110 protein-coding genes and 2 tRNA genes (2 of these 112 cut by a window edge) are annotated in these 112,457 nt (G+C 74.2%); 57 read left to right on the top strand and 55 right to left on the bottom strand.

Features of this window, described 5'->3' with window-relative positions; all coding sequences use genetic code 11:
* Positions 1-855: the 3' portion of an alpha/beta fold hydrolase gene (locus tag AB3388_RS22735; RefSeq protein ID WP_495407585.1), read on the top strand. Its footprint begins 141 nt before the window's first position; only the last 855 of its 996 coding nucleotides appear in the window; its start codon lies off the left edge, out of view; the stop codon is at positions 853-855.
* 261 nt (positions 856-1,116) lie between these two features.
* Positions 1,117-1,902, top strand: a complete 786-nt coding sequence (locus AB3388_RS22730) for a DUF3152 domain-containing protein (RefSeq protein WP_495407584.1) — start codon at positions 1,117-1,119, stop codon at positions 1,900-1,902.
* Positions 1,903-1,904: 2 nt separating this feature from the next.
* Here the strand turns inward: AB3388_RS22730 and AB3388_RS22725 are convergent, their stop codons facing one another.
* A complete protein-coding gene (locus tag AB3388_RS22725) occupies positions 1,905-2,339 on the bottom strand; it encodes a VOC family protein (protein WP_495407583.1) in 435 nt (144 codons plus the stop codon).
* A 119-nt stretch (positions 2,340-2,458) separates the two neighbouring features.
* Between AB3388_RS22725 and moeZ the strand changes: the two genes are divergently transcribed.
* From moeZ to AB3388_RS22705, 4 genes are all read left to right on the top strand, one after another.
* A complete protein-coding gene (gene moeZ, locus AB3388_RS22720) occupies positions 2,459-3,619 on the top strand; it encodes an adenylyltransferase/sulfurtransferase MoeZ (protein ID WP_495407582.1) in 1,161 nt (386 codons plus the stop codon).
* A gap of 71 nt (positions 3,620-3,690) precedes the next feature.
* A complete protein-coding gene (locus tag AB3388_RS22715; protein WP_495407581.1) occupies positions 3,691-4,272 on the top strand; it encodes a TIGR03086 family metal-binding protein in 582 nt (193 codons plus the stop codon).
* Positions 4,273-4,275: 3 nt separating this feature from the next.
* Positions 4,276-4,569, top strand: a complete 294-nt coding sequence (locus AB3388_RS22710) for an MGMT family protein (RefSeq protein WP_495407580.1) — start codon at positions 4,276-4,278, stop codon at positions 4,567-4,569.
* 41 nt (positions 4,570-4,610) lie between these two features.
* Entirely contained in the window at positions 4,611-4,775 is a 165-nt protein-coding gene (locus tag AB3388_RS22705; protein WP_495407579.1) for a hypothetical protein, read from the top strand.
* A gap of 7 nt (positions 4,776-4,782) precedes the next feature.
* On the opposite strand, the gene AB3388_RS22700 is transcribed toward AB3388_RS22705, so the two are convergent.
* Positions 4,783-4,920, bottom strand: coding sequence for a hypothetical protein (locus tag AB3388_RS22700; RefSeq protein WP_448627083.1), 138 nt, complete (start codon positions 4,918-4,920; stop codon positions 4,783-4,785).
* Positions 4,921-5,162: 242 nt separating this feature from the next.
* Between AB3388_RS22700 and AB3388_RS22695 the strand changes: the two genes are divergently transcribed.
* Positions 5,163-8,369 carry an ATP-dependent helicase gene (locus AB3388_RS22695; RefSeq protein ID WP_495407578.1) on the top strand — a complete coding sequence of 1,069 codons (3,207 nt, stop codon included), beginning with the start codon at positions 5,163-5,165 and terminating at the stop codon, positions 8,367-8,369.
* Positions 8,366-11,674 (top strand): ATP-dependent helicase, encoded by a 3,309-nt coding sequence (locus tag AB3388_RS22690; protein ID WP_495407577.1) that lies wholly within the window; start codon positions 8,366-8,368, stop codon positions 11,672-11,674. The genes AB3388_RS22695 and AB3388_RS22690 overlap by 4 nt, the downstream gene beginning before the upstream one ends.
* Before the next feature lie 71 nt (positions 11,675-11,745).
* Here AB3388_RS22690 and AB3388_RS22685 read toward each other — a convergent pair whose 3' ends face one another.
* Positions 11,746-12,594: an alpha/beta fold hydrolase gene (locus AB3388_RS22685; RefSeq protein ID WP_495407576.1), complete on the bottom strand. Its 849-nt coding sequence runs from the start codon at positions 12,592-12,594 to the stop codon at positions 11,746-11,748.
* Positions 12,595-12,640: 46 nt separating this feature from the next.
* On the opposite strand from AB3388_RS22685, the gene AB3388_RS22680 reads away from it, so the two are divergent.
* From AB3388_RS22680 to nudC, 5 genes are read left to right on the top strand one after another with little or no spacing between them, the layout of a single operon-like run.
* Positions 12,641-14,053, top strand: a complete 1,413-nt coding sequence (locus tag AB3388_RS22680) for a M20/M25/M40 family metallo-hydrolase (RefSeq protein ID WP_495407575.1) — start codon at positions 12,641-12,643, stop codon at positions 14,051-14,053.
* Positions 14,054-14,100: 47 nt separating this feature from the next.
* Positions 14,101-14,982 carry a DUF2510 domain-containing protein gene (locus AB3388_RS22675; RefSeq protein ID WP_495407574.1) on the top strand — a complete coding sequence of 294 codons (882 nt, stop codon included), beginning with the start codon at positions 14,101-14,103 and terminating at the stop codon, positions 14,980-14,982.
* A gap of 51 nt (positions 14,983-15,033) precedes the next feature.
* Positions 15,034-16,344: a M16 family metallopeptidase gene (locus tag AB3388_RS22670; protein ID WP_495407573.1), complete on the top strand. Its 1,311-nt coding sequence runs from the start codon at positions 15,034-15,036 to the stop codon at positions 16,342-16,344.
* Positions 16,341-17,708 carry a M16 family metallopeptidase gene (locus AB3388_RS22665; RefSeq protein WP_495407572.1) on the top strand — a complete coding sequence of 456 codons (1,368 nt, stop codon included), beginning with the start codon at positions 16,341-16,343 and terminating at the stop codon, positions 17,706-17,708. The genes AB3388_RS22670 and AB3388_RS22665 overlap by 4 nt, the downstream gene beginning before the upstream one ends.
* Complete coding sequence (gene nudC, locus AB3388_RS22660) at positions 17,705-18,673, top strand: NAD(+) diphosphatase (RefSeq protein WP_495407571.1); 969 nt, start codon at positions 17,705-17,707, stop codon at positions 18,671-18,673. The genes AB3388_RS22665 and nudC overlap by 4 nt, the downstream gene beginning before the upstream one ends.
* On the opposite strand, the gene AB3388_RS22655 is transcribed toward nudC, so the two are convergent.
* From AB3388_RS22655 to AB3388_RS22645, 3 genes are all read right to left on the bottom strand, one after another.
* Positions 18,670-19,221: a nucleoside/nucleotide kinase family protein gene (locus tag AB3388_RS22655; protein ID WP_495407570.1), complete on the bottom strand. Its 552-nt coding sequence runs from the start codon at positions 19,219-19,221 to the stop codon at positions 18,670-18,672. The genes nudC and AB3388_RS22655 overlap by 4 nt on opposite strands.
* A gap of 95 nt (positions 19,222-19,316) precedes the next feature.
* A complete protein-coding gene (locus tag AB3388_RS22650; protein ID WP_495407569.1) occupies positions 19,317-19,982 on the bottom strand; it encodes an ANTAR domain-containing protein in 666 nt (221 codons plus the stop codon).
* A 110-nt stretch (positions 19,983-20,092) separates the two neighbouring features.
* A complete protein-coding gene (locus tag AB3388_RS22645) occupies positions 20,093-20,365 on the bottom strand; it encodes a mycoredoxin (RefSeq protein WP_495407568.1) in 273 nt (90 codons plus the stop codon).
* A gap of 156 nt (positions 20,366-20,521) precedes the next feature.
* Here AB3388_RS22645 and AB3388_RS22640 point away from each other — a divergent pair, with 156 nt between their 5' ends.
* From AB3388_RS22640 to AB3388_RS22620, 5 genes are all read left to right on the top strand, one after another.
* Positions 20,522-22,540 carry an ATP-dependent helicase gene (locus AB3388_RS22640; RefSeq protein WP_495407567.1) on the top strand — a complete coding sequence of 673 codons (2,019 nt, stop codon included), beginning with the start codon at positions 20,522-20,524 and terminating at the stop codon, positions 22,538-22,540.
* 191 nt (positions 22,541-22,731) lie between these two features.
* Positions 22,732-22,998 (top strand): hypothetical protein, encoded by a 267-nt coding sequence (locus AB3388_RS22635; RefSeq protein WP_495407566.1) that lies wholly within the window; start codon positions 22,732-22,734, stop codon positions 22,996-22,998.
* 143 nt (positions 22,999-23,141) lie between these two features.
* Entirely contained in the window at positions 23,142-23,474 is a 333-nt protein-coding gene (locus tag AB3388_RS22630; RefSeq protein WP_495407565.1) for a WhiB family transcriptional regulator, read from the top strand.
* 82 nt (positions 23,475-23,556) lie between these two features.
* Entirely contained in the window at positions 23,557-23,721 is a 165-nt protein-coding gene (locus AB3388_RS22625) for a hypothetical protein (protein ID WP_495407564.1), read from the top strand.
* 133 nt (positions 23,722-23,854) lie between these two features.
* Positions 23,855-24,058, top strand: coding sequence for a hypothetical protein (locus tag AB3388_RS22620; RefSeq protein ID WP_495407563.1), 204 nt, complete (start codon positions 23,855-23,857; stop codon positions 24,056-24,058).
* A gap of 53 nt (positions 24,059-24,111) precedes the next feature.
* On the opposite strand, the gene AB3388_RS22615 is transcribed toward AB3388_RS22620, so the two are convergent.
* From AB3388_RS22615 to AB3388_RS22605, 3 genes are all read right to left on the bottom strand, one after another.
* Complete coding sequence (locus AB3388_RS22615) at positions 24,112-25,434, bottom strand: ABC1 kinase family protein (protein WP_495407562.1); 1,323 nt, start codon at positions 25,432-25,434, stop codon at positions 24,112-24,114.
* Positions 25,435-25,595: 161 nt separating this feature from the next.
* Positions 25,596-26,714 carry a ThiF family adenylyltransferase gene (locus tag AB3388_RS22610; protein ID WP_495407561.1) on the bottom strand — a complete coding sequence of 373 codons (1,119 nt, stop codon included), beginning with the start codon at positions 26,712-26,714 and terminating at the stop codon, positions 25,596-25,598.
* Between the two features lie 110 nt (positions 26,715-26,824).
* On the bottom strand, positions 26,825-26,977 hold the full coding sequence (locus AB3388_RS22605) for a DUF5679 domain-containing protein (RefSeq protein WP_448627102.1): 153 nt from the start codon (positions 26,975-26,977) through the stop codon (positions 26,825-26,827).
* A gap of 405 nt (positions 26,978-27,382) precedes the next feature.
* On the opposite strand from AB3388_RS22605, the gene AB3388_RS22600 reads away from it, so the two are divergent.
* Positions 27,383-28,039 carry a M48 metallopeptidase family protein gene (locus AB3388_RS22600; RefSeq protein WP_495407560.1) on the top strand — a complete coding sequence of 219 codons (657 nt, stop codon included), beginning with the start codon at positions 27,383-27,385 and terminating at the stop codon, positions 28,037-28,039.
* Between the two features lie 3 nt (positions 28,040-28,042).
* Here AB3388_RS22600 and AB3388_RS22595 read toward each other — a convergent pair whose 3' ends face one another.
* Positions 28,043-29,437 carry a zinc-dependent metalloprotease gene (locus AB3388_RS22595; RefSeq protein WP_495407559.1) on the bottom strand — a complete coding sequence of 465 codons (1,395 nt, stop codon included), beginning with the start codon at positions 29,435-29,437 and terminating at the stop codon, positions 28,043-28,045.
* Between the two features lie 134 nt (positions 29,438-29,571).
* Here AB3388_RS22595 and AB3388_RS22590 point away from each other — a divergent pair, with 134 nt between their 5' ends.
* From AB3388_RS22590 to AB3388_RS22580, 3 genes are all read left to right on the top strand, one after another.
* Entirely contained in the window at positions 29,572-30,597 is a 1,026-nt protein-coding gene (locus tag AB3388_RS22590) for a YlbL family protein (protein ID WP_495407558.1), read from the top strand.
* A 177-nt stretch (positions 30,598-30,774) separates the two neighbouring features.
* On the top strand, positions 30,775-33,729 hold the full coding sequence (locus AB3388_RS22585) for a UPF0182 family membrane protein (RefSeq protein ID WP_495411479.1): 2,955 nt from the start codon (positions 30,775-30,777) through the stop codon (positions 33,727-33,729).
* 74 nt (positions 33,730-33,803) lie between these two features.
* A tRNA-Met gene (locus AB3388_RS22580) sits at positions 33,804-33,880 on the top strand.
* Positions 33,881-33,999: 119 nt separating this feature from the next.
* Here the strand turns inward: AB3388_RS22580 and arcC are convergent.
* Positions 34,000-35,043: a carbamate kinase gene (arcC, locus tag AB3388_RS22575; RefSeq protein WP_495407557.1), complete on the bottom strand. Its 1,044-nt coding sequence runs from the start codon at positions 35,041-35,043 to the stop codon at positions 34,000-34,002.
* A 238-nt stretch (positions 35,044-35,281) separates the two neighbouring features.
* On the opposite strand from arcC, the gene AB3388_RS22570 reads away from it, so the two are divergent.
* From AB3388_RS22570 to AB3388_RS22550, 5 genes are all read left to right on the top strand, one after another.
* Positions 35,282-36,502: an arginine deiminase gene (locus AB3388_RS22570; RefSeq protein WP_495407556.1), complete on the top strand. Its 1,221-nt coding sequence runs from the start codon at positions 35,282-35,284 to the stop codon at positions 36,500-36,502.
* A gap of 18 nt (positions 36,503-36,520) precedes the next feature.
* Positions 36,521-37,522 (top strand): ornithine carbamoyltransferase, encoded by a 1,002-nt coding sequence (gene argF / locus AB3388_RS22565; protein ID WP_495407555.1) that lies wholly within the window; start codon positions 36,521-36,523, stop codon positions 37,520-37,522.
* 68 nt (positions 37,523-37,590) lie between these two features.
* The gene (locus tag AB3388_RS22560; RefSeq protein WP_495407554.1) at positions 37,591-39,009 is read left to right on the top strand and encodes an amino acid permease; all 1,419 of its coding nucleotides are present in this window, start codon (positions 37,591-37,593) and stop codon (positions 39,007-39,009) included.
* Between the two features lie 36 nt (positions 39,010-39,045).
* Positions 39,046-40,347 carry an APC family permease gene (locus AB3388_RS22555; protein ID WP_495407553.1) on the top strand — a complete coding sequence of 434 codons (1,302 nt, stop codon included), beginning with the start codon at positions 39,046-39,048 and terminating at the stop codon, positions 40,345-40,347.
* Between the two features lie 41 nt (positions 40,348-40,388).
* Positions 40,389-43,163, top strand: a complete 2,775-nt coding sequence (locus AB3388_RS22550; protein ID WP_495407552.1) for a cation-translocating P-type ATPase — start codon at positions 40,389-40,391, stop codon at positions 43,161-43,163.
* A gap of 45 nt (positions 43,164-43,208) precedes the next feature.
* On the opposite strand, the gene AB3388_RS22545 is transcribed toward AB3388_RS22550, so the two are convergent.
* Complete coding sequence (locus tag AB3388_RS22545; RefSeq protein ID WP_495407551.1) at positions 43,209-43,673, bottom strand: hypothetical protein; 465 nt, start codon at positions 43,671-43,673, stop codon at positions 43,209-43,211.
* Between the two features lie 155 nt (positions 43,674-43,828).
* On the opposite strand from AB3388_RS22545, the gene AB3388_RS22540 reads away from it, so the two are divergent.
* Positions 43,829-43,902: transfer RNA gene (locus AB3388_RS22540), tRNA-Met, on the top strand.
* A gap of 53 nt (positions 43,903-43,955) precedes the next feature.
* Here AB3388_RS22540 and AB3388_RS22535 read toward each other — a convergent pair.
* Both AB3388_RS22535 and AB3388_RS22530 read right to left on the bottom strand, forming a co-directional pair.
* Positions 43,956-44,648, bottom strand: a complete 693-nt coding sequence (locus AB3388_RS22535; RefSeq protein WP_495407550.1) for a DUF4386 family protein — start codon at positions 44,646-44,648, stop codon at positions 43,956-43,958.
* Between the two features lie 23 nt (positions 44,649-44,671).
* Positions 44,672-44,989, bottom strand: a complete 318-nt coding sequence (locus tag AB3388_RS22530; RefSeq protein ID WP_495407549.1) for a hypothetical protein — start codon at positions 44,987-44,989, stop codon at positions 44,672-44,674.
* Positions 44,990-45,057: 68 nt separating this feature from the next.
* Here AB3388_RS22530 and AB3388_RS22525 point away from each other — a divergent pair, with 68 nt between their 5' ends.
* From AB3388_RS22525 to AB3388_RS22510, 4 genes are all read left to right on the top strand, one after another.
* Positions 45,058-47,958 carry an AfsR/SARP family transcriptional regulator gene (locus tag AB3388_RS22525; RefSeq protein ID WP_495407548.1) on the top strand — a complete coding sequence of 967 codons (2,901 nt, stop codon included), beginning with the start codon at positions 45,058-45,060 and terminating at the stop codon, positions 47,956-47,958.
* 85 nt (positions 47,959-48,043) lie between these two features.
* The gene (locus tag AB3388_RS22520) at positions 48,044-49,330 is read left to right on the top strand and encodes a cytochrome P450 (protein WP_495407547.1); all 1,287 of its coding nucleotides are present in this window, start codon (positions 48,044-48,046) and stop codon (positions 49,328-49,330) included.
* A complete protein-coding gene (locus AB3388_RS22515) occupies positions 49,327-49,518 on the top strand; it encodes a ferredoxin (RefSeq protein ID WP_495407546.1) in 192 nt (63 codons plus the stop codon). The genes AB3388_RS22520 and AB3388_RS22515 overlap by 4 nt, the downstream gene beginning before the upstream one ends.
* Positions 49,519-49,559: 41 nt before the next feature.
* Entirely contained in the window at positions 49,560-49,847 is a 288-nt protein-coding gene (locus tag AB3388_RS22510) for a GNAT family N-acetyltransferase (RefSeq protein ID WP_495407545.1), read from the top strand.
* 42 nt (positions 49,848-49,889) lie between these two features.
* Here AB3388_RS22510 and AB3388_RS22505 read toward each other — a convergent pair whose 3' ends face one another.
* Positions 49,890-50,399 (bottom strand): VOC family protein, encoded by a 510-nt coding sequence (locus AB3388_RS22505; protein WP_495407544.1) that lies wholly within the window; start codon positions 50,397-50,399, stop codon positions 49,890-49,892.
* Between the two features lie 179 nt (positions 50,400-50,578).
* Between AB3388_RS22505 and AB3388_RS22500 the strand changes: the two genes are divergently transcribed.
* A complete protein-coding gene (locus AB3388_RS22500; protein WP_495406642.1) occupies positions 50,579-51,571 on the top strand; it encodes an IS481 family transposase in 993 nt (330 codons plus the stop codon).
* Here the strand turns inward: AB3388_RS22500 and AB3388_RS22495 are convergent.
* Both AB3388_RS22495 and AB3388_RS22490 read right to left on the bottom strand, forming a co-directional pair.
* Complete coding sequence (locus AB3388_RS22495) at positions 51,568-52,716, bottom strand: cystathionine gamma-synthase (RefSeq protein ID WP_495407543.1); 1,149 nt, start codon at positions 52,714-52,716, stop codon at positions 51,568-51,570. The genes AB3388_RS22500 and AB3388_RS22495 overlap by 4 nt on opposite strands.
* Positions 52,713-54,107 carry a cystathionine beta-synthase gene (locus tag AB3388_RS22490; protein WP_495407542.1) on the bottom strand — a complete coding sequence of 465 codons (1,395 nt, stop codon included), beginning with the start codon at positions 54,105-54,107 and terminating at the stop codon, positions 52,713-52,715. The genes AB3388_RS22495 and AB3388_RS22490 overlap by 4 nt, the downstream gene beginning before the upstream one ends.
* Positions 54,108-54,199: 92 nt before the next feature.
* Here AB3388_RS22490 and AB3388_RS22485 point away from each other — a divergent pair, with 92 nt between their 5' ends.
* Positions 54,200-55,009 (top strand): alpha/beta fold hydrolase, encoded by an 810-nt coding sequence (locus tag AB3388_RS22485; RefSeq protein WP_495407541.1) that lies wholly within the window; start codon positions 54,200-54,202, stop codon positions 55,007-55,009.
* On the opposite strand, the gene AB3388_RS22480 is transcribed toward AB3388_RS22485, so the two are convergent.
* The gene (locus AB3388_RS22480; protein ID WP_495407540.1) at positions 54,963-55,448 is read right to left on the bottom strand and encodes a MarR family winged helix-turn-helix transcriptional regulator; all 486 of its coding nucleotides are present in this window, start codon (positions 55,446-55,448) and stop codon (positions 54,963-54,965) included. The two genes, AB3388_RS22485 and AB3388_RS22480, sit on opposite strands and share 47 nt — an antisense overlap.
* Positions 55,449-55,535: 87 nt before the next feature.
* Here AB3388_RS22480 and AB3388_RS22475 point away from each other — a divergent pair, with 87 nt between their 5' ends.
* The 5 genes from AB3388_RS22475 to AB3388_RS22455 all read left to right on the top strand — a co-directional run bounded on the left by AB3388_RS22475 (position 55,536) and on the right by AB3388_RS22455 (position 58,927).
* Positions 55,536-55,970 carry a nuclear transport factor 2 family protein gene (locus AB3388_RS22475; RefSeq protein WP_495407539.1) on the top strand — a complete coding sequence of 145 codons (435 nt, stop codon included), beginning with the start codon at positions 55,536-55,538 and terminating at the stop codon, positions 55,968-55,970.
* A 55-nt stretch (positions 55,971-56,025) separates the two neighbouring features.
* Entirely contained in the window at positions 56,026-56,784 is a 759-nt protein-coding gene (locus AB3388_RS22470; RefSeq protein ID WP_495407538.1) for a phosphatase PAP2 family protein, read from the top strand.
* Complete coding sequence (locus AB3388_RS22465) at positions 56,781-57,317, top strand: XdhC family protein (protein ID WP_495407537.1); 537 nt, start codon at positions 56,781-56,783, stop codon at positions 57,315-57,317. Before AB3388_RS22470 ends, AB3388_RS22465 begins: the two co-directional genes overlap by 4 nt.
* A gap of 1 nt (position 57,318) precedes the next feature.
* Positions 57,319-58,659, top strand: a complete 1,341-nt coding sequence (locus AB3388_RS22460; RefSeq protein ID WP_495407536.1) for an FGGY family carbohydrate kinase — start codon at positions 57,319-57,321, stop codon at positions 58,657-58,659.
* 88 nt (positions 58,660-58,747) lie between these two features.
* The gene (locus tag AB3388_RS22455) at positions 58,748-58,927 is read left to right on the top strand and encodes a hypothetical protein (RefSeq protein ID WP_495407535.1); all 180 of its coding nucleotides are present in this window, start codon (positions 58,748-58,750) and stop codon (positions 58,925-58,927) included.
* A 12-nt stretch (positions 58,928-58,939) separates the two neighbouring features.
* On the opposite strand, the gene hisN is transcribed toward AB3388_RS22455, so the two are convergent.
* Positions 58,940-59,734 (bottom strand): histidinol-phosphatase, encoded by a 795-nt coding sequence (gene hisN / locus AB3388_RS22450; RefSeq protein ID WP_495407534.1) that lies wholly within the window; start codon positions 59,732-59,734, stop codon positions 58,940-58,942.
* Positions 59,735-59,786: 52 nt separating this feature from the next.
* On the opposite strand from hisN, the gene AB3388_RS22445 reads away from it, so the two are divergent.
* A complete protein-coding gene (locus tag AB3388_RS22445; RefSeq protein ID WP_495407533.1) occupies positions 59,787-60,323 on the top strand; it encodes a DUF2087 domain-containing protein in 537 nt (178 codons plus the stop codon).
* A 156-nt stretch (positions 60,324-60,479) separates the two neighbouring features.
* On the opposite strand, the gene AB3388_RS22440 is transcribed toward AB3388_RS22445, so the two are convergent.
* From AB3388_RS22440 to AB3388_RS22420, 5 genes are all read right to left on the bottom strand, one after another.
* Positions 60,480-62,147, bottom strand: coding sequence for a hypothetical protein (locus AB3388_RS22440; RefSeq protein ID WP_495407532.1), 1,668 nt, complete (start codon positions 62,145-62,147; stop codon positions 60,480-60,482).
* A 16-nt stretch (positions 62,148-62,163) separates the two neighbouring features.
* Positions 62,164-62,847: a cysteine hydrolase family protein gene (locus tag AB3388_RS22435; RefSeq protein WP_495407531.1), complete on the bottom strand. Its 684-nt coding sequence runs from the start codon at positions 62,845-62,847 to the stop codon at positions 62,164-62,166.
* A gap of 129 nt (positions 62,848-62,976) precedes the next feature.
* A complete protein-coding gene (gene rsgA / locus AB3388_RS22430) occupies positions 62,977-63,870 on the bottom strand; it encodes a ribosome small subunit-dependent GTPase A (protein WP_495407530.1) in 894 nt (297 codons plus the stop codon).
* Between the two features lie 119 nt (positions 63,871-63,989).
* Complete coding sequence (gene aroA / locus AB3388_RS22425; RefSeq protein ID WP_495407529.1) at positions 63,990-65,270, bottom strand: 3-phosphoshikimate 1-carboxyvinyltransferase; 1,281 nt, start codon at positions 65,268-65,270, stop codon at positions 63,990-63,992.
* A gap of 47 nt (positions 65,271-65,317) precedes the next feature.
* Positions 65,318-66,775 carry an NAD-dependent succinate-semialdehyde dehydrogenase gene (locus AB3388_RS22420; RefSeq protein WP_495407528.1) on the bottom strand — a complete coding sequence of 486 codons (1,458 nt, stop codon included), beginning with the start codon at positions 66,773-66,775 and terminating at the stop codon, positions 65,318-65,320.
* A gap of 129 nt (positions 66,776-66,904) precedes the next feature.
* Between AB3388_RS22420 and AB3388_RS22415 the strand changes: the two genes are divergently transcribed.
* Complete coding sequence (locus tag AB3388_RS22415; protein WP_495407527.1) at positions 66,905-67,651, top strand: SOS response-associated peptidase; 747 nt, start codon at positions 66,905-66,907, stop codon at positions 67,649-67,651.
* A gap of 2 nt (positions 67,652-67,653) precedes the next feature.
* Positions 67,654-69,159 (top strand): fused MFS/spermidine synthase, encoded by a 1,506-nt coding sequence (locus AB3388_RS22410; protein ID WP_495407526.1) that lies wholly within the window; start codon positions 67,654-67,656, stop codon positions 69,157-69,159.
* Between the two features lie 63 nt (positions 69,160-69,222).
* Here the strand turns inward: AB3388_RS22410 and ybaK are convergent, their stop codons facing one another.
* A complete protein-coding gene (gene ybaK / locus AB3388_RS22405) occupies positions 69,223-69,696 on the bottom strand; it encodes a Cys-tRNA(Pro) deacylase (RefSeq protein WP_495407525.1) in 474 nt (157 codons plus the stop codon).
* A 194-nt stretch (positions 69,697-69,890) separates the two neighbouring features.
* Between ybaK and AB3388_RS22400 the strand changes: the two genes are divergently transcribed.
* On the top strand, positions 69,891-70,595 hold the full coding sequence (locus AB3388_RS22400; protein ID WP_495407524.1) for a sigma-70 family RNA polymerase sigma factor: 705 nt from the start codon (positions 69,891-69,893) through the stop codon (positions 70,593-70,595).
* Positions 70,592-70,957: a mycothiol system anti-sigma-R factor gene (rsrA, locus tag AB3388_RS22395; RefSeq protein WP_495407523.1), complete on the top strand. Its 366-nt coding sequence runs from the start codon at positions 70,592-70,594 to the stop codon at positions 70,955-70,957. Before AB3388_RS22400 ends, rsrA begins: the two co-directional genes overlap by 4 nt.
* Before the next feature lie 25 nt (positions 70,958-70,982).
* On the opposite strand, the gene AB3388_RS22390 is transcribed toward rsrA, so the two are convergent.
* Positions 70,983-71,057 (bottom strand): 50S ribosomal protein bL37, encoded by a 75-nt coding sequence (locus AB3388_RS22390; protein WP_407643698.1) that lies wholly within the window; start codon positions 71,055-71,057, stop codon positions 70,983-70,985.
* A gap of 162 nt (positions 71,058-71,219) precedes the next feature.
* Here AB3388_RS22390 and AB3388_RS22385 point away from each other — a divergent pair, with 162 nt between their 5' ends.
* The 3 genes from AB3388_RS22385 (at position 71,220) to AB3388_RS22375 (ending at position 74,226) form a co-directional block, all read left to right on the top strand.
* A complete protein-coding gene (locus tag AB3388_RS22385; protein ID WP_495407522.1) occupies positions 71,220-72,260 on the top strand; it encodes a biotin carboxylase N-terminal domain-containing protein in 1,041 nt (346 codons plus the stop codon).
* Between the two features lie 68 nt (positions 72,261-72,328).
* Positions 72,329-72,550 (top strand): biotin/lipoyl-binding carrier protein, encoded by a 222-nt coding sequence (locus AB3388_RS22380; protein WP_495407521.1) that lies wholly within the window; start codon positions 72,329-72,331, stop codon positions 72,548-72,550.
* A 191-nt stretch (positions 72,551-72,741) separates the two neighbouring features.
* On the top strand, positions 72,742-74,226 hold the full coding sequence (locus tag AB3388_RS22375) for a sensor histidine kinase (RefSeq protein WP_495407520.1): 1,485 nt from the start codon (positions 72,742-72,744) through the stop codon (positions 74,224-74,226).
* A 103-nt stretch (positions 74,227-74,329) separates the two neighbouring features.
* On the opposite strand, the gene AB3388_RS22370 is transcribed toward AB3388_RS22375, so the two are convergent.
* The gene (locus tag AB3388_RS22370; protein ID WP_495407519.1) at positions 74,330-74,581 is read right to left on the bottom strand and encodes a WhiB family transcriptional regulator; all 252 of its coding nucleotides are present in this window, start codon (positions 74,579-74,581) and stop codon (positions 74,330-74,332) included.
* A gap of 404 nt (positions 74,582-74,985) precedes the next feature.
* Positions 74,986-76,008, bottom strand: coding sequence for a diacylglycerol/lipid kinase family protein (locus AB3388_RS22365; protein WP_495407518.1), 1,023 nt, complete (start codon positions 76,006-76,008; stop codon positions 74,986-74,988).
* Between the two features lie 84 nt (positions 76,009-76,092).
* Here AB3388_RS22365 and AB3388_RS22360 point away from each other — a divergent pair, with 84 nt between their 5' ends.
* Complete coding sequence (locus AB3388_RS22360; RefSeq protein WP_495407517.1) at positions 76,093-76,566, top strand: hypothetical protein; 474 nt, start codon at positions 76,093-76,095, stop codon at positions 76,564-76,566.
* Between the two features lie 16 nt (positions 76,567-76,582).
* Here AB3388_RS22360 and AB3388_RS22355 read toward each other — a convergent pair whose 3' ends face one another.
* The 7 genes from AB3388_RS22355 to sodN all read right to left on the bottom strand — a co-directional run bounded on the left by AB3388_RS22355 (position 76,583) and on the right by sodN (position 81,526).
* Entirely contained in the window at positions 76,583-77,365 is a 783-nt protein-coding gene (locus tag AB3388_RS22355) for an HAD-IIA family hydrolase (RefSeq protein ID WP_495407516.1), read from the bottom strand.
* Between the two features lie 11 nt (positions 77,366-77,376).
* Positions 77,377-77,679 carry a hypothetical protein gene (locus AB3388_RS22350; protein ID WP_495407515.1) on the bottom strand — a complete coding sequence of 101 codons (303 nt, stop codon included), beginning with the start codon at positions 77,677-77,679 and terminating at the stop codon, positions 77,377-77,379.
* Between the two features lie 10 nt (positions 77,680-77,689).
* Positions 77,690-78,211, bottom strand: a complete 522-nt coding sequence (locus AB3388_RS22345; RefSeq protein WP_495407514.1) for a GNAT family N-acetyltransferase — start codon at positions 78,209-78,211, stop codon at positions 77,690-77,692.
* Positions 78,208-79,008, bottom strand: a complete 801-nt coding sequence (gene pssA, locus AB3388_RS22340) for a CDP-diacylglycerol--serine O-phosphatidyltransferase (RefSeq protein ID WP_495407513.1) — start codon at positions 79,006-79,008, stop codon at positions 78,208-78,210. Before pssA ends, AB3388_RS22345 begins: the two co-directional genes overlap by 4 nt.
* A gap of 14 nt (positions 79,009-79,022) precedes the next feature.
* Positions 79,023-79,676: a phosphatidylserine decarboxylase gene (locus AB3388_RS22335; protein ID WP_495407512.1), complete on the bottom strand. Its 654-nt coding sequence runs from the start codon at positions 79,674-79,676 to the stop codon at positions 79,023-79,025.
* A gap of 59 nt (positions 79,677-79,735) precedes the next feature.
* Positions 79,736-81,001: a PP2C family protein-serine/threonine phosphatase gene (locus tag AB3388_RS22330; RefSeq protein WP_495407511.1), complete on the bottom strand. Its 1,266-nt coding sequence runs from the start codon at positions 80,999-81,001 to the stop codon at positions 79,736-79,738.
* A gap of 120 nt (positions 81,002-81,121) precedes the next feature.
* Positions 81,122-81,526, bottom strand: a complete 405-nt coding sequence (gene sodN, locus AB3388_RS22325) for a superoxide dismutase, Ni (protein ID WP_495407510.1) — start codon at positions 81,524-81,526, stop codon at positions 81,122-81,124.
* A 51-nt stretch (positions 81,527-81,577) separates the two neighbouring features.
* Between sodN and AB3388_RS22320 the strand changes: the two genes are divergently transcribed.
* Complete coding sequence (locus tag AB3388_RS22320) at positions 81,578-81,946, top strand: S26 family signal peptidase (RefSeq protein ID WP_495407509.1); 369 nt, start codon at positions 81,578-81,580, stop codon at positions 81,944-81,946.
* Here AB3388_RS22320 and AB3388_RS22315 read toward each other — a convergent pair.
* Positions 81,943-83,559 carry an FAD-dependent monooxygenase gene (locus AB3388_RS22315; RefSeq protein ID WP_495407508.1) on the bottom strand — a complete coding sequence of 539 codons (1,617 nt, stop codon included), beginning with the start codon at positions 83,557-83,559 and terminating at the stop codon, positions 81,943-81,945. The two genes, AB3388_RS22320 and AB3388_RS22315, sit on opposite strands and share 4 nt — an antisense overlap.
* 166 nt (positions 83,560-83,725) lie before the next feature.
* Positions 83,726-84,331 carry a dTDP-4-dehydrorhamnose 3,5-epimerase family protein gene (locus AB3388_RS22310; protein WP_495407507.1) on the bottom strand — a complete coding sequence of 202 codons (606 nt, stop codon included), beginning with the start codon at positions 84,329-84,331 and terminating at the stop codon, positions 83,726-83,728.
* Positions 84,332-84,396: 65 nt separating this feature from the next.
* Here AB3388_RS22310 and AB3388_RS22305 point away from each other — a divergent pair, with 65 nt between their 5' ends.
* A complete protein-coding gene (locus AB3388_RS22305; RefSeq protein ID WP_495407506.1) occupies positions 84,397-85,587 on the top strand; it encodes an NAD(P)-dependent malic enzyme in 1,191 nt (396 codons plus the stop codon).
* Between the two features lie 42 nt (positions 85,588-85,629).
* Here AB3388_RS22305 and AB3388_RS22300 read toward each other — a convergent pair whose 3' ends face one another.
* From AB3388_RS22300 to AB3388_RS22290, 3 genes are all read right to left on the bottom strand, one after another.
* A complete protein-coding gene (locus AB3388_RS22300) occupies positions 85,630-86,589 on the bottom strand; it encodes a 2-hydroxyacid dehydrogenase (protein WP_495407505.1) in 960 nt (319 codons plus the stop codon).
* 123 nt (positions 86,590-86,712) lie between these two features.
* On the bottom strand, positions 86,713-87,894 hold the full coding sequence (locus tag AB3388_RS22295) for an RtcB family protein (RefSeq protein WP_495407504.1): 1,182 nt from the start codon (positions 87,892-87,894) through the stop codon (positions 86,713-86,715).
* 30 nt (positions 87,895-87,924) lie between these two features.
* Positions 87,925-88,638, bottom strand: a complete 714-nt coding sequence (locus AB3388_RS22290; RefSeq protein WP_495407503.1) for a metal-dependent hydrolase — start codon at positions 88,636-88,638, stop codon at positions 87,925-87,927.
* Between the two features lie 87 nt (positions 88,639-88,725).
* Here AB3388_RS22290 and AB3388_RS22285 point away from each other — a divergent pair, with 87 nt between their 5' ends.
* Positions 88,726-90,210: a carboxylesterase/lipase family protein gene (locus AB3388_RS22285; RefSeq protein WP_495407502.1), complete on the top strand. Its 1,485-nt coding sequence runs from the start codon at positions 88,726-88,728 to the stop codon at positions 90,208-90,210.
* Positions 90,211-90,263: 53 nt separating this feature from the next.
* On the opposite strand, the gene AB3388_RS22280 is transcribed toward AB3388_RS22285, so the two are convergent.
* From AB3388_RS22280 to ppk2, 6 genes are all read right to left on the bottom strand, one after another.
* Positions 90,264-90,449, bottom strand: a complete 186-nt coding sequence (locus tag AB3388_RS22280) for a DUF6104 family protein (protein ID WP_495407501.1) — start codon at positions 90,447-90,449, stop codon at positions 90,264-90,266.
* 1 nt (position 90,450) lies between these two features.
* Positions 90,451-94,284: a multifunctional oxoglutarate decarboxylase/oxoglutarate dehydrogenase thiamine pyrophosphate-binding subunit/dihydrolipoyllysine-residue succinyltransferase subunit gene (locus AB3388_RS22275; protein ID WP_495407500.1), complete on the bottom strand. Its 3,834-nt coding sequence runs from the start codon at positions 94,282-94,284 to the stop codon at positions 90,451-90,453.
* A gap of 136 nt (positions 94,285-94,420) precedes the next feature.
* Positions 94,421-95,230 (bottom strand): ankyrin repeat domain-containing protein, encoded by an 810-nt coding sequence (locus AB3388_RS22270; protein WP_495407499.1) that lies wholly within the window; start codon positions 95,228-95,230, stop codon positions 94,421-94,423.
* Positions 95,231-95,303: 73 nt separating this feature from the next.
* The gene (locus AB3388_RS22265) at positions 95,304-96,068 is read right to left on the bottom strand and encodes an ABC transporter permease (protein WP_495407498.1); all 765 of its coding nucleotides are present in this window, start codon (positions 96,066-96,068) and stop codon (positions 95,304-95,306) included.
* Positions 96,065-97,066 (bottom strand): ABC transporter ATP-binding protein, encoded by a 1,002-nt coding sequence (locus tag AB3388_RS22260; protein WP_495407497.1) that lies wholly within the window; start codon positions 97,064-97,066, stop codon positions 96,065-96,067. The genes AB3388_RS22265 and AB3388_RS22260 overlap by 4 nt, the downstream gene beginning before the upstream one ends.
* 83 nt (positions 97,067-97,149) lie before the next feature.
* Positions 97,150-97,983 (bottom strand): polyphosphate kinase 2, encoded by an 834-nt coding sequence (gene ppk2, locus AB3388_RS22255; RefSeq protein WP_495407496.1) that lies wholly within the window; start codon positions 97,981-97,983, stop codon positions 97,150-97,152.
* A gap of 112 nt (positions 97,984-98,095) precedes the next feature.
* Here ppk2 and AB3388_RS22250 point away from each other — a divergent pair, with 112 nt between their 5' ends.
* Genes AB3388_RS22250 through AB3388_RS22240 form a run of 3 tightly spaced genes read left to right on the top strand, consistent with a single transcriptional unit; the run spans position 98,096 to position 101,357 of the window.
* Positions 98,096-98,557 carry a universal stress protein gene (locus AB3388_RS22250; RefSeq protein WP_495407495.1) on the top strand — a complete coding sequence of 154 codons (462 nt, stop codon included), beginning with the start codon at positions 98,096-98,098 and terminating at the stop codon, positions 98,555-98,557.
* Between the two features lie 31 nt (positions 98,558-98,588).
* Positions 98,589-99,662 carry an adenylate/guanylate cyclase domain-containing protein gene (locus AB3388_RS22245; protein ID WP_495407494.1) on the top strand — a complete coding sequence of 358 codons (1,074 nt, stop codon included), beginning with the start codon at positions 98,589-98,591 and terminating at the stop codon, positions 99,660-99,662.
* 54 nt (positions 99,663-99,716) lie between these two features.
* Positions 99,717-101,357, top strand: coding sequence for an ABC-F family ATP-binding cassette domain-containing protein (locus tag AB3388_RS22240; RefSeq protein WP_495407493.1), 1,641 nt, complete (start codon positions 99,717-99,719; stop codon positions 101,355-101,357).
* A gap of 12 nt (positions 101,358-101,369) precedes the next feature.
* Here the strand turns inward: AB3388_RS22240 and AB3388_RS22235 are convergent, their stop codons facing one another.
* The 6 genes from AB3388_RS22235 to AB3388_RS22210 all read right to left on the bottom strand — a co-directional run bounded on the left by AB3388_RS22235 (position 101,370) and on the right by AB3388_RS22210 (position 106,526).
* Entirely contained in the window at positions 101,370-102,308 is a 939-nt protein-coding gene (locus AB3388_RS22235) for a hypothetical protein (protein WP_495407492.1), read from the bottom strand.
* Positions 102,309-102,331: 23 nt separating this feature from the next.
* On the bottom strand, positions 102,332-102,949 hold the full coding sequence (locus AB3388_RS22230; protein ID WP_495407491.1) for a hypothetical protein: 618 nt from the start codon (positions 102,947-102,949) through the stop codon (positions 102,332-102,334).
* An 80-nt stretch (positions 102,950-103,029) separates the two neighbouring features.
* Positions 103,030-103,575: a GNAT family N-acetyltransferase gene (locus AB3388_RS22225; protein ID WP_495407490.1), complete on the bottom strand. Its 546-nt coding sequence runs from the start codon at positions 103,573-103,575 to the stop codon at positions 103,030-103,032.
* Positions 103,572-104,678: an alpha/beta fold hydrolase gene (locus AB3388_RS22220; RefSeq protein ID WP_495407489.1), complete on the bottom strand. Its 1,107-nt coding sequence runs from the start codon at positions 104,676-104,678 to the stop codon at positions 103,572-103,574. Before AB3388_RS22220 ends, AB3388_RS22225 begins: the two co-directional genes overlap by 4 nt.
* Complete coding sequence (locus AB3388_RS22215; RefSeq protein WP_495407488.1) at positions 104,599-105,027, bottom strand: hypothetical protein; 429 nt, start codon at positions 105,025-105,027, stop codon at positions 104,599-104,601. Before AB3388_RS22215 ends, AB3388_RS22220 begins: the two co-directional genes overlap by 80 nt.
* Positions 105,024-106,526 carry a long-chain-fatty-acid--CoA ligase gene (locus AB3388_RS22210; protein ID WP_495407487.1) on the bottom strand — a complete coding sequence of 501 codons (1,503 nt, stop codon included), beginning with the start codon at positions 106,524-106,526 and terminating at the stop codon, positions 105,024-105,026. The genes AB3388_RS22215 and AB3388_RS22210 overlap by 4 nt, the downstream gene beginning before the upstream one ends.
* A 107-nt stretch (positions 106,527-106,633) precedes the next feature.
* Between AB3388_RS22210 and AB3388_RS22205 the strand changes: the two genes are divergently transcribed.
* Positions 106,634-107,404, top strand: coding sequence for an SDR family NAD(P)-dependent oxidoreductase (locus AB3388_RS22205; RefSeq protein ID WP_495407486.1), 771 nt, complete (start codon positions 106,634-106,636; stop codon positions 107,402-107,404).
* Between the two features lie 18 nt (positions 107,405-107,422).
* Here AB3388_RS22205 and AB3388_RS22200 read toward each other — a convergent pair whose 3' ends face one another.
* Both AB3388_RS22200 and AB3388_RS22195 read right to left on the bottom strand, forming a co-directional pair.
* Positions 107,423-107,989 (bottom strand): dienelactone hydrolase family protein, encoded by a 567-nt coding sequence (locus AB3388_RS22200; RefSeq protein ID WP_495407485.1) that lies wholly within the window; start codon positions 107,987-107,989, stop codon positions 107,423-107,425.
* A 92-nt stretch (positions 107,990-108,081) separates the two neighbouring features.
* Positions 108,082-108,336, bottom strand: coding sequence for a hypothetical protein (locus AB3388_RS22195; protein ID WP_495407484.1), 255 nt, complete (start codon positions 108,334-108,336; stop codon positions 108,082-108,084).
* A 202-nt stretch (positions 108,337-108,538) separates the two neighbouring features.
* Between AB3388_RS22195 and AB3388_RS22190 the strand changes: the two genes are divergently transcribed.
* Positions 108,539-109,576 (top strand): chemotaxis protein CheB, encoded by a 1,038-nt coding sequence (locus AB3388_RS22190; protein ID WP_495407483.1) that lies wholly within the window; start codon positions 108,539-108,541, stop codon positions 109,574-109,576.
* A gap of 4 nt (positions 109,577-109,580) precedes the next feature.
* Entirely contained in the window at positions 109,581-111,551 is a 1,971-nt protein-coding gene (locus tag AB3388_RS22185) for a CheR family methyltransferase (RefSeq protein WP_495407482.1), read from the top strand.
* A 34-nt stretch (positions 111,552-111,585) separates the two neighbouring features.
* On the opposite strand, the gene AB3388_RS22180 is transcribed toward AB3388_RS22185, so the two are convergent.
* On the bottom strand, positions 111,586-112,457 hold the 3' portion of the coding sequence (locus tag AB3388_RS22180) for a GAF and ANTAR domain-containing protein (RefSeq protein ID WP_495407481.1). It continues 424 nt past the right edge of the window; the window shows 872 of its 1,296 coding nt (coding positions 425-1,296); its start codon lies off the right edge, out of view; its stop codon occupies positions 111,586-111,588.

Here is a 112,457-nt window from a genome sequence, read left to right as displayed (position 1 = left end):
GTCGGTGGCTCCGGCGGCCCGCGCGAGCGGGCGCTGTACGTGCACGGCCTCGGTGGCGCGTCCACGAACTGGACCGACCTCGCCGCCCTGCTGCGGGTGCGCTTCGACGGCTGGGCGCTCGACCTGCCCGGGTTCGGGCGGTCGCAGCCCCCGGCACGGCACCGCTACACCATCCGCGGGCACGCCCGGGCGGTGGTCGACCTGCTGGAGCACATCGCAGCGCAGCCGGGCGAGGCGCAGGCCCGGCCCGTCCACCTGCTGGGCAACTCGCTCGGCGGCCTGGTCAGCGTGCTCGTCGCGGCGCGGCGGCCGGACCTGGTCGCCACGCTGACGCTGATCTCCCCGGCGATGCCGGTCTACCGGGTGCCGCCGGCCTTCAGCCGGATGCTGCTCCTCCTGCTGCTGCCGGGCGTCCCGGCAATGGCGGAGAAGCGGCTGGCCGGCGTCGCGCCCGAGGACTCGGTCCGCGCGATGGTGCGGATGTGCTTCGGCGACCCCTCCCGGGTGCCGCGGGAGCGGATCGACGAGGCGATCGAGGAGATGCGCGAGCGCAGCGGGCAGCCGTGGGCCGACAGGGCCCTGGCGCGCAGCATGCGCGGGCTGATCGCCTCCTACCTGCGGGTCAACGGCGCCTGGCGGATGGCCGCCCGGCTGCGCCCGCCGACGCTGGTCGTCTGGGGCGACCGGGACCGCCTGGTGGATCCGCGGCTGGCGCCGCGGCTGGCCGCGACGGTGCCGGACGCGCGACTGCTGGTCTGCGAGGGCGTCGGCCACCTGGCGATGCTGGAGGCGCCGGAACCCACCGCCCGCGCGGTGCTCGGCATGGTGGAGGGGCTGACCCCGGCGGCGCCGTAGGCGTCTCCGGCAGGGCCGCCGACACCCGTCCGCCTGTCCCTGATGGGCTCCGGAGCGTGAGACGCTGGCCGGGTGAGCACGGCGGACGCCTCCCGTGGCCGTCCCGCCGTCCCCCGGGGGCGACCGCTCCCACCGCCGCCGCTGCCCCCGCGCCCCGTCAGCGGCCCGGCGTCGCGCGTCCCGCCGTCGCGGTCCCGCGGGCCCGTCCGGGAACCGGGACCGGCACCGCGCCCCCTGGCCGCCCGCCGCCGCGCCGGGCGGGTGCGCCGCTTCGTGCGGCGCTACGGCTGGCGGGCCTACGCCATCCCGCTGCTGACCATCGCCACGGTGGCGACGCTGGCCGACCTCGCCCGGCCGGCGACGACGTCCGTCTCCGCCCCGGCGGCCGCGACCTCCTCGTCCGCCGCCGCGCCGTCCTCGCCGACGGCGACGCCGTCCCACGTGGACGCGCCGCCCGCCGGCGACGCCGGGCCGGCCGCGCAGCCGACCGTGCCGGCCGAGGCGACCTTCGTGCAGCAGGGGGCCGGCACCGTCACGGTCGTCGACGGCACTTCGGCGGTCTACGGCACCGGCCCGCTCGAGCGGTTCGTCGTCGAGGTCGAGGACGGCATCGAGGTGGACGGCGCGGCCTTCGCCGAGGCCGTCGAGACGACGCTGGGCGATCCACGGTCGTGGGGCAACGGCGGGCGGATGTCGTTCCAGCGGGTCGGCGTGGTCGAGGCGCAGGCCGGTCAGTACGACTTCAAGGTGAGCCTGGTCAGCCCCGGCAGCATGGAGCAGTACTGCCCCGGTGTGGGCACCGGCGGCTACACCTCCTGCCGCTACGGGGAGCGCGCCGTCATCAACCTCGCCCGGTGGGAGACCGCCGTCCCGGACTACGCCGGCGACATCGCGACCTACCGGCTCTACGTGGTCAACCACGAGGTCGGGCACGCGCTCGGGCACGGCCACGAGCAGTGCCCGGGCCCCGGCCAGGTCGCCCCGGTGATGCAGCAGCAGACCCTCGGCCTCGACGGCTGCGTGAAGAACGCCTGGCCGTATCCGTGACGTCAGACAGCGGCCGTGAGCTCCACCGCGATGCCGTCGGGATCGAACGCCGCGAGGAAGGCCATGCCCATCCCGGGCACCTCGCGGATCGGGCCGTGCTCGACCCCCCGCTCGTCGAACAGCTGCACGGCCGCGTCCAGTTCTGCCCGGCTGCCGACGGCGAAGCTCAGGTGGTCCAGGCCCACGCGGAAGGGGTCGAAGCGATCGCCCGCGTGCGCCCCGTCGACCGGGCGCAGCCCGATCAGGACGCCGGCGTTGACCAGCACGACCCCGCCCTGCAGCGCGTCGGAGACCAGCCCGCCGGGGTCCTCGTCCGGCGGCCCCGGCATGGCGACCTGGAAGCCGAACACCTCGGTGTAGAACGCCTGGGACCGCGCGACGTCGGTCACGGTGAGCCGCACGTGGTGCGGTGCCCCGACCCGGAGTGGGCTCCTCATGAGCGGACGCTAGGCCGGATCCCCGGCCGCGGGAAGAAGCCCGCGTGCCACCCTGTTATGCGGACGAACACGCGGCCACCCGAAGCGAGGGCCGCTGTCCGCGAACCTGAGGAGCGACCGTGTCCCTGCCACCCCTGGTGGAGCCCGCCGCCGACCTGTCGATCGACGAGGTCCGCCGGTACAGCCGGCACCTGATCATCCCGGACGTCGGGATGGACGGGCAGAAGCGGCTGAAGAACGCCAAGGTGCTCGCCGTCGGCGCGGGCGGGCTCGGTTCCCCGGTGCTGATGTACCTGGCGGCGGCCGGCGTGGGCACCCTCGGCATCGTCGAGTTCGACGTGGTCGACGAGTCCAACCTGCAGCGCCAGATCATCCACGGCGCCTCCGACGTCGGCCGGTCCAAGGCAGAGAGCGCGCGGGACTCCATCAAGGAGATCAACCCGCTGGTCGACGTCCGCCTGCACGAGACGCGGCTGGACAGCGACAACGTGCTGGAGATCTTCGGCCAGTACGACCTGATCGTCGACGGCACCGACAACTTCGCCACGCGCTACCTGGTCAACGACGCCTGCGTGCTGCTGAACAAGCCGTACGTGTGGGGTTCGATCTACCGCTTCGACGGCCAGGTCTCGGTGTTCTGGAACGAGCACGGCCCGAACTACCGCGACCTCTACCCGGTGCCCCCGCCGCCCGGGATGGTGCCCAGCTGCGCCGAGGGCGGCGTGCTCGGCGTCCTGTGCGCCACGATCGGCGCCATCCAGGCGACCGAGGCGGTCAAGCTCATCACCGGCATCGGCGAGAGCCTGCTCGGCCGGCTGATGGTCTACGACGCCCTGGAGATGACCTTCCGCACGATCAAGGTGCGCAAGGACCCCGAGGGCGAGCCGATCACCGGCCTCATCGACTACGAGACCTTCTGCGGCGTGGTCTCGGTCGAGGCCCAGGAGGCCGCGGCCGGTTCGACGATCACCGTCGACGAGCTCAAGGACATGATGGACGCCGGCAAGGACTTCGAGCTGATCGACGTCCGGGAGCCGAACGAGTACGAGATCGTGTCCATCCCGGGGGCGAAGCTGATCCCCAAGGACGAGATCCTCTCCGGCCGGGCGCTGTCGCAGCTGCCGAACGACAAGCCGATCGTGCTGCACTGCAAGACGGGTGTGCGCTCCGCCGAGGCGCTGGCCGCGATCAAGAACGCCGGCTTCAAGGACGCCGTCCACGTGCAGGGCGGCGTGACCGCCTGGGCCACGCGGATCGACAAGACGCTGCCCACCTACTGAGCCACCGCCGAGGGCCCGGCCCGCTTCCCCCCGCGGAGGCAGGCCGGGCCCTCACGCTGTTGGATTGGCCCATGGCCGAGATCGCACCCATCGAGCTCCTCGAACTCTTCCAGCGTGCCCAGGCGCAGTTCACCGACCGGGTGGACGCCGTCGAGCCCGACCAGTGGGAGGACGAGGCGCTGCCGGAGTGGACGGTCGCCGACCTGGTGGCGCACATGGTCAGCGAGATGCTCTGGGTGCCGCCGCTGGTCGCCGGGGAGCCCTACGCCGAGGGCCGGTTCCCCGACGGCACGACCGACCTGCTCGGCGACGACCCGATGGCCGGCTGGGAGTCGGCGGCCGACGGCGCGCTGTCGGCCTTCGCCGAGGACGACGCGCTGATCCGGACCGTTCATCTCGAGCGGGGCCCGACGCCGGCGACGGACTACATCCTCGAGCTGATCGCCGACCTCACCGTGCACGCGTGGGACCTCGCCCGCGCGATCGACGCCGACACCGAGCTGGACGGCCAGCTGATCACCGCGGCGCTGCTGGTCGGTGAGCGGATCCCGGAGGACGGCGTCCCCGGCCTGTTCGACCCGCCGCTGGACACCTCGCCGGCCGCGTCGCCGCAGCAGCGGCTGCTCGCCCGGTTCGGCCGCCGGCCGCTGTAACCCATGGATGCCGCCTCCCTGGACGTCGACGAGGCGGTGTTCGACGTCGTCGAGCGGATCCCGCCCGGGCGGGTGACGACCTACGGCGCGATCGGCCGGCTGGTCGGCGTCGGCCCGCGCCGGGTGGCCCGGGCGCTGTCGTCCGGCGGCGGCGCGGTGCCCTGGTGGCGGGTGCTGCGCGCCGACGGGACCGTGGCCGAGCCGGTGCGGGTCCGCCAGCTCGAGCTGCTGGCCGCGGAGGGGGTCCCGATGCGCGACGGCCGGGTCGACCTGCGGGCGGTCGGCTGGCCGGACTGAGAGTCCTTCAGTTCCGCCGCCGGGCTGCCGACATCCCAGGCATGAACACCATGGCGTGCCGGGCGGTGGCCCAGGCCGGGCTGTCCGCCGGGACGGCGTCGCTGGACGTCGAGACCGCGTTCCCGCTGCTGCTGGTCGCCGGCTGGCTGACCACCGCCGCGGACCTGATGCTCGAGGCCGGACTGGTCGAGTCCGTCCTCGCCTGAGCGCTCCTCAGGGAAGGACGAGCGGCGCCAGCGGCCGGATCGGCTGCGCGCGCATCCGGCGCCGGATCCGCCGCGCGGTCACGACCGCGGCCTCCTCGGCGAGCTGACGGGCGGCGACCACCGACGCGGGCTCGGGGATCATCATGCGGGCCTCTTTTCCTGGGCGCTGGCCGTCCCGGCCGGGTGGATCTCGGGGGATCGGCCGTCGTCCTGTCGCACGCTGCTCCTCCGGTCTGCCGGGACCCTGAACTCGCCCTGAAGACGAGCTGAGAGACGAGCAGATACGGCGGGTGTGACCTTTTCTGCGCCACGGTCGACCGGCGTCCCACCCGCCACACGCGCCCCAGGCTGCGCCGAAGTGTCGGGTCACCGTGCTTCCATCGATTCGTGGCAGCCCGCGCGACCCCACCGGAGGCCGCGGGACCCGTCTACCGGCTGGTGGCGGGGGAGCCGCCCCGGGCCGCGCGGCCGCGGCTGGACCCGACGCAGCAGGCCGTCGTCGACCACCCGTCCGGGCCGCTGCTGGTTCTCGCCGGCCCCGGCACGGGCAAGACGACCACGATCGTCGAGGCGGTCGCCCGCCGGATCGAGGACGGCGTCGACCCCGAGCAGATCCTCGTCCTGACCTTCAGCCGCAAGGCCGCCGCCGAGCTGCGCACCCGCGTCACGGCCCGGGTCGCGCAGACGATCCGCGAGCCGCTGGCCCGCACCTTCCACTCCTACGCCTTCGGCGTGCTGCGCCGGGCCGCGATGCTGCGCGGTGAGCCGCCGCCGCGGCTGCTCACCGCCGCCGAGCAGGACGCCGTCGTCGCCGAGCTGCTGCGCGGCGACGTCGAGGAGGAGGGCGCGGTCCGCTGGCCGCCGTCCCTCGCCCCGGCGCTGGGCACCGCCGGCTTCCGCACCGAGCTGCGCGAGTTCCTGCTGCGCGCCACCGAGCGGGGGGTGGGTCCGGAGCAGCTGGTCGCCTGGGGTCGCGAGCTCGGCCACGAGCACTGGGTGCACGCCGCCGCGTTCCAGGAGCAGTACGAGCGGGTGACCGCGTTCGCGACCGCCGCCCGCGGCGACGCCTCCGGCTACGACCCGGCCGAGCTGGTGCGCGCGGCGATCGACGAGCTGGACGGCGACCCGGAGCTGCTGCGCCAGGAGCGCGAGCGGGCCACCTGGCTGTTCGTCGACGAGTACCAGGACACCGACCCGGCGCAGGTGGAGCTGCTGGAGCTGCTCGCCGGCGGTGGCGGCAACCTGGTCGCCGTCGGCGATCCCGACCAGGCCATCTACGCGTTCCGGGGCGCGGAACCCCGGGGCATCGTCGACTTCCCGACGCGCTTCCGGCACACCGACGGCCGCGATGCCCGGCGGGTCTCGCTCGGCGTGTGCCGCCGGTCGGGCGAGGAGCTGCTGCGGATCAGCCGCACGGTGGCCGAGGGGCTGCCCGGCCCGTGGGAGCACCGGCAGCTGGCCGCCGGCGAGCACACCGGCCCCGGCGCCGCCGAGGTGCACGTCTTCGGGTCCGCGGCGGTGGAGGCGGCCTACCTCGCCGACCGGCTGCGGCGGGCGCACCTGCTCGACGGCGTGCCCTGGTCGGAGATGGCCGTGGTGGTCCGCAGCGCCGTGGGGCTGGGCTCGCTGCGCCGGGCGCTGGCCCAGGCCGGGGTCCCGGTCGCGGTCTCGGCGGACGACCTGCCGCTGGCCGCGCAGCCCGCCGTGGCGCCCTTCCTGTCCGCGGTGTCCGCGCTGCTGCCGGCCACGCCGCGCGGCACCGAGCCCGCGGGCCTCGACGAGCCCGCCGCCGAGGCGCTGCTCGCCTCGCCGCTCGGGGGCGCGACCGTGCTCGACCTGCGGCGGCTGCGCCGCGCCGTCCGCATCGTGCTGAACGGCCGCGGGCTGGACCCGGCCGAGAAGAACGCCCCGCTGGCCACCGCGCTGGCCGACGACACCCTCCTCGACGCGCTGCCCGAGCACGTCGCCCGCCCCGCCCTGCGGGTGGCCGGCGTCCTCGCGGCCGGCCGGATCGCCCTGGCCGACGGCGGCACCGTCGAGGACGTGCTGTGGGCGATGTGGCAGCGCAGCGGCCTGGCCGGCAAGTGGGCCAAGGCCAGCGCGGCCGGGGGGCAGGCGGGCGCCGTCGCCGACCGCGACCTCGACGCCGTCGTCGCGCTGTTCGACGCCGCCGCCGGGTTCGTCGACCGGCTGCCCTCGGCGGACGCGCGCGCCTTCCTCGACCACCTCTCTGCCCAGGAGCTGCCCGGCGACACCGGCGCCGCGCGTGCCCTGCAGGCCGACACCGTCCGGCTGCTCACCGCGCACGCCTCGAAGGGCCTCGAGTGGGACGTCGTCTGCGTCGCCGGGGTGCAGGAGGGCGTCTGGCCGGACCTGCGCGACCGGACGACGCTGCTCGGCGCCGAGGAGCTGATCGAGCGCGCCGCCGGCATCGACGGCGGACAGGTCGACCGGCGCACCCTGGCCCTGGCCGAGGAGCGGCGGCTGTTCTACGTCGCCTGCACCCGCGCCCGGAAGCGGCTCGTGGTCAGCGCGGTCGAGGGCGCCGTCGACGGCCCCGACGCGGGGGCCACCGCCTCGCGCTTCCTGGACCTCGTGGCCCCGCCGCCGGAGGAGGGCCGCACGCCGACCGAGCTGCCGCGCTCGCTCACCCTGCCGGCGCTCGTCGCCGAGCTGCGCCGCACCCTCGTCGATCCGCACACCCCGGCGCCCCGGCGCTCCACCGCGGCCTCGGTGCTGCGGCGGCTCGCCGACGAGGGCGTCCCGGGCGCCGCCCCCGCGAACTGGTGGGGCCTGGCGCCGCTGTCCGACGACGCCCCGCTGGTCGGCCCCGACGAGCCGGTGCGGGTGCGGCCGTCGGCGATCGAGGGCTTCCGCCGCTGCCCCCTGCGCTGGGTGCTCGGGGCGGTCGGCGCCGAGGCCGCGCCCGACACCAACCGCACCGTCGGTTCGGCGGTGCACGCCGTGGCGCAGCAGGTGGCCGAGGGGCTGCCGCCGGCGGAGGCCGGCAAGGCGCTGGACGCCGAGCTCGACACGCTCGACCTCGGCCCGGGCTGGGCCGACCAGCGGCAGCGGGCGACCGCGCACGACATGCTCGACCGGTTCGTCGCCTGGCACTTCCGCAACCCCCGGCAGCTGATCGCCGCCGAGGCCGACTTCCAGGTACAGGTCGGCCGGGCTCGGATCAGCGGGCAGGTCGACCGGCTGGAGCGCGACGCCGAGGGCCGGCTGTTCGTCGTCGACCTCAAGACGGGGAAGACCACGCCGTCCGCCGACGAGCTGGCCGAGCACGGGCAGCTGGCCGCCTACCAGGTCGCCGTCGCGTCGGGCGCGTTCGCCGAGTACGGCACCGAGTCCGCCGGCGCGGCGCTGGTGCAGATCGGCTCGGCGGCCAAGGCGGCCAAGGAGCAGGCCCAGGACCCCCTGCCGGCCGACGTCCCGGTGGCCGGCACGTGGGCCGGCGAGCTGCTGGCGACCGTCGGCGAGGGCATGGGCGCCGGCAGCTTCGAGGTGCGCACCGGCAGCTACTGCGACCGCTGCCCGTCCAAGCGCAGCTGCCCCCTGCACGAGCGCGGCGGGCAGGTCACCCGATGACGACGGAGGACGCCCAGCTCTCCTTCGACGACCTGTTCGACGACGAACCGGCGGGCGAGCCGGAGCCGACGCTGCTCACCCCGGCCCAGGTCGCGGCGCGCTGCGGGCTGTCCTACGCGCCGTCGCCCGAGCAGGCCCGCGTCGTCTCCGCGCCGGTCGACCGGCCGCTGGTCGTGGTCGCCGGCGCGGGCTCCGGCAAGACCGAGACGATGGCCGCCCGCGTCTCCTGGCTGGTGGCCAACCGCGTCGTCGCGCCGGAGGCGATCCTCGGGCTGACCTTCACCCGCAAGGCCGCCAGCGAGCTCAACGAGCGGGTGCGGCTGCGGCTCGGCGCGCTGGCCCGCCACCCCGAGACCGACGCCGAGCTGCGCGAGCGGCTCGCCGTCGCCCAGCCCACCGTCTCGACCTACCACGGCTACGCCGCCTCGCTGGTCGCCGAGCACGGGCTGCGGATCGGCATCGAGCCCGGCGCCGGCGTGCTCGGCCCGGCCATGTGCTGGGGGCAGGCCGCCGCGGTGGTCGGGGCCTACACCGGCGACATGGCCGACGTCCCGCTGACCCTGCTGACCACCGTCGAGGACGTGCTGGCGCTGGCCGCCGAGCTCGGCGAGCACGACGTCACCCCGGCCCAGCTGCGGTCGTGGACGGAGCACTTCGAGCGGCGGATCCGCGGCTACGCCGACGCCCCGAAGAAGCGCGGCGTGTACGCCGACGTCCAGAAGGTGATCGATCGGCAGCGGGCCCGCGCGGCGATGCTGCCCCTGGTGGAGGGCTTCCAGGCGCGCAAGCGGGCCGCCGGGGCGATCGACTACGCCGACCAGGTGGCCTACGCGGCCCGGGTGGCCGTCGCCGCGCCCGAGGTCGGCCGCCGCGAGCGCGCCCGCTGGCAGGTCGTGCTGCTCGACGAGTACCAGGACACCAGCGTCGGACAGCTGCGCATGCTCGAGGCGCTCTTCGGCGGCGACACCGGCCATCCGGTGCTCGCGGTCGGCGACCCCCGGCAGTCGATCTACGGCTGGCGCGGGGCGTCGGCGGGCACCATCGAGCGCTTCCCCCGCACCTTCCCCGGCCGTGCCGGGCGCGCGGCACAGCGACTGACCCTGGCGACCAGCTGGCGCAACGACTCCGCCGTCCTCGCGGTCGCCAACGCGGTCGCCGGCATGCTGCCCGAGCCGGCCGAACCGCTGCCCGACCTCACCGCCGCGCCCACCGCGGGTGCCGGCACGGTCGAGGCCGGCCTGTACGACACGATCGCGGAGGAGACGCAGGCGCTGGCCGACCGGCTGGCCGGCCTGTGGCACGCCGACCCCGAGAAGCGCCCGACGATCGCGGTGCTGGCCCGCGCCCGCAAGCAGTTCCACGGCATCGCGACCGCCCTGCGCGAGCGCGGCGTGCCGGTCGAGGTGGTCGGGCTGGGCGGGCTGCTCGCCGTCCCCGAGGTCTCCGACGTCATCGCGACGCTGACCGTGCTGGTCGATCCGACCGCCGGGGACGCGCTGGGCCGGCTGCTCACCGGCGCCCGGTGGCGGATCGGCCCGCGCGACCTGGCCGCGCTGAACAACCGGGCGCGCGCCCTGGTGCGTGCCCGCCACCAGGACGACGAGGGTCCGCAGGAGCGGGGCAGCATCGTCGAGGCGCTCGACGACCTCGGCCCGGCGGAGGCGTACTCGCTGGCCGGGTTCCGGCGGCTGCGCCGGCTGGGCGCAGAGCTGGCCCACCTGCGCCAGCGGATCGGGGAGTCGCTGCCCGACCTGGTCGACGAGGTCGCCCGCACGCTGGGCCTGGAGACCGAGCTGGCCAGCGCCCCCGACGTCAGCCCGGCCGGCGCCCGCACGCACCTGGACGCGCTGCACGCGGTCGCCGGCGAGTTCGTCGAGCTGGCCGAGCTGCCCTCGCTGCCGGCCTTCCTCGGGTACCTGCGCGACGCCGAGAAGCGCGAGCGCGGCCTGGAGCCGGGCGAGGTGGCGGTCAACCCGGAGGCGGTGCAGCTGCTCACCGGGCACTCCGCGAAGGGCCTGGAGTGGGACGTCGTCGCCGTCCCCGGGCTGACCCTCGACCAGTTCCCGGCGAAGACCGACACCAGCGACTCCTGGATCAAGGACCCCGGCGCGCTGCCCGCGGAGCTGCGGCTCACCGACCGGGCCGAGCTGCCCGCGCTGAAGCTGCCCCCGCCGGGCACCGGCGACCAGGCGGCGGTGCGGTCCGCGCTCGAGGACTACGTGCAGGACTGGCGCGACTTCGGCACCGACGAGGAGATCCGGATCGGCTACGTCGCGGTCACCCGCGCCCGGCACCTGCTGGTCTGCTCGGGCAGCTGGTGGCGCGACGGCAAGAACGTGTGCGGCCCGTCGTCGCTGTTGCTGACGGTCAAGGACGCCTGCGAGGCCGGTGCGGGGGACGTCGTCCACTGGGCGCCGCCGCCGGACGACGGCGCGACCAACCCGGCGCTGGCGGAGTGGCCGGTCGGCATCTGGCCGGCCGATCCGCTCTCCGCCGGACGGCGGCGCGCGCTCACGGCTGCCGCCGAGCTGGTGCGGGCCGCGGTGCCGCACCCGCTGGACCCCGCGCGCTCCGTCGGGGACGGCGACCCCGAGGTCGAGCAGTGGGTGCGCGACGCCGACCTGCTGCTGCGCGAGCGGGCGCGGCACGCCAGCCCGACCGTCGACGTCCCGCTGCCCTCGCACCTGTCGGTGTCGGCGCTGGTGACCCTGCGCCGCGACCCGGCCGAGCTGGCCCGCCGGCTGCGCCGGCCGATGCCGGCCGCGCCCGCGCCGCAGGCCCGCCGCGGCACCGCGTTCCACGCCTGGCTCGAGGAGCGGTTCGGCTCGGCCCGGCTGCTCGACCTCGACGAGCTGCCGGGCTCCGGCGACGAGCTGGCCGCGCCCGACGGCGCCCTGGCCGAGCTGCAGGCGGCGTTCCTCGCCAGCGTGTGGGCCGACCGGCAGCCGGTCGAGGTCGAGGTGCCGTTCGAGACGCCGCTGGGCCCGTTGACCCTGCGCGGGCGGATCGACGCGGTCTTCGCCGACGGCAGTGTCGACGGGGACGGCGGTTGCTTCGAGGTCATCGACTGGAAGACCGGCCCGCCGCCGACCGGCGCCGAGCTCGCCGCCGTCGGCGTCCAGCTGGCCGCCTACCGGCTCGGCTGGTCGCGGCTGACCGGGGTGCCGGTCGAGCGGGTCAGCGCCGGCTTCCACCACGTCGCCGCGAACCTGACGCTGCGCCCGGTGGACCTGCTCGACGAGGCCGGCCTGCTCGCCCTCGTGACCGGCACCGCCGACGAGGAGCTCTCGCCCCAGGAGTACTGAGCCGCGCGGTGTGGTCGCGACACGCGCGGTCTATCGCGAGGCCGGTGACCACACCGCGCGGGTGAGCTCCCTCAGCTCGAGGCGATGCGGTCGAGGATCGCGGCCGCCAGCTGCTCGGGCGCCTGCTCCGGGATCCAGTGGGTGACCCCGGACAGCTCGACGAACCGGAAGTCGCCGGTGACGTGCTGCGCGCACCCGTCCGCGGCGGTGCGGCCGATCGCGACGTCGCCGTCGCTCCACACGTAGGTCGTGGGCACGTCGACCGGGTCCACCGGGGTGCCCGAGCTCATCGCCCGGTACCAGTTGAGCGCGGCGGTCAGCGCGCCCGGTGCGGAGAGGACGGCGACGTACTCGTCGACCGCCTCGTCCGGAATGCCCGTGACCTCCGAGGGGCCGAGCATCCGGCGCACCCGCCGCAGATCGTCCTCGAGCAGCACCTCCTCGGCCTTGCCCTCCTGCCAGAACAGCCGGATGTAGGACGAGCGCTCCTTCTGCTCCGGGTCCCCGCGGAAGGCCGCCGTGTACGCCACCGGGTGCGGCACCGAGACCGCCGTCAGCGAGCGCACCCGGTCGGGATGCCAGGCGGCCAGCGCCCAGGCGACGTTGCCGCCCCAGTCGTGCCCGACGACGTCCGCGCGCGGGATCGCCAGCGCCGTCATCAGGTCGGCGGTGACCTGCGCGAGGTTGGACAGCGCGTAGGCGCCGACCTCCGCGGGCCGGGCGCCGGGGGAGTAGCCGAGCTGGTCGGGCGCGTACGTGCGCAGGCCCGCCTGGGTGAGCAGCGGCGTCACCCTCACCCAGGACAGCGACGTCTCGGGGAAGCCGTGCAGCAGCAGCACCGGCCGCCCGTCGTCGGGCCCGTCGACCCGCACGTCGAAGGTCAGGTCGCCGACATCGACCTTTAGCAGTTCACCGGGCATGCCCGGACGTTAGCCGGGATCGGGGCCGGCGCTACGGTCGGAGCCCGTGACGAGCCCCGAGCGCGAGTACGTCCGGTCCCACCTCGACGACCTGCACGCCGACCTGGACGCCTGGCTGCGCATCCCGTCGATCTCGGCCGATCCGGTGCACGCCGCCGAGGTCGCCCGCAGCGCCGAGTGGCTGGCCGAGGCGCTGCGCCGGGTCGGGTTCCCCATCGTCGAGGTCTGGCCGACCCCCGGCGCGCCCGCGGTCTTCGCCGAGTGGCCGTCGGCCGACCCGGGGGCGCCGGTCGCGCTCGTCTACGGCCACCACGACGTGCAGCCGGTGGACCCGGTCGAGCTGTGGGAGCACCCGCCGTTCGAGCCGACCGTCGTCGAGGGACCGGACGGCCCGGAGCTGCACGCCCGCGGCGCGATCGACGACAAGGGCAACGTCGCCTTCCACCTGCTCGGCATGCGGGCGCATCTGGCCGCGACCGGCCGGGACACCCCCGCGGTCACCGTGAAGCTGCTGATCGAGGGCGAGGAGGAGTCGGGCTCGCCGCACTTCGCCGACCTGCTCCGGCAGCGGCGCGACCGGCTGGACTGCGACGTCGTCGTGGTCAGCGACACCGGCATGGCCGCGCCCCACCTGCCCAGCGCCGTCGTCTCGATGCGCGGCCTCGCCGACGCCGAGATCACCCTGCGCGGGCCGGCCGTCGACCTGCACTCGGGCTCCTTCGGCGGCGCCGTGCCCAACCCGCTGCACGCGATGGCCTCGCTGCTGGCCGCCCTGCACGACGAGCGGGGCCGGGTCACCCTGCCCGGCTTCTACGACAAGGTCCGCACGCTGTCGGACCGCGAGCGCGAGCTGATGGGCCGGGTGCCGTTCGACGAGCAGGACTGGCTGGCCGGCCCGGCGGCGTCCCGCGTGGCCACCGGCGAAGCCGGCTTCAGCACCCAGGAGCGGATCGGCGCCCGGCCCACCGCGGAGGTCAACGGCATGTGGGGCGGTTACCAGGGCCCCGGCCACAAGACGATCATCCCGGCCGAGGCGCACGCGAAGCTCACCTTCCGGCTCGTCGCCGACCAGCGGCCGGAGGACGTCGCCGACCAGGTCCGCGCCTGGGTCGAGCAGCGGTTGCCGGAGGGCATCGACGCCGACGTGCACGCCCCGCCCGGTGGCGTCGCCCCGTGCGCCAGCGACCTCGACTCGCCGTGGATGGCCGCGCTGCTCGCCGCGATCGCCCAGGCGTGGGACGGCCGGCCCGAGGAGGTGCTGTTCATGAAGGAGGGCGGCAGCGGTCCCGAGGCCGACCTGGTCGAGCAGCTCGGCGCGCCGCTGGTGTTCCTCGGCGCCGGACTCCCCACCGACCGCATCCACTCGCCCAACGAGCGGGTGCTCCTGCCGATGCTCCACCGGGGCGCGGAGGCCGCCGCGCACCTGTGGCGTGAGCTGGCCGCGGTCCGCCGGGACTGAGCCACGAGGTCTCCTGCCCGGGCGGGCGCACGACCTACAGTGCACGCGTGAGCGAGCCGCGGGACGCGACGCCGGCGCCGGGCTGGTACCCCGATCCCGACGGCGCGCCGGGCATGGTCCGCTGGTGGAGCGGCGCGGCCTGGTCGGACGTGACGACGCCCGCCGGGCCCGGTGTCGCCGTTCAGCGCTCGCCGGTCCTGGCGCCCCCGCCACCCGCGCCGCCGTCCCGGACACCGGACGAGCCCCCGCCGGCCCGGTCGTTCCCGACCGGGCTGGTGATCGGGTTCTCCGTGCTCGCGCTGGTCGTGGTCCTCGTGGTCGGGGCCCTCGTCGGCCGGTCGAACGACGCGACGACGGCGGACCCGTCCGTGCCGAACGACCCGGTGCCCTCCGGACCGACGTACCCGCCCGACACCGTGCGGATCGTCGACCAGGACTCGGGGCTGTCCTACCCGTGGCTGGGCGAGCACTGGCTGGAGTGGAATCTCGGGCGTCAGAACGAGACGACCGCCATCGCGGGCCAGTACTTCGTCACGCAGGAGGACCTGCCCGACGGCTACGACGTCTTCGTCGCCCAGTGCACCTCCGGCCCGGTGCGTGAGGGCTACGGCTGGGCCGGCCCGGCAACCCTGCAGAGCACCGTGCGCACGCTGGCCGACAGCGTCCGCGGCAACTACTACCCCGCGCCGAACGAGCGGCGGGTGCTGCGCGACGAGGCCCGCACCGTCGACGGCCACGCGGCACACCTCTACGAGTTCGACCTGTCCTGGGACGTGCCCGGCTACGACTCCACGGGGGAGCGGGCAGCGCTGCTGCTGGTCGACGTCGGCCGCCCCGCGCCCGGGCTGCTCTACCTCTCGATCCCGAACACCCACGCCGAGCTCTACGGCGTCATCGACGAGGTCCTCGACGCCGTCGAGGTGTTGTAGCCGGGAACACCGGACGGCGGACGGCGCCGACGCGCGGTTAGTGTCGACGCCGTGACAGCAGCTGGGGCCGAACTCACCCTGCGGCACCCGGTGGAGCGCTTCTCGCTCGACAACGGGTTGCGCGTCGTCCTCGCGCCCGACCGCAGCGTGCCGGTCGTGGCGGTCAGCGTCTTCTACGACGTCGGCATGCGCAACGAGCCCGAGGGCCGCACCGGATTCGCCCACCTCTTCGAGCACCTGATGTTCCAGGGCTCGGCGCACGTGCCCAAGATGGAGCACGCCCGCCTGGTCCAGGCCGCCGGCGGCACGTTCAACGGCTCGACGCACCAGGACTACACGAACTACTTCGAGGCGCTGCCGGCCGAGGCGCTCGAGCGCGCGCTGTTCCTCGAGGCCGACCGGATGGCGGCGCCGGCCATCACCGAGGAGAACCTCCGCAACCAGATCGACGTGGTGAAGGAGGAGATCCGGGTCAACGTGCTCAACCGGCCCTACGGCGCCTTCCCGTGGCTGCAGCTGCCGCAGATCGCGTTCGAGAGCTTCGCCAACACCCACGACGGCTACGGCTCGTTCGTCGACCTGGAGTCCTCGACCGTCGAGGACGCCGCAGACTTCTTCGACAAGTACTACGCGCCGGGCAACGCGGTCCTGTGCATCGGCGGCGACCTCGACGTCGCGGAGACCGAGAAGCTGGTCCGCCGCTGGTTCGCACCCGTCCCGGCCCGGGACGTGCCGCCGCTGCCGCCGACCGGCGAGGCCTCGCCCACCGGCCCGCGCCGGGGCACCGTCGAGGACCCGCTGGCCCCCGCGCCGGCCCTGGCGCTCGGCTGGCGGGTGCCCGACCCGGTGGGCGACCTCGACACCTACCTCGGCACGGTGCTGCTCGCCGAGCTGCTCAGCGAGGGCGACGCCTCCCGGCTGGAGCGGCGGCTGATCCACGACGACCGGATCGCCATCGCGCAGAGCAGCTACCTCGGGCTGTTCGGGGACCCGTTCGACGTCCGCGACGCCACGCTGCTGACCACGCAGGTGCACCACCCGGCCGCGGTGCCCGCGGAGCAGGTGCTCAACGCGATCCACGAGGAGGTCGCCCGGGTGGCGGAGGACGGCGTGGCCGCGGACGAGCTGGCCCGGGTCCAGGCCCGCACCGAGGCGCAGCTGCTCCGCCAGGCCGACTCGGTGCTCGGCCGCACGCTGGGCTTCGCCGCCGCCGAGCTGGTCCACGGCCGCGCCGAGCTGGCCGGGGAGCTCGCCGCCCGGCTGGCCGCGGTCACCCCCGAGCAGGTGCAGGTCGCCGCCCGGGGGCTGGGGCCCGACACCGCCGCGGTCCTCGAGCTGCGCGCCACCGGTGGTGCCAAGTGAGCGCGCCGACGCTGGACCTGTCCCTGATCCCGCCGCTGGGCGAGCCGCGCCCGCAGCCGGAGCTGACGGTCACCGAGACCGAGCTGCCCACGGGGCTGCGCGTCGTCGTCGTCCCCCGGCCGGGCGTGCCGCTGGTCGAGCTGCGGCTGCGGGTGCCGTTCGCGGCGTCCAGCGCGCGCAGCGCGGCCACGCACACCGCGCGCGCCGCCGTCCTCTCCGGTGCCGTGCTGCTCGGCACGGCCGCGCACGACCAGACCGAGATCGCCCAGCTGCTGCAGGGCCACGGCGCCGAGCTGTCGGTCTCCGCCGACCCCGACCGGCTGCTGTTCTCCACCACCCTGCTGCCCGACGGCCTGGCCCCGGTGCTGGGCGTGCTGGCCGAGCTGCTCACCAGCGCGGCCTACCCGACCGACCGGGTCGAGGGGGAGCGGGACCGGGTGGCCGAGCGGATCTCGATCGCGCTCTCCCAGCCGGGCGTGATCGCCCGCACCGCGCTGGCCGCCCGGCGCTACGGGTCGCACCCCTACGCGCTGCAGCTGCCGGCGCCGGAGCTGGTGACCCAGGTGCGCGGCAGCGCCCTGCGCACGCTGCACCGCGACCGGGTGCTGCCCGCCGGCAGCACGCTCGTGCTCGTCGGCGACCTCGACCCGAAGGCGGCCACGGACGCCGCCGGCGACGCGCTCGCCGGCTGGTCGCGCGAGGGCCAGGCGGTCGCCGCGCCGCCCACGCCGGCCGTCGCGCCGGGCGCCCTGGAGATCGTGGACCGGCCCGGCGCGGTGCAGTCCAACCTGCGCCTCGGCGGCCCCGCGCCCACCCGCACCGACCCCGACCTGGCCGCCGTCCGGCTGGCCAACATGGTCTACGGCGGCTACTTCTCCTCGCGGCTGGTCGAGAACATCCGGGAGCGGCGCGGCTACACCTACAGCCCGCGCAGCTCGGTCGACCACCTCGCGGCCGCGTCGTCCTTCCTCGTCGAGGCCGACGTCGCCACGGAGGTGACCGGCCCGGCGCTGCTGGAGACCTGGTACGAGCTGGGGCGCATGGCGCTCACGCCGGTGACCGAGGCCGAGCTGGACGGCGCCCGCCGCTACGTGCTCGGCAGCATGGCCCTGTCGACGGCGACGCACGCCGGGCTGGCCAGCACGCTGTCGGCCCTGCTGGGTGCGGGACTGCCCACGGACTGGCTGGCCGAGCACCAGCGGGCGCTGGCCGAGGTCACCGTCGCGCAGGTCCAGGAGGCCGCGCGGCGCTACCTGGCACCGTCGGCGCTGACCGCGGTCGTCGTCGGGGACGCCGGCGAGGTGACCGAGCCGCTGCGGGCCCTCGGTCCGGTGGAGGTCGCCGCGGGGGAGGCCGAGGCATGACCACACCGGGCAGCACTCCCGCCGACAACCCGCCACCGCCGACCACGCCGGTGACCGAGTCCGCCTGGCCCCTGGGCACCCGGGCGACGACCGGCCGCCTGCCGGTGCTCTCCCGCAGCGCGCACGACCGCGGACACCGGCTGCGCGACCTCGCCGACCCCGCCCGCGGCCGGTCGGTGCGGGTGCTCACCGTCGACGAACGGCGCAACGTCCCCGTGCACGAGGGCCCGAAGGGGCCGCAGCTGGTCTGGGACGAGCAGCCCGAGCTGCCGGTGGGCGCGGTCTACCTCGGGGAGGCCGACGGCGTGCCCTACGCCGCCGTCCGCGGGGAGCGCGCGCTGACCGTCAACGGCCGCCCGGTCGACTCCTGGACCGGGCTGCGCGAGGTCGGCGCGGACCTCGACGACCTCGACGCCGGGCTGCTCGCCCAGGCGGTCGGCATCCTCGAGTGGCACGAGCGCAACCGGTTCAGCCCGCTCTCCGGCGCCGCGACGACCATCGAGCGGGCCGGCTGGGTGCAGCGCGACACCGAGACCGGCGCCGAGCTGTTCCCGCGCACCGACCCGGCCGTGATCATGCTCGTGCACGACGGCGGCGACCGGTGCGTGCTGGGCCGCCAGGCGGTGTGGCCGCCGGGCCGCTTCTCCATCCTCGCCGGGTTCGTCGAGCCGGGGGAGTCGGCCGAGGGCGCCGTCGCCCGCGAGGTCGCCGAGGAGGTCGGCCTGCAGGTCACCGACATCCGCTACGTGGGCAGCCAGCCGTGGCCGTTCCCGCAGTCGCTGATGCTCGGCTTCGTCGCACGCGCCGACGGCGACCCCACGCTGCGGCTCGACGAGGACGAGATCGAGGAGGCCCGCTGGTTCACCCGCGAGGAGCTGCGCTCGGGCAGCGGGCCGCGGGCGCTGCCGCCGCCGGTCTCGATCGCCCGGCACATCATCGACCGCTGGCTCGACGGCGACCTCTAGCCGAAGCGACCGGCCAGCACGAGTGCGGGCCGGTCGGGGTGGTCGGCCAGCACGACGGCGTCGGCCAGGGCGGCGGGGTCCACCTCGGCGTCGTAGCGGTCGAACGCGGGCAGCTCCCACGCCTGGTCGGCGGGTGTCCGCCGCTGCCGCGCCGCCGGGCTCATCCGCAGGTGGACGACGACGTCGAAGGCCAGCCCCAGCCCCTGCAGCAGTGCCCCCGGGACCAGCAGGACGCCGCGGTCCGGCAGCGGCCGGCGCCCGGCCCGCGCCGCGCGGTCGCGCGCCAGGTCCCAGAGGACCGGCAGGTACTCGCCGCTGCCGCCCGGCCCGAGCGGGTCGAGGACCTCGCGGGTCAGCGCCCCGCCGTCCAGCCAGTCGGTGTAGCGCGCGTCGGGATCGGTCCGGCCGTGCTCCAGCCGCAGCGACGCCGGCCGGTAGAAGCCCGAGGCGGGGACGACGACGGCGGCGCGGCCCTGTGCCGGCAGGCGCGCGGCGACGGCGGCGGCGAGCTCGTCCGGGGCGGCCGCGGGCGGGCCGTCGACGGCCACGCGCAGCGCGGTGGCGCCGGGCTCGGGCGGCAGGCCGGCCAGCAGAGCGGCCAGCCGATCGGCCAGCGCGGCGGGGGTGAGCGGTTGCGGGCGGGTCAGGAGCGGCCGTCCCCGGAGGCGCCGGGAGCGGCGCCGGACCGGGTGCGGGTGTGCTCCACGCGCCGGGAGAAGGACGACCGCGGCCGCGGGCCGGGCGTCACGGGGACGCCGGCCACGAGGACGCCGGGAGCGGCGGTCGCCAGCTCCGGCGCGCAGGCCTCGGCAGCGGCCGGACCGTCGGCGAGCGTGTCGAGGACCTCACGGGCCAGCTCGTGCACCGGGCGCCCCGAGGACCGGGCCGACGTCCGGAGCGACTCGAAGGCCGCGCGTGGTTCGACGCCGTGGCGCTCGGCCAGCACCCCGATCGCCCGCTCGGTCGAGACGCGGGCGGCCAGCGCGTGCTCCAGCTGGGCGACGGTGCGCTCGAGGGCGGCGATCCGCGCGTCCCGGGGATCCTCGGTGTCGGTCTCGGCGGCCGGGCCGCGAGCGGAGCGGCGCGCCGTCCGGTCGGGCTCGGGCTGGTTGCCGAGCGCCTCGCCGACCAGGTCGGCGAGGGACAGGCCCTCCAGCAGCGAGGCCACCGGATCGGACCCGCCGGGGGAGACCACCGACCAGCCGCGGGAGGTCCGGACGACGGCCACGGCCGGCGCGTCCTCCCCGGCCAGCGGGGCGAGGTCCGGGCACGCGGCAGCGGCGCTCGTGCGCTCGCTCCGCGTGCTCACCCCGGGGACCTCCACGGGTTGTGCCGGCCGCAGGGACCGGATCGACGCGCGACCGCGGTCGCGGCCCGCAACGGGGCGATCTTGCCCCTTGGGGGGCCGCGGGCCGGGGATCACGCGCCGTTCAACCTCGATGACTCTGTGAGCTGCTTCTTGACCTGGTCGATGCTGGGGTTGGTCAGCGCCGAGCCGTCGGCGAAGACCAGGGTCGGGACGGTCCGGTTGCCGCCGTTGGCAGCCATGACGACGTCCGCCGCCGACTCGTCGACCTCGATGTCGACCTCGGCGTACTCGATCCCTTCCCGCTGCATGAGCTTCTTGAGCCGGACGCAGTATCCGCACCAGGTGGTGGTGTACATCGTCACGGCGGACGCAGCGGCAGACATCGGTGGGGATCCTCCCTAATGGTTCGGCGTGGGTCCACCCCGGGGTGTGCACGGGGTACCCGAAAGGGCAACACGACTCCCCTGGGGATGCTTCCCGACGATGTCGCCGGCGGCTGGGAGGATCGCAGTCGACACGGTCAGCAGAGGGGAGCCGGGATGCCGCAGAGCGGCGCGGACACGGGCACCGTCTCCGGTGCGGAGGCGGTGCTGGCCGGGCTGGACGACGAGCAGCGCGCCGCGGCGCAGGCCGTCTCCGGTCCGGTCTGCATCCTCGCCGGCGCCGGCACCGGCAAGACCCGCACGATCACCCACCGCATCGCCTACGGGGTCCACCTCGGCGCGTTCGTCCCCGAGCAGGTGCTCGCGGTGACCTTCACCGCACGGGCGGCGGGCGAGCTGCGCGGCCGGCTGGCGGGTCTCGGCGTCGGCGGGGTCCAGGCGCGCACGTTCCACGCCGCGGCGATGCGCCAGCTGCGCTACTTCGCGCCGCGGGTGCTGGGCGGCCCGATGCCCGGGCTGGTGGAGAACAAGCTGCGGCTGGTCGCCTCGGCGGCCTCGCGGTCGCGGCTGTCGACCGACCGCGCCAGCCTGCGCGACCTGGCCAGCGAGATCGAGTGGGCCAAGACCACCCTCGCCACCTCGGAGGACTACCCGGCCCGTGCGCAGGCCGCCGGCCGCGAGCCGCCGTTCGAGGCGGCCGCCGTCGCCGCGGTCTACGCGAGCTACGAGTCGGCCAAGCAGCGCGAGGGCGTGCTCGACTTCGAGGACCTGCTGCTGGTCACCGCCTACGCGCTCGAGGAGCACCAGGACGTCGCCCGGCAGGTGCGCGCGCAGTACCGGCACTTCGTCGTCGACGAGTACCAGGACGTCAACCCGCTGCAGCAGCGGCTGCTCGACGCGTGGCTCGGCGGCCGCGCCGAGGTGTGCGTCGTCGGCGACCCGAACCAGACGATCTACTCGTTCACCGGCGCCGACCCCGACTACCTGCTCGGCTTCGCCGACCGCTATCCCGACGCCGAGGTGGTCAAGCTCGAGCGCGACTACCGCTCCACCCCGGAGGTGGTCGGGCTGGCCAACAAGCTGATCGGGCAGGCGCCCCGCCGCCGGGGGCTGCCCGGGCTGCGGCTGCTCGGCCAGCGCGCCCAGGGGCCGGAGCCGGTGTTCCGCGAGCACCCCGACGAGCCGGCCGAGGCCGCCGCGGTGGCCGCCCGCTGCCGGGCGCTGATCGACGCCGGCATGCCCGCCGCCGAGATCGCCGTCCTGTTCCGGATCAACGCCCAGTCGGAGGTCTACGAGAACGCGCTGACCGACGCCGGCGTCCCGTACGTGCTCAAGGGCGGCGAGCGGTTCTTCGAGCGGCCCGAGGTCCGCGAGGCGATCGTCCTGCTGCGCGGGGCGGCGGCCGGCGGCAACGAGCCCGGCATGCTCGTGCCCGCGGTGCGCGACGTGCTCGCCTCCACCGGCTGGGTGGAGCACCGCCCGCCCCCCGGCGGCGCGGCGCGCGACCGCTGGCAGTCGCTGGCCGCCCTCGTCGACCTCGCCGTCGACCTGGTCGCCGAGAACCCGTCCCTGGACCTCGCCGGCTTCGTCGCCCACCTGGCCGAGCGGGCCGACGCCCAGCACGCGCCGACGGTGCAGGGGGTCACCCTCGCCTCGATGCACGCCGCCAAGGGCCTGGAGTGGGACGTCGTCTTCGTCGTCGGACTGGTCGACGGCGTGGTGCCGATCGCGCAGTCGCTGTCCCGGCCCGAGGCGGTGGAGGAGGAGCGGCGGCTGCTCTACGTCGCCGTCACCCGCGCCCGCGAGCAGCTGACCCTCTCCTGGTCGCTGTCCCGCAACCCGGGCGGCCGTCGGGCCCGTCCGCGCAGCCGGTTCCTCACCGGGCTCGCGCCGGAGTCCGCACCCACGGCGCCCCCGGCGCGGCGGACGGCGAAGAAGCCGAAGGTCGTGCTCGAGGGCGAGGCGGGGGAGCTGTTCGAGCGGCTGCGGGCCTGGCGCAGCCAGGCCGCCCAGTCGGCCTCGGTGCCCGCCTACGTCGTGTTCACCGACGCCACCCTGCAGGCGATCGCGGAGAGCCGCCCGGCCAGCCTGCGCGAGCTCTCCGGCCTGCCCGGGATCGGCGCCCGCAAGCTCGAGCTCTACGGCGAGGACGTGCTCGCCGCGGTGAGCGGCTGACCGCACACGGCGACGGCGAGACGGTGCGGGACCGTTTCCTCGTCCTCTTCGGGGAACACTTCGTTAATTGCGTTGACCGCCCCGACGCCGCCGCCCTACTGTCCTGTCTGCGCTCGGGGAGATCTCCGCGGGCGTCCACACTCCAGACGGCCGACAGGCCGCGCACCGACCCCGGAGAGGAGGGGGCACCGATGCTGAGCACACCGTTCGCGTTCGCCCCCGCCGGGGTCCTCGGCTCGGGGAGCGCTCTCGCGCGTCCGTACGCCTGCGCCGCCGTCCGCTCCGTCGCGCCCGTCGCCGTCGCCCAGGGGACCGGTGTGCCCTTCGCCGGCATGGCGCGGCGCCGCAGCGCGGTCCTCGAGGGCATCGCCCTGCCGACCACCCAGCACGACCCGATCACCCCGAACGACGGCACCACCCCCCTCGGGAACCACTCCCCGGGGAGACCGAAGAGCTAGCACCGCTCGCCGGTCCTCCTCGAGGCCGCGGAACCCGAACCCGGGATCCGCGGCCTTTCTCATGTCCGCGGCACCCGGGCCCCGACCACCGGTCGGCGGGCCCCCGCCGGCCGTCGCAGACGAGTACGAGGAGGAGAGCGGCAGTGCAGCCGACGATGTCCCACCGCCGTACCGGGCTCCCCCGGACCGGCGGCCCCACCCCGAGACGCGCGAGGGCGGCTCTGTCACCGGCTCCGACGCGGCGCCCGCTGCCGTGCCGGGTCGAGGACCCGGAGCTGTGGTTCGCCGAGAGCCCGGCCCAGCTGGAGCAGGCCAAGAGCTTCTGCGCCGACTGCCCGGTGCGCGCGGCCTGCCTGGCCGGCGCCCTGGACCGCGGCGAGCCCTGGGGCGTCTGGGGCGGCGAGATCTTCGAACGCGGCGTCGTGATCGCCCGCAAGCGACCGCGAGGCCGTCCCCGCAAGGAGGTGGCCGCGTGAGGCGCGCCCGACCGGCCGAACCCATCCGCAAGACCTTCCCCGCGCCCCGAGGGGGCCGGGACTCCCGACCGAAGGAACGATCATGAGCTTCCTCGAGCAGGACCTGGTCCGCAGCCACATCCGTGACCTGCAGGCCGACGCCAGCGCCGCGGCCCGCGCGCGCCGGCTTCGTGTGGCCCGTCGGTGGGCCCGCCGCGCGGAATCCGCGTCGCGGCGAGCCGCCCGGGCCAGCGCCGCCGTCCGCTGACGGCGTGCGCGACGGCGGGGAACCGGAGGAGCCGGGTCCCCGCGACCGCCGGGCCGGGTCCGGACGCTCCCGGTGCGTCCGGACCCGGCCCCTCCGCTTTCCCGGTGCGTCCGGTCTTGGCAGGGTGGACGGCGTGCTCCCCGACGAGCTGCGCTGCTCCGGCTGCGGCCGCACCGGCGCCGCGTCCGACGTGGTGGCCGGCTGGTCGCTGACCCGGCCCCCGCGGGCCACCGGCCGCACCGGCCCGCGGACGGCCGCCGAGGAGCGGCTCACGATGCTCTGCCCCGACTGCGCCCGCCGGCACGTCCGTGCGCTGGAGGCCCGGCTGGACCCGTGACCGGCGTCCCGACGAGCGGGGCCGGAGGCCTGCGTCGTCCGGTGGGACGACGATCAGGCGGCGAACCCGGGCAGCCACTCCTCGAGCACGCCCCGGAAGTCCCCGGCGGCGTCGAGCTGGCAGAGGACGCCGATCGACCCGATGGTCACCCGGTGGATGAGCAGGTAGGCCGGCGGCAGGTTCAGCTGGCGGCCGAGCCGGCTGGCCTCGTTGCGGGGGTCGGCGATCCGCGCCGCCTGCTCCTGCATCCATTTGCGGGTGAAGTGGAAGTGCGCGCTCTCGACCGGCGCGAGCAGCGGCCGCAGGTAGTCCAGGACGCCCTGGGCGTGGACCTCCACCCCCTGGCGGACGAAGCCCTCGACCCGCAGGTCGGCGAGCACCTCCTCGGCCCGGCCCTCCAGCGCCCAGCGCAGCAGCCGGCCGATCGGCTCGGGATGCCCGTCGGGCAGCCGGGCGGTGGCGCCGAAGTCGATGACGCCGAGCCGGCCGTCGCCGAGCATCCGGAAGTTGCCCGGGTGCGGGTCGGCGTGCAGCAGGCCGGCCCGCTCGGGCCCGGAGAAGTGCAGCACCGCCAGCAGCCGGCCGGCGTGGTCGCGCTCCTCCCGGGTGCCCGAGGCGATCACCTTCGACAGCGGCGTGCCGTCGATCCACTCCGAGACGATCACCTTCGGCGCGCTGGCCACCACCCGGGGGACGGCGATCTCCGCGTCACCGGCGTAGGCGGCCGCGAACGCGCGCTGGGCGTCGGCCTCCAGGCCGTAGTCGAGCTCCTCGACCACCCGGGCCTTGAGCTCGGCGATCAGCGGCTTGACATCCATGCCGGGGAACAGCGCGGCGAACACCCGCGCGAAGCGGGCGAGCTGGTTGAGGTCGGCCATCAGCGCGGTGGCCGCGCCCGGGTACTGGATCTTCACCGCGACGTCGCGCCCGTCGCGCCAGGTGGCGCGGTGCACCTGGCCGATGCTCGCCGCGGCCGCGGGGGCGTCGTCGAAGTCCTTGAACCGCTCCCGCCAGCGGCCGCCGAGCTGCTGGGCCAGCACCGCGTGCACGGTGCGCACCGGCATCGGCGGCGCTTCCTCCTGCAGCTTGACCAGCGCCTCGCGGTAGGGCGCGGCCACCTCGTCGGGCACCGCGGCCTCGAACACCGACAGCGTCTGGCCGAGCTTCATGGCCCCGCCCTTGAGCTGGCCGAGCACGGCGAAGAGCTGCTCGGCCGTGCGCTGCTGCAGCTCGGCGGTCACCGCCTCGGCGGGCCGGCCGGACAGGCGCTTGCCGATGCCGAGCGTGGCCCGCCCGGCAGCGCCCAGCGGGAGAGACGCCAGGCGTGCGGTCCGCGTGACCGATCCCCTCGGGATCCCCCGACCGTCCTCGCTCACGCGGCACTCCTCGCTGACCCTCGTCGGCCGCGTTCGCGGCGCTGCTGTGCCCTCGGTGAGCTCGCACGCTCGCTCACGGGGCGCTCCTCGCTGACGCTAATCGGCCGCGTTCGCGGCGGTGCGCTGCCCTGTCCTGCGCTCGCAGGGCTCGCTCACGCCGATCATTGTCCCTGTCCACCCCCACGGCCGCCGACGCACGTCCCCGGAGCGTCATCCGAAAGGGTCCGGAGCCCGTCCGGCGCGGCCGCGTCCAGGCAGCCGCACCCGGGGTGGGGGGGCCAGCGGCGCACGCGTGGGAGCAGCTCCGGCGGCGAGAGCTCGACCGTCGCCTCGAGAGCGGCCGGTGATCCGGCGCCGTCCAGGAAGGCCAGCGCCTGCACGGCCGCGGTCGCCGCGGTGAGCAGACAGGTGACCGCCGCGCCGCCGGCAGGGGGATCGCCGGCGGTCAGCTGCGCGGCCAGCTGCGGCCACCGCGGGTCGGCGTCCCGGCGGTGCAGGTCGGCGCACCGCAGGCAGCTGGTCACGCCCGGCACGACCAGCGGGCCGACGACGCCGGTCCGGCCGCGGACCGTGGCCACGAGGTGCGGGATGCCGGCGCGGTGCACCGCGGCGGCGAGCGGGTCCGACGCCGCCCAGGGCCGGGCCAGGACCACGAGGTCGGCGGTGGCGCCCGCGGGCAGCGGCCGCAGATCGGTGAGCGGGCTGACCCGCCGCACCGCGTCGGCCGCGGCGAGCGATCGGGGCCGGCCCTCGTCGGCGGCGGTCAGGCCGCCCACGACGGCGTCCCCGGCGGCGACCAGCCCGGGGTCGCGCACGCTGACCCGCCCGACGCCGCTGGCCGCCAGCAGCGCCGCGAGCGGTGCGCCGACGCGGGTGGCGCCCTCCACCACGACCGCGGCCGAGCGCCGCGCCCGCCAGCCGGCGGCGTCGCCGGCCAGCGCATCCGGCAGTTCCGCGGCGCTGCGCGCCCGCGCCGCCGGTCCGGCGTCGGCGGCGAGCAGGTCGGCCGGGTCGACGTCGAGCAGCAGCCCGGCCGACCGCAGCCCGCCGAGCAGCCCGCGGACCGCCCCGGGATCGAGCCCCTCGCGGTCGGCGTCGGCGAGGACCGCCCGCTGCGCGCGCCGCCCGTCGAGGCCGCGCAGCAGCGCACCCACCCAGTCGCCGTCCGCCGTGACGAGGAGCCCGTCGCGGGAGTCGACCCCGCCGACCTGGATGCCGTCGGGACCGCTGCGCAGCACCGGGACAGAGGCAGGGAGGAGGGGATGCGCGGTGTCGCTCACGGACGGCAGGGTGTCAGCGGCCGGGCCGTGATCGTTGCCGCCGTCCACAGGAACGCCGACGGCGGCGCCCCGCGCTGCGGGACGCCGCCGTCAGGGCGACAGGGGGTCGCTCAGGCCTTGCCGAGGATCCGGTTCATCTTGGTGCCGCAGACGGGGCAGGTGCCCTGCGCCATGCGCCGGCCGGACTCGCTGACCTTGACCTCACCCTCGAAGTCGCGCTTCTCCTTGCACTTCACGCAGTAGCCGTTGTAGCTGTCCGCCACGGTGTCTCCTCGTTCTCGAAGGCGTCCCACTGGCGCGCGGGGGCGCCATTGCGGGGCGACGCTACCCCCGCCTCCAGGCGCCTTCCCTGGTGCGGGGGGTGCCGAAACGGCGGCACCGGCGTCCAGGGCCGTCCCCAACCTGTGGACAACGGTGTGGACGGCGTGGGGACGGGTCGGCGTGTCCCTGTGCGGAACCTCGGGACGGCGACCCTGTCCCGGACCGCGGGAGCCCCGCGGAACCGTGCCTCCACCTGCGCGGACACCGGAACGGGCGGTTGTGGAACGGCGCCGTGTCCAGCCCATCGGGGGAGTGCGGCGCCGGGGATGTCCACCGACCGGACGAACCGGACCCGACAGGGTGCCGTCGTGCGCGCGGAACCGGCCGCCGGTGGTTACGGTGCCTCCGTGCCCGGCTCGACTTCCGCTCCCGACAGCCCCGCTCCGGCGGACCGCCTGCCGGCCGCTCGCGCGGTCGGCCGTGCCGTCGCCGCGGCCCGGGGTGCCCGCACCCCGGCGGGGGAGCTGCCGGCCGACGTCGAGGTCCGGCGCAGCGCCCGCCGTCGGCGCACCGTCACGGCGTATCGCGAGCTGGGCCGGACCGTCGTCCTCATCCCCGCGGCGTTCAGCCCGGCCGAGGAGCGGCGCTGGGTGGCGCAGATGGTGGCCAAGCTGCAGACCCGCGAGGAGCGCCGCCGGCGCTCGCTCGGCGGCGACGCCGAGCTGATGGCCCGGGCGCGGGCGCTCTCGGCCGCGCATCTGGACGGGATCCCGCAGCCGGTCAGCGTCCGGTGGGTGGACAACCAGCACCGCCGCTGGGGGTCGTGCACGCCCGCCGACGGCAGCATCCGGCTGTCGAGCCGGCTGCGCACCATGCCCGAGTACGTGGTCGACTACGTGCTCGTGCACGAGCTCGTGCACCTGCTCGAGCCCGGCCACGACGAGCGCTTCTGGGCGCTGGTGGCCCGCTATCCGAAGGCCGAGCGCGCCCGCGGCTTCCTCGAGGGCGTGGAGCTGGCCAACGCCGCCGGCCAGATGGGCGACGGCGTCGACCCCGTGGACTGACGGCTACGCCGGGGCGGGACCGTCCTCGTCGTCCTCGTCGCGCGGCTCCGCGGCCGGCTTCTTCGCGTCGTCGGCGGTGAGCGCGCTCAGCTCGTCGTCCATGCCCTGCCGGGCGACGAAGTCCAGCGGCTCGTCGAGGTCGTCCGACGTCGGCAGCAGGTCCGGGTGCGACCACAGCCGGTCGCGCTCCTCGATGCCGCGCTGCTGACCCAGGGCCGCCCAGACCGTCGCCGCGTCGCGCAGCCGGCGCGGCCGCAGCTGCAGCCCGACGAGCGTGGCGAACGTCTGCTCGGCAGGGCCGCCCGAGGCGCGGCGGCGGCGCATGGTCTCGGCCAGCGCGGAGTAGCCGGGCAGCCGCTCGCCGGCGGCCGCCGCGACCACCGTGTCCACCCAGCCCTCCACCAGCGCCAGCAGGGTCTCCAGCCGGCGCAGCGCCATCTGCTGCTCCGGGGTCTCCTCGGGCTCGAGCAGGCCGCTGCCGAGCAGCCGCTGGATCGCCTCGGGGTCGCTCGGGTCCAGGCCGCCGCCCATGCCGCCCATGGCCTCGGCGATGCCCCGCTCGATCGCCTCGCGGTCGACGTTGATGCCGCGGGCGTAGGCGTGGACGGCGTCGGTCACCTGCTGGCGCAGCCACGGCACGTGCGCGAACAGCCGCTGGGAGGCCGCCTCGCGCAGCGCCACGAACAGCCGCACCTCCTCGGCCGGGCGGCCGAGGCCGGCGGCGAACGCCTCGACGTTCTGCGGCACGAGCACGCCGCTGCCGGCGGGGGCCAGCGGCAGGCCGACGTCGGTGCTGGTGACCACCTCGTCGGCGAGCTTGCCGAGCGCCTGGCCCACCTGGGCGCCGAACATCAGCCCGCCCATCCGGCCCATGATCCCGGCGATCGGGCCGACCATGCTCGCCGCCTCCTGCGGCAGCGCGCTGGTCATCGCGGCCACCACGCGCTCGGCCAGCGGGTCGATGAGCGCGCTCCACGCCGGCAGGGTCTGCTCCACCCACTCGACCCGCGACCACGCCAGCGCGCGGTCGATCCCCGAGGGCAGGTCGGTGGCCTGGTCGAGCCACAGGTCGGCCAGCCGCAGCGCCTCGGCGACGGCGGCGCGCTCGGCCTCCGACGTCGGCTGGTGACCGGCCGCCAGCTGGCTGATCGCCCCCTGGCGGGCGAGGTCCCAGTTCACCGGGCCGCCGGACCAGCTCATCAGCTTCTGCAGCTCGGCGAACAGCGGCATCTTGCCGAGGAGGTCCTCGGGCGAGCCCGCGCCGGCGCCGCCGCCGAACAGGGCGCCGAAGCCGAACGGATCGGCGGGGGAGGGCTGGCGCGCGGGGTCCCTGCGCTCCGGATCGTTGCCCTCGGGGTCGCGGTCGGCGGGCCCGAAACCGAACGGCAGGTCGCTCATGCCCCCACCGTAGACGCGTGATCTTCCCGTGGCGGCCGGTCGCGTCCGCCCTGAGCGGACACCCCCGGAGGACGGCCTGCCGCGGGCCTGCGAGTGCCGGGGAGCCTCAGGTCCGTCGCCTAAGCTCGGCCGACGTGACCCGTCGGAGCGCCGTGGCGATGATCGGCGCCGTCCTGCTCGTGGTCTTCGGACTGCTCGGCGCGGCGGTGCCGGTGCCGTACGTGGCGGAGGTCCCCGGCCCCACCTACAACACGCTCGGCGACATCGACGGCACGCCGATCATCTCGGTCGAGGGACGCGACCGGAACGACGTCAGCGGCAACCTCAACCTGACCACCGTCGGCGTCAGCCGCGCCGGCCTGAGCCTGGTCGAGGCGGTCCGCGGCTGGTTCGACCCGGAGGTCAGCGTCGTCCCCGAGGAGTCGGTCTACCCGCCCGACCAGACCCAGGAGGAGACCCAGCAGCAGAACCGCGAGGCCTTCCTCACCTCGGAGGAGGCGGCGGAGACCGCGGCGCTGGAGCACCTCGGCTTCCCGGAGAAGGTCGTCGTCCAGGGCCTGTCGGACGGCGACTCGCCGTCCCGGGGCCGGCTCGAGGAGGGTGACGCGATCGAGGCGGTCGACGGCCGCCCGACGCCCGACACCGACGCCCTCGACGCCGTGCTGCGCTCCATCCCCGGCGGGACGACGATCGAGGTCTCCTACACCCGGCTCGGCAAGCCCGGGACGGCGACGCTCACCACCAAGGCGGCCGAGGACCGGGACGGGTCGCTGCTGGGCGTGCTGGTCCGGGAGGCGCCGTCGGCACCGTTCGACGTCGACATCGAGGTGCAGGAGGTCGGCGGGCCGTCGGCCGGGCTGATGCTGACCCTCGGCATCCTCGACCTGGTGGGGGAGGACGACCTGACCGGCGGGGACGTCATCGCCGGCACCGGGACGATCGACGTCGACGGCAACGTCGGCCCGATCGGCGGGATCCAGCTGAAGATGGTCTCCGCGCGCGAGATCGGCGCGACGCTGTTCCTCGTCCCCGCCGGCAACTGCGCCGAGGCGCTGCAGGCCCCGCAGCCCGGGCTGCCCATGGCGAAGGTGGCCACCCTCGACGACGCGCTCGACGCCCTCGCCGACGTCCGGGCCGGCCGGACGCCGCCCTCGTGCTGAGCCCCGTGCACCGGCTCCGTCCCGCGTGGGAGAGGCTGTCCGCCATCGCCGGACGGCGAGGGAACCACCGGCGGCCCGGTGCGTTGTCCTGAGATGACTGAGTCCTGAGACACAGGGGCCGGACAGGCCCCGCCGTGGCCCCGGCCACCCTGCAACTGAAGGAGACCGCTCGTGGCCATGCGGCCCCCCGTGTCGGTGCCCACGCTCTCGCGGCGCGCGAAGCTGGTCATCGGGGCCATCGCCGTGCTGCTGGTGCTGTTCACCGCCATCGGCACCCTGACCAGCGTCTACGTCGACTACCTCTGGTTCGACGAGACCCACTACACCGAGGTCTTCTGGACCGAGCTGCAGACCCGCGCGCTGCTGTTCGCGGTCGCGGGCGTGGCCACCGGTGGGCTGGTCGCGCTGGCGATCTACCTCGCCTACCGGTTCCGCCCGACGTTCCGGCCGATGTCGCTGGAGCAGCAGAACCTCGAGCGCTACCGGCAGTCGCTGGAGCCCCGGCGCACGCTGGTCCTCTCGATCGTCGGCGTGGTGCTCGGCCTGTTCGCCGGCTTCACCGCGCAGGGCAGCTGGGACACCTGGCTGACCTTCCGCAACTCCACGGACTTCGGCCAGGTCGACCCCGAGTTCGGCGTCGACCTGTCCTTCTTCGTCTTCGACTACCCGTTCTGGCGGCTGGTGCTGGGCTTCGCCTTCGCGATCGTGCTGCTGGCGCTGATCGGGTCGCTGCTGACCCACTACCTCTTCGGCGGGCTGCGGCTGCAGACGCCGGGCCAGAAGCTCACCGGCGCCGCGCGCGTGCAGCTGTCGGTGCTGCTCGGTCTGTTCGTCGCGCTCAAGGCGGTGGCCTACTGGCTGGACCGCTACGGGCTGGTCTACTCCGACCGCGGCGAGGTCTTCACCGGCGCCAGCTACACCGACGTCAACGCGCTGCTGGTCCCGAAGAACATCCTCGTGTTCGTCGCGATCGTCTGCGCCGTGGCGTTCTTCGCCAACATCGTCGTCCGCAACTTCCTGCTGCCGGCCGCGGCGCTGGTGCTGCTGCTGATCTCCAGCCTGGTGATCGGCGTGGCCTACCCCGCGATCGTCCAGCAGTTCGTGGTCAAGCCCAGCGCCGACCAGAAGGAGGCTCCGTACATCCAGCGGGCCATCCAGTCGACGCTGGCCGCCTACAACCTCTCCGACATCGACTACGTGGACTACGCCGAGGACACGAAGGGCGACTCGGTGGACACCGCAGCGGCGCAGGCCCAGCTGCGCAACGACACGCAGACCATCCCGAACGCCCGGCTGCTGGACCCGAACGTCCTCTCGGACACGTTCACCGCGCGCCAGCAGATCCGCAACATCTACGGCTTCCCCGAGAAGCTCGACATCGACCGGTACACGATCAACGGCGAGACCCGCGACTACGTGGTCGCCGTCCGTGAGCTGGACGTCGACAACCTCTCGGAGAACCAGTCCAGCTGGATCAACCAGCACACCGTCTACACCCACGGCAACGGTTTCGTCGCCGCGCCGGCCAACCAGGTCGTCGCGGGCCAGGAGGGCGGCGAGCCCAACTTCACCACCCGCGACCTGCCCACCACCGGAACCATCAAGGTGACCCAGCCGCGGATCTACTACGGCGAGCTGATGAACGACAACTACTCGGTCGTCGGCGCGCCCGAGGGTTCCGATCCGCGCGAGTTCGACCGCCCGGAGAGCGGCTCCGACGAGGGCCAGATCAACAGCACCTACGACGGCAAGGGTGGTGTCGCGATCGGCAGCTTCTTCCGGCGGCTGACCTTCGCGATCTACTACCGGGAGCGCAACTTCCTGCTCTCGGGCGCGGTCAACGACCAGTCGCGCGTGATGTACATCCGCGACCCGCGCGAGCGGGTGGAGAAGGCGGCCCCCTTCCTCGAGGTGGACGGCGACCCGTACCCGGCGGTGATCGGCGGCCGGGTGGTGTGGATCCTCGACGGCTACACGACGTCGGACTCCTATCCCTACGCGGAGCGGATGGAGCTGGGCCAGGCAGCCCAGGACTCGCTCACCGGCGCCGGCACCGCCGCGCTGCCCGACGAGCAGTTCAACTACATCCGCAACTCGGTGAAGGCGACCGTCGACGCCTACGACGGCACGGTGACGCTGTACGCGTGGGACCCGGACGACCCGGTCCTGCGCACCTACGAGAAGGCCTTCCCGGGGGTGATCCAGCCGCGCGAGAAGATGAGCGACGAGCTGGTCAGCCACGTCCGCTACCCGGAGGACCTGTTCAAGCTGCAGCGGGACATCCTCACCCGCTACCACGTCTCCGACCCGACCGACTTCTACAACCAGAGCGACCGGTGGCAGGTCCCCGACGACCCGACCCAGGACACCCAGGACGCCCAGCCGCCGTACTACATCCTCGCCCAGCGGCCGGGTGACCGGACGGCGAGCTTCCAGCTCACCAGCGCGCTCAACGCCTTCCGGCGGGACAACCTGTCGGCGTTCATCTCCGCCTCGAGCGATCCGCAGAGCTACGGCGAGATCCAGGTGCTGCGGCTACCGGGCAACACGCCGTTCCGCGGCCCACGCCAGGTGCAGCAGTCGTTCATCACCAACAACCAGGTCAGACCCGACCTGACCCTGTTCAACAGCCAGGAGTCCCGGGCCGTCTTCGGCAACCTCCTGACGCTGCCGATCGGGGAGAACGGCCTGCTCTACGTCGAGCCGCTCTACGTCCAGGGCCGCGGGGAGAACTCCTTCCCGCTGCTGCAGAAGGTGCTGGTCAACTACGGCGACCGGGTCGGCTACGCCGACACCCTCGGCGAGGCGCTCAACCAGGTCTTCGGGGCCGGGGCGGGGTCCTCGGCCGTCGACAGCGGCGGCACGGCACCGGACGACGGGACCGACGGCGGGACGGCGACGCCCACACCCACGCCGCCACCGACGCCCACCCCGGCGCCGGCGCCGGACGCCGGCGGCGGCGGGAGCAACCCGGACCTCGACCAGGCGGTCGCGGACATCAACAGCGCGCTGAAGGCCTACCAGGATGCGCTGCGCAGCGGCGACTTCGCCGCCACCGGCGAGGCGCTCGACCGGCTGCAGAAGGCGGTCGACGCATACCAGACGGCCCAGGCGGCCGCACCCACCGGGTGAGCCCGGGCGGGCGCGGCAGGGTGACGAAGCCCTCGCCGCGCCCGCCCGGAACCCTGGTACCGTGGTCTTTGCGACGCGGGGTGGAGCAGCTCGGTAGCTCGCTGGGCTCATAACCCAGAGGTCGCAGGTTCGAATCCTGCCCCCGCTACCACCACGAAGGACCCCGGCCCGATGGGCCGGGGTCCTTCGTCATTCCGGGGTCGGTCCGTTGCGCAGGAACGTGCGGACGGCGAGCCCGCGGCGGTGGGCGTCCGCGGTCGCCCGGTCGGCTCAGCCGGCACCGTCCGCCGTCGGTTGCGGGCCGACCCGCTCCCGGATGTCCTCCGTGGCGCTCACGGGGAGCCGTGGCCGGGGAACGTCGCCCCGGTCGGCCTCGTGGGTCGGCCCCCGGGCCGCATCGCCCTCCGCCACCACGTTGGTGCCGCCGTCCCCCGCGACGATGCGGGTGATGTCGGCGAGTGCGCCGATGGCCGCGCGCCGGCCGGTCTTCCTCACGAACCGGGACGCGGCCTCGACCTTCGGGCCCATGGATCCCGCTGGGAACGTGCATCGGGACAGCTCTCCGGGCGTCGCCGAGGTCAGGCGCCGCTGCTCCGGCGTGCCCCAGTCGAGGTACACGCCGTCGACGTCGGTGGCCATGATGAACAGGTCCGCACCCACGTCCTCGGCCACCAGCTCGCTCGCGAAGTCCTTGTCGATCACCGCCTCCACACCGACGAGCTCACCCGGACCGGAGGAGGGGTGCATCGTGGGGATGCCGCCTCCGCCGGCGCAGATGACCACGGCTCCTCGGTCCAGGAGCCAGCTGATCGGCTCGATCTCCAGGACCTGGCGGGGCTCCGGCGAGGGCACGACCCGACGCCACGCCTCGCCGTCCTGCCGGAACGTCCAGCCCTTCTCCGCCGCCAGCGCTTCGGCCGCGTCCCGGGTGTAGACGGGACCGACGAACTTGGTGGGTGCCGAGAATGCGGCGTCGGCCGGATCCACAACGATCATGGTGAGCAGGGTGACCACCTGACGCTCCGGCGGCAGCTGAGTTCTGAGCTCCTGCTGGATCAGGTACCCGATCATGCCCTGGGTGCCGGCGTCGAGGACGTCCAGCGGGTACGGCTCTGCACCCCGGTAGGCCTCCGCCTGCAGCGACAGCAGCCCCACCTGCGGCCCGTTGCCGTGGACGACGACGATGCTGTGCCGGCCGGCGAGCGGGGCGATCGCCTCTGCCGCGACCCGCACGTTGCGGCGCTGCACCTCCGTGGTCATGGGATCCGAACGACGCAGCAACGCGTTGCCGCCCAGCGCGATGACGATTCGCACAGCCGCCCCCTGCACCGCATCGACGAGCCGCCCCGACGAGGGACGTGGTCGCGCCCGGTCCTGGTCACCGGTCTCGCACCACCGGCGGGCGCGACCAGAAGCTACGCGGGTCGGCGGCCGCTGTAGTTCATCCAGTCGAGATGAGGAATCCCCGCCGTGACCCGGCAAGACTCCTCGATGCGTCCGGAGGCCGACGGAGGGGTCGGGTCCGAACAGGCCGCCATGTGAGGTGATCGCCATGTCGCTCGGCGTGCACTCCGAGGTCGGAAAGCTCCGGAAGGTGATGGTGCATCGGCCCGGCCTGGAGCACACCCGGCTGACCCCGTCGAACGCCGAGGAGTTGCTCTTCGACGACGTGCTGTGGGTCGACCGGGCCCAGTCGGAGCACGACGCCTTCAGCGCGGTCATGCGGGAGCGCGGGGTCGAGGTGTACGAGGCCGAGCGGCTGCTCGCCGAGGCACTCGTCGAGGCCGACGCCAAGGAGTGGGTCTGCCGCCACATCCTGAACGAGCGCGAGGTCGGCGTCGGCGCCTCGGCGCGGGCGCGGGAGTGGGTCGACGAGGCCGAGCCGGCGCTGGTGGCGGACTTCCTGATCGGCGGGATCACCAAGGCCGACGTGGCCCGGGACCTCGGGCTGGTGTGGCAGTCCAGCACGTCCACGACCATGCTCCTGCCGCCCCTGCCCAACTTCATCTTCCAGCGTGACCCCTCGTGCTGGATCTACGACGGCGTCACGCTCAACCCGATGACCAAGCCGGCCCGCAAGCCGGAGACGATGATCATGGAGGCGATCTACCGCTTCCACCCCATGTTCAGCACCGAGAAGTTCCCGACCTGGCTCGGTGGTGCCGACGAGGACTGGGGCCGCACCCACGTCGAGGGCGGTGACGTCCAGCCGATCGGCAACGGCGCGGTCATGATCGGCATGGGGGAGCGGACCACCCCGCAGGCGGTGCTGTGGATCGCCCGCTCGCTGTTCCGGTCCGGCTCGGCCGGCGTGGTGCTCGCGGTGCTCCTGCCGAAGTCCCGCAGCTACATGCACCTCGACACGGTCATCACGATGTGCGACCGGGACCTGGTCACCGCCTACCCACCCGTGGTCTCCGGGGCGCGGATCTGGAAGATCCGGCCCGGCGACGCCGCGGACGATCTCGTCGTCGAGGAGGCGCACGGGTCGCTGCCCCGGGTCATGGGGGCCGTCCTCGGAGTCGGGGACATGCGGGTCATCGAGACCGGCGGGGACGCCTTCGGAGCCGAGCGCGAGCAATGGGACGACGGCAACAACGTCGTCGCCCTCGAGCCCGGCGTCGTCGTCGCGTACGAGCGCAACACCAGCACCAATGCCGCGCTGCGCGAGGCGGGCATCGAGGTGCTGCCCATCGAGGGCTTCGAGCTCGGGCGTGGTCGCGGCGGCGGCCACTGCATGACCTGTCCCCTGCAGCGCGACCCCGCTTTCTGAGCCGACCGGGAGCTCCGCATGGCGTTCAACCTGAAGAACCGCAGCTTCCTCAAGGAGATCGACTTCGAGCCCGGCGAGCTGCGCTACCTGCTGCGCCTCGCCGAGGCCCTGAAGCTCGCCAAGTACGCCGGCACCGAGGTCCAGCGCCTCGACGGCAAGGAGATCGCGCTCATCTTCGAGAAGACGTCGACCCGGACCCGCTCCGCGTTCGAGGTCGCCGCCTACGACCAGGGCGCGCACGTGACCTACCTCGACCCGTCCGGCTCCCAGCTGGGGCACAAGGAGTCGATCGCCGACACCGCCACCGTCCTCGGCCGCATGTACGACGCGATCGAGTTCCGGGGCAACGAGCAGGACGACGTCGAGGCCCTCGCGGCACACGCCGGCGTGCCGGTCTACAACGGGCTGACCAACGAGTGGCATCCCACCCAGATGCTGGCCGACTTCCTCACCATGCACGAGACCAGCGACAAGCCCTATGACCGGCTCGCGTACGCGTACGTCGGGGACTGCCGGTTCAACATGGGCCGTTCGCTGCTGGTCATGGGCGCGCTGATGGGCAGCGACGTCCGGCTCGCCGGGCCGGCCGAGCTGCACCCGCCCAAGGACGTCGTCCAGCTCGCCGAGGAGATCGCCGGCCGGACCGGTGCCCGCGTCACGGTGACCGACGACCCCGCGGACGCCGTCGCCGGCGTCGACTTCGTGCACACCGACGTCTGGGTCTCGATGGGCGAGTCCAAGGACGTCTGGACCGACCGGGTCGGATTGCTGGCTCCGTACCAGGTGAACGCCGACCTGCTGGGGAGGTCCGGGAATCCGGCGGTCAAGTTCATGCACTGCCTGCCGGCCTTCCACGACTCCAACACGGTCGTCGGCGCCGAGATCATGGGCCACACTGGCATGAGCTCCGGTCTCGAGGTCACGAACGAGGTCTTCGAGTCCGCCGCCAGCATCGTCTTCGACCAGGCCGAGAACCGACTGCACACCATCAAGGCGGTCCTCATCGCCACGCTCGCCTGACCACACCCCGCGATGCCGGCCGGTCTGTCACGGGGCTGCCCGGCACCGTCACGACGAAGGGGTCGGCCATGACCGATCGAGTCGACACCCCGCGGGAAGCCGCCGGTTCCCCGGACGATGCGCCCACCCGGGGGAGCGTGCAGCAGTTCGGCCTCCCGGCCGCCATGGCGCTCATCGTCGGGAGCATCATCGGCGTCGGGGTCTTCAACCTCCCGACGTCCCTGGCCGCATACGGGCCCATCACGCTCGTGTCGATGGCGCTCACGACCGTCGGGGCGCTCGCGCTGGCGCTGCTCTTCGCCGCTCTGTCGCGCCGGCTGCCGTCGGACGGCGGTCCCTATGCGTACGCGCGGGTCGCGTTCGGCAACCCGCTGGGGTTCGCGAACGCCTGGTCGTACTGGATCACCGCCTGGGCCGGCAACGCCGCCATCGCGGTCGGCTGGGTCCTCTACGTCGAGCACTTCATCAACACCGATCACAACCGGCTGATCTCGGTGCTGCTGGTGCTGGTCGGCTTGTGGATCCCCGCCGCGGTCAACCTGTCCGGCGTCAAGAACATGGGCTCGGTCCAGGTGATCACCACCGTGGTGAAGTTCGCGGCGCTGGCGTTCGTGTCGATCGTCGGCCTGTTCTACATCCGGTCCGCCAACTTCACGCCGTGGAACGTCAGCGGCCAGAGCACCATCGCGGCGATCGGCGGCGGCATGGCGATCGCCCTGTTCAGCTACCTGGGGGTGGAGTGCGCCGCCGTGGCCGCGGCGAAGGTGCGCGACCCCGACCGGAACGTCCCCCGGGCGACGATCCTGGGCACGATCGCCACCGCGGTCGTCTACCTGCTCTCGCTCACGGTCGTGTTCGGCGTCCTGCCGAGCTCGCAGCTCGCGACGGCGAGCGCACCGTTCTCGGACGTCGCCAACGCCATGTTCGGCGGCACCTGGGCCGGCAACGTCCTGGCGATCGCCGTCATCATCTCCGGCCTCGGCGCGCTCAACGGCTGGACCATGATCTGCGCGGAGATGCCACTGGCCGCGGCGAAGGACGGGCTCTTCCCGGCTCCCTTCAAGCGCATCTCGAAGAACGGGGTGCCGGCCTTCGGCATCGTCATGTCCACGCTGCTCGCGTCCGTCGCCATGGCCGTCAACTACCTCGGCTCCGGTGGCGCCACGGTCTTCACGACGTTGGTCCTGATGACCGGCATCACCGCGGCCACCCCGTACGGGTTCTCCGCGCTCGCGCAGCTGAAATGGCGCTGGGCCGACCACAAGACGATGGAGACGCCGCGGTTCGTGCGCGACATGGTCGTCGCCGGGCTGTCCCTGGTCTTCTCGATCCTGTTCATCTGGTACTCGCGCAACACCGGCAACGACCCGTTGATCTACTGGGCGCCCTTCCTGCTGGCCGCCGGCGCGTTGCTGCTCGGAATCCCGGTCTACCTGTCACAGCGCAAGCACCTGACGCCGCCGCCGCCGGTGCCGGCGTACCGGTGACGCGCGCCGTAGCGCGTCGAGGGAGGGGCGAGGGTCATGACATCGCCGACGACGAAGTACCTCACGGTGCGGCAGGCGGCGTTCATCGGTGTGGGGGCGATGGTGGGCGCCGGGATCTTCGCCCTCCTCGGCGCAGCCGGAGAGGTGGCCGGCGCCGCCGTCTGGGTGTCCTTCCTGATCGCGGGGGTGATCGCCGCGTTGCAGGGCTACTCCTTCGCCAAGCTCGGGGCGCGGTACCCGTCGGCGGGCGGCCTGCTCGAGTACGTGGCCAAGGGCTTCGGTGAGGGGCATGTCACCGGCGTCACCGCGTGGCTGACCTACTCGGCCAACGCGATCGTGACCGCGATGGTCGCCGTCTCCTTCGGCAGCTACGCCAGCGCCGTGTTCACCGACGAGAACCTGGTCTGGGTCAAGGTCTTCGCGGCGCTGATCATCGTCGTGATGACCGGCGTGAACATCGTCGGCTCCGAGCTCGTCGCCCGCGCGCAGACCGTGATCGTCTACGTGGTGGTCGGGATCCTCGTGGTCTTCGCCGTGGTCACGCTGATCAACATGGAGCCGTCGCTGCTCGCTCCGTCGGGCTACCCGCCGCTGCAGGACATCGTCTCCAGCGTCGCGCTGACCTTCTTCGCCTTCCTGGGCTTCGGCATCATCACGTTCACGGCGAAGGACCTGGCCAACCCGGCACGTCAGCTGCCCAGGGCGATGTTCCTGGCGCTCTCGATCGCGACGGTCATCTACGTCGCCATCGCGCTCGGCGTGTTCGGGACGCTGACCGTCGACGAGGTGATCGAGTCAGGCGGGACCGCGCTCGCCGTCGCCGCCCAGCCGTCCCTCGGCGACGCCGGCTACACGCTGATGGCCATCACGGCCCTGTTCGCCACCGCGGGAGCCACCAACGCCGGTCTCTACCCGGCGGCGGGACTGTCCGAGCGACTGGCGGAAACCGGCCAGTTCCCGGGCCTCATGGCCCGGAAGGTCGGTGACCGAGCGTCGATGGGTCTGCTGGTCCAGGCGGCTGCATGCGTGCTGCTGGCGGTGTTCTTCAACCTCGACGCCATCGCCTCGATCGGCAGTGCGGTCGCCTTGCTGATCTTCACGTTCATCACCGCGGCGCACTTCCGGGTCCGTGCCGACACCGGCGCCAACACGGCCGTCCTGGCACTGGCCATCGCCTCGGCTGCCGTCGTGCTGGTGACCTTCGTGCTCACCACGCTCATCCACGAGCCGGCCTCGATCATCACGCTGCTGGCGATCCTGCTGCTGAGCATCGCGCTGGACCTCGGCTGGAAGCGGCGGCGTACCGGGCGGGCGAAGCCCGTGGCACCAGCGCACTGACGGCGTCACCTGCACCGCCCGCTCCCGTCGAAGAGGCCGACATGACGATCGCGAAACCCGCAGTCGAACCCGTCTCGTGGTTCGCGATGCCGCCGGAGTCCGCCGCGGAGCGGCTGGTCGTCAGCCCGGATCGGGGACTGGACGCCGACGAGGTCACCCGGCGGCTGGCCCGGTACGGCCACAACGAGCTGCCGACGGAGCCCCCGCCGAGCCGCTGGGAGGTCGCCCGGGGCCAGCTGTCCAACCCGATGAACATCATGCTGCTGATCGTCGGAGCAGCCAGTCTGGCCATCGGGCAGGTCGCGACGGCCGTGGTGGTGCTGGGCCTGGTGACCTTCAACGTCGTCATGGGGTCGAACCAGGAGCTGAAGGCACGAGCCAGCGTGGAGGCGCTGGCCCAGCTCCAGGTGCCCCGAGCGCGAGTGCGGCGATCCGGCGTGGTCGAGGAGGTCGAATCCACGAACCTCGTACCCGGGGACGTCGTGCTCGTCGAGGCGGGTGACGTCGTGCCGGCCGATGGGCGGATCTTCTCCTCCGCCTCGCTCGAGGTGCAGGAAGCCGCGCTCACGGGCGAGAGCGCGCCGGTGAGCAAGGACTCCTCGGCACTGCCCGAGGGGGAGATCGCGCTGGGCGACCGGACCAACCTCGTCTTCCAGAACACGCAGGTCACCCGCGGGACGGCGACGTACGTGGTCACCGCGACCGGCCAGGCGACCGAGATGGGCCAGATCGCCGACATGGTGACCGGCACGAAGCGGACGCGCTCGCCGCTGCAGCGGGAGCTCGACGGCATGACCAAGGTGTTCGGCCTGGTCGCCTGGCTCGCCGTGGCGGTGATCGCCATCGTCGGCATCGCCCGCGGGCAGGAGATCGCGACCCTCCTGCTGCTGTGCATCTCGACGGCGATCTCGGCGATCCCGACCGGCCTGCCGACGTTCGTGCAGGCGATGTTGTCGTCCGGAGCGCGGCGCCTGGCGGAGTCCAGGGCCGTGGTCAAGTCGCTCACCGACGTCGAGACCCTGGGCGGGACGACGGTCATCAACAGCGACAAGACCGGCACGCTGACCATGAACGCGATGACCGCCACCACGATGCTGGCCGGCGGTGAGTGGTACCGGATCGAGGGGGCCGGCTACCGGAAGACCGGGGCCGTCCTCGGCGTGGGCGGGACGGACGTGCCCGATTTCCGCCGCCTGGCCCTGGGCCTGACGCTGTGCACGGACGCCACCGTCGGCGACGACGAGACCGTCATCGGCGATCCCACCGAGGCTGCCTTCGTCGTGCTCGCCGCGAAGCTCGGTGTCGACGCCGTGGAGACGCGTGATGCCCTGCCGCGCCGGGCCGAGGTGCCGTTCGACTCCGAGTACAAGTTCATGGCGACGTTCCACGATCGCCCCGCCTGGCTGACCGGCGGCATCCTGCGGCACCCCCACTTCGCCAGCGTGAAGGGCGCCCCCGACGTCGTCCTCGAGCGCTGCAGCCATGCCCTGTGGCACGGCGAGCAGGTGCCCGTCGCCACCGTCCGCGACGAGATCCTGGCGGCCAACCGGAAACTCTCCGAGCGGGGTCTGCGGGTGCTGGCGTTCGCCGCCCGCGACCTCGACGACGCGGCGATGTCCGCGGCGATCGCCGACCCCATGGGCGCGGTCACCGGCCTCGTCTTCGTGGCCCTGGTCGGGATCATGGACCCCCTCCGCACCGAGGCGAAGGACGCCGTCCGGGTCGCGCTGGCAGCGGGCATCGACGTCCGGATGATCACCGGCGACCACACCGTCACCGCCCGAGCCATCGCCGACGAGCTCGGCCTCGGCCCCGGCGTGATCACGGGCACCGAGCTCGGCCACCTCACCGACGACGAGGTCATCGAGCAGCTGCCCCGGCTCCACGTGTTCGGACGGGTGGCGCCGGAGGACAAGCTCCGGCTCGCGCGGCTCATGCAGGAGTCGGGGCAGGTCGTCGCGATGACCGGCGACGCGGTCAACGACGCGGCCGCCCTCAAGCAGGCCGACATCGGCGTCGCGATGGGAAGCGGCTCGGAGGTGTCGAAGCAGGCAGCGAAGATCGTGCTCACCGACGACAACTTCGCGACGCTGGTCCGCGCCGTGGACCTGGGCCGGGACATCTACCGGCGCATCTCGTCCTACGTCCGGCTGCAGCTGACGATCCTCTCGTCGGTGCTGCAGCTCATGGTGTTCGCGACGATCCTGAACATCAACCAGGGGGTGGCGCTCTTCCCGCTCCAGTTGCTGTTCGCGAAGTTCTTCGTCGTCATCACCGTGGTGATCGGGTTCATCGTCGACGTGCCCGACCCCGGGGTCATGCAGCGGCCGCCGCGCAAGCCCGGCACGAAGATCGTCAACACCCCGCAGATCGTCCGCTGGGTCGTCACCGGGTTCATCGTCGCCGCCTGCGGCCTGGGCGTGCTCGCGTGGGGGCCCGACGAGCCGAGCACGACGCAGGCGTCGGCAGCCATGACGATGGCCTTCGCGGTCGTGTCCCTCAGCGCGGTCAACGTCGGGCTGGTGATGCGGCGGGAGCGGGAGGCGCCGTGGTCGTCGCCGGTCTTCCCCTACCTCGGCTGGATCATCGGCGGCTGGGTCCTCACCTGGGCCGCGGTGGAGCTCGGGATGCTCCAGCGCCTGCTCGACACCACGTCCCTGACCGGCGAGCAGTGGCTGGTGGTGATCGGTCTGTCCCTGATCGCTCCCGCCGTCGTCGCAGTCGACAAGGCCGTCACACTCGCGCGGCAGAAGTCTGCAGGCAGACGAGCCGGCGAGGAGATCGAGACCGGGCACGCCGTGCCGGCCGCCGCATAGAGCTGGACCCCCGGGACCTCGTCCCGGTCGCCGACCGCGGTGGGCTCAGTCGGCCGCCGGGGTCCGGGGGCGGAAGGCAGGGCGGGGGACCGGCGGACGGCGGGGCAGGTCGCGGTCGACGAGCAGCGCGTGCGGCCGGGTGTCGTCGTCCTCGAGGGGCAGCATCCGGGCGCGCTCGGAGGCCCAGGACGGCGCGGCGGTCTCGTGCCGAGCGAGCGCCGCCCACTGCACGACCGGCCGCGGGGGCGTCCGGGTGGGCGCGGCCGCGGCCGCGGGCGCCGGCGCCGTCGTCGTCCCCGTGCCTTCCGGCTCGGGGAGCCGGAGGTCGGCCAGGTCCTTCCACGCCGAGTGCCGCAGGCCGTCGACGACGCACCGCACGCGCGCCTGGGCGCGGCCGGAGGCGTCGAACCGCCAGCCCAGCAGCTCGCCGGAGTACCAGATGCCGCGGTGGTGGACCTCCACGGGTTGGGGCTCTCCGGCGAACGAGCTCGTCGCCTTGTCCCCCGTCACGCTCGCGACTGTAGGTGGCCGCACGGACACGCTCCGGCAGGCGCGCGTCGGTCCGGAACCGCTCCGTCACGCCAGCCCCCAGCCGTCACACGGTGCTCGCCGAGGGGAGGGTGCCCGCCGCCTCCCGAGCAGACGCGTGTACGGTGGAGGCACGACGCGGGGTGGAGCAGCTCGGTAGCTCGCTGGGCTCATAACCCAGAGGTCGCAGGTTCGAATCCTGCCCCCGCTACGAGACAGAAGGACCCCGGCCCACTGGGCCGGGGTCCTTCTGCGTTGTCGGCGTCAGGCGGCGGGCACGGGGACGGCGGAGCGCCGCCGCGCGCGCAGGAGCAGGACCGCGCCGAAGAGGACCAGCCACACGCTCCACAGCACGTAGCCGGCGAAGTTGGCGGTGTCGACCAGCGGCAGGTCCAGCGGCGAGAGGACGCCGACGAGGACCAGCGCCGCCGACACCGAGCCCAGCGCGACGAACCAGCGGCCGGCGAACGCCGTCCCGAGCGCGGCGAGCACGAGGAACGTCCACGCGGCGGTGAGCAGGTAGCCGCCGGTCTCGCCGATCAGGTTGCCGAGCACGCGGTTGGCGGTGCCGAACGCCGCGCGGGCGTCGGCGGCCGCACCCGCGTCGCTCCCCGCCGCGGTCGCGGCCCAGCCCGGCACCAGCAGCGGCCAGCGCAGCAGACCGACGACCTGCACGACGGCGGCGGCGATGCCGACGCCCACGGCCCAGCGCATGAGCCGGGAGTCCGACAGCCGGCCGACCCCGACGGCGACGGGGGCCAGCAACGCCGCCCCGAGGGCGAGGGCGAGGAACCAGGCGGACACGGCGCCCTGCGACGCGCGGAAGGAGGCGAGCACCTCGCCGGCGGGCTGCTTGAGGACGTCGGGATAGTCGAAGACGGCGCCCAGTCCGGTGAACGCCACGTTGACGAGGACGGCGGCCGAGATCATCAGGACGGCGGTGCGGCGAGCGGTCATGGCGAGCTCCTTGCAGGGACAGGTCAGCGGCGTGCGGACAGCGCGGCGATGTGGGCGACCAGCACGGCGTCGGGGTGGTCGGCGAGGTGGTCGCGGGCGAGCAGCAGGGTGCGGGCGTCGTCGCCGTGCAGATGCGCCGTGGCGACGGCGACGAGCTGGCGGTCGCGGGTGGAGGTGGCGGCCGCGGCGGCCCGGGCGAGCAGCTCCGGCCGGCCGGGCGCGGCGAGCGCCGCCGCCACCAGCACGGCGGGGTCGGTGCTCGTCTCGGCGGCCTCGAGGAGCGGGTCGGTGGCGCCCGCGATCAGGCCCCGGATGAGCCGGTCGGCGGTGGAGGTGGCCATGCCCGGAAGCGTGGACGGCGGCGCTGACGGAGGACTGACGCCGGCCTGACGGCCCTACGCTCACTCCGGTGATCGACGTCGCCGTCCTGGGCCGGGTGGAGGTCCGGTGCGACGGCGTGCCCGCGGTCGTGCCGGGCGGCCTGACCACCGAGCTGCTGGTGCGGCTGGCGCTCGACGCCGGCCGCCCGGTCCGCGCGGAGCGGCTGGTCGAGGACCTGTGGCCGGGGGCGAGCGGCATCCGGCCCAACACGCTGCAGGCCAAGGTGTCGCAGTTGCGCCGGGCGCTGGGCGACCCGGCCGCGCTGACCGGGGGCGTCGCCGGCTACACCCTGGCCGTCGACCCGGCGCGGGTGGACGCGCTGCGGGCGCTCGCCCTCGCCGACGAGGGGGCCGCGCTGCTGGCCGCGGGCGACGCCGCCGGTGCCGCGGCCGCCTGCCGGCAGGGCCTCGCGCTCTTCGGCGCCGAGGTGCTGCCCGCGGCCGGGACGGCGGAGTGGGTGCTCCCGCACCGCCTGCGGCTCGAGGACACGCGGCTGCGGCTGGTCGAGGACGAGCTGGCCGCCCGGCTGGCCCTGGGCGCGGCCGGGGAGATCGTCGGCGAGCTGGAGGCGCTGGTCGTCGTCCACCCGTTGCGGGAGCGGCTCTGGGCCCTGCTGATCACCGCGCTCTACCGCGCGGGGCGGCAGGCCGACGCGCTGGCCGCGTGCCGGCGGGTGGCCGCCGTCCTGGCCGGGGAGCTCGGGATCGATCCGGGGGAGGAGCTCGCCGCCCTGCAGCGCCGGGTGCTGGCGCACGATCCGGCGCTCGGCCCCGTCGTCCCTCCCGCACGGTCCCGCGGGAACGTGCCGGCGCCCGCGACCGCCCTCGTGGGCCGCGGCGCCGAACTCCCCGAGCTGCTCGCCGCCCTCGGGCGGACGCGCCTGGTCACGGTCGTCGGCCCAGCCGGCGTGGGCAAGACCCGCCTCGCGGTCGAGGCCGCCGGGCGGGCCACGGCCCCCGACGGCGCGTGGCTCGTCCGGCTGGAGGGCGTCCGGACGGCGGAGGAGCTGCCGGTCGCCGTCGCGGACGTCGTCCCCGGGGTGGACGGGAGCCGGCGCGACGTCGCCGCCGACCTGCGCGGGGCGGACCTGCTGCTCGTCCTCGACAACTGCGAGCACCTGGCCGAGGACGTCGCGGCGCTGGTCGCCGCCGTCCTCGCCGCGGCCCCGCGGGTGCGGGTCCTGGCCACCAGCCAGCGCCCGCTCGGGATCGAGGGCGAGCTCGTGCGGTCGCTGGCCCCGCTGAAGGAGGCCGACGCCGTCACCCTGTTCGCCCAGCACGCCGCGCAGCGGCGGGCGTCGTTCGCGCTCACGTCCGACACCGCGCCCGCCGTGGCGCAGGTGTGCCGCGCGCTGGACTGCCTGCCGCTGGCGATCGAGCTGGCCGCGGCCCGCACCCGGATCCTCAGCGTCCCCGAGATCGCCCAGCGGCTCGGCGACCGGTTCGCGCTGCTGGCCGACCCGACGTCGACCCGGCCGGAGCGGCGGCGGACGCTCTCCGCCGCGCTGGCGTGGAGCTACGACATGCTCTTCCCCGACGACCAGCGCGGCCTCTGGGCGCTGGCGCAGTTCCCCGGCGGGGCGACGATGCCGGCGGCCGAGCACGTGCTGGCCGCCCTCGGGGTGCCCGCCGGCTCCGCCCTCGACGTCGTCGACCGCCTGGTCGACCGGTCGCTCGCGACGGCGGACGCCGGCCCGACCGGCACCCGCTACCGCCTGCTGGACAGCGTGCGGGCCTTCGCCGCCGACCGGGCGGCCGAGGCCGGGGAGGCCGGCACCGCGGCCGACGCGCTGGTCGCCTGGACGGCGCGGTTGGCGGCCGGCGTCGCGCGGGCGGTCCGCGGCCCCGATCAGGCCGCGCAGGTCGCCGCCACCGCGGCCGAGCGCGCCACGATCGACGCCGCGCTCGACCGGGCCCGCACCACCGACCCCGTCACCGGGCTGCGGATCGCTGTCGACCTCGGCTGGGCGTGGGTGCTGCTCGACGACGGGGCGGCGGCCGGCCGGCTGCGGGCCGCCCGGCTCGCCGTCGACAGTCCTCCCCGTGACCTCGAGGTGACCGCGTTGCTGCTGGAGAGCTGGCTGGAGGCGATGTCGGGCGACCTGCGGCCGGCCCGCGTCCTGCTCGACGAGGCCACGGAGCTCGCGGCGGACGACGCGGCCCTGGTTCGCCGCGCGCGCTGGTACGGCGGCTTCGTCCTGTCCCAGGAGGGGCGGGCGGCGGAGGCCCTGGCCGGCCTCGCGCGCTGCCGGGAGGAGTACGCGGTGTCCGGCGCGGCCTGGGAGGAGGGCGGCAGCCTGCTGCTGGCGGCGTTCCCGCACGTCGCGCTCGGGGACACGGCGGCCGCCCGGCGCGCCTGCGAGGACGCGATCGGGATCATCGGGCCGGTCGGGGACGCCTGGGGGCTGCTGCACGCCGAGGGTGCCCTGGGCCGGATCGCGCAGGCCGAGCAGCGCTTCGCCGACGCGGCCCGGCACCACGCGCGCGCCGCCGAGGCGGCGGAGCGGCTCGGCTTCGGCGGCGCGGCCGCCCTGCACCGGGTCCAGCTCGGCCGCGCCCAGCGCGCCTTCGGCGACCCGGCCGCCGCCGGGACGCTGCACCGGGCCGCCGACGGTGCGCGGCTCGCCGGGGACCGCCGGTTGCTCGCCATGGCGCAGGTGGCGCAGGCGGAGGTGCTGCGCGCGGCCGGTGACCGGGGGGAGGCCCGGCGGCTGCTGGACGACGCCCACCGCTGGTACACCGAGTCGGGCGCCGGAGAGGGGGCCGCGCTCGCCGCCTGCCCGTGGGCCGCGATGCGCGTCGAGGACGGCGAGGCGGGCGCCGAGGACGAGCTGCGCGGTCTGCGCGACGCCGCGCGGAGCACCGGCGACCGCGAGGTCGAGGAGCTGGCGACCGCCGCGCTCGGCGTCCCGGCCGCGGCCGGGCGGTGAGGCCACCGGCGGCCATTGTGCCCGGCGTCACTCCCTGTCTAGCCTCATAACGGTCACCGCTGACCGTTCCGATCGGGAGGACCCCGTGTCCCTGGACTTCGCCGCCGGCGCCATCGACCTCGACAGCGTCGACCTCTCCGACCGCGAGTTCTGGGGACGCCCGCCGGCCGAGCGGCACGCGGTGTTCGACGCGCTGCGCCGGGAGCGGCCGTTCGCGTTCTTCGCCGAGCCGGAGGTCCCGCTCTTCCCGGCCGGCCCCGGCTACTACGCCGTGACCCGCTACGCCGACCTCGACGCGATCAGCTCCCAGCCGGCGCTGTTCTGCTCGGGCCGGGGCGCCGTGTCGATCGCCGACATGCCGCCGGAGATCAACGAGTTCTACGGCTCGATGATCAGCATGGACGACCCGCGGCACGCCAAGATCCGCCGGATCGTCTCGAAGGCGTTCACGCCTCGGATGCTGGAGAACCTGGTCGGCTCCGTGCAGCAGGTCGCCGAGCGGGTGGCCGACGAGGCCCGCCGGAAGGCCGAGGCCGGCGACGGCACGATCGACGTCGTCACCGACTTCGCCGCGGTCATCCCGCTGGAGATCATCTGCGACATGATGGGCATCCCGCAGGAGGACCGCGCCATGGTCCTGCGGGCGACGAACGTCATCCTCTCCGGCGGGGACCCCGACCTGTACCCGGACATGAACGACTTCGTCACCGAGAACCTGCAGGCCGGCGCCAACCTCTCCGACCTGATGAACCGGCTGGCCGCCGAGCGGCTCGAGCACCCGACCGGCGACCTCACCTCGGCGCTGGTCACCACCGAGGTCGAGGGCGACCAGCTCACCCACCAGGAGATCGCCTCGTTCTTCATCCTGCTGTGCGTGGCCGGCAACGAGACCACCCGGACGGCGATCAGCCACGGCGTGCTGGCCCTGTCCGAGCACCCCGACCAGCGTGCCCGCTGGATGGCCGACCCGTCGCTGACCCCAACCGCGGTCGAGGAGATCGTGCGCTGGGCCAGCCCGGTCGGCTGGATGCGCCGCACGGCGACCCGGGACGGCGAGCTCCACGGCCACTCCTTCCGGGAGGGCGACAAGTTCCTGCTGTTCTACGGCGCGGCCAACCGGGACCCCGAGGTGTTCCGCGACCCGCACGTGTTCGACCTGGGCCGCCACCCCAACCCGCACGTCGGCTTCGGCGGGCACGGTCCGCACTTCTGCCTGGGCGCCCACCTGGCCCGCCGCGAGATCGGCGTGGCCTTCCGGACCCTGTTCGACAATCTGCCCGACCTGGAGGTCTCCGGCGAGCCGGACCGGCTCAAGTCCTCGTTCATCAACGGCCTCAAGCGGCTGCCGGCCACCCTGACGGGGGCGCGATGAGGGTCGAGGTGGACCGCGACCTGTGCGCGAGCACCGGCGGCTGCGAGGCGCTGGCGCCCGACGTCTTCGAGATCGGGGACGACGGGGCGCTCGTCGTCCTGCGGCCGGAGCCGGGTTCCGCCGACCTGCCCGACGTGCGCAACGCGGTCGCCGCATGCCCGACCCGGGCGCTGCGGCTGGTCGGCTGACCGGCGGAATCCCGCGGACCGGAGCCCGGTTGGAGGTCCGCATGGAACCCACCGTGAGCGACGCCCCGGAGGCCGACCGGTACGAGATCCGGGAGGGCGAGCGCCTGCTCGGCATCGCCGCCTACCGCCGGCGCGGGGACGTACTGGTGTTCACCCACACCGAGGTGAACCCGGACGAGGGCCGGTCCGGGCTGGGCGGCACCCTGGTGCGCGCCGCGCTGGACGACGTCCGGGCGAAGGGCGAGAAGGTGATCGCGCAGTGCCCGTTCGTCCGGGGCTGGATCGAGCGGCACCCGGACTACGCCGACCTGGTCCTGCACGAGCACTGAACGGAGTGTGGGAGCGCAGGTTTCCTGTGCTCCCTCGATCCGCTACAGCACCTTGTTGCCGTACATCTCGCCGAGCGGGTCGGCGATCAGCTCGATGCGGGCGCCGTCGGGGTCGCGGAAGTAGACCGAGACGCCGCTGTGCACCTCGTGCGGGACGTCGGCGTCGGCCAGCCGCTGCACCAGCTCCTGCCAGCGCTCGGGGTCGACGCTGATCGCCATGTGGTGCAGCCCGCCGAGCACCTCGCCGTACGGGCCGACGTCCAGGCCGGGGAAGTCGAAGAAGGCCAGCAGGTTGCCGTTGCCGATGTCGAAGAAGAAGTGCGACGAGCCCGGGTAGTCGCGGTTCTCGATCAGCTCGGTCAGCGGGAAGCCGAGCACGTCCTGGTAGAAACGCACGGTCCGCTCGACGTCGCTGCTGATCAGCGCGGTGTGGTGGAGGCCGCGGGCGGTGGACGGCGCCCGCTCGCCCGCGGGCTTGAGGTGGGCGTCGCGGATGCGGGCGCGCGCCGCCTCCAGGGCGTCGAGGTCGCGGCCGTCGGCGGTGGTGGTCATGCCCTGATCATGCTCCGGTGCGGGACCTCGAGCCCGAAAAAGTCCCTAGGTGTACTGACCAGAGACGTTGGTCGAGGGCGTGTGACCACTCGATCTGACTGATCGATCTTGTGGAGGGAGGACCTCCGGACGTGGAGTGGGGCTGCTGAAGGCACCCGCTCACCAACCCGGAGGTCCTCGTGTCTCACGCTAACGCTGCCCTGACCCCTCGTCACCGGCTGAAGCTCGGCCGCGCCGTGGTCGACGAGAACTGGTCGATCAGCTACGCCGCGGCGGTGTTCAACGTCTCCTGGCCCACAGCCAAGCGCTGGGCCGACCGGTACCGCCGGGGCGGCCCGGCGGCGATGCAGGATCGCAGCTCACGACCGCATTCCTGCCCGCGCCGGACGCCGCGGCCGGTGGTGCGCAAGATCGTGCACCTGCGCTGGAAAAAGCGCCTCGGCCCAGTCCAGATCGCCGACCGCGTCGGCCTGGCGCCCTCGACCGTGCACGCGGTGCTGGTTCGCTGCCGGCTCAACCGGCTCTCCCATGTCGACCGGGCCACCGGCGAGCCGATCCGCCGCTATGAACATGAGTACCCCGGCTCGCTGCTGCACGTCGACGTCAAGAAGCTGGGCAACATCCCCGACGGCGGCGGCTGGCGCTACGTCGGGCGCCAGCAGGGCAAGAAGAACCGGGCGGCCACGCCCGGCACGCCCCGCAACGCCCACCACAACCCGGTGATCGGCACGGCATTCGTGCACACGGTGATCGACGATCACAGCCGCGTCGCCTACGCCGAGACCCACGACGACGAGACCGCCGCCACCGCGATCGGCGTGCTGCGCCGCGCGGTGGATTGGTTCGCCGCGCGGGGCGTCACCACCCAGCGGGTGCTGTCCGACAACGGCTCGGCCTACCGCTCGCACGCCTGGCGCGATGCCTGCGCCGAGCTCGGGATCAATCTCAAGCGGACCCGGCCCTATCGGCCGCAGACCAACGGCAAGATCGAACGGTTCCACCGCACCCTGGCCGACGGCTGGGCCTTCGGCCGCATGTTCCTCAGCGAATCAGCGCGCCGAAAGGCACTGCCGGCCTGGCTGCACGAGTACAACCATCACCGGCCCCACACCGCGATCGGAAACCGTCCCCCGATCACGCGCTTGACCAACCTGTCCGGGCAGCACACCTAGGCCAGCGCCTGCTCCAGGTCGGCGAGCAGGTCGTCGACGTCCTCGATGCCGACCGACAGCCGCACGAGGTCGCCGGGGACCTCCAGCGGCGAGCCGGCCGCCGACGCGTGGGTCATCCGCCCGGGATGCTCGATCAGCGACTCCACCCCGCCCAGCGACTCCGCCAGCGTGAACAGCTGCGCCCGCTCGCAGACCTTGAGCGCCGCGTCCTCGCCGCTGGTCAGCCGGAACGACACCATCCCGCCGAAGCCGGACATCTGCTTCCCGGCGGTCTCGTGCCCGCGGTGATCGGGGAGCCCGGGGTAGAGGACGTCGCCGACGGCCGGGTGATCGAGCAGCCACTCGGCGATCCGCGCCGCGTTGGCGCAGTGCCGGTCCATCCGCACACCCAGCGTCTTCAAGCCGCGCAGCACCAGCCACGAGTCGAAGGCCCCGAGAACGGCGCCCATCGCATTCTGGTTGTAGGCCAGCTGCTCGGCCCAGTGGGCGTCGCCGGTCACCAGCGCGCCGCCGACGACGTCGGAGTGACCGCCCAGGTACTTCGTCATCGAGTGCACGACGACGTCGGCGCCCAGCGTCAGCGGCTGCTGCAGGTACGGCGAGGCGAAGGTGTTGTCGACGACGAGCAGCGCGCCGTGCTCGTGGGCCAGCTCCGCGAGCACGGCGATGTCGGCGATGTTGAGCAGCGGGTTGGTCGGCGTCTCGCACCACACCACCCGGGTGCGCCCCTCGGCCAGGACCGCCCGCACGGCGTCGAGGTCGTTCAGGTCGACCGTCCGGTACCCGACGGCCCACTTCGCCAGCACCCGCGCGATCAGCCGGAAGGTGCCGCCGTAGGCGTCGCCGCCGAGCAGGATGTCGTCGCCGGGCTGGCACACCGTGCGCAGCAGGGTGTCCTCGGCCGCGAGCCCCGACGCGAAGGCGAGCCCCGTCGTGCCCTGCTCCAGCGCGGCCAGCGCCTCCTGCAACGCGGTCCGCGTCGGGTTGCCGCTGCGGCTGTACTCGTAGCCGCCGCGCAGCCCGCCGACGCCGTCCTGCTTGAACGTCGTCGACAGATGGACCGGCACGTTCACCGCGCCGGTCGCCGGGTCGGGGTCCTGCCCGGCGTGGATGGCTCTGGTGTTGAAGCCAGGCTGAGCCGTCATGGCTTGACCGTAGAAGGCAGCCCGGCGAGGTGGCCGAGCACGTCCTGGCGGGTGACCACGCCGGCCGGCTTGCCGTCGACGTGCACGACCAGGGCGTCGGCCTCGCCGAGCGCGGCGACGGCGGCGCTCACCGGCTCACCGGAGCCGATGATCGGCAGCGGTTCGGACATGTGCCGCTCCACCCGGTCGTACAGGCTGGCCCGCCCGGCGAACAGGGCGTCGAGCAGCACCTTCTCGTCGACCGCGCCCACCACCTCGCCGGCGGTCACCGGCGGCTCGGCCCGCACCACCGGCAGCTGGCTGACCCCGTACTCGCGGAGGATGTCGATGGCCTCGCGGACGGTCTCGTTCGGGTGGGTGTGGACCAGGGTCGGCGTCGCGCCGGACTTGGCGGACAGCAGCTCGCCCACGGTCTCGCCGCCGGCGGCGTCGAGGAAGCCGTAGTCGGCCATCCACTGGTCGTTGAAGATCTTGCCGAGGTAGCCGCGGCCGCCGTCCGGGAGCAGTACGACCAGGACGTCGTCCCTGCTCAGCCGCTCGGCCGCCCGGAGCGCCGCGACCACGGCCATCCCGCACGAGCCCCCGACCAGCAGGCCCTCCTCGCGGGCCAGCCGCCGGGTCATCGCGAACGAGTCGGCGTCGGAGACCGCGATGATCTCGTCGGGGACCGACTTGTCGTAGGTGGTCGGCCAGAAGTCCTCGCCGACCCCCTCGACCAGGTAGGGACGTCCGGTGCCACCGGAGTAGACCGACCCCTCGGGGTCGGCGCCGACGACGCGCACCCGGCCGCCGGAGACCTCCTTGAGGTACCGGCCGACCCCGCTGATCGTGCCGCCGGTGCCGGCGCCGGTCACGAAGGCGGTGATCCGCCCGTCGGTCTGCGCCCAGATCTCCGGACCGGTGGTCTCGTAGTGCGACTGCGGGTTGGCCGGGTTCGAGTACTGGTCGGGCTTCCAGCCGCCCGGCGTCTCGCGGGCCAGCCGGTCGGAGACCGAGTAGTAGGAGCGCGGGTCCTCGGGGTCGACGGCGGTGGGGCAGACGACGACCTCGGCGCCGTAGGCCCGCAGCACGTTGATCTTGTCCTGGCCGACCTTGTCGGGGCAGACGAAGATGCAGCGATAGCCGCGCTGCTGGGCCACCAGGGCCAGGCCGATACCGGTGTTGCCGCTGGTCGGCTCGACGATCGTGCCGCCCGGCTCCAGCAGGCCGGCCTCCTCGGCGGCGTCCACCATGCGGACGGCGATGCGGTCCTTCACCGACCCGCCGGGGTTGACGAACTCGACCTTGGCCAGCACGAGGGGTGCATCGGGGCCGAGGTCGCGGGTCACGCTGCTCAGCCGGACCAGCGGCGTGCCGCCGATCAGGTCCAGGACGGACTCGGCGTACTGCACGTCGACGGCCTCCTCGGGCGGTGCGGTGGGTCGGGTCCATCCCACCAGACGCCGGACCGATGAGTCCCCGGTGTCCGCGACGTTCCACAGGTATGAGCGAATCGACGATCGTGGGCACCGCCGAGGGGTACGCGCCGGTCAACGGCGTGCAGATGTACTGGCGCAGCATCGGCGAGGGCGGCACGCCGCTGGTCGTCGTCCACGGGGGCTTCGGGCAGGTCGACATGTTCGGCGGCCTGCTCGACCAGTTGGCCGAGCACCGCCGGGTGATCGGGGTCGAGCTGCAGGGCCACGGGCACACCCGCGACATCGACCGCCCGTTCCGCTACGAGTCCTTCGGCGACGACCTGGGCGCGCTGATCGAGCACCTGGAGCTGGGCCGGGCCGATCTGCTGGGCTACTCGCTCGGCGCCGGGTCGTGCCTGCGGGCGGCGATCCAGCACCCCGACCGCGTCCGCCGGCTGGCGATCGTCTCGACGGTGTTCCGGCGCGACGGCTGGTTCCCCGAGGTGCGCGAGGGGATGGCGCAGGTCGGGCGCGCCGGCTTCGACATGATGCGGCAGTCCCCGCTGTACGCCGCCTACGCGGCGGTCGCGCCCGACGTCGACGCCTTCCCGCTGCTCATGGACCGCACCGGCGACCTGCTGCGGCAGCCCTACGACTGGACCGAGGACGTGCGCGGGATGCGGACGCCGACCCTGCTGGTCTACGCCGACGCCGACGGCATCCCGCCGTCCCACGCCGCCGAGTTCTACGCGCTGCTGGGCGGCGGCCTGCGGGACGCGAACTGGGACGGGTCGCTGCGGCCGGAGTCGCGGCTGGCGATCCTGCCCGGCTACACGCACTACGACGTGTTCACGGCGCCGGAGCTGGCGACGGTGGTGGACCGCTTCCTGCGCTGACCCGGGCGGCGGCAACCAGCCACCCCTTCACCAGACCCAGTTCGGCGGCCGACAGGCCGGCCTCGATCTCCCGCTCCAGCCGCCGGACCCCGGGCGTCGCGGCCTCCAGCCGCCGGCGGCCCTCGTCGGTGAGGGCGGCCTGCAGGATCCGGCCGTGCGTGGGATGCGGCTGCCGCTGGACCAGCCCCTCCCGCTCCAGGGTGACCAGCACGCCGTTCATCGCCTGGGGGGTCGTGTTGCACGCCCGGGCGAGGTCGGCGCCCGACAGCTGCGGCTGACGGGCCAGCACGGACAGGACGGCGTACTGCGCGCCTCCGAGGCCGTGCCGGCGCAACTCGGCGTCCATCGCGCCGCGGAACGCGTGCCACGCCTGGCGCAGCAGATAGCCGCTGTGCCCCTCGACGCCGCGGTAGCTCTCGCCGATCGCCGGGATCTCCACGCGACTAACTTATCAAGGCCTTGACACTGTCGGGCGCCCGCGAGAAGGTATCAGGGTCTTGACAACCCTCTCCGTGAGGAGGTCGGCATGACCACCACCGAGTACACCCCGCTGACGCGTGAGCGCATGGACGAGCTGGTCGACGGCCACTACCGGGCCGAGGAGACGGGCGACCTGGCCGCGATCGTCGCCGGGTTCCAGCCCGACGCCGAGCACGACGTGGTGGGCCGCCCCGGTGACCCGTTGCACGGCGGCCGGCAGATCGAGGCCTTCTACCGCGCCCTGCTGGCCGATCTGCGGATCGACCGGTTCGAGCCCGTCCGCCGCCGGTACGGCGCCGACCACGTCGTCGACGAGTCGGTCCTGCACGCCACCGCGACGGGGCACCCGTTCGGCATGGACGGCCGCGGCCGGCCGGTCCGGGCGCGCTTCCTGCACGTCTTCGACTTCGAGGACGGGCTGATCAGCCGGGAGAGCGCCTGGATCGACCTGGCCTCGATCCAGCAGCAGCTGGGCGCCTGATCGCACACCCGGCTCCTGCCAGGAACCGTCCAGCTTCGGCACCTAGCGTGACGCCGTGCTTTCGGGGGCGCTGGGGCGTGCGCGTGTCGTCGACCGGCCCGGCCGGACGTTCGCGCTCCGGTCCATCCGTCCGCGCGTCCTCCTGCTCGGCGCGGTGCTGCTGGTCTACGCCGCCCTGTGTGCCGGGGTGCTCGAGAGGTCATCGCTGGTGGACCTCGACTCGGCCGTGCTGCGCTGGTCGCCGTCGGCCCACTGGCCGCTGCTCCGGCCGTTCCTCTCCGTCTGGGTCCTCCTCGGCCAGCGGGCCGTGTGCCTCGCGCTGGCGACCGGCTGGCTGATCCTGCGGGCGCTGCGCAGCCGCGACCTGCGGCCGTTGGTGACCCTGGGGCTGGCCACCCTGCTGCTCAACGTCTCCGTCGGGCTGGTGAAGACGGTCATCGGACGCCTGGGGCCGCTGCAGCTGGGGGCGCTCGCGGTGCGGCACGGCGAGAGCACGATCTTCGCCGGAGGGACGATCTTCCCCTCCGGGCACACCGCCAACGCCGTCGTCACCTGGGGCCTGCTGGCCTGGCTGGCCCGGCGGCACCGCCGGCTGTGGGGCGCGGCGGCGGGCGTCCTCGCCGGCTCCGTCGGCCTGACCACCGTCTACCTGGGCACCCACTGGGTCTCCGACGTGCTGGCCGGCTGGGCCGCCGGGGGACTGGTGCTGTTCGCCGCCCCGGTCCTGGCCGCGGTCGCCGACCGCCTGGCGCGGCTGCCGGCGGCGGCGCGGCCTGGCGCGAGCCCGGCGACCCCGGCGAAGATGCGGCCATGACCTCGCCCGAGACCGATCCGAACTGCGGCGTGGCGCACGGCGCCGCCGCCGAGGGCCCCGCCGACCGGGTGCTGGTGGCGGTGTTCGCCTCCCCGGTCTCGGCCTCCCTCGTCCGCTACGGCGCCGACCTCGGGTTCCGCACGGTGCTGGTGGAGCCGGACGCCGGCCGCCGCGCCGAGGCCGCCGCCGACGTCGTCGCGGCCGGCTTCGACCAGCTGGACGACGAGCTTGCCGGAGCGACCGCGGACGTCGTCGTCACCGACCACCACCGCGAGGAGCTCGGCGTCCTGCTGCGGGACGCGCTCGCCCGGCCGGTGCGCTGGGTCGGCGTCATGGGCAACCCGCGGCACGAGGGGCCGCACGTCGCCGCGCTGGCCGCGCTCGGCGTCCCGGCCGAGGAGGTGGCGCGGGTGCACCGGCCGATCGGCCTGGACATCGGCTCGCGCACGCCGCCGGAGATCGCCGTCTCGACGCTGGCCGGGCTGCTCGCCGACCGCAACGGCCGCACCGGCGGCTTCGCGCACGCGCGCTGAGGTGCCCCGCGACCTGCTGCTCGGTGCGGACGTCGGCACCAGCGGGCTGAAGCTGGTCGCGCTCGGCGAGGACGGGGGAGTGGTCGCCGAGGCCGAGGCCGGCTACGAGCCCGAGCGCCCGCGGCCCGGCTGGGCGCAGAACGACGTCGGCACCTGGCGGGCCGCCCTCGAGGAGGCGCTGGCCCGTCTCGCGCCGGCGCTGTCCGGCGGGCGGGTGCGGGGTATGGGGTTCTCCGGCCAGATGCACGGCGCCGTCCTGGTCGACGACGCCGGCGCGGCACTGGGGCCGGCCCTGCTGTGGGCCGACGGCCGGGCGGGCGCCGAGCTGGCCCGCTGGCGCGGCCTGGCGCCGGCCGAGCGGGCCGCGCTGGCCAATCCGCTGGTGGCCGGCATGACCGGGCCGCTGCTGGCCTGGCTCGCGGCGCACGAGCCCGCGACCGTCGGCCGGGCCGCCGCCGTCCTGCTGCCGAAGGACGCGCTGCGGACGGCGCTCGTCCCCTCGCCGGTCACCGACCGCAGCGACGCCTCCGCCACCCTCCTCTGGGACGTCGTCGCCGACGGCTGGTCGGCCGCGGCCGTGGCCGCGGCCGGCGTCTCCCCGGAGCTGCTGCCGCCGGTGCGGCCGTCGGCCGAGGTCGTGGGGACCGCGGGGCTGCCGGTCGGCGAGGTGCCGGTCGTCGTGGGCGGCGCCGACACCCCGCTGGCGCTGCTCGCGGCGGGCGTCACCTCGGGACTCCTGGTCAACGTCGGCACGGGCGTGCAGGTGCTGGTGCCGGCCGCGGCACCGGAGCCCGCGGACGACCCGACGGTGCACCGCTACGCCGACGTCGAGGGCGGCTGGTACGCGATGGCGGCGCTGCAGAACGGCGGCTCGGCGTGGGCGTGGGCGTGCGGCGTGCTCGGGTTCTCCTGGCCGGAGTTCTTCGCCGCAGCGGGGGCCGCCCCGCCCGGCGCCGGGGGCGTGCGGTTCGCGCCGTTCCTCACCGGCGAGCGCGGCGGCGTGGCCGGTCCGGACGACCGCGGCGGCTGGACCGGCCTGACCCCGGCGACCACGCGGGCCGACCTCGCCCGCGCCGCGGTGGAGGGCGTGGTGCACGCGGTCGGCGCCGCGGCCGCGCTGCTCGGCCCGCCCGACGGCCCCGTCGTCCTCACCGGGGGCGGAGCCCGGACGCCGCTGGTGCGGCAGTTGCTCGCCGACGAACTCGGCCGGCCGGTGACCCACCTTCCCCTGCGCAGCGCCTCGGCGATCGGCGCGGCGGTGCTGGCCGCCCGCGGCGCGGGCCTCGACGTCGAGCCGCGCCGCGAACCCGGAGCCGGCGCGGAGCCCCGGAACCGGAACTGATCCGGTGCATGGAACGGCGCCCGCGCGGGCACCGTTGACCTCGAGAACGGGCCGCACCCGGCCCTCCGGGACCGAAGGAGGAGCTCGCATGAAGTCGTCGATGTTCGACCGGATCAGCCAGTTCGCGAAGAGCCCCAAGGGCCAGCAGATGATCCGCGAGGTGGCCGGCCGGGCCCAGCAGTTCGCGAGCGACCCGAAGAACCGGGCGAAGATCGAGGACATGCGCCGCCGGTTCGCCGGCGGACGCGGCCCGACCCGTCCGCACTGACGGGGCCCTTGCTCAGGGGAGCCGCAGCTTGCCCAGCGCCGCGTCGTGCAGCAGGCCGTTGGTGGCCAGCGCGCTGCCCCCGGCCGGGCCCGGCTTGCCGGTGACGTCGGTGAACCGGCCGCCGGCCTCGCGGACGATCACGTCGAGCGCGGCCAGGTCCCACAGCGAGACCTCGGGCTCGCAGGCGATGTCGACGGCGCCCTCGGCGAGAAGGACGTAGCTCCAGAAGTCGCCGTAGGCCCGCGTGCGCCACGCCGCGCGGGCGAGGTCGAGGAAGCCGGGGAGCAGGCCGCGCTCCTCCCAGCCGGAGAGGCTGGAGAAGCTCAGGCTCGCGTCGTCGAGCGTGCGCACCCCCGACACCCGGCAGCGGGTGGCCGACTCCAGGCGCCGGCCGGTCCATGCGCCGACGTCCTTGGCCGCCCACCAGCGCCGGTTCAGCGCCGGGGCGGACACGCACCCGACCACCGGCTCGTCGCCGTCCAGCAGTGCGATGAGGGTCGCCCACACCGGCACGCCGCGGACGAAGTTCTTGGTGCCGTCGATGGGGTCGAGCACCCAGCGGCGGGAGCCGTGCCCGGTCGTGCCGAACTCCTCTCCCATGACCGCGTCACGGTGCCGCGCGCGGTCCAGGGTGATCCGCAGCTGCTCCTCGACCGCCCGGTCGGCGTCGGTGACCGGCGTCAGGTCCGGCTTGGTCTCGACCTTGAGGTCGAGCGCGCGGAACCGCTCCATGCTGATCGAGTCGGCCTGGTCGGCCAGCACGTGGGCCAGCCGCATGTCCTCGTTGAACCCACGGGCCGACGTCATGGGCACCGAACTTACTGGGACGACGCCGGAGTCGAGCGCATACGGTCGGAGCGTGGACCCCGCGACCGTCGTCGGGCTGCTCGCCGACCCCACCCGTCTCAAGGTCGTCGCCGCCCTCGCGCTCGGCGCGAGCACCCTGCAGGACGTCGCGGAGGCGGCCCACCTCCCGCTCAAGGACGTCGCCTTCGCCGCGCGGCGGCTCGCGCGCGGCGGCCTGGTCCGCCGCGACGGCGCGGCGCTGGAGCTGCGCACGGAGCAGTTCGGGGCGATCGCCCGCGCGGCGGCCGAGGCGGCCCCGCCCCCGGAGCGGCTCTCCGACGACGCGGCCGAGGACGCCGTCCTCCGCGCGTTCGTGCGCCGCGGGCGGCTGGTGTCGATCCCGGCGCAGCAGTCCAAGCGCCGCGTCGTCCTCGAGCACATCGTGCGCGTCTTCGAGCCCGGCGTGCGCTACCCGGAGCGCGAGGTCAACGCCCTGCTGGCGGTCTGGCACGCCGACCACGCCGCGCTGCGCCGCTACCTGATCGACGAGGGCCTGCTGTCCCGGGAGGCCGGCGTCTACTGGCGCACCGGCGGCTACGTCGACGTGTGAGCAAGAACCGCCGACAGGCGCCGCATCACTCACGACCGGCCGAAGGTCGAGCCGGTCCGGCGTCCCCTCCACGAGCCGAGATTCGCATCGCGGCTGTTTCAGGAGGTCGCGTGACGACCCCCTGGCGCATCTCGATGCACTTGCTCTGCCTGGACGTCAGCTCGCGGGTTCGGCCGCCTCGCTGCCCGAGCGCGGGGTCGGGATCCGCCTGCCCTCGACCGGCTCGGCGTCGGCGGCCGGCGGGGTCGCCGCGTGCTCGGCGTCCAGGGCGGCCTCGGGATCGGGCCTGGGCTCCGTCCCGCGGGACCGGTGCAACAGCCCGTAGCCGAGGCAGGCGGCGCCGAGGAGCACGTAGCCGAGGGCGACCTGCGGGTTGGCCGCCCAGTCGACCTGCGGGGCGTGGATCAGCCCGACGAAGCTGAGCAGGGCACCCGCGCCCGCCGCGACCGCCGCCGCCCAGAAGCGCTTGTCGATCATGAACGTCACGATCGCCCCGAGCACCAGACCGACCAGGATCGCGCCCTGCCCGAGGGTGGTCAGCCCGGCGTACACGACGCCGGCGTTGCCGAGGGCGGCGTTGCCGACCTGCGCGGCAGAGGTGCCGGCGGCCACCAGGGAGTTGTCGATCAGCCCGGCGCCCCACGCCGCCATGTTGGGCAGGATGGCGATGACCACCGCCGCGGCGTGGATCCGCGGCACGGCCTGGAACGCCTGCGCGCCGATGAGCAGGCCGATGTAGAGCAGGATCGGCACGATCGCCGGGATCGGCAGCAGCGCCGAGAGCAGCCCGAACAGGCCGAGGAAGCACAGGATCGCGACGAACACGCCGCTGGCCATCGAGTAGCCGGCCCGGCCTCCGGCGTCCTTCCACCCGGGGTGGCCGATGTAGACAGCGGGCGGGAACGGCGAGCCGAACGCGGAGCCCACGATCGCGCCGGTCCCGTCGGCGAGCAGCACGCTGCGCAGGTTGTAGCTGTCGCCGGCGGCCGCGGCGCTCTCCACGTTGCTCATCGCCTCGGTGAAGTTGTAGACCCCGAGCGGGATGGCGGTCGCGAGCAGCGGCGCGAGGTTGCCCAGCCCGTCCAAGAGCATGTCGATCCGCAGGTCCGGCACGGCGAAGGCGATGTCCTTGGCCGCCGCCGACACGTCGGGCACCGACATGTAGCCGCCGATCCAGCCGATCGCGGTGCCCACCAGCAGCGCGGCCAGCCCGACCGGGAAGTTGCCGGGCAGGCGGACGTCGGTGAAGAACCCGATGAGGATGATCGCCAGCACCGGCAGGCCGATCCAGGCGGCCTCCCAGATCTGCGCGGCCGGGCGCATCGAGATGAACGTGACCGAGATGCCGGCGAGCGTGCCGAGCAGCGCCGCCCGCGGGGTATAGCGCCGGATGATCGGGCCGATGAAGGCGCCGATGAGCACGATCACGCCGATGATGAACGCCCAGGCCAGGCCGGCCTCCCAGGCCTGGCGGTAGTCGCTTGTGCGCAGGTAGATCGGCAGCATGATCACGAACACGACGATGAACATGTGCGGCACGCTGGGCCCGTAGGGCAGCGCCGTGACGTCGGTGCGCCCCTCCCGCCGCGACAGCCGCCGGGCCAGGTACGTGTAGTAGACGTTGCCCAGGACGAGGGCGACGCCGAGGGCCGGCAGAACAGTGCCCAGGACGGCGTCGGCGGGGACGTTGACCACCGCGATCATCAGCCCGGTCAGCGTCAGGACGTTGACCAGGATGTTGAACCCGAGGCCGAAGAACGCGTTCGTGTCGCCCCGGGTCCACAGGGGGACGACGGCGCGCGCGGGCGGTGCGGTCGTGCTCATCCGGGTCTCCCTGATCTCACACGGTGGACGCGGCCGGGGTGAGGGCGGCGAGCAGGTCGGCCGAGTCGGCGACCCAGCCGAAGATCCCGCCCTGCGCGCTGACCATCTGCAGGCCGACGCGCTGGAACTCGGGGAAGTAGGAGCCGACGCAGTCGGCCAGGACCAGGCACTCGTAGCCGCGGTCGTTGGCCTCCCGGAGGGTGGTGTGCACGCACACCTCGGTGGTCACGCCGGTGACGACCAGCGAGGTGATGCCGTGGGACCGCAGCAGCTCGTCCAGGCCGGTCGCGTAGAACGCACCCTTGCCGGGCTTGTCGACCACCGCCTCGCCGGGCAGCGGGGCGAGCTCGTCGACGATGTCGTGCCCGTACTCCCCGCGGACGAGGATCCGGCCGTACGGGCCCGGGTCGCCGATCCGCTGGCTCGGGTTGCCGCGGCGCAGCTTCGCCGGCGGGCAGTCCGAGAGGTCCGGCAGGTGCCCCTCCCGGGTGTGGACGACGAGCATCCCGGTGTCGCGGGCGGCCTGCAGCACGCGGGCCAGGGGTGGGACGACGCGCTGCAGCTGCGACACGTCGTTGCCGAGGCTCTCGCCGAAGCCGCCCGGCAGCAGGAAGTCGCGCTGCATGTCGATGACCAGGAGGGCGACCCCGCCCTCGGGGAGCGGGAACGGCGTGGGTGCGGCAGGGACGGAAGAGGCCATGGCGCGCTCCGGGGTCGGCGGGCTGCTCGGCCGGCGGCCAGGGCCGCTGGGGGGACGAAGAAAGCTTCGCGGAACCGTCGTTACGGTCTCGCTCCCCGGCGGATTACGGAAGGATTTTCACCGTCCCCGTCAGTAGCCGGGGCCCAGCTGGCCGACCGCGTCGATCAGCCGGCGGAAGCTGGCCAGCCGCTCCGCCCGCGCGGTCGGCCCCGCGGCGGCCCACGCGTCGAGCGCGCAGTCGGGGTCCTCGGCCGTGTGCCCGCACCCCGGCGGGCAGTCGACAGAGGCCTCCTCGAGGTCGTCGAAGGCGGCCAGCACGTCCTCGGCGGTGACGTGCGCCAGTCCGAACGAGCGGATGCCCGGGGTGTCGATCACCGTCCCGCCGCCCGGCAGGTCCAGCAGCACCGCCGACGACGACGTGTGCCGGCCCTTGCCCACCTTGGTGACCTCGCCGGTGGCCCGGAAGGCGTCCGGCACCAGCCGGTTGACCAGCGTCGACTTGCCGACCCCGGACTGCCCGACCAGGACGCTCATCCGCAGCTCCAGCCGCTCGACCAGCGGGTCCAGCGGCTGGTCGCGGGAGACGGCGACCGCGTCGAGGTCGAGGCCGGCGTAGCGGTCGAGCAGCGGCTGCGGGCTGCCCAGGTCGGTCTTGGTGAAGCACAGCAGCGGCTCCAGCCCGCCGGCGTACGCGGCCACCAGGCACCGGTCCAGGAAGCCGAGCGCGGGCTCCGGGTCGGTCACCGCGGTCACGATCACCAGGTGGTCGGCGTTGGCGACGACGACCCGCTCGGTGGGGTCGGTGTCGTCGGCGGTGCGCCGCAGCACCGTCGTCCGGTCCTCGATGACGACGATGCGGGCGAGGGTGTCCGGCCGGCCGCTGGTGTCGCCGACGACGCGCACCCGGTCGCCGACGACGACGCCGTGGCGGCCCAGCTCGCGGGCGCGCATCGCGGTGACCTCGACCCGGCCGTCCGGGGTGTCGACGCGCACGGTCATCCGGCCGCGGTCGACCGCGATCACCAGCCCCGGGACGGCGTCCTCGTGGGCGGGGCGGGTGCGCGTGCGCGGGCGCGACCCCCGGCGGCTGGGCCGGACCCGGACGTCGTCCTCGTCCGAGCGGCTGTCCAGCCTGCGGGGGCTCAGCGGTCGGCTCCGACCGGGTCCCCGAGCAGCGCCGCCCAGCGGTCGACGAAGTCGGGCAGCGTCTTGCTCACGGCACCCGGGTCGGCGACCTCGATGCCGTCGATGGCCAGCCCGAGCACCGCCCCGGCGTGCACCATGCGGTGGTCGGCGTAGGAGTCCAGCCGGGCCGGGCGGCGCGGGCCGGGCTCGACGACCAGCCCGTCGGGCAGCTGCTCGACCCGCGCCCCGACGGCGGTGAGCACCTCGTCGAGGGCCTGCAGCCGGTCGGTCTCGTGCCCGCGCAGGTGGCCGATGCCGGTCAGCCGCGAGGTGCCGTCGGCCAGCGCGCACAGCGCCGCGAGGACCGGCGTCAGCTCGCCCACCTCGCCGAGGTCGGCGACCAGCGGCCGGATCCCGCGGCCGCCGGTGACCCGCAGGCCGTCGTCCGTGCGGACGACGTCGGCGCCCATCTCGGTCAGCAGCCGGTCGAGCTGCGCGCCGGGCTGGGTGGTGACCTCCGGCCAGTCGCGGACGGTGACCCGCCCGCCGGTGACCAGCGCGGCGGCGAGGAACGGGGCCGCGTTGGACAGGTCCGGCTCGATGACCCGGTCGAGCGCGGCGATCGGTCCGGGCTGCACCCGCCAGCCGCGCGGCGTCGCGGTGACGGCCACGCCGTGCTCGCGCAGCGTCGTCACGGTCATCTCGACGTGCGGCATCGACGGCACCCCGCCGGCCAGCGCGAGGTCGACGCCCTGCTCGAAGCGGGCCGCGGCCAGCAGCAGCCCGGAGACGATCTGCGAGGACTCGCTGGCGTCGACCGACACCGCCCCGCCGGTCACCGCGCCGGTGCCGTGCACGGTGAACGGCGCCCGGCCGCGGCCGGCGTCGTCGATCTCGACGCCGAGGGCGCGCAGCGCGGCGAGCAGGCCGGCGTTGGGCCGCTCGCGCAGCCGCGGGTCGCCGTCCACCCGGACCGGGCCGTCGGCCAGCGCCGCGACCGGCGGCAGGAAGCGCAGCACCGTGCCGGCCAGGCCGGCGTCGACGTCGGCCGGGCCGCGCAGCGGGCCGGGGGTGACCACCCAGTCGGCGCCGTCCTCGTCGATGCCGACGCCGAGCGCGCGCAGCCCGGCGGCCATGAGGTCGGTGTCGCGGGCGCGCAGCGGCCGCACGATCCGGCCCGGCCCGTCGGCGAGCGCGGCGAGCACCAGCGCGCGGGCGGTGATCGACTTCGACCCGGGCAGGCGGACGACCGCGTCGACCGGCGTCGAGCGGTGCGGCGTCGTCCAGATCTCCGTCACGGGCGTGATTCTGCCCGGTCGGACGCGCCGCATCGCCCGTGCACGGCTCAGCCGGCCTGGGGCTTGTCCGCCCTCTTCGCCGGGAGGACGCGGGTGAGCTTGCGGTTGGCGAACTCGAACATGCCGAGCTCGGAGAGCTCGCGGCCGTAGCCGGAGCGCTTCACGCCGCCGAAGGGCAGCTCGGCCGACGAGCCCGACGGCTGGTTGACCCACACCATCCCGGCCTCGATCCGGTCGGCCACCGACCGCGCCCTGTCCACGTCGCTGGAGAAGACCGCCGCGCCCAGACCGAACCGGCTGTTGTTCGCCAGCTCCACCGCCTCGTCCTCGTTCGCCACCTTGTAGACGACGGCGGCCGGGCCGAAGAGCTCCTCGTGGTAGGCGCGCATCTCCGGCGTGACGTCGGTGAGGATCGTCGGCTCGACGAAGGCGCCCGGGTGGTCGGGCCGGCTGCCGCCGGTGACCACGGTCGCGCCCTTGTCGACGGCGTCCTGGATCTGCGCGTGCAGGTCCTTGGCCGCCTGCTCCGAGGACAGCGGCGCCAGCGTGGTCGACGGGTCGCTGGGGTCGCCGGGGGAGAAGGTGGAGAACGCCTGCTTCAGGCCCTCGACGAACGGCTCGTAGAGGTCCTCGGGGACGATCAGCCGCTTGGCGGCGATGCAGGCCTGGCCGCTGTTCTGCATCCGGCCCATGGTGGCGGCCTTGACCGTGCGGCCGAGGTCCTCGCTGTCGAGGACGATGAACGGGTCGGAGCCGCCGAGTTCGAGCACCGACTTCTTGAGGTACTTGCCGGCGAGCGAGGCGACGCTGCTGCCGGCCCGCTCGCTGCCGGTCAGCGTCACGCCTTCGACGTCCGGGTGCGCGATGACCTGCTCGACGTCCGGGATCCGCAGGAAGACGTTGGTGTAGACGCCCTCGGGGACGCCGGCGTCGAGGAAGAGCCGCTCGATCGCCAGGGCGGTCTGCGGGTTCAGCTCGGCGTGCTTGAGCAGGATCGCGTTGCCGAGCACGAGGTTCGGCCCGGCGACGCGGACCACCTGGTAGAGCGGGTAGTTCCACGGCTCGATGGCGAGGATGACGCCGATCGGCTCGTTCTCGACGACCGCCTCGCCCTTCATCACGTCGATGCGCCGGGGCTCCAGGAAGCGCGGCCCGTTCTCGGCGTAGTAGGTGAGGATGCTGGCCGCGAGCTGCACCTCGCCGGCAGCCTCCTGGATGCGCTTGCCCATCTCGCGGGTCACCAGCCCGGCGAACTCGTCGGCGCGCTCGAGCATCAGCTCGCCGGCGCGGCCGACGATCCGTGCCCGCTCCTCGACCGGGCGGCGGCGCCACTCGAGGAACGCGGCATGCGCCTTCTCGACGACGCCGTCGACGGCGTCGGTGGGGAGGAACTCGAACTCCTGCTCGACCTCGCCGGTGTACGGGTTGACCGTCCGGTAGGGGCGGGCACCCGCGTCACTCGCGGTCTTCGGCTGCTGCGTGGCTGGGTTCTGGGTGGCGGTCACGGCTCGATCCTCGTCCTCGGTTCGGCTCTCCGTCACCGCCCCTACCCGGGCCCCGCAGGGTCAGTCGTCGCGTCGTGCTGTCGGTGCCGCGACCTAGAGTTCGGTCTAACCGCCTCCCGAGGAGTGCCCATGTGTGGTCGCTACGCCGCCAGCCGCAGCCCCGACGACCTCGTCGTCGAGTTCGAGGCGGTCAGGGCCGAGGGGCAGTCGCCGCTGCCCGCCGACTACAACGTCGCCCCCACCAAGGACGTCTACGTGGTGCGGGAGAAGAAGGAGCGCGACTCGGAGGGCGCGCCGACCGGGGCCACCCACCGCGAGCTGCGCACGGTCCGCTGGGGCCTGGTGCCCGGCTGGGCGAAGGATGCCTCGGTCGGCAACCGGCTGCTCAACGCCCGGGTCGAGTCGCTCACGGAGAAGCCGGCGTTCAAGAAGGCGGCCCGGTCCCGGCGCTGCCTGGTCCCGGCCGACGGCTGGTACGAGTGGGCGAAGCGGCTGGACTCACCGGCCAAGCAGCCCTACTTCGTCACGCCGCAGGACGGCTCGGTGCTCGCGTTCGCGGGGCTGTGGGAGGTGTGGGGGCGCGGCGAGGACCGGCTCTACACCTGCACCGTCGTCACCGCGCCCGCGGTGGGCGTGCTGACCGAGATCCACCCCCGCATGCCGCTGCTGCTGCCGCGCGAGCGCTGGGCGGCCTGGCTGGACCCGGCCAGGGAGGACGTCGACGCGCTGGTCGAGCCCACGCCGCCCGAGCTGGTCGAGGCACTGGAGCTGCGGCCGGTGAGCACCGCGGTGAACAACGTGAAGAACAACGGTCCCGAGCTGGAGGCGCGGGCGGAGTCGGTGAGCGAGCCGGCGGACCAGCCGGCGCTGTTCTGACCGTGGCGTCGGCCCAGGGAGCGGACGCCGGGAAGGCGCTGCCCGGCTGGATCGCCGCCGCGGTCACGTTCCTGTGCTCCGGCGCGGTGCTGGTGCTCGAGATCGTCGGGCTGCGGCTGATCGCCCCGTACGTCGGCGTCACGCTGCAGACCAGCACGGCGGTGATCGGGTTCGCCCTGCTGGCGATCGCGATCGGCGCCTGGTCGGGCGGGGCGTCGGCGGACCGGACCGATCCCCGCCGGCTGATCCCGCCGCTGATGGTCGGCGGCGGCGCGCTGGTCGTCGCCGTCCTGCCCCTGGTGCGGTTCACCGGCTCGCTGCTCACCGGCCCCGACGCCGGCAGCGTGCTGCTGCTGGCGTTCGTCGCCGTCGGCGTGCCCGCGGCGCTGCTCGCCGCCGTGCCCCCGATGGTGGTGAAGCTGCAGCTGGCCAGCCTCGAGCAGACCGGCTCGGTCGTGGGCCGGCTGTCGAGCATCGGCACCCTCGGCGCGATCGCGGCCACCTTCGTCACCGGGTTCGTGCTCGTGGCGCTGCTGCCCAGCAGCGTGATCCTCGTCGGCACCGGGGTCGTGACGGTGCTCGCCGGGCTCGCCATGGCCGTGCTGCTGCGCCGGGCTGGACGCGTGCCGCCGGTCCTGATGGTGCTCGCGGTCGCCGGCACGGTGCTGGCCGCCGTCGCCCCCACGCCGTGCCAGGCCGAGACCGCCTACCACTGTGCGCGGGTGGTGGCCGACCCCGACCGCGCGTCGGGCCGGGTGCTCCTGCTCGACAGCCTGCGGCACTCCTACGTCGACCTGGCCGACCCCACCTACCTGCAGTTCGACTACGTGCGGGTGGTGGCGGCGGTCAGCGACGCGATGCCGCCCGCGGGACCGATCTCCGCGCTGCACCTCGGCGGCGGCGGCGTCACCGTGCCGCGCTACCTGGCGGCGGTCCGGCCGGGAACCGACAGCCTGGTGCTCGAGGTGGATCCCGAGGTCGTGGCGATCGACCGCGAGCAGCTGGCGCTGACGACGTCCGACCGGCTCCGGGTCCGGGTCACCGACGCCCGCGTGGGCCTGGCCGAGGAGCCGGCGGGGGAGCGCGACCTCGTGGTCGGGGACGCGTTCGGCGGGCTGTCGGTGCCGTGGCAGCTGACCACGGTGGAGGCGCTCGAGCTGGTCGACGCGGCGCTCACCGACGACGGCGTCTACGTCGCCAACCTCATCGACCACCCGCCCATGGGCTTCGTCCGCGCCGAGCTGGCCACGCTGCGGGAGGTGTTCCCGCACGTGGCGCTGATCGCCCGGGCGCCGGTCCTCGCCGGCGAGGACGGTGGCAACGTCGTCGTCGTGGCGTCGCGGGCGCCGATCCCGGTCGGGGCGATCGAGGACGCGATGGCCGCCCACGACGTCGCCTGGCAGGTGGCGTCGGAGGCGCAGCTAGACGACTTCGTCGGCGACGCACCGGTGCTGACCGACGACCACGCGCCGGTCGACCAGCTGCTCACCCCCTACGGCGAACCATGATCACCTCGGGTGGGGCGGTGTCTCACGGACGTCGAGGCACCGCTGGACCCGAGGTGATCATGGTCAGCGGCCGATCGGCGCCGTCCGCGCGCGGGTCAACCGCACCAGCTCCGCCGGCGGCAGCTCGACCTGCAGGCCGCGCCGGCCCGCGCTGACCATGACCGTCCCGAACGCCAGGGCCGAGTCGTCGACCACCGTGGGGAGCGCCTTGCGCTGGCCCAGCGGGCTGATCCCGCCGACGACGTAGCCGCTGCTGCGTGCGGCATCGGCCGGGTCGGCCATCACCGCCTTGCGGCCACCCACAGCGGCGGCCAGCGCCTTGAGGTCCAGCGTCCCGGCCACGGGGACGACGGCCACGGTCAGCGCGCCGTCCACCCTGGCGACGAGGGTCTTGAACACCTGCCGCGGGTCCGCGCCCAGCGCGGCGACGGCGGCCTCTCCGTAGCCGTGCGAGTCGGGGTGGTCGGGATCGTAGGGGTGCAGGGTGTGCGGCACCCCGGCCTTCTCCAGCACCTTCACCGCGGGGGTCCCTGCCACGGCGGTGGAGCGTAGCGATCACGCGAACGGGGAATCGGACCCGTGCCGGCGCGGTTGCATGAGCCGTGAGCATCGCCCTCTCCACCGCCCGGCAGCGGTCCGCACCCACTCGGCCCCCGGGCCGCCCCGATGCCTCGCGACTAGGATCGACCGACGTGGTCTCCCGCATGCGGGGCCCGCAGAGAGGACGGTCGGTGCCCGAGGAGCCCACGAGCAACAGCCCCGCCGACGAGCCGGCCGCCGCCCCTGTTCCGGGCGCGCCGGTGGAGGTCCCCGAAGCGCGCGAGGGCGGCAGCCGCACCCAGGTCGCGGAGACCCGTGCCGAGCGGGACGCCCGCTTCGAGCGCGACGCCCTGCCCTACCTCGATCAGCTCTACCCGGCGGCGCTGCGCATGACCCGCAACCCGGCCGACGCCGAGGACCTGGTCCAGGAGACGTTCGTCAAGGCCTACTCCGCGTTCCACCAGTTCGCCGAGGGCACCAACCTCAAGGCGTGGCTGTACCGGATCCTGACGAACACCTACATCAACAGCTACCGCAAGAAGCAGCGGCAGCCGCAGCAGTACCCCACCGACCAGGTGCAGGACTGGCAGCTCTACGCCGCCGAGGAGCACAGCTCCAGCGGCCTGCGCTCGGCCGAGATCGAGGCGCTGGACCACCTGCCGGACTCCGACATCAAGGAGGCCCTGCAGCAGCTGCCCGAGGACTTCCGGCTGGCGGTCTACCTCGCCGACGTCGAGGGCTTCGCCTACAAGGAGATCGCCGAGATCATGGGCACGCCCATCGGCACGGTGATGTCCCGGCTGCACCGGGGCCGGCGAGGATTGCAGAAGCTGCTGGCCGACTACGCCCGTGAGCGCGGCTTCGTCCGCGCCGGAGCCGGGGAGGAGTCGGCGTGAGCAGCGACGACGGCCGTCCGGGCACTGGTGAGCCGATCGAGATCAATTCGTGCGACGACGTCCTGTCGCACGTCTTCGAGTTCCTCGACCACGAGACCGACGACCATCGTCGCGCGGTCATCGCCGAGCACCTCGAGGACTGCTCGGGCTGCCTGCGCCAGTTCGGCATCGAGCAGGAGTTCAAGGCGCTGGTCCGCCGCCGCTGCGGCGGGGACGTCCCACCACCGGGCCTGCGGGACCGGATCAAGATGCAGCTGACCACCGTCACCTTCGAGGAGGACGGCATGCAGGTCAGCGTCGAGAAGCTGACCACCGAGGTGATCCGGACCGAGACGTCCGGGGAGCGTCCCACCCCCGCCTGAGCGATGGGGGGACGCTCCCTGGCGCTCAGGCGTTGGGGCGCTTGCCGTGGTTGGCGCCGTTCTTCTTGCGAGAGCGACGCTTGCGTCCGCGCTTGGACATGGATGCCTCCTTCACCGGGCTGAACGTGGTACCTCGCGGGTGGGATGGCTCGGCGCAGGGATGTGCACCCGGCCGGCGGACCCGCCAAGCTGACTGTGCAAGCCTCTCACGGCCGGGCCGGCGACGTTGCCGGCCGGGTTGACGTGGAACGGGGAGCACGACATGGACCTGGGCATCGAGAGCGTGCTGGTCGCCGGCCGCGGGCCGGCGGCCTGCGGGGTGATGGCCGCCTGCGCCCGGATCGGGATCAAGTCGATCGCCGTGCACTCGGAGGCCGAGCGCAACGCCCGGCACGTGCGCATGGCCGACGACGCGGTGCTGCTGGGCCCGGCGCCCGCGGCCGAGTCCTACCTGGCCGTCGACCGCATCGTGGAGGCCGCGCAGCGCAGCGGCGCCGCCGCCGTCCTGCCCGTGCCGCCGGCGCTGGCCGGCAACGCCCGCCTGGCGGCGGCCGTCGCCAAGGCCGGGCTGGTGTGGGTCGGTCCCGACGCCGATGTGCTCGAGCGGCTCGGCGGTGACGGTGTCGAGCCCGCCAGCGAGCGCGGCTTCCTCGCCTGGGTCACGGACGACGGTCTGCGCCACCTGACGCCCGTCTCCCGCGATCGCGCGGCGGGCATCGCGCGGATCTCCTGGACCCCCGAGCCGACCGAGCTGCCCGCGGCCGCCCGGAGGCTCAAGGACGTCGGCTGGCGCGGGCTGGTCACCGTCGGCATCGCCCCGGACGGCGAGCTGGCCGAGGTCGCCGCGGGCTTCTCCCTGGACATGTCGGTGCTCGAGCGCGCGCACGCCGTCGACGCCGTCGAGCTCGCGCTGCGGAGCGCCGCGGGTCGCCGCGCGGTCGCGGCCGCGCCGCAGCCGGGCACACCGCGGGCCGCCGTCGCCGTGCAGCTGCGCTCGACCCTGCCCCCGGGGACGGCGGGCCGGGTCACCGGCCGGCTGCCCGCGACCGAGCGGGTCCCGCTCGACGGCGCGGACGTCGAGGTCGTCGCGGTGCGCGGCTACGACCCCCGGGACCGCCTCGACGGCTGGTACGACGCGCTGCTGGCCACGCTCAGCGCCGGCGCGGCGGACACCGCCACCGCCGCGCGGGCGCTCGGCCGGGTGCTCGCCGAGCTGCCGGACGCGGGGGTGCCGCACGACGGGGCGGAGATCTGCGCCGTCCTCGACCGGCTGGCCGCCGGCTCGGAGACGCCCGGGCGCTGACCGGATCAGGGCCCCTGACGTGCCAGGATGAGGGCCGACGTCATCCGCGAGCGCGAGGGAGGCCCGGCGTGCCGGTCGAGGAGATCCACGCGGAGATGGTCTCCAGCGTGTGGAAGGTCCTCGTCCGGCCCGGTGCGCAGGTCGCGGCCGGCGACACCCTGGTGATCCTCGAGTCGATGAAGATGGAGATCCCGGTGCTCACCGAGCGCGCCGGGACCGTCGCGGAGCTGCACGTCGTCGAGGGCGAGGTGCTCCAGGAGGGCGACCTGATCGCCACCGTCGACGGCTGACCGGGGTCTTCTGCAGTCCCGCCCCGGCAGGCGGGTGAACCCCAGCCGCTCGTCGGGGGTCGCTGGTGCTGCTCGGCGATCCGGGACCAGTCCTCGGGCGTCGTCGGCTCGACGCGCACCGGCTCGACGGGGGCGGGCTCGGCCACGCGCCCGGCAGCGTAGGCGGGGGCGCCACATACCCTCGGAGCACCATGAGCAGCCTCTCCGAGCGTCTCCACCGCGGATCGGCGTCCAGTCCCTCGCAGGTCGACCACGCCCGGCGGCTGGTCGCCGACTGGCAGCTGCTGGCCGACCTCGCCTTCGCCGACCTGACCCTCTGGGTGCCCCTGCAGAGCGGGAACTGGTGGTGCGTGGCGCAGGTGCGGCCGCTGACCGCCCCGACCAGCCAGCCCGACGACCTCGTCGGCGCCGAGGCGTCCGGGGTGGCGGCCGAGCCGTTCGTCGTCGCCTACCGGGAGGGCCGGCCGGTCACCGAGGGCGAGCCGGACTGGTCGGGGGTCAGCCCGCGGCGCCGCGAGGTGATCCCGGTGCGGCACGACGGCGTCGTCGTCGCCGTCCTCGCCAAGGACACCAACCTGGCCGTCACCCGGTCGCCGTCCACCCTCGAGCTGACCTACCTCGACATCGCCGCCGACCTCTGCCTCATGGTGTCGGCCGGCACCTTCCCGCCGCAGAAGCTGCAGGACGCCGAGATGAGCCCGCGCGTCGGCGACGGCCTGGTGCGCCTGGACAGCGAGGGGCGGATCACCTACGCGAGTCCCAACGCGCTGTCGGCCTACCGGCGGATCGGCCTCACCGGTGACCTGGTCGGGGCCGAGCTGTCCGAGGTCACCCGCGCGGCGGCCGCGGACCGGGTCGTGGGCGAGGCGGTGGCCGCCGGCATCACCGCGGCGGTGGCCGGCCGCTTTCCCGACCCCATGGACGTCGAGGCCTCGACCGCCACGATGCTCGTCCGGGCGCTGCCGCTGCAGGCGCCGGGTGCCGAGGCGGGCGCGCTGGTGCTGGTCCGCGACGTCACCGACGTCCGCCGCCGCGACCGCGCGCTGCTCACCAAGGACGCCACGATCCGCGAGATCCACCACCGCGTGAAGAACAACCTGCAGACCGTCGCCGCGCTGCTGCGGCTGCAGGCGCGGCGGATGACCGAGCCGGCCGCGCGGGCGGCGCTGGAGGAGTCGGTGCGGCGGGTGGCGTCGATCGCCGTCGTCCACGACACCCTGGCCGGCAGCCGGGAGGACGTCGTCGACGTGGACGACGTCCTCGACCGGGTGCTGCCGATGCTCGGCGACCTCACCGTGGTGGGCCCCGCCGCCCGGGCCCGCCGCATCGGCCAGTTCGGGGAGCTGCCCGCGGCCACCGCGACGCCGCTGGTCATGGCCGTCACCGAGCTGCTGCAGAACGCGGCCGAGCACGCCTTCCCCGACGGGGAGCCGGGCACGATCGAGCTGATCGCCGAGCGCGACGGCGACGACCTCGTCGTCCGCGTGCGGGACGACGGGCTGGGGCTGCCCGCGGAGTTCGACGCCGCCGCCAGCGACGGGCTGGGCCTGCAGATCGTGCGGACCCTGGTCACCGGCGAGCTGGGCGGCGGGCTGGCGATGGGCCCGCCCGGGGGCCGCGGGCCGGGGACCGAGGTGGTGCTGACCGTGCCCGGCGCGGGCCGGCCCCGTCGCTGACCCGGCCGCCGAACGCCGCGAGGCCGGTCCGGGAGTTCCCGGACCGGCCTCGCGGCGCAGTGCTCGGCAGCGGCGCGGGGCGCCCCTGCCGGTGGTGCTCAGGTCAGGCGGTGTACGCCCGGGTGCGGGCCTGACGGCGCTTGAGCGCGCGGCGCTCGTCCTCCGACAGACCGCCCCAGACCCCGGAGTCCTGACCCGACCGCAGCGCCCAGTCCAGGCACGACTGCACCACCGGGCAGCGCCGGCACACCGTCTTGGCCTGCTCGATCTGTACCAGCGCGGGGCCTGTCGTCCCGATGGGGAAGAACAGCTCCGGATCCTCGTCGCGGCACAGGGCGCGGTGGCGCCAGTCCATGGTGGTGTACTCCTCGATGTCAGTTGCGGGTGCGACTAGTCGCCGGCCTCGGTCCGCACGCGGGCCGACACCGGTTGCCCAGCGCCGTGGCTCAGCGACGCCTGCCTATTTGTTACCGGCAGGTTGCGTTCCTCTCGCGATGTTTTCACGAGGCGGACGCCTGTCAAGCGAAACGAGGTCGTCGTCGACCCCCTCGTGAGCAACCTCACCACGCGCGTGATAGGCGCGCCACTCGACGTGTCCACCACACCGATGAATGCCTTGACGGCAACCGGTGGTGTCGTGCTAACAGCAGAGCCCACAGGCCTGTGCGCCGTCTGAACGAGCCGTCCGAAAAGTCTGGAACGGCCCCGACCAGAGGCTCGCCGCGAGCCTGCGAGCGGTGAGGAGGACGGGGTCCTGTCTCAGGCGACCACGCGCAAGGCACCCGGGACGCTGCGCACGCGCAGTCCCGTTGCGGTGCCGAGGTGGTCGCCGTCGAGCTGCCAGCCCTGGGGCCGGGACGCGGTCAGGGTCACCTCCGGCAGGTCGTGCCACCGGTGCACACCATTGCCGCGGGCGTCGGGACGGCGGGCCAGCACCTGCCGCACCGTGTGCAGCATCCGCAGGGGACCCATGCGGCCCATCGCGAAGACGTCGAGATCGGTCTCGAACGACGCCTCGGGGCTCGGGTTGACCGGGCGGGCGCCCAGGTAGGTCCACGGGCTGACGTTGGACACCAGGCACAGGAACAGGCCGTCCAGCGGCGCCGCGCCGTCCGCGCACAACGTCATCGCCGGCCGCCGCCGCTCCCGGCCGAGCAGGAACGCGCCGGTGGCCTCGCGCACGTACAGGGCACCGGTGGAGCGGCGGCCGCGGGCGCGCTGCGCCTCGACCCGCGCGATCACGTCGGCATCGAAGCCCAGGCCGGCCGCGAAGACGAACCAGCGCGGGGCGGTCCACTCGGGGGAGGCGGCCGCGTCGGCCGCGGCGACGGCGGGCGCGCTGCCCTCGTCGTGCACGGTCACCGGCGCGGTGCTCGTGCCGGTCGCGCTCGCGGTGCCGAGCGACACCCGGCGGGTGCGGCCGTTGCGCAGCGCGTCGAGGATCTCCGCGGTCGCCTCGACCGGGTCCCGGGATCGGCCCAGCGCGCGCGAGAAGACGTTGGTCGACCCGCCGGGGACGACGGCCAGGGTGGGCACGTGCGGCGCGGGACCGTGCTCGAGCAGGCCGTTGACGACCTCGTTCACCGTGCCGTCGCCGCCGAGGGTCACCACCACGTCGACGCCGTCGGCGACGGCGCGGGCGGCGAGCTCACGGCCGTGCCCGCGGTGCCCGGTCTCGGCGACGTCGACCTTGAGCTCGCTGGCGAGCGCCCGGACGAGGACGTCGCGGCCCTTCGGGGTCGTGGCGGTCGCCGCCGGGTTGACCACCACGAGCGCGCGCATGGCCCCAGGCTAGCCAGGAGAGCGCGTGCCGACCGGGAGGTCCGGGGTCCAGGGAGGCGTGTGGGGCGCGCGTAACCTCGCGGCGTGAGCGACGACCAGCGCCGCAGCCGCGCCGACCGCCTCCTGGGCGCGGCGGCCGAGCCGTCGGCGGCCGGGCCACGGCGCGAGCCGGCCGAGGAGGCACCGCGCAGCCTGCGCTGGGCCGCGGTCGTGGTCGCGGTGGAGGCGGTGGCCCTCGTCCTGGCGGCCGGCTACGTGGCCGTGCGCACGGCCACCGGTGACGCGGAGAGCAACCGCGGCGCCTGGGGGCTCGTGCTGTTCGCGCTGCTCGGCGCGGCGCTGCTCGCGGCGTGCGCACGCGGACTGTGGCGCCTGGCGTCGTGGTCGCGTGGACCGGTGGTGGCCGTGCAGCTGATGCTGGGCGCCGTCGGCCTCACGGCGGCGTTCAGCTACGAGCACCCCGAGGTCGGCATCCCGATGCTCGTGCCGGTCGCCGTCACGCTCTACCTGCTGGCCACCCCGGAGTCGCGGCTGGCCTTCTTCCGCCGCGTGGAGTGATGCGGCCCGCCCCGCTTCAGACGAGGTCGATGACGTCGGCGATCGAGTCGCAGATGCGGCTGGGCCGGAACGGGAAGCGCGTCACGTCCGCCGGCCGGGTCGAGCCGGTGAGCACGAGGATCGTCTCCAGGCCCGCCTCGATGCCGGCGACGACGTCGGTGTCCATGCGGTCGCCGATCATCACGGTCGACTCCGAGTGGGCCTCGATCCGGTTCATGGCGCTGCGGAACATCATCGGGTTCGGCTTGCCGACGAAGTAGGGCTCGGCACCGGTCGCCTTGGTGATCATCGCGGCGACCGAGCCGGTCGCCGGCAGCGGGCCCTCCGGCGAGGGACCGGTGACGTCGGGGTTGGTCGCGATGAACCGCGCGCCGTCGCCGACGAGCCGGATCGCCCGCGTGATCGCCTCGAACGAGTAGGTCCGCGTCTCCCCGAGGACGACGTAGTCCGGGTCGGTGTCGGTGAGCGTGTAGCCCGCCTCGTAGAGGGCCGTGGTCAGGCCCGCCTCGCCGATCACGTACGCCGAGCCGCCCGGCAGCTGGGAGGACAGGAAGTCCGCCGTGGCCAGCGCCGAGGTCCAGATCGACTCCTCCGGCACGTTCAGCCCGGAGCGCGACAACCGGGCGGCGAGGTCGCGCGGCGTGAAGATCGAGTTGTTGGTCAGCACCAGGAAGCGGCGCTCGCACTCGACGAGGCGTTCCAGGAAGTCCGCGGCGCCGGGGAGGGCCTTGCCCTCGTGCACCAGGACGCCGTCCATGTCGGTGAGCCAGCACTCGGCCCGGCCGCGGTCGTGACCCACGGGAGCCGACTCTATCGGGAGCGGTCACCGCCCCTGATCACCCGGAGGTGCGGGCCGGTCTCGATGCTCTCCCGCGGGTCGGGCGTCTCCGGCAGTCCGGCCGCGCGGCGGACCCGGTTCTCGGGCACGCCGATCGCCACCGCGAGCGCCCGCGCGAGCCGCTCGGTCACCAGCCCGGAGCGGCGCCCCTCGGCGAGGTGCTCGATCGTCTCCGGCGCGATCGCCCAGTCGGCCAGCCGGGAGGCCTGCGCCGGGGTGATGCCGAGTTCGGCGAGGCGGCGCCGCACCAGCGCCGGCAGGTCGATGTCCGCCATTCGCGCGACCTTAGGTCGGACCGGCTCCGTCGGCACCCCCGCGCCGCGCGGCGAAGGTGGTCAGAGCGTCGTCGGTGAGCCGGAAGACGGTCCACTCGTCCATCGGGACCGCGCCCTGTGCCTTGTAGAAGTCGATGGACGGCGTGTTCCAGTCCAGCACCGCCCACTCGAGCCGGTCGTAGCCGCGCTGCACGCAGGTCTCGGCCAGCGTGCGCAGCAGCTCCTTGCCGAGGCCGGTGCCGCGGTGCTGCGGCTGCACGTAGAGGTCCTCGAGGTAGATGCCGTGCGTGCCGCGCCAGGTGGAGAAGTTGAGGAACCACAGGGCCATGCCGACGACGGCGCCGGGGGCCACCCCGTCCTCAGAGACGACAGCCACGTGGCCGTAGAGGGCGGCGCGCTCGCCGAAGAGGGAGGCCGTCAGCTGCTCCTCGGTCAGCCGCACCTCGTGCGCGGCCTTCTCGTACTCGGCCAGCTCGCGGACCAGCCCCACGACCGCGGGGACGTCGTCCGGGCGGATCGGCCGGACACTCACGTGAGGACCTCCTTGATCCGGGCCGGCACCAGCCGGCCCAGCGGCGAGACGATCGGGACGAGGATCGGCGCGAGCAGGTAGCCGTAGGCCAGCACGACGCCGGTGATCACCGGGATGAACACGAAGCCGATGATCAGCAGGACCGCGGCGGCGATCAGCCCGTAGGGCCGGCCGCTCTTGGGGCTCACCAGCGACCGGAACGAGCGGAACTTGATCCGGCTGACCATGAGCAGCGCCGGGACGGCGACGATCAGCAGCACCCACAGCCGGTCGCGGCCCTGCATCTGGTCGCCGAAGGCGAACACCGAGGCCAGGACGACGCCCGCGGCGCCGGGGCTGGGCATGCCGATGAAGTACCGCTTGTCGGCGGTCGGGTCGATGGTGGTGTTGAACCGGGCGAGCCGGATCGCGGCGCAGGCCACCCACAGCGCGCAGGCGATCCAGCCCAGCGGGTCGAAGGCGTCGTCCCCCTCGGAGAACAGGGTGAACGCGAGCAGCGCCGGAGCCATCCCGAACGAGACCAGGTCGGCCAGCGAGTCGAACTGCAGCCCGAACGGGGTCACCGCGCCGACGAGCCGGGCGACCGCGCCGTCGGTGATGTCGAAGACGACCGAGAGCCCGACCAGAATGGCGGCGAACGTGTACTGGCCGCGGATCGACACCAGGATGGCGAGGAAGCCGCACATCATGTTGGCCAGCGTGAACAGGCTGGGCAGCGTGGCCAGGGCGCGGCGCCGGGCGCGCCGGCCGGAGCCGCGGACGAACTCGACCGTGGTCGTGCGCCGGGTCGGAGGCATCGGCGGCCGCTCCCTCAGCGGGTTCCGGGCCAGCGGGCGATGACGGTCTCGCCGCCGCGCACGCGCTGCCCCTTCTGCACGGTGATCGTGCACTCCGGGGGCACGAAGACGTCCATGCGGGACCCGAACTTCATCAGGCCCATGCGCTCACCGGTCGCCAGTTTCTGCCCGACGCCGGTGCGGGTGACGATGCGGCGGGCCAGCACGCCGACGATCTGGCGGAACACCACGGTGCGGTCGCCGTCGCGCAGCCAGATCTCGCTGCGCTCGTTGCGGTGCGCGGACTCCTTGCGGTAGGCGGCCAGGAAGCTGCCCTTGCGGTAGGAGCTCTCCACGACCTCGCCGCGGTAGGGCGAGCGGTTCACGTGCACGTCGACCACCGAGAGGAACACGCTGATCTGCTGCCAGTCGCCCTCGGGCGCCACGCCCTCCTGCGGCTCGCCCGCCACCATGACCATGCCGTCGGCGGGGGAGAGGACGTCGTCCGGTGGCGGCTGCTCGGCGTCGCAGCGGCGGTCCGGATCGCGGAAGAACAGCGCCATGTAGGCCGACAGCAGCACGAAAGGCCAGGCCAGCAGCCGGAACCGGCGCCGGCCCGCGACCGCCAGGACGGCGGCGGGGGCGAGGGGCCCGGTGATGAAGGGCCACCCGGCCCGGTCGATGCGCATCGTGAGCAAACGGTACCGGCAGGGCCCAGGACCGCACCGCCGGAGGACGGGGCGCGTGCTCAGGCGCCGCCGGGCCGCCGGGGGGCCGAAGCGAGGCCGCGGTCGGCGCCGTACTCGCTGCTCCGCCGCCGCAGCGGGCCGCCGTACCAGTCGAGGCAGACCATGGTCGCGTCGTCGCGCAGGTCGCCTCCGGTCGCGTGCAGGACGGCGTCGCCCAGCGCGTGGACCACCTCCCGCGGGTGCAGGTCGGCGGTGTCGGCCAGCGCCTGCGCGACATCGAGCGAGGCGGCGTTGCGCTCCTGCATGCCGTCGGTGAGGAAGACGATGCGGTCGCCCGGCTCCAGCGGGAGTGGCTGCGGCCGGAAGGTCTTCCCGGGCAGGACCCCGAACGGCGGCTCGACGGACAGGCCGATCGGCTCAACGCGCCCGGCGCGCAGCCGGATCGGACAGGGGTGGCCGGCGTTGACGATCACCGCCACGCCGGTCTGCAGGTCGACGCGGACCAACTGCCCGGTGACGAACTGGCCGGCGGCGGCGTGCTCGGCCAGCGCGTCGTTGGCCGAGCGGGCCTGGTCGAGGAGGTCGAGCCCCTTGCGGCGGGCGTTGCGCAGCGCGCCCACGAACAGCGTGGCCAGGAGGGCGGCGGGGACCTGGTGACCGACCGCGTCGGTGATCGACACCTGCAGCGAATGGCGGTCCAGCGCGTAGTCGAAGGTGTCACCCCCCACCGCGGCGGCCGGCTCCAGCCAGCCGGCGAGGGTGAACTGCCCCGCCTCGCAGGTGTAGGAGCTGGGCAGCAGCCGGCGCTGGATCTCCGCGGCGAGCGTGAAGGGCGTCGTGCGCTGCCCCCACTCGAACACGTCCGTGTGGCGGCGCGCGGCGATCACCACGTAGGCCAGCGCGTGAGCCGCGGCGGAGACGTCGGCCACTACCTCCGGTCCGGCGGGGCGCGGCAGGTCCAGCTCGATCAGGCCGATCGCGTCCCCGCGGTCGGTGACCGGGACGATCAGCCGGGACCCGTCGGCGAGGGACTCCACGTCCAACTGCTGCGTCCGGAGCACCCGCTCGTAGCGGCTGCCCGAGAGCGGCACGGTCTCGGCCTGCTCCTCGGGCCCGCTCCGGGAATCCTCGACGGCCGGGCCGGTGGAGGTCAGCCGGACCACGGAGCGGCCGCTGAAGTCGGCGATCAGGAACGTGACGCGGCTGGCGTCGACCCAGTCGGCCAGGGCGTCGGCGACCTGCTCGACGGCCTCGATCGGCGCGGCTTCCTCGACCCGCTCGAGGAACTCGCCGACGTCGAACGACGGAGCGCCGGAGGCATGCATGCCGCGACCCTAGGCGGATCGACCGTGCCCGAACGGGTCCCCGGCCGCGGCCGGAGCCGGAGACGGCGCTGCCGGGCTGCCCGTGGGGGCGGCCCGGCAGCGGTCGTGGAACGCACTCGCTCAGGAGGCGGCCTTGGTCTCCCAGAAGATCTTGTCGATCTCGGCGATGTAGTCGAGCAGCTTCTGACCCTCGGCGGGGTCCATGCTGCCCTTGCCGCCCGCGGCGCCCGCCTGCTTGGTGGCCTTGTTGAACAGCTCGTGCAGCTGCGGGTACTTCTCGAAGTGCGGCGGCTTGAAGTAGTCGGTCCACAGCACCCACAGGTGGTGCTTCACGAGATCGGCGCGCTGCTCCTTGATGAGCACGGCCCGCTGCCGGAAGACCGGGTCCTCGTTGTCCTGGTACTTCTGCTGGATCGCCTTGACGGACTCCGCCTCGATGCGGGCCTGGGCCGGGTCGTACACGCCGCAGGGGAGGTCGCAGTGCGCGCTGGCCTCGACCGCGGAGAACATGCGGGTGAAACGCATGGATGTGCCTCCGGATGTCGTGTTTTCGGGTCGTCTGCGACCCTACTCGCGGTGATCGGGAGCGACAGCGGGAGCGCAGTGCCCCCGCTCGCCACGACGTGGGTGCTGGCCCGGGTCACCGGCCCGTCGATGTCCCCGACCGTGCGCCACGGCGACCGGCTGCTGGTCCGCCGGCTCCGCCCGGGCACGCCGGTGGCCCCGGGCGCCGTCGTCCTGGCCCGCTTCCCCGCCCGGCCGGAGCTGCTCGTCGTCAAGCGGGTGCAGCGCGCCGAGCCCGGCGGCAGCTGGGTGGTGGGGGACAACCCGCTGGTCACCGACGACAGCCGCGCGTTCGGCGTCGCCGTGCCGGTCGGCCGGGTGGTCGGCCGGATCTGGCCGCGCCCGGGCCGGCTGGCCGGTCCGCCGCCGTCCGCCGGTTAGCGCACCAGCACCCGCCGCAGGACGCCGTCGAGCACCGCGGCCGGCTCCTCGACCCCGCGCCGCGACCGCCAGGCCACGATCCCGTCCGGGCGGACGACGACGGCGCCGTCCTCGTCCACCCCGAAGGCCTCGGCGAAGCGGCCGTCGACGTCCACCACGGACGCGGCCGCCGACATCGTGTGCGCGGTCAGCGGCACCTCGGCCGCGGCCGCGGCCTGCTCCGCGGCCGAGCACCAGCGGTCGCCCTTCGCCCCCGCGAGCAGCACGAGGTCGTGCCCGAACAGGTCCAGCACCGACCCGGTTCCGCCGTCCCGGACGACGGGGACGTGCGGCGCGCGGGTGCCCGGGCGCCCGCCGGGCTGCCGCGGATCGACCAGCAGAGCGCCGTCGTCGGGTTCCTCGGCCACGATCGCCGCCGAGCGGTGCACCGGGCCCAGCTCGATCGACGCGTCGTCCATGGGGGGCGCCATGCCCTCCCTGGACAGCGTCGGGTCCACCCGCAGGACGTAGCGCGTGTAGGCCTGCTCGATGATCAGGTCGCCGACCGGACGGCGCTCGGCGTCGTAGGTGTCCAGCAGGCCGCGCCCCGCGAGGCCCCGCGTGACCATGGCCAGCTTCCAGGCCAGGTTGTGCGCGTCGGCCACCCCCGTGTTGCCGCCGAAGCCACCGGTGGGCGGCATGACGTGCGCGGCGTCGCCGGCGAGGAACGTCCGTCCGGTGCCGAACCGCGCTGCATGCGCCGCGGCCGCCGTCCACCGCTGCACGTTGTCGACCTCGACGGGGATGTCGGAGCGGCCCAGCGCCTTGCGGACCAGCTCGGCGCAGCGCGCCGCGTCCAGCCCCTCCGCGACGTGGGTGTCCCGCGTGCCGTCGGGCTCGACGGTCGAGAAGACGGCGAGGAAGCCGGAGTCGCCGGCGAGGGAGAACCGGAAGAACCCCAGCAGTTCGGGGTGGTTCACGTAGACGACGCTGAGGTTCCGGTCGCCGATCAGCTCGCGCAGGTCGGCGCGGAAGTAGATCGTCACGCACTCGGCGAAGGACCCGCGCCCGGCCAGGTCGATGCCCAGCCGGTCGCGAACGACGCTGTGCGCGCCGTCCGCCGCGACGAGGTAGTCCGAGCGAACCACCTGCTCGGGACCGCCGTCCCGCGGCCGGAGCACCGACGTGACGCCGTCCTCGTCCTGCTCGACGTCGACCAGCTCGGTCGCGTAGCGCAGGTCCGCGCCCAGCGCGCGGGCGCGATCCCGCAGCAGCGGCTCCAGCCCGATCTGCGTGATGAACAGCCGCGACGTCGGGCTCAGGTGCTCGACGCCCTCGTTGAAGTGCCGGAAGAAGTAGGTCACCTCCGGGCTGGCCAGGCTCGGCACCGACACGATGGCGCCGTTCTGCACGAACTCCCGGGTGGCGGCCTCCTCGACGGCCTCCTGGAGGCCGACGCTGCGGAAGATCTCCATCGTCCGCTGGTGGAACGAGGCGGCCCGCGGATGCACCGCGGTGCCGCGGTGTCGCTCCACCACGACGTGCGGCACGCCCTGGGCGGCGAGCAGCAGCGAGGTGGTCAGTCCGACGAGGCTGCCACCGACGATCGTCACGGGGACGGAGAGCTGGTCCACCACGCGTCTCCTGCCGGGGAGAGCCCGGGCCGCTCTGAGGACGGTTGTCCGCATCGCGACCAACGAGCGCGAGGAGGTCACCCTGGAACGACCGTTGCAGTGTGTCAAGAGTCACATCGGCCATGGCGAACGCGGTGGGCGACCGCCGGCGGACGGTCGTCCGCGGTCAGCCCCGGGCGCGCTGCTCGGTGTACCGGGCGGTGCACTGCTCCACGGTCGGGAGCAGGCCCTGGGCGCGGGCCTCCTCCAGGGTGGGCGCCGCGCGGTCCTTGGCCGACAGCTCCAGCTCGACGTCGTCCGGCCAGGGCAGGTCCAGCGCCGGGTCGAGCGGGGAGACGCCGAACTCACGGTCGGGGGCGTAGCCGGAGGAGACCAGATAGGTCACCGAGGTCCGGTCCTCGAGGGCGAGGAACGCGTGCCCCAGGCCCTCGGCGAGGTACACCGCCCGCGGCCGCTCGCTGTCGAGGACGACGGCGTCGTGGACGCCGAACGTCGGCGAGCCGACCCGCACGTCGACGACGACGTCGAGGATGCGGCCGGCCGGGCAGTACACGTACTTGGCCTGCCCGGGCGGGACGAGCGCGAAGTGCACCCCGCGCAGGACGCCGCGGGCCGAGACGCTGTGGTTGGCCTGGGCGAGGGGCAGCCCGAAGCCGAGGGCCCCGGAGAGGACGTCGGCGCGATACCACTCGGTGAACCGGCCGCGGGCGTCCCCGTGGGGCACGAGGTCGACCACATAGCCGTCGCGCACGGCGAGCTCGCGGATCTGCACTCGGCAGACCGTAAGGGGTGGGCCCGTCGGCGGGCCGGTGACCCCGCGATTACGCTCCCCGTTCCATGGGTGACCAGCACCACGGCGGCAACGATCCCGAGCGCTTCGCCGACGACCCGGCGTTCGCGGTGCACGAGGGCGGCAAGCTGGCGGTACGCCCGACGCGCGGCATCGACTCGATCGCCGACCTGGCGCTGACCTACACGCCGGGCGTCGCCCGCGTCTCCAGCGCGATCGCCGCCGAGCCGGAGCTGGCCCGCCGGTTCACCTGGGCGCCGCGCGTGGTGGCGGTCGTCTCCGACGGCACCGCCGTCCTCGGGCTGGGGAACATCGGCCCGGCCGCGGCGCTGCCGGTCATGGAGGGCAAGGCCTGCCTGTTCAGCGAGTTCGGCGGGCTGTCCGCGGTGCCGATCGTGCTCTCGACCACCGACGTCGACGGGATCGTGGCCGCGGTGGAGGCGATCGCGCCGTCCTTCGGCGGGATCAACCTGGAGGACATCAGCGCGCCGCGCTGCTTCGAGATCGAGGACCGGCTGCGCAAGTCGCTGTCCATCCCGGTCATGCACGACGACCAGCACGGGACGGCGATCGTCGTCCTCGCGGCGCTGCGCAACGCCGCGCGGGTGGTGGGCCGGGAGATCTCGGACCTGCGGGTGGTCGTCGCCGGCGCCGGCGCCGCCGGGGTGGCGTGCACGAAGATCCTGCTCGAGGCAGGGGTTGGCGACATCTCCGTGGCCGACTCCCGGGGCATCCTGCACTCCGGCCGCGAGGACCTCACCTCGATCAAGCAGTGGCTGGTGGAGAACACCAACGAGGCCGGGCACGCCGGCACGATGGTCGACGCGCTGCGCGGTGCCGACGTCTACCTGGGGCTGTCCGGCGGCACCGTGCCGGAGGCGGCGATCGCGGCGATGGCGCCGGGCGGCATCGTCTTCTCGCTGGCCAACCCGATCCCGGAGGTCGACCCGCAGATGGCGGCCAGGTACGCGGCCGTCGTCGCCACCGGGCGCAGCGACCTGCCGAACCAGATCAACAACGTGCTGGCGTTCCCCGGCGTCTTCCGCGGGGCGATCGACGCCGGCGCGACCGCGATCACCGAGGAGATGAAGCTGGCCGCGGCGACCGCGATCGCCGACGTGGTGGGCGACGAGCTGCGGCCGGACTACATCGTGCCCAGCCCGCTCGACCGCCGGGTCGCCACCGCCGTCGCCGAGGCCGTCGCCGCCTGCGCCCGCGAGGAGCGCGTCACCGCCTGAGCGGAGTCGCTCGAGCGCGGAAACCGCGCTCGAGCGACTCCATCAGACCGGGGTGAGAGGCGGGCGGCCGGCGAGCACCTCGGCGGCGTTGCGCACCGCCAGCCCGCACATCGCGCTGCGCGTGGCCGACGCGGCGCTGCCCAGGTGCGGGGTGAGCACCACCTGCTCCAGCGCGAGCAGCCGCGGGTCGACCTGCGGTTCGTCCTCGAAGACGTCGAGCGCGGCGCCGCCGATCCGGCCCTCCCGCAGCGCCCGGACCAGGGCGTCGGTGTCGACGATCGGGCCGCGGGCGGTGTTCACCAGCAGCGCGGTCGGCCTCATGCGCGCGAGGGCGGCGTCGTCGATCAGGTGCCGGGTCTGCGGTGTCAGCGGGCAGTGCAGGCTGACGACGTCGGCCTCGGCGAGCAGCTCGTCGAGCGCCACGAACGACACCCCGGCGGCGTCCCCGTCGGACAGCGGCGTGCGGGTCGGGGTGGCCAGCAGCCGCAGCCCGAAGCCGCGGGCCCGGCGGGCGAGCGCCCGGCCGATCCGGCCGTAGCCGACGATGCCGAGCGTGGCGCCGGCGGAGAGGTCGAGGCCGACCATCATCCGCGGGCCCCACACCCAGGGCTCGGCGCGGCGCAGGAAGCGGTCGCCCTCGGTGATCCGGCGGGCGGCCGCGAGCATCAGGCCGAGGGCGAGGTCGGCGGTCGCGTCGTCCAGGACGCCGGGGGTGTTGGTGACGACGACGCCGCGCTCCCGGGCCGCCGGGACGTCGATGTTGTCGTAGCCGACCGCCACGTTGGCGACCACCTGCAGCTGCGGGCCGGCCGCGTCGAGGACGCCGGCGTCGATCCGCTCGGTGAGCGTGCAGACGACGGCGGCCGCGCCCGCGATGCCGCGCAGCAGCTCCTCGCGGGTCGGCGGGCGCTCCTCGCCGACGACCAGCGGCAGGCCGAGCTCGGCCAGCACCGCCATCGCGTCGTCCGTCAGCAGCCGGGGGACGTAGATCGGGCCGCTCATGGCCGGGCGGGGGAGGAGGCGGCGGTCACGGCCGAGAACCGTAGCCGCTCGTGACGTCGCGGGGCGGCCCACTGCGGGGTCCCGCCGCGAGCGTGCGAGCGGTGGGGGGCAGGGGGTCCTTCGTCAATCGCCCTTGACGTTCACCAGCTGCCGCAGGGTGTGCCGGATCTCGACCAGGTCCTTCGCGTCGTCCATGACTGTGTCGATCGCCTTGTACGCAGCAGGAATCTCGTCGAGGAAGACGTCGCTGTGCCGCCACTCGATGCCGGTCATCGCCGTCTCGAGTTGCTCGCGGGTGAACGTGCGCCGGGCCGCGCCGCGCGAGTAGGCCCGCCCGGCACCGTGCGGCGCGGACTCCAGCGCCAGCGGGTTGCCCAGGCCGGTGGTCACGTAGCTCGCCGTCCCCATGGAGCCGGGGATGAGCCCGTCCTGACCCTGCCTGGCCTGGATCGCGCCCTTGCGCGACACCCAGAGGTCGACGCCGTCGTGCCGCTCCCGCTGGGTGAAGTTGTGGTGGGCGTTGATCCGCTCGTGCTCCGGCGTCTCGTCGGCGCGCATGTGCCGGGCCAGGCAGTCGGCGACCCGGTCCATCATCTCCTCGCGGTTGAGCAGCGCGAACCGCTGCGCCCACTGCAGCTCGGCGATGTAGCGGTCGAACTCCCGCGTCCCCTCGTCCAGCCAGGCCAGGTCGCGGTCGGGCAGCTCCAGCCGCTCGCGGCGCGCCCGCTCCCGGGCGATCGCGATGTGCCGCGAGGCGATCTTGTTGCCGACCCCGCGGCTGCCCGAGTGCAGGAACAGCCAGACCCGCTGCCGCTCGTCGGCGGTGACCTCGATGAAGTGGTTGCCCGACCCGAGGCTGCCCAGCTGCATCGGCCAGTTCGGGGCGACGGAGTTCACCGACTGCAGGACGCCGAGCTCCTCGCCGTACTCCTCCAGCGCCGCCACCCGGGCCTTCGCCGTGTCGGTGAGCCGCTTGTTGTACCTGCCCGCCGACAGCGGCACCGCCCGCTCGATGTCACCGCGCAGCGGTGCCAGCGGGCCACGGGCACGCACCTCGTCGACCGACCACGGCGTGCGGACGGCGATCATCCCGCAGCCGATGTCGACCCCGACCGCCGCCGGGATGATCGCCTCCCTCGTCGGCAGCACCGAGCCGACGGTGGCGCCCTTGCCGAGGTGGGCGTCGGGCATGAGGGCGACGTGCGGGTGCACGAACGGCAGGGAGGCGGTGCGCTCGGCCTGCATCCGGGTCTGCTCGTCGAGAATGCTCGCCCAGTTCAGCAGCTTCTCGGACAGCTGTTCCACGCCGTCGGGCTACCCGCTGCCGGGCCATGGCTACCCGCTGCCGGTGATCCGCTCCACGACGGGGTCGACGGCTCCGGAGATGCCGGTGTTCAGGTACAGGAACACCAGGGTGGCGAGGGAGAACGCCGGGACGAGCACGACCTTCTCGACGGTCGCGCCGGTGCGCAGGTGGATGAGCGCGAAGCGGCAGCGGTGCAGGATCCAGATCACCGGCACCGGGATCCCCTCGCGGGTCAGGAAGTCGCCCAGGATGTGCGCCAGGACGCCGACCGCGACGGCCCACGGCAGCCACAGGGGCGGCGGGCTGTGGTCGAGGAACAGCCAGGCCCCGCCCCAGGAGAGCACCAGGTTCCCGATGACGGTGTTCTCGGCCCGGCCCGGGATGACGAAGTTCAGCGCCCGCAGCGCCAGCCCGATCGCGAGCGCCAGGACGAGCAGGCTGGTCGGGAAGGTCTGCGTCGCGGCCATCGCCAGGAAGCCGAGGACGGCGGGGGCGAGCAGCGCGTCGTGGGTGCCCCACCGGTGCCCGCCGGACAGCTTGTTGATCAGGGCCGCGGGCAGGTCGGTGATCGGCCCCCACATCCGCGAGATCGTCGTCCGCTGCTGGTCGAGGTCGGGCAGCATCGCGAACCCGCCCGCCGCGGCGACCCAGGCGCCCTGGGCGACGGCGCCGTGGACCGGCGCCCACGGCAGGGTCGCGGCGCCGGCGGCGAGGCCGGAGAGGGCGTGGGAGTGACCGAGCACGCACTCAGGGTGCAGCTGCCGCGCCGTCCCGTGGCGAAGGCGCACCGTGGTGCCCCCATGCCGGGACCGGCGGTAGGTTCCGCTGGCATGACGGAGCCCACGGTGCGGACGACCAGCGGACAGGTGCGGGGAACGATCCGGGACGGCGTGCACGCCTTCCTCGGCATCCCGTACGCGGCCCCGCCCTTCGGACCCCGGCGGTTCGCCGCCCCCGCGCCGCCCGAGCCGTGGGACGGCGTCCGGCCCGCCACGGAGTACGGCCCGACCGCGCCCAAGCCGCCGTACGCGCCGCCGTTCGACGTGCTGTTGCCCGAGCCGCAGATCCCCGGCGAGGACTGCCTCAACCTCAACGTCTGGACCCCGGACCCGGGCGCGTCGGGGCTGCCGGTCTTCGTGTGGATCCACGGCGGCGCGTTCGTCAACGGCTCCGGGGCCGTCCCGGTGTACGACGGCGCCACGTTCGCCCGCGACGGCGTGGTCTGCGTGACGATCAACTACCGGCTCGGCGTCGACGGCTTCCTGCACTTCGCCGACGACTCCCCGCCCAACCGGGGGCTGCTCGACCAGGTGGCCGCGCTGCGCTGGGTGCAGGAGAACATCGCCGCGTTCGGCGGCGACCCCGCGCGGGTCACCATCGGGGGCGAGTCGGCGGGCGGGATGAGCGTCGGCTGCCTGCTGGCGATGCCCTCGGCCGAGGGGCTGTTCACCCAGGCCGTGCTGCAGAGCGGCGCCGCCCACCACGCGCTGAGCGCGGCCACCGCGACGAAGATCGGCGGCTACCTCGCCGAGCGGCTCAACCTGCCCCCGCAGCGGGAGGCGCTGGCCGGCGTGCCGATCGACGAGCTGGTCGCCGCCCAGGTGGGCATCACCCAGGAGGCGCAGCTGGTGCCCGACCCCGAGCGCTGGGGAGAGGTGACGGCCAACCTGATGGCCTTCGAGCCGGTCATCGACGGCGAGGTGCTCCCGGACCTGCCGATCCGGCGGATCGCCGCGGGATCGGCCCGCGACGTCGCCCTCCTGGTGGGCGCCAACCGGGACGAGCACCGCCTCTTCCTGGTGCCGAACGGCCTCATCGACATGGCGACCGAGCCGCTGGTGCGGATGGCGGTGGCCGGTTACGGGCTGCAGGTCGACAAGGGCCTGGAGGTGTACGGCTCGGCGCGGCCGGGGGCGACGCCCGGTGAGCTGCTCGCCGACGTCGCGACCGACTGGTTCTTCCGCCTGCCGGCGATCCGGGTCGCCGAGGCCACGGCGGGGCGCAGCTGGATGTACGAGTTCTCCTGGCCGTCGCCGCAGTTCGGTGGCCGGCTCGGCTCCTGCCACGCGCTCGAGCTCGGCTTCACGTTCGACACCCTCGCGCTCGAGGCGCACGGCGCCCTGATGGGGTCGGCGGCGCCGCAGCACCTCGCCGACGCCATGCACGACGCCTGGGTGCGGTTCGTGCGCGACGGCGACCCCGGCTGGGCGCCCTACGACCTGGACCGCCGGGCCGTGCAGGAGTTCGGCGAGCAGGTCCGGCTGGTCGAGGACCCGCGCGGCGAGCAGCGGGCCCTCTGGGACGGCATCCGCTGAGGACCCCGACAAGGCGCTGAGCCCCTGCCCCGCGCGGGGCAGGGGCTCAGCGTTCAGTCGTCGGCGTCGTCGTCCGTCCCGCCGCGCGCGAGCCAGGTGGCGAAGCGCTCCACCGGCACCTCGAAGTCGGGGTGCTGGTCGACGAAGGCCTGGAGCTGGTCGGCCAGCCAGGCGAGGGAGACCTGCTCCTCGCCCCGCCGGTCGGCCAGCTCCTCCAGGCCCCTGTCGGTGAAGTACACGTCAGCCGGCGAAGGCCGAGGCGACCAGCTCCCGCTGCTCGACCTCGTGCACCTTGGCCGACCCGACCGCCGGGCTGGCCGAGGCCTTGCGGCTGATCCGGCGCAGCGTCCGGCCGCCGAGGTGCTCGGGCAGGTTGATCGCCATGAACTGCCAGGCGCCCATGTTGGCCGGCTCCTCCTGCACCCAGACCAGGTCCTGGGCGTTCGGGTACCGGTCGAGCTCGGCGCGGAGCTGCTCGACGGGCAGCGGGTAGAGCTGCTCGACCCGCAGGAGTGCGGTGTCGGCGATGCCCTCGGCCTCCCGGTGGGCACCCAGGTCGTAGGCGACCTTGCCGCTGCAGAGCAGCACCCGGCGCACGGACGACGGGTCCAGCGGCTCGCCGCCCACGCCCGGGTCGGGCAGCACCGGCCGGAAGTTCTCCTCGGTGAAGTCGGCGACCTGGCTGACCGCCGCCTTGGCCCGCAGCAGCGACTTCGGCGTGAACACGACCAGGGGCCGGTGCACGTCGGAGAGCGCCTGCCGGCGGAGCAGGTGGAAGTAGTTGGCCGGCGTCGTGCAGTTGGCGACGGTCATGTTGTTCTCCGCCGACAGCTGCAGGAACCGCTCGATCCGGCCGCTGGAGTGGTCCGGGCCCTGCCCCTCGAGGCCGTGCGGCAGGAGCATGGCGACGCCGGAGCGCTGCCCCCACTTGGCCTCGCCGGAGCTGATGAACTCGTCGATGACCATCTGCGCGCCGTCGACGAAGTCGCCGAACTGCGCCTCCCAGAGCACCAGCGCCTTCGGGTTGGCCACCGAGTAGCCGTACTCGAAGCCGAGCGCCGCGTACTCCGACAGCAGCGAGTCGTAGACGAAGAACTTCGCCTGGTCCTCGGTCAGGTGCGCCAGCGGCGTGTACTCGGCCGCGGTCTCCCGGTCGATGAGCACCGAGTGCCGCTGCACGAAGGTGCCGCGCCGCGAGTCCTGGCCGGCCAGCCGGACCGGGACGCCCTCGATGAGCAGCGAACCGAAGGCCAGCAGCTCGCCCATCGCCCAGTCGACGTCGCCCTCGCTGGCCATCGCCGCCCGCCGCTCGAGCAGCCGCTTGAGCTTCGGGTGGACGTTGAACTCCTCCGGCAGGGAGACGTGCGCGTCGCCGATGATCTTGAGGATCTCGGGCGTGATCGCCGTCCGCACCGTGGACTCCTGCGGGGTGCGCGGGTCCATGACGGGCTCCGGCTTCGAGGACTCCTGGACGTCGTGGGTCTCCGCGAAGGCCCGCTCCAGCTGCCCGCGGTAGTCCTTGAGCGCCTCCTCGGCCTCCTGCAGCGTGATGTCGCCACGGCCGACCAGCGCCTCGGTGTACAGCTTCCGGACCGAGCGCTTGCGGTCGATGATGTCGTACATCAGCGGCTGGGTCATCGACGGGTCGTCGCCCTCGTTGTGCCCGCGGCGGCGGTAGCAGATCAGGTCGATGACGACGTCCTTCTTGAACGCCTGCCGGTAGTCGATCGCCAGCCGGGCCACCCGCACGCACGCCTCGGGGTCGTCGCCGTTCACGTGGAAGATCGGCGCGCCGATCATCCGCGCGACGTCGGTCGAGTAGAGGCTCGAGCGGGCCGCGGCCGGGCTGGTGGTGAAGCCGACCTGGTTGTTGATGACGACGTGCACGGTGCCGCCGGTGCGGTAGCCGCGCAGCTGCGAGAGGTTCAGCGTCTCGGCGACGACGCCCTGCCCGGCGAAGGCCGAGTCACCGTGCAGCAGGACGGGCAGGACGGTGAAGCCGCCCTCGCCCTTGTCGAGGATGTCCTGCTTGGCGCGGGCGATGCCCTCGAGCACCGGGTTGACCGTCTCGAGGTGGCTCGGGTTGCTGGCCAGCGAGACGGCGATCTCGTCGTCGCGGAACGGGTTCTTGAACGTGCCCTCGGCGCCGAGGTGGTACTTCACGTCGCCGGAGCCCTGGACGGTCGAGGGGTCGATGTTGCCCTCGAACTCCCCGAAGATCTTCGAGTAGCTCTTGCCGAGCACGTTCGCGAGGACGTTCAGCCGGCCGCGGTGGGCCATGCCGATCGTGACCTCGTCGAGGTCGTAGTCGGTGCCGGCGATCAGCACCTCGTCGAGGATCGGGATGACCGACTCGCCGCCCTCGAGGCTGAACCGCTTCTGCCCGACGTACTTGGTCTGCAGGAACGTCTCGAACGCCTCGGCGGCGTTGAGCCGGCCGAGGATGTGCTTCTGCTTGTCACGGTCGGGCTGCTCGTGCTTGACCTCGATGCGCTTCTGCAGCCACTCGCGCTCTTCCGGGTCGGTGATGTGCATGTACTCGATGCCGACCGTGCGGCAGTACGAGTTGCGCAGCACGCCGAGGATGTCCCGCAGGGCCATCGTGCGCTCGCCGGCGAAGCCGCCGACGGGGAACTGCCGGTCGAGGTCCCACAGGGTCAGCCCGTGCTGGACGATGTCGAGGTCGGGGTGGGTCCGGACCTTGAACTCCAGCGGGTCGGTGTCGGCCATGAGGTGGCCGTTGCGCCGGTAGGCCTCGATGACCTCGATGACCCGGGCTTCCTTGTCGATCTGCCCCTCGTGGCTGATCCGCACGTCCGGCACCCAGCGGACCGGCTCGTAGGGGATCCGCAGCGAGCGGAAGACCTGGTCGTAGAAGCCGTCGGCGCCGAGGAGCAGGCCGTGCAGCCGGCGCAGGAAGTCGCCGGACTCGGCACCCTGGATGATCCGGTGGTCGTAGGTCGAGGTCAGCGTGATGATCTTCGAGACGGCCAGCTCGGCGAGGGTCTCGGGGTTCATCCCCTGGAACTCGGCCGGGTACTCCATCGCGCCGACGCCGATGATCGCGCCCTGGCCGGCGGTCAGCCGCGGCACCGAGTGGTTGGTGCCGATCGTGCCCGGGTTGGTCAGGCTGATCGTCGTGCCCTGGAAGTCCTCGACGGTCAGCTTGTTGTTGCGGGCCCGCCGGATGATGTCCTCGTAGGCGCCCCAGAACTGGGCGAAGTCCATCGTCTCGGCGGCCTTGATCGAGGCCACGACCAGCGAGCGGGAGCCGTCGGCCTTCGGCAGGTCGATGGCCAGGCCGAAGTTGACGTGCTCGGGCTGCACCAGCGTCGGCTTGCCGTCGACCTCGGCGAAGGAGTTGTTCATGTTCGGGAAGTCGTCCAGCGCCCGGATCAGCGCGTAGCCGATCAGGTGGGTGAACGAGACCTTCCCGCCGCGCGCGCGGGCGAGGTGGTTGTTGATGACGATGCGGTTGTCGGCCAGCAGCTTGCTGGGCACCGCGCGCACGCTGGTCGCCGTCGGGACGGTCAGCGAGGCGTTCATGTTCTTGACCACGCTGGCGGCGGCGCCGCGCAGCGGCGTGCGCTTGACGCCGTCGGCCTCGGCCTTCGCCGGCTGCGCCTTGGCGGGCGCGGGCTGGGCGGCGGGGGCGGCCGGCTGCTGCTTCTCGGTGCGCTCCGCGGCCCGGTGGACGACGGTGGCCTCGGTGCGCTCCGCGACCGGGGTGGCGCGCGAGCTCGGCGGCGGCGTGGCCGGCGCGGCGGCGGGGCTGGCCTGGGTGGCCGCGCCCTGCGCGCCCGCGGACTCGGCTGCGTCGTCCTCCGCCGGCGCGGTGGCCGCGGGGGTCTGCGCGGCACCGCCGTCCGGGGCGGTCTGCGCCGGCTGCGCACGGTCCAGGCCGGAGGCGACCGGGCTGCCCGGCCGGTAGTCGGCGAAGAACTCGTGCCAGGCCTGGTCCACGCTGGACGGGTCGGCGAGGTACTGCTGGTACATCTCCTCGACCAGCCACTCGTTGGTGCCGAAACCCGCCACCGAGGAGGAGGACGTGGAGGACGGCCGGGATGAGCTCACGCTTGACACGGGGGCGAGTGCCTTCTTCGTCTGTGGACGTTGTCGGACCGGGTGGCGAGTCTACGCCCGGGGCCTGGCCGCTTTCCGGTCGAACCGGCCGTGCGGCCCTGCTCCGGACCCTGTAAGGGCGAGTTGCTCAATCGCTCGCGCCGTGGGCGACGAGCAGGTCGGCGAGGGCGTCGTTGCCCGTCGCCCGGCCCGCGTCCGACCGGCGGGAACGGGCGGCCGCGACGCGGCTGATGTCCAGGGCGCTGGCCCCGTCGTTGGTGGTGGCGTCGACGTCGGCGCCGGCCACCAGGAGAACGCGCACGACCTCGGGCGCGTCGCCGCCCGGGCCGGCGGCCACGGCCGCGTGCAGCGGCGCCCGGCCGGACTCCGGGTCGCGCCGGTCGACGTCGGCCCCCGCGTCCAGCAGCATCCGGACGAGCTCGAGGTGCGCCCGGCCGGCCGCGGCGTGCAGCGCGCCGCCGTCGGCGTCGGCGCCGCGGTCGAGCAGCAGCCGGGCGGTGCGGGTGGCGCCGCCGTGGGCGGCCAGGGCCAGCAGGTCGACGTGGGTGACCGGATCGACCAGGTGGGCACCCAGGTCCAGCTCGCGGGTCAGCTGCTCGACGTCGTCGAGGAACGCCGCGCTGGCCGCGTCGACCGGCGCGCCCAGCTCCTGCAGGACGGCGACCAGCTCGGGCGCTGATTCCAGGGCGACGTGCAGCGGGGTGTGGTCGTGCTCGGTCCGCGCCGACAGGTCGGCGCCGGCCTCGACGAGCACCCGGACGATCTTGTCCTGCTGCTCGGCCACCGCCACGTGCAGCGGCGTCCAGCCGCTGTGCCCGTCGCGCTCGACGGTGCGCGCGAGCAGCCGCGGATCGTCGGTGACTGCCGCGCGTACCTCGTCGACGTCGCCGGCGGCGATCAGCCGGCCCAGGCGCTGGGCGGTCATGCGTGTGCTCATGGGCGATTCCGTTCCATCGGCCCCCTGCCGGGCCCCGCCGCGAGCGTGCGAGGGGCGGGGGGCAGGGGTCCTTTCAGACGATGTCCCGCCGGACGGCGAGGAACGTACCCAGCACCGCCGCGACCAGACCGTAGCCGAGCAGCAACACCGCGCCCTGCCACGGGGCGAGCAGGTCCGGCGCCTGGAAGTCCGAGGTGATCGCCTGCACCGCGCCTCCGGGCAGCCACTTGTACGCGCCCTGGATCGCGCCGATCGAGGAGACGATCGGCTCCACCACGTACAGGTAGACCAGCGAGCCGACGATCGCGCCGACCTGGTTGCGCAGCAGCGCCCCGATGCCGACGCCGATCACGGCGAAGACGACCAGCACGAGCCCGGACGCGGCCAGCGTCTGCAGGTTGTCGGCGTCGAGGGACGGCGCGTCCCCGCGCGCGCCGGCGTAGATCGTCACGACGAGGACGACGACGGCCAGGACGAGCAGCGCGATCGGCACCGCGGCCAGCGCGTAGGCGAGCAGCTTGGCGATCACCACCCGCCCGCGCCGGGGCGTGGTGAGGAAGGTGGGCGTCGCCGTCCGGTGCCGGTACTCCTGGGTCATCCCGATGATGCCGAGGATCAGCAGCAGCACGCTGGCGTTCGCGCCGACGGAGAAGACGAGCTCCTCGTACTGGTCGCTGCCGACCGCGGGCAGGCCCGGCTGGCCGTTCTGCGCGACGCCGGCGAGCCCGGTGAACAGCGCGGCGAACCCGCCGGCCAGGACGCAGGCGCCCAGCACCAGGCCGATCCAGACGCGGGTGGTGAGCAGCTTGGTCCACTCCGCGCGGACGAGGCGGGTCATCGGGCCACCTCCTGCGGCGCGGTCGCGGCGTACTGCTCCTGGCCGGCGGTGAGCCGGAAGTAGATCTCCTCGAGGCCGGTGCTGTGCGAGCGCAGCTCGTGCAGCTCGATGCCGGCGGCGAAGGCGGCGTGCCCGACGTCCGCCGTCGGCACGCCCGTGACGGTGAGCGTGTCGCCGTCCTCGCCCGTGATCGGGTGCCCCGCCGCGCGCAGCACGTCGGCCAGCCGGTGCGCCTCGGGGCTGCGCACGCGCACCGTCCCGGCGCCGTCCGCGCCCGAGCGCAGCTCGGCGATCGAGCCCTCGCGGACCAGCTTGCCCGCACCGATGATCACGATCCGGTCCGCGGTCTGCTCCATCTCGGCCAGCAGGTGGCTGGAGACGAGGATCGCGCGGCCCTCGGTGTGCGCCAGGTGCTGCAGGAAGCCGCGCAGCCACTGGATGCCCTCGGGGTCCAGGCCGTTGGCCGGCTCGTCGAGCACCAGGACGGCGGGGTCGCCGAGCAGCGCGGTCGCCAGGGCCAGCCGCTGGCGCATGCCCAGCGAGTAGCCGCCCGCGCGGCGGTCTGCCGCGTCGGCGAGGCCGACCTGGCGCAGCGCCTCGTCGGCGCGCGACACCGGCAGGCCGGCGGCCCGGCAGTACACGCGCAGGTGGTTGCGGCCCGTGCGGGCGGGGTGGAAGGCGGTCTCGAGCACGGCGCCGACGGTCCGCACGGGTTCGGCCAGCGCGGCGTAGGGGACGCCGTCGAACGTGGCCTGGCCGCTGTCGGGGGTCTCCAGGCCGAGGACCATGCGCAGCGTCGTGGTCTTGCCGGCGCCGTTGGGGCCGAGGAAGCCGGTGACCGAGCCGGGCTCCACGGTGAAGGAGAGCCCGTCGACGGCGCGGACGGTGCCGAATGTCTTGGTGAGCCCACTCACCTCGACCCGTACGGGGTCGAAACGCTGGGCGGGGCCGGCGGGAATGGCGCACTCCTCGTCGTCGGTCCGGCTGGTCGTCCCCATCCAAGCGCACCGTGGTCCGGTTAGGGCAGCCTGCCCTCATACTCCGCGTGGCGAGACGGTGACGGAGGACGCGGTGCCGGCGTTCAGGCCGGGCAGACGTCGGGCACGAAGTGCTGGCTCGACCGGGGCGGCCGGACGTAGTCGTCGCGGATCGGCGGCCGGGGCGCCAGCTTCGGGGGCTTCGGGGTGAGGTCCTCGTAGGGCACCTGCGCGAGCAGGTGGCTGATCACGTTCAGCCGTGCCCGCTTCTTCACCTCGGCCTCGACCACCCACCAGGGGGCCTCGGGGATGTCCGTGGCGGCGAGCATCGCGTCCTTGGCGCGGGAGAAGTCCACCCAGCGGTTGCGCGCCTCGAGGTCCATCGGGCTGAGCTTCCAGCGCTTCGTGGGGTCGGTCAGCCGCTGCTGGAACCGGCGTTCCTGCTCGGTGTCGCTGACCGAGAACCAGTACTTGATCAGCTGGATGCCGCTGCGGACCAGCATCCGCTCGAACTCCGGGCAGGACCGCAGGAACTCCCAGTACTCCTCGTCGGTGCAGAAGCCCATGACCCGCTCGACGCCGGCGCGGTTGTACCAGGAGCGGTCGAACAGGACCATCTCGCCACGGGCGGGCAGGTGGGCCACGTAGCGCTGGAAGTACCACTGCCCCCGTTCGCGCTCGGTCGGCGCGGCGAGCGCGACGATGCGCGCGAACCGGGGGTTGAGCTGCTCGGTGATGCGCTGGATCGCCCCGCCCTTCCCGGCGGCGTCGCGCCCCTCGAACAGCACGACCACCCGCAGGCCCTTCGCGCGGATGTACTCCTGCTGCTTGACCAGCTCCACCTGCAGCCGGGTCAGCTCCTGCTCGTAGAACTTGGTGCTCAGCCGGGTGGCCGGTCGGGGGGCCTCCTCCGCCGACGCCGTCGCTCGAGCGGTCATGCGCGCAGCATCGTGCCGGCGGGTCGCCGGATCAACGGGTCCGCGCGCCCGACCGGGGGAAACGCCCCGGTTCGACAGGCAGGTGGTACCGCAGGTCACATACAGTGCGGCCGTGACCGACACCGCGTACCGGACCGTCGTCGTCGGCACCGACGGGTCCGAGTCCTCCCTGCGCGCGGTCGCCCGGGCCGGCGCGATCGCCGGGGCCTGCGGGGCGACGCTGGTGGTGGCGTGCGCCTACCTGCCGACCGACGCCGACGAGCGGGAACTCTCCCGCGCGCAGGACGTGCTCGGGGACGAGGCGTACCAGGTCGTGGGCTCGCACCCGGCCGAGGAGACCGTGCGCAGCGCCGGCGAGCGGGCGGCCAAGGCGGGCGCGACCGACGTCCGCACGGTCGCGGTCATGGGCTCGCCGGTCGAGGCGCTGCTCGACGTCGTCCGCCGGGAGGACGCCGACCTGCTGGTGGTCGGCAACAAGGGGCTCAACGGCGTCAAGGGCCGGCTGCTCGGCTCGGTGCCGGCCGACGCGACCCGGCGCTCGGGGGTCGACGTCCTCGTCGTGCACACGACCTGAGGCGCGCACAGACCTGAGGCACGATGCCCCCATGGACGATCCCGGGCAGGACCCGGGCCCGGACGCCCGTGAGGCGCTCGAGCGGCTGCTGCTGGACGGCCCGCGCCGCTACACCCGCCTGCAGGTGGCCGAGCTCTCCGGCGTGCCGCTGGAGCGCACCCAGCGGCTGTGGCGGGCGCTGGGCTTCGCCGACTCCCCGGACGACGACCCGGCGTACACCGACGCCGACATCGCCGCGCTGCGGGCGCTGGAGTCGCTGATCGACTCGGGGTTCGTCGGGCCCGAGACCGAGGCCACCATCGCGCGGGCCATGGGGCAGGCGTTGTCGCGGCTGGCCGACTGGCAGACCGACATGCTGGCCGACGTCCTGGCCGGGGCGGCGCGGGAGACGGGCCGGGAGGCCACGCCGGAGGAGGCGGTCGAGGCCGCCCGCACGCTGCTGCCCCACCTGCGGGACATCCAGCACTACGTCTGGAAGCGGCACCTGGCCGCCAACGCCGACCGGCTGCTGGCCGCGGCCGGCGGAGGCGACCGGCGCGAGCTGGCCGTGGGGTTCGCCGACCTGGTCGGCTACACCTCGCGCAGCCGGGGGATGGGCGGGCGCGAGCTCGGCGCGATGGTGGAGGACTTCGAGAGCATCGCCGCCGAGGTGATCGCGCGGCACTCCGGCCGGGTGGTCAAGACCGTCGGGGACGGCGTGCTGTTCACCGCCGGCACCGTGGAGGACGCCGCCGAGATCGCCCTCGGCCTGCCCGACGAGTGGAACGCCGAGGACCGCCCGCCGCTGCGGGTCGGCGTCGCCTACGGGACGGTGCTGACCCGCCTCGGCGACGTCTACTCGCCGGTGGTGAACCTGGCCAGCCGGCTCACCTCGGTCGCGCACCCGTCGACGGTGCTGGTCGACCGCGAGCTCGCCCGCCGCCTGCGCGGCCGGCAGGCCTACCGGGTGCGCCCGCTGCGGCGGGTCTCGGTGCGCGGCTACGACCACCTGCAGCCGTGGCTCGTGCGCCGGCGCAGCGCCGACGAGGACAACCTGCTCGAGCGCATGCTCGACGAGATGGCCGACGAGGTTCTCGCCCAGGAGGACGACGACCCCGGGTCGTGAGCACCACCGCGCCCGCGGCGGATCGATGATCACGGCGCCTGGGACCATGGGCCGGTGAGTGCCACCCTCGTCGCGCGCGGCCTGGCCGCCGGTCACGGCGCCCGCGTGCTGTTCTCCGACCTCGACCTCGTCGTCGCCCCGGGTGACGTCGTCGGCCTGGTCGGGGTGAACGGGGCGGGCAAGTCCACCCTGCTGCGCACCCTCGCCGGCGAGCTGCCGGCGGAGTCGGGCAGCGTCGTCCTGTCCCCGCCGTCGGCGACGATCGGCTACCTGCCGCAGGAGGCCGAGCGGCGGGCGGGGGAGACGGTGCTCGGTGCGCTCGGCCGGCGGACCGGCGTCACCGCGGCCCACGCCGCCATGGACGCCGCCACCGACGCGCTCGCCGCGGGCGCGGACGGCGCCGACGACGACTACGCCCACGCGCTGGAGCGCTGGCTGGCTCTCGGCGGGGCCGACCTCGACGAGCGCGCGGCCGCCGTCGTGGCCGAGGTGGCGCCCGGCATCGCCCTGGACGCGCCCACGGCCGGGCTCTCCGGCGGGCAGGCGGCCCGGGTGGGGCTGGCCGCGCTGCTGCTGTCCCGCTACGACGTCCTGCTGCTCGACGAGCCGACCAACGACCTCGACCTGACCGGGCTGGCGCAGCTGGAGCGCTTCGTCGCCCAGGCCCGGAGCGGCATCGTCGTGGTCAGCCACGACCGGGAGTTCCTCGCCCGCACGGTGACCCGCGTGGTGGAGCTCGACCTGGCCCAGCAGCTGGTCCGCGTGCACGACGGCGGCTACGAGGCCTACCTGGTCGAGCGGGAGGTCGCCCGGCGGCACGCCCGCGAGGAGTACGAGGAGTACGCCGAGACCCGGTCCGGGCTGGAGGCGCGGGCCCGCATGCAGCGCAACTGGATGACCAAGGGCGTCCGCAACGCGGTGCGCAGCGCCAAGAGCGAGCCGGACAAGAACATCCGGGCGCACATGCGCGCGACCTCGGAGAAGCAGGCCGCCAAGGCCCGCCAGACCGAGCGGCGGATCGAGCGGCTCGACGTGGTGGAGGAGCCCCGCAAGGAGTGGGAGCTGCGGATGACGATCGCCGCCGCCCCGCGGGCCGGCGCCGTCGTCGCCACGCTGCGCGGGGCGGTGGTCCGGCGCGGGCCCTTCACGCTCGGCCCGGTGGACCTGCAGGTCGACTGGGGCGACCGGCTGGCGATCACGGGGGCGAACGGCGCCGGCAAGTCCACCCTGCTGGGCGCGCTGCTCGGCCGGGTCGCGCTCGACGAGGGGACGGCGTCGCTCGGGCCGTCGGTGCGGATCGGCGAGATCGACCAGGCCCGCGGCCGGTTCCTCGGCGGCGAGCAGCTGCTCGACGCCTTCTCCGCCGAGGTGCCGGACTGGCCGACGTCGGAGGTGCGCACCCTCCTGGCCAAGTTCGGGCTGACCGCCGAGCACGTGCTGCGCCCCGCCGTCACCCTCTCGCCGGGGGAGCGCACCCGCGCCGCCCTCGCGCTGCTGCAGGCGCGCGGCATCAACGTGCTCGTGCTCGACGAGCCCACCAACCACCTCGACCTGCCCGCGATCGAGCAGCTGGAGCAGGCGCTGGCGAGCTACGAGGGCACGCTGCTGCTGGTCACCCACGACCGCCGGATGCTCGAAGCGGTGCACACCACCCGGCGGCTCGTGGTCACCGACGGCGCCGTCACGGAGGCCTGAGACCGCCCAGGCTCAGCCGGACGGTTCCTCGGCCCACCGCAGCACGCGCAGCGCGCGGAGGGTGTTCCAGCGGCTGGGCCGGCCGTCGCCGTCCTCGAGCGGGAAGTGCACGGCGCCGCGGTGGGTGTTCTCGAGCGGCCACGTGCCGTCGGGCCGCCGCTTGCCGCGGACCAGCTCGACCGCTTCGCCCACCCGCGGGTCGGGCGTGCCCCCGGCGTCCCGGAAGTGGTCGAGCGCCCGGAGCACGTCGTAGTGCCACTGGGGCGGGAACGAGAACTGCAGGTAGCCGGGCACGACGACCTCGCCGGTGCTCCGGCGCCGGAACAGGGACCGCTCGAGCAGGTACTCCTCGCCGCGGCGCCGGGCCTCCGCGGTCTGCGGGGTGCCACCGGTCGCCCGCTCGTGCGCGAGCAGGCCCTCGAGCACGTCGATCGTCGAGTCGAACGACGAGCGGGTCGAGCCCTCCTCGGTCCAGCAGTTCCACCCGCCGTCGTCGAGCTGGTCGTCGAGCAGCCGCGCGACGACCCCGTCGACGTCCGCGCCGTAATACGCGCCCAGCGCGACGGTCCGGCCGTTGATGCAGGGCTCGACCTCGCCGTCGAAGAACCGGGAGCCGTCGTACTCCCAGCGGCAGTTCTCCCGGACCAGCGCGACCGTCTCGCGCGCCTCCGGCGACCCCGGGTCGAGGCCGAACAGGCGGAGCAGGTCCAGCGTGGGCAGCGTCGCCGTCCACGGCTGACCCTCGACCTCGGACGGCTTGGCGGGGAAGCAGGCCCCGCCGGCCCACTGGCCGTCCGGGTCCCGCAGCGCGAGCAACCGGGCGCCCCACCCCTCGGTGGCCACGCGGGCGCGCTCGGCGGCCACGACGTCCGCCGGGGCGTCGGCGAGGTCGCGCAGCGCCTGCCAGCGGATCGCGGGGTCGCCGTCGAGCAGCCAGTCGAGCACGGTCATGGCCGCAGAACCTAGAGGCCAGGTCAGGGGATGGCCACCGGCGCCGAGCTGCCCACCTGCACCAGCCGGGTCACCGACGTCTGCGGGTCGACGACGGCCTCCTCCAGCCAGAACACGTAGACGCCGCCGCGGGTCAGGCCGGTCAGCGTCACGGTGACCGCCTGGCACCCGGCCGGCTGGCCGACGCTCTGCTGCGGCGGCACCGGCTGGGCGCCGGACACGATGTCCTGGGAGACCGCCTGCACCCGGTAGCCGACCACCTCGGTGCGCCCGTCGGCCTGCCAGCTGATCGTGGCCGTGCCCGGGCCGGGGACGGCGCCGGGGTTGATCCGGACCGGGCTCGCGTACCCGCCGCAGACCGCCGGCGGCGGCTCGGTCTCCACCGGGACGCCGTGGGGCGCGGGCCTGGGCACGCTGAACTCGCCCGGCCGCGGGATGACGGGGGACAGGCCCACCGTGGTGGGGACCGTCGGCAGCACCGGGACGACGCCGCCCGACTCGATGAACCAGGTCGGCGGGGCGGCCGACCGGGTGGCGGCCGCGACCTGCACCTCGCCCGACGACGTCGCGCAGCCGGTGACCGAGGCGGTGGCCGCGGCGAGCACCAGCAGCCCGCGCAGCCGTCGTCGTCCCTCGGTCATCGCCGTCCTCTCCGGTGTCCCCTGCACCAGGAAAGGTCGGCACCTGCCCGCCCCGACTCAACCCGAGGCCGGGCCCCGGCTCAGCCGGGCTCCTGGCCGAGCGCCTCGGGCAGCCCGACGGTGTCCATGCCCGACCAGGTCTCGGTGACGTGGTGGGCCAGCACCATCAGGTCGCGCAGGTTCCCCTCGCGGTCGCGGATCTGGTCGCGCAGCAGCGCCTCCCCGCTGAAGCCCAGGGCGGTGAAGAGGGCCAGCGCGGCGCCCTGCTCGGCCACGACCTCGACGACGAGCTTGGTCATGCCCGCCTCCACCGCCGAGACCAGCGCGTGCCGGGCCAGGTCGCGGCCCAGCCCGCTGCCGCGCGCCGACGGCGCCACCACCAGGCGGACCTCGCCCACGTGGTCGGACCAGCCGGGCAGCCGGAGCACGGCCACGTAGCCGCGCACGTCGTCGCCCTCGACGACCACCCAGCGCTGCGCCCGGTCCTCGCCCGCGGTCCAGGCCCGCACGGTCGCCGGGTCGGTGACGTCCTCCTTGATGAAGGTCAGGTCGCCCTCGGGCAGGCCCTGGAAGAACCGCAGCAGGGCGTCGCAGTGCTCGGTCGTCAGGGGGACCACGGTGCTCATGAGGCGGCTCCCGCCGTCGCGTCGACCGGCTCGCTGCGCCGGCGGAGGAAGTCGAGGATCGTCGGCACCGTCGTCTTGGCCGCCGTCCGGCCGACGACCAGGCCCATGTGGCCGGCGTCGAGGCACAGCTCGTGCTTGTCCTCGGAGCCGATCAGGTCGATCAGGGGCGCGGTCGCGTCCGGCGGCACGATGTGGTCGCGGTTGGCCCGGACGGTCAGGAACGGCACGGTGATGTCGGACAGGTGCACCGGGTCGCCGGCGACGGTGAGCCGGTCGGTGACCATCGCGTTGTCGCGGACCAGCATGCTCACCGTCTCGCGGGCGGCCGCGCCGGGGAACGGCACGTGGTCGTCCGACCAGCCGGTCATGGCCTGGTAGGCGGCGACGTACTCGTCGTTCCAGAGCCGCTCCCACAGCGTGACGTAGCGGGTCACCTCGGCGGTGGGGGTCAGCGTCTTGAAGCCCTGGACGACGACCGACGGCGGCACGTTGCCGTCGTCGCCGATCACCTGGTCGACGTCCAGCCCCCCGACCCGGAACAGGTCCGACATCGGTCCCATGTGCTGGAAGTCGACCGGGGTGGCCAGCACGGTGAGGCTGCGCAGCGGCGCGTCCGGGTGGTGCGCGGCGTAGAGCAGGGTGAGGTCGCCGCCGAAGCAGTAGCCGAACAAGTTGATCTCGTCGGTGCCGGAGAGCTCGAGCACCCGGTCGACCGCCGCCGGGATGTAGTCGTCGACGTAGTCCTCGAGCCGGTTCTGCGCGTCCCGCTCGTCGGGCTCGCCCCAGTCGATCATGTAGACGTCGAACCCGGCGCCGAGCAGTTGCTCGATGAAGCTGTTGCCGGGTGTGAGGTCGAGGATGTAGCTGCGGCTGATCAGGCTGAACACGACCAGCAGCGGCGGCGAGTACCTCACCTCGTCGTTGCGGTAGTGCCACAGCTGGCAGCGGCCGCGCTGCCAGACGACGTCCTTCGGGGTGAGCCCGACGCCGGGCCGATCGATCCCGGCCGCGAGCTTGATGCCGTTACGAGCCCTCAGGGCGTTGCGTTCGACGTCGCGCCGGACGCGGTCGAGGATCGTCTGCGGGCTGGGCACCGTCGGCACGGGGCGCCTCCTCGGTGGTCAGGGTGTGGACGTCCGGGGTGGGGCGGCCGGTCCGCCGCCGCTCGGTCTCCAGCTGCAGGCTCAGCCGCCGGACCTCGCGGTCCAGCGCCCCGATCTGCGCCCGGAGCCGGCTGACGTCGGAGCCGGCGGGCAGGTTGAGCAGGTGCCAGGCGCGGGCGGTCAGGCCGCGCGCCGAGCTGCGGGCCAGGGTCTGCGCCCGCTGGAGCAGGGCCGCGCCCTGGGCGAAGGTCGGCGTCCGCACGAACGCCTCCGCCCGCGGGGTCACCGCCTTGTCGACGGCGTCGTAGGCCTGCCGCCAGCGCGGCGCGGACGGCCCCGGTTTCGTCATCGCTTCCCGACCTCCTCCGGCACCTCGACCGAGCGGCGCAGGATCTTGCCGGTCGGCCCCTTGGGCAGCGCCTCGACCAGCCAGACGTGCCGCGGGTACTTGTACGCGGCCACCCGGGCCTTGGCCCACTCGCGCAGCTCGGCCGGGTCGGCGCTGGCCCCCGGCTTGAGCGCGACCGCGGCGGCGACCTCCTCGCCGAGCTCGGGGTGGGGGATGCCGATGCACGCGACCTCGGCCACCGCCGGGTGCTCGTAGAGCGCCTCCTCGATCTCCCGCGGGTAGACGTTGTAGCCGCCGCGGATGATCATCTCCTTCTTGCGGTCGACGATGAAGAAGTAGCCGTCGTCGTCGGTCCGGGCCAGGTCGCCGGTCCGGAACCAGCCGTCGGGGATGGCCCTCGCCGTCTCCTCGGGCTTGCCCCAGTAGCCCTTCATCACGTTCTCGCCGCGGATGGCGATCTCGCCCACCTCGCCGCCGGTGACGTCCCGGCCCTCGTCGTCGACCAGGCGCATCTCCACGCCGCGGATCGGCGTGCCGATCGAGCCCGGCTTGCGCTCGGCGTGCGGGTGGTTGAAGGAGGCGACCGGGGAGGTCTCCGACAGCCCGTAGCCCTCCAGCACGATGCAGCCGAAGGTCTCCTCGAACGAGCGCATGACCTCGACCGGCATCGCCGAGCCGCCGGAGACGCACACCCGCAGGCTGGACACGTCGGCCTGGTCGCGGTCGGGGGCGTGCAGCATCGCCGAGAACATCGTCGGCACGCCCTCGAAGACGGTGACCCGGTCGCGGCCGATCACCGACAGCGCCTTGCCGCCGTCGAACCGGGGGATGAGGGTCAGCAGCGACCCCGCGATCACCCCGGCGTTGAGCGCGCAGGTGAGCCCGAAGACGTGGAACAGCGGCAGGCAGCCCATGATCACGTCGTCCGGCCCCGCCTCCAGCAGCGTCTCCTGCGTGGTCAGCGCGTTGCTGTGCAGCCCGGCGTGGGTGAGCTCGGCGCCCTTGGGCGGCCCGGTCGTGCCGGAGGTGTAGAGGATGACGGCGGGGTCGTCGTCCGCACGCTCGACCGGCGTGGTCAGCCCCTCGGGGGCCATCGCCTGCTCCGGCAGCGCGGGGTCGACGGCGACCGCCTCGATCCCGACCGCGCCGGCCGCCTCGGTCGCGGGGCCGGCCACCTGGTCGGCGGCGAGCACGATCCGGGCGCCCGAGTCGGTCAGGTAGTACTCGACCTCCCGCGCCTTGAGCAGCGGGTTCATCGGGACGACGGCGGCGCCGGCGAGCTGGGCGCCGTAGAAGAGCACCGGAAAGGACAGCACGTTCGGCAGCACCATGCCCACGCGGTCGCCGGGCTCGACGCCGCGCTGCTGCAGGAACGCGGCGACCCGCAGGGCGGCGTCCCGGAACTCGGCATAGGTGAGGACGGCGTCGTCCATCCGCAGGGCCGGGCGGCCGCCCTCGCGCTCGGCCGTGTCGAGCAGGTTCTGTGCCAGGTTGCCCATCGATCTCTCCCCCTCGAGAGCTCGGCTGCGCGGTCGACCCGCCAGGTGACCCCCCTCATCATCTGACTACGGTGCGGGCAACGGCGCAGGACGAGAGGGGTAGTCGCGTGAGGGACCGCACGATCCTGGATCTGTTCCGGCTCGACGGCCGGGTGGCGATCGTGACGGGGGCGTCGTCCGGCCTCGGCCGCGACTTCGCCCGCGCGCTGGCCGAGGCCGGCGCCGACGTCGCGCTGGCCGCCCGGCGGGAGGACCGCCTGACCGAGACCAAGGCCCTGGTGGAGGAGGCCGGCCGGCGGGCGATCACCGTGCGCACGGACGTCGCCGACCCGGAGGACTGCCAGGCGCTGGTCGACGCCACCATGGCCGAGTTCGGCCGGGTCGACGTCCTGGTGAACAACGCCGGGGTCGGGACGGCGGTCCCGGCCACGCGGGAGACCCCCGAGCAGTTCCGGCAGGTCATCGACGTGAACCTCAACGGCTGCTACTGGATGGCCCAGGCCTGCGGGCGGGTGATGCAGCCGGGCAGCTCGATCATCAACATCTCCAGCATCCTGGGGCTGACCACCGCCGGGCTGCCCCAGGCGGCGTACGCGGCCAGCAAGGCGGGTCTGATCGGGCTGACCCGTGACCTGGCCCAGCAGTGGACCCGCCGCAGGGGCATCCGGGTCAACGCCCTGGCGCCCGGCTTCTTCGCCTCCGAGATGACCGACCAGTACGCGGAGGGCTATCTCGACTCGCAGATGCCGCGCGTGCTGGTGGGCCGGCCCGGCGACCCCGACGAGCTGGCCGCGGCCCTGGTCTTCCTGGCCAGCGACGCCGGCGGCTACGTCACCGGCACGACGCTGCCGGTCGAGGGCGGGCTGCTCACCAGCTGAGCGCGCGGGCCGCCCGCCTCAGCCGTCGAGGAAGCCGAGCGCCCGCTCGACGATCAGCCCGGTGGCCTCCTCGTCGTAGTCGGCCAGCCCGTCGTCGCAGATCAGGTGCCCCGAGCCGGGGTAGACGAACAGCTCGGCGCCCTCGACGGTCCGCGCCAGCTCGCGGGCGGCGGGGAGGTCCTCCTCGGCGCTCCACGGGTCGTCCTCGGCGAAGTGCATCTGCAGCGCCACGCCGTCCGGCCAGGCCCCGAACATCGGGGCGGGCACGGCCGAGAAGAGCAGCAGCGCGCCGCGGGCCCCGGGCCGGGTCTGCGCGAGCCTCTGCGCCGGCAGCACGCCGAGGGACAGGCCGGCGTAGACGACCTCGGTCGGCAGGCCGTCCGCCGCCGCCACGCCGCGCTCGATGATCCGGTCGAACCCGAGCGCCTCCGCGTGCGCGACGCCGTCGGCGATCGAGCCGAACGTGGCGCCGTCGAAGAGGTCGGGCAGCGTGACCCGGTGGCCGGCGGCCGACAGCCGGTCGGCGAACCGGCGGACGCCGTCGGTCAGGCCCTGGGCGTGGTGGAACAGGACGACGTCGGTCACGGCGCGGCTCCCTCGGCGGCGCGCGGACCGTCCGCGCGCCGCCCGGCATCGTGCGGCATGCCTCCGACGGAACGCCGACCCGGAGGCCGAGGTCAGGCGCGGTCGTCGTCCCCGGACGCCCGCGCGCGGTCGGCCTCGGCGTCGGCGCTGCCCACCGGCACGCCCTGGTCGGTGGGCGCCGGGTCGTCGGCGTCGATCGCGCCTTCCTCGACCGTGTCGCGCAGCGGGGTGTCGCGGTCGGCGCCCGCCCGGCGGGCGTCCTCGCCCGCGTCGGCGGCGCCGACGGTGTGGCCCTGGTCGGTCGCGCGGTCGGCCGCGCTGCCCTCGGAGCTGGACTGCGTCGTCATCGGTTCCTCCCCGGTGCCGGTGCCTGAGCGACTGCGCCATACCCAGCGAGAACGCGAAAACCACCGCGCCCCGCGCCCGCCGGATCTGCGGGATCACGAGCCCGCCTCTCCGGGTGCTCAGGGGCGTAACGTCAGCCGATAGCGTTTCGCGAACCCCCGCCGATCGCCCCGGGTCGGGGTCCGCAGGCGGAGGAGACGGCCAGTGGCGACGACGATCCGGCGGGATCTGGTGGTGGTCGGCGCGTCCGCGGGCGGCGTCGAGTCGCTCAGCGCGCTGTTCGCCGATCTGCCGCCGGACTTCCCGGCCGCCGTCCTCGTCGTCCTGCACATGCCGTCGACGTCCCGGAGCGTGCTGCCCACCATCCTGGGGCGGCGCTCTCCGCTCCCGGTCCGGTTCGCGGCGGACGGCGCCCGCCTCGAGCCCGGTACGGTGACCGTCGCCGTCCCCGATCGGCACCTGATCGTGGTCGACGGGCAGGTGACGCTGTCCCGGGGGCCACGGGAGAACGGACACCGTCCCGCCGTCGACGTGCTCTTCCGCTCGGCGGCCCGCGCCGGCGGGCCGCGGGTCGTCTCCGTGGTCCTCTCCGGGGCCCTGGACGACGGGACGGCGGGCACCATCGCCGTGCGCGCCCGCGGCGGCGTCGGCGTCACGCAGCACCCGGAGGACGCGCTGTACCCGAGCATGCCGCAGCACGCCGCGGAGATCGGCGGCGCCGACCACGTGGTGGCGCTGGACCGCATGGGTGAGCTGCTGACCCAGCTGGTCACCGAGGACGTCCTCGTCGCGAGCGTGCCGCCGCCGCCGAGTGAGTTGATGAGAACGGAGACGGCGATGGCCGAGTTCGACATCGAGGCGTTGAACCGGGACCAGCGGCCGGGCACGCCCTCCGGTTTCGGCTGCCCGAGCTGCCACGGCGCGCTGTTCGCGATCTCCGAGGGAGGGATGGAGCGCTACCGCTGCCGGGTCGGCCACGCCTGGTCGCCCGAGGCGCTGGCCGAGGAGCAGGCGCAGGCGCTGGAGGGCGCGCTGTGGATGGCGCTGCGGGGACTCGAGGAGCGGGCGGCGCTGAGTCTGCGCATGGGTGATCGTGCCGCCGAGCAGGGCCACGGGCACAGTGCGGCGGCGTTCCGCCGGCGGCACGACGAGGCGCAGAACGCCGCGACGCTGCTCCGCGCCCTCCTCGAGCGCGGCGAGCTGTCCGGTGACGCGTTGACCGCGGAGGCGGGGGAGGCGTGAGCCGATGAGTGAGCGCGACGAGCAGCGATCGACCGCGGAACCCGTGGACGACGACCTCCAGGCCGGTGACGGCGTCCTGTCCGGTGACGGCGACGGGGAGGTCGACGCCACGACCCTCCCCGACGACGCCGCGGCATTGGACGGGCAGGACCCCGACTTCGAACAGCTGCTGCTGTACCTCCGCGAGGCACGCGGTTTCGACTTCACCGGGTACAAGCGCCCCAGCCTGGTGCGCCGGGTCCGGCGGCGGATGGGCGAGGTCGGCATCGCGTCGTTCGCGGACTACCAGGACTACCTGGAGGTCCACCCCGACGAGTTCACGCCGCTGTTCAACACCATCCTGATCAACGTCACCAGCTTCTTCCGCGACCGGTCGTCCTGGGACCACCTCCGTGACCATCTGCTCCCGCAGTTGCTCGCCGACGCCGGCCCCGTCATCCGTGTGTGGAGCGCCGGCTGCGCCTCCGGTCAGGAGGCCTACAGCCTGGCGATCCTGCTGGCGGACGCGCTCGGCCCCGACGAGTTCCGGAAGCGGGTCAAGATCTACGCCACGGACGTCGACGAGGACGCCCTCGCCCAGGCACGCCAGGCGGTCTTCACCGAGCGTCAGCTCGTCGGCCTGACCACCGAGCAGATCGAGCGGTACTTCACCCAGGAGAACGGTCGCTGGGCGTTCCGCAAGGACCTGCGCCGAGCGGTCATCTTCGGCCGCAACGACCTGGTGCAGGACGCCCCGATCAGCCACGTCGACCTGCTGCTCTGCCGCAACACGCTGATGTACTTCACCGCCGAGACGCAGGGGCGCATCCTCGGCCGGTTGCACTACGCCCTCAACACCGGTGGACTGCTGTTCCTCGGCAAGGCCGAGATGCTGCTCTCGCACGGGGAGACGTTCTTCCCCGCCGACCTGACCCGCCGCTTCTTCCGCAAGCGCGACGGCCGCCCGGGCCCGGAGCGGCGGCCCGTGACCGTGCCGGTCCGCGAGCAGCCGACCGGGATCGGTGACCGGGTCACCCGGCTGCGGCAGGAGGCGATGCTGTCCTCGCCCGCCGCCCAGCTGGTCATCGACCCGACCGGCCAGCTCGCCCTCGTCAACCACCGGGCGGAGCGGATGTTCGGGGTCAGCCGGCGGGATGTGGGGCGCCCGTTCCAGGACCTCGACGTCTCCTACCGGCCCGTGGAGCTGCGCTCGTCCATCGCCGAGGCCACCGAGACCCGGCAGCCGGTCTGGCTGCGCGGGGTGGAGCGGCGGCTGCCCGGCCACGACCCGTCCGTCTTCGACATCCTCGTGCTCCCGGTCACCGGCGAGGACGGCGAGGTCCTCGGCAGCACGGTCATCTTCGACGACGTCACCCAGTACCGGCGGCTGCAGCGGGAGCTCGAGCACGCCAACCGGCAGCTGGAGACGGCCTACGAGGAGCTGCAGTCGACGAACGAGGAGCTGGAGACGACCAACGAGGAGCTGCAGTCGACGGTCGAGGAGCTGGAGACGACCAACGAGGAGCTGCAGTCCACCAACGAGGAACTCGAGACGATGAACGAGGAGCTGCAGTCGATGAACGACGAGCTCCACTCGGCCAACGAGGAGCTGCGCAGCTCCACCGAGGAGGTGACCTCCCTCAACCAGTTCATGACCGGCGTGCTGTCCAGCTTCCGCGCGGGCGTCGTCGTCGTCGATCCGGAGCTGCGCGTGCTGGTCTGGAACGGCGCGGCCGAGGACCTCTGGGGCATGCGCCAGGACGAGGTGGTCGGGCAGCACCTGCTCAACCTCGACATCGGCCTGCCCATGTCGGAGGTCCATCCGTTGCTGCGCCGGCAGATCAGCGCTGACGGGGCCGGTCACGAGACCGTGACGCTCGACGCCACCAACCGTCGTGGGCGGCCGATGAAGGCCCGCGTGACGGTCAGCGCCTTCTCGCACGGGCCCGACCGGCGCGGCGGCGCGGTCATCCTCATGGATCCCATCGACAGCTGAGGCCGCCTCGACGGCGGGGGCCGCCCGGCGCGGCTCAGGGCTCCGCGCGCAGCACCTCGTCGACCTGCCCCTCGGCCAGCAACGCGGCGAGATCGCGCACCGTCACGTTCAGGCGGTTGCTCAGCGCCGCCAGCCGGGCGAACGCCTCGTCCGCGTCGATGCCGAGCCGGCCCATCAGCACGCCCTTGGCCTGGTCGATGACGGCGCGGGAGGACAGCGTGCGCTCGAGGTTGCCGGCGAGCTCCCGGAGGGCCGCGCGCTCGGCCACGGTCTCGAACGCGGCACTGACCGCCGAGGCGACGAGCGGGGCCAGGTGCTGCCGGTCGGCGTCGAAGGCGTCCACCGTGGCGGCGTAGAGGCCGAGCACCCCGCCGTCCGCTGCCGGCCCGACCAGGGGCACGGCCAGCACGCTGCGCACCTGCCCGGCCGCGGCCAGGCCGGCGAGCGCGGGCCATCGGGGATCCGCGGTGATGTCGGGGACGAGCACGGTCCGACGGGTGGTGAAGGCCTCGCAGCACGGTCCCTCCCGGGCCTGCAGCTGGCGGCCGTCGAACTCCCGCGCCTCCGCTGAGTCGGTGCCGACGAGCTGCGGCTCGAGGGGCGAGCCCAGGGACAGGCTCACTGACGAGGCCGTCGGCAGAGCCCGCCGTACGAGGACGGCCGTGCGGTGGGCGAGCCGGTTCGGGTCCTCCTCGTCCACCGGTAGCCGGCCGAGCTCGGCGAGGGCGCTGGTCATCGCGAACAACGGCGGTTCCTCGTCGTCCCACGGGCTGTTCCGGTCGGCCGGGTCCTCGGCGAGCACCCACTGGATCCGGACCTCGGCGCGCCGGGCGTCCGCCCGCTCGAGGAAGCCGACCAGCGCGACGCGGCACGTGCGCTGCCGGCCGCGCAGCTCCAGCCGCGCCT

Source organism: Geodermatophilus sp. SMS 5-13 (genome assembly GCF_059428245.1).
Note: the sequence above shows the minus strand (reverse complement) of the source record. Positions and strands in the feature narration are given on the sequence as shown.

Excerpts from the sequence above, each read along its gene's own strand:
- AB3388_RS22330 (WP_495407511.1), bottom strand. The coding sequence starts at position 81,001 with ATGCATGCCTCCGGCGCTCCGTCGTTCGACGTCGGCGAGTTCCTCGAG.
- AB3388_RS22185 (WP_495407482.1), top strand. The coding sequence starts at position 109,581 with ATGAGTGAGCGCGACGAGCAGCGATCGACCGCGGAACCCGTGGACGAC.
- AB3388_RS22510 (WP_495407545.1), top strand. The coding sequence starts at position 49,560 with ATGGAACCCACCGTGAGCGACGCCCCGGAGGCCGACCGGTACGAGATC.
- AB3388_RS22270 (WP_495407499.1), bottom strand. The coding sequence starts at position 95,230 with ATGAGCACACGCATGACCGCCCAGCGCCTGGGCCGGCTGATCGCCGCC.
- AB3388_RS22435 (WP_495407531.1), bottom strand. The coding sequence starts at position 62,847 with ATGGCCTCTTCCGTCCCTGCCGCACCCACGCCGTTCCCGCTCCCCGAG.
- AB3388_RS22560 (WP_495407554.1), top strand. The coding sequence starts at position 37,591 with ATGACCGATCGAGTCGACACCCCGCGGGAAGCCGCCGGTTCCCCGGAC.
- AB3388_RS22585 (WP_495411479.1), top strand. The coding sequence starts at position 30,775 with ATGCGGCCCCCCGTGTCGGTGCCCACGCTCTCGCGGCGCGCGAAGCTG.
- AB3388_RS22370 (WP_495407519.1), bottom strand. The coding sequence starts at position 74,581 with ATGGACTGGCGCCACCGCGCCCTGTGCCGCGACGAGGATCCGGAGCTG.
- AB3388_RS22195 (WP_495407484.1), bottom strand. The coding sequence starts at position 108,336 with ATGACGACGCAGTCCAGCTCCGAGGGCAGCGCGGCCGACCGCGCGACC.
- AB3388_RS22455 (WP_495407535.1), top strand. The coding sequence starts at position 58,748 with ATGAAGTCGTCGATGTTCGACCGGATCAGCCAGTTCGCGAAGAGCCCC.
- nudC (WP_495407571.1), top strand. The coding sequence starts at position 17,705 with ATGACCACACCGGGCAGCACTCCCGCCGACAACCCGCCACCGCCGACC.
- AB3388_RS22645 (WP_495407568.1), bottom strand. The coding sequence starts at position 20,365 with ATGTCTGCCGCTGCGTCCGCCGTGACGATGTACACCACCACCTGGTGC.
- AB3388_RS22710 (WP_495407580.1), top strand. The coding sequence starts at position 4,276 with ATGGATGCCGCCTCCCTGGACGTCGACGAGGCGGTGTTCGACGTCGTC.
- AB3388_RS22385 (WP_495407522.1), top strand. The coding sequence starts at position 71,220 with ATGGACCTGGGCATCGAGAGCGTGCTGGTCGCCGGCCGCGGGCCGGCG.
- AB3388_RS22625 (WP_495407564.1), top strand. The coding sequence starts at position 23,557 with ATGAGCTTCCTCGAGCAGGACCTGGTCCGCAGCCACATCCGTGACCTG.
- AB3388_RS22215 (WP_495407488.1), bottom strand. The coding sequence starts at position 105,027 with ATGACGAAACCGGGGCCGTCCGCGCCGCGCTGGCGGCAGGCCTACGAC.
- ppk2 (WP_495407496.1), bottom strand. The coding sequence starts at position 97,983 with ATGACCGCTCGAGCGACGGCGTCGGCGGAGGAGGCCCCCCGACCGGCC.
- AB3388_RS22235 (WP_495407492.1), bottom strand. The coding sequence starts at position 102,308 with ATGACCGTGCTCGACTGGCTGCTCGACGGCGACCCCGCGATCCGCTGG.
- AB3388_RS22685 (WP_495407576.1), bottom strand. The coding sequence starts at position 12,594 with ATGCCCGGTGAACTGCTAAAGGTCGATGTCGGCGACCTGACCTTCGAC.
- AB3388_RS22505 (WP_495407544.1), bottom strand. The coding sequence starts at position 50,399 with ATGACCACCACCGCCGACGGCCGCGACCTCGACGCCCTGGAGGCGGCG.
- AB3388_RS22335 (WP_495407512.1), bottom strand. The coding sequence starts at position 79,676 with ATGCGCATCGACCGGGCCGGGTGGCCCTTCATCACCGGGCCCCTCGCC.
- hisN (WP_495407534.1), bottom strand. The coding sequence starts at position 59,734 with ATGACGTCGGCCCGTGGGTTCAACGAGGACATGCGGCTGGCCCACGTG.
- AB3388_RS22225 (WP_495407490.1), bottom strand. The coding sequence starts at position 103,575 with ATGAGCACCGTGGTCCCCCTGACGACCGAGCACTGCGACGCCCTGCTG.
- AB3388_RS22725 (WP_495407583.1), bottom strand. The coding sequence starts at position 2,339 with ATGAGGAGCCCACTCCGGGTCGGGGCACCGCACCACGTGCGGCTCACC.
- AB3388_RS22515 (WP_495407546.1), top strand. The coding sequence starts at position 49,327 with ATGAGGGTCGAGGTGGACCGCGACCTGTGCGCGAGCACCGGCGGCTGC.
- AB3388_RS22550 (WP_495407552.1), top strand. The coding sequence starts at position 40,389 with ATGACGATCGCGAAACCCGCAGTCGAACCCGTCTCGTGGTTCGCGATG.
- AB3388_RS22495 (WP_495407543.1), bottom strand. The coding sequence starts at position 52,716 with ATGACGGCTCAGCCTGGCTTCAACACCAGAGCCATCCACGCCGGGCAG.
- AB3388_RS22530 (WP_495407549.1), bottom strand. The coding sequence starts at position 44,989 with ATGGCCACCTCCACCGCCGACCGGCTCATCCGGGGCCTGATCGCGGGC.
- AB3388_RS22535 (WP_495407550.1), bottom strand. The coding sequence starts at position 44,648 with ATGACCGCTCGCCGCACCGCCGTCCTGATGATCTCGGCCGCCGTCCTC.
- AB3388_RS22635 (WP_495407566.1), top strand. The coding sequence starts at position 22,732 with ATGCTGAGCACACCGTTCGCGTTCGCCCCCGCCGGGGTCCTCGGCTCG.
- AB3388_RS22350 (WP_495407515.1), bottom strand. The coding sequence starts at position 77,679 with ATGGCGGACATCGACCTGCCGGCGCTGGTGCGGCGCCGCCTCGCCGAA.
- AB3388_RS22485 (WP_495407541.1), top strand. The coding sequence starts at position 54,200 with ATGAGCGAATCGACGATCGTGGGCACCGCCGAGGGGTACGCGCCGGTC.
- AB3388_RS22260 (WP_495407497.1), bottom strand. The coding sequence starts at position 97,066 with ATGGGGACGACCAGCCGGACCGACGACGAGGAGTGCGCCATTCCCGCC.
- AB3388_RS22285 (WP_495407502.1), top strand. The coding sequence starts at position 88,726 with ATGACGGAGCCCACGGTGCGGACGACCAGCGGACAGGTGCGGGGAACG.
- AB3388_RS22365 (WP_495407518.1), bottom strand. The coding sequence starts at position 76,008 with ATGCGCGCGCTCGTGGTGGTCAACCCGGCGGCGACCGCCACGACCCCG.
- AB3388_RS22305 (WP_495407506.1), top strand. The coding sequence starts at position 84,397 with ATGGGTGACCAGCACCACGGCGGCAACGATCCCGAGCGCTTCGCCGAC.
- AB3388_RS22595 (WP_495407559.1), bottom strand. The coding sequence starts at position 29,437 with ATGAGCGACCTGCCGTTCGGTTTCGGGCCCGCCGACCGCGACCCCGAG.
- AB3388_RS22440 (WP_495407532.1), bottom strand. The coding sequence starts at position 62,147 with ATGAGCACGACCGCACCGCCCGCGCGCGCCGTCGTCCCCCTGTGGACC.
- argF (WP_495407555.1), top strand. The coding sequence starts at position 36,521 with ATGGCGTTCAACCTGAAGAACCGCAGCTTCCTCAAGGAGATCGACTTC.
- AB3388_RS22210 (WP_495407487.1), bottom strand. The coding sequence starts at position 106,526 with ATGGGCAACCTGGCACAGAACCTGCTCGACACGGCCGAGCGCGAGGGC.
- AB3388_RS22465 (WP_495407537.1), top strand. The coding sequence starts at position 56,781 with ATGACCTCGCCCGAGACCGATCCGAACTGCGGCGTGGCGCACGGCGCC.
- AB3388_RS22245 (WP_495407494.1), top strand. The coding sequence starts at position 98,589 with ATGGACGATCCCGGGCAGGACCCGGGCCCGGACGCCCGTGAGGCGCTC.
- AB3388_RS22640 (WP_495407567.1), top strand. The coding sequence starts at position 20,522 with ATGCCGCAGAGCGGCGCGGACACGGGCACCGTCTCCGGTGCGGAGGCG.
- AB3388_RS22700 (WP_448627083.1), bottom strand. The coding sequence starts at position 4,920 with ATGATGATCCCCGAGCCCGCGTCGGTGGTCGCCGCCCGTCAGCTCGCC.
- sodN (WP_495407510.1), bottom strand. The coding sequence starts at position 81,526 with ATGCGTTTCACCCGCATGTTCTCCGCGGTCGAGGCCAGCGCGCACTGC.
- AB3388_RS22690 (WP_495407577.1), top strand. The coding sequence starts at position 8,366 with ATGACGACGGAGGACGCCCAGCTCTCCTTCGACGACCTGTTCGACGAC.
- AB3388_RS22705 (WP_495407579.1), top strand. The coding sequence starts at position 4,611 with ATGAACACCATGGCGTGCCGGGCGGTGGCCCAGGCCGGGCTGTCCGCC.
- AB3388_RS22375 (WP_495407520.1), top strand. The coding sequence starts at position 72,742 with ATGAGCAGCCTCTCCGAGCGTCTCCACCGCGGATCGGCGTCCAGTCCC.
- AB3388_RS22570 (WP_495407556.1), top strand. The coding sequence starts at position 35,282 with ATGTCGCTCGGCGTGCACTCCGAGGTCGGAAAGCTCCGGAAGGTGATG.
- AB3388_RS22715 (WP_495407581.1), top strand. The coding sequence starts at position 3,691 with ATGGCCGAGATCGCACCCATCGAGCTCCTCGAACTCTTCCAGCGTGCC.
- pssA (WP_495407513.1), bottom strand. The coding sequence starts at position 79,008 with ATGCCTCCGACCCGGCGCACGACCACGGTCGAGTTCGTCCGCGGCTCC.
- AB3388_RS22230 (WP_495407491.1), bottom strand. The coding sequence starts at position 102,949 with ATGACCGAGGGACGACGACGGCTGCGCGGGCTGCTGGTGCTCGCCGCG.
- AB3388_RS22555 (WP_495407553.1), top strand. The coding sequence starts at position 39,046 with ATGACATCGCCGACGACGAAGTACCTCACGGTGCGGCAGGCGGCGTTC.
- AB3388_RS22265 (WP_495407498.1), bottom strand. The coding sequence starts at position 96,068 with ATGACCCGCCTCGTCCGCGCGGAGTGGACCAAGCTGCTCACCACCCGC.
- AB3388_RS22415 (WP_495407527.1), top strand. The coding sequence starts at position 66,905 with ATGTGTGGTCGCTACGCCGCCAGCCGCAGCCCCGACGACCTCGTCGTC.
- AB3388_RS22300 (WP_495407505.1), bottom strand. The coding sequence starts at position 86,589 with ATGAGCGGCCCGATCTACGTCCCCCGGCTGCTGACGGACGACGCGATG.
- AB3388_RS22475 (WP_495407539.1), top strand. The coding sequence starts at position 55,536 with ATGACCACCACCGAGTACACCCCGCTGACGCGTGAGCGCATGGACGAG.